Here is a 115343-nt window from a genome sequence, read left to right as displayed (position 1 = left end):
GCGGAGGTCCACACCGCGGCGCGTGTATCTCTCACGAAATCGGCGGCCAGGACGAGATCGCCGGCGAGCGGCCGCGCCTTAAGTAGGGCCTGAAACTCCCACGCCTTCGCCCAGCGGTCGTAATAGGCGCGCATGGAACCGGGCGTGCGCACGAGCGGCCCGTGCTGGCCCTCGGGCCGCAGATTCGGGTCCAGCTGCCACAGCGGCGGTTCGATCGCGGGATCTTGGATTCCGCGCATCGTCTCGCTAGCGAGCCGCGTTCCGATCCGGATCAGCGCCTCCCCGTCAACAACCGCCTCATCGGCGCTATCGACCACAAAGATGACGTCGACGTCGGAGACGACGTTGAGTTCGCGCGCGCCACACTTACCCATCGCGACAATGCCGAGGCGCACGGCAGCGAGTCGCTCCGGCGAGACGGGCGGGCCGGACTCCCCCGCGCTCAGGGTTGCCGCGGCCACGACGAGCGCGGCGTCAATCGCGGCGGCTGCGAGGTCTGACAGGCACGCCGCGACCTCTTCAAACACCTCGGTCGCTTGGCCTGCACGGCTGGCGTCGAGATCGTACAGCGCGACCTCGGCCAGCAGTTCCCGGTACCGGGTGCGCAGCGCGAGCCAGCCCAGCTCTGCGGCGAGCGTCGTGCCGGGGACTGGCGTGACCGCGGCCTGCAACTGGGCGTGCGCGTCCTCAAGCTCGACGATCCGGCCGCCCCGCTCCAGGATCTCCTCGAGCCGGTCCGGGTGTCGGGCGAAGAAATCACCGAGTGCGGGCGAGGCTCCCACGAGCATGCACAGCCGCCCGAGTGTCACGGGGCCCAGGGCGCGCGCGCGATCCGGATGCTGCTCGGCCAGCCGACGCAGCGGCCCGAGCGCGGTGTCGGGGTCAGCGGCCCCGGCAAATGCGGCGAGCACCTCCGTGATGGGAACGTCGATGAGCTCCGAGATAACGGCGAGCTCGTCCCGCGAGGCCCCGAGGTCCTGGAAACCGGCGCGCGCAACATCGGTGAGCCGCAGCTGCGCTGCCGAGTCCCTCACCGGCTTACACCGTGTCAAGCATCGAGGCGAGCTCGTAGGGCGTCACCTGGCTGTGATACTCGGCCACCTCGCGGCGCTTGTCGCGAATCAGGTAGGCGAAGACCTGCTCGCCCAGCGTCTCGGCGACGAGCTCCGAGCGCTCCATCACCGCGAGCGCGTGGTCGAGGCTCGTGGGCAGAGCGTCGAAGCCCATCGCCCGCCGCTCGCCATCGCTGAGCGCCCAGACGTTGTTCTCGGCCTCGGGTGGCAGCTCGTACTCTTCCTCGATGCCCTTCAGACCCGCGGCGAGCAGTACGGAGAAGCCCAGGTAGGGGTTCACGGCGCTGTCCATGCCACGGTACTCGACGCGCGCGGCGCCACCCTTGCCCGGCTTGTACATCGGCACGCGCACGAGGGCCGAACGGTTGTTGTGGCCCCAGCTCACGAACGAGGGTGCCTCATCGCCGCCCCACAGTCGCTTGTACGAGTTGATGTACTGGTTCGTGACCGCGGTGATCTCGGGGGCGTGCCGCAGGAGACCCGCGACGAAGCGACGCCCCGTCTGCGACAGCTGGTGCTTGGCGCCAGCGTCGTAGAAGGCGTTCGTGTCGCCCTCGAATAGTGACAGATGCGTGTGCATGCCCGATCCGGGCTGGCCCGCGAGCGGCTTGGGCATGAAGGTGGCGTGCACGCCCTGCGAGATCGCGACCTCCTTCACCACCGTGCGGAAGGTCATGATGTTGTCCGCGGTCGTGAGCGCGTCGGCGTAGCGCAGATCGATCTCGTTCTGACCGGGGCCCGCCTCGTGGTGGCTGAACTCGACAGATATACCGAGGTCCTCCAGCATCTCGACGCTCTCGCGTCGGAAATCGTGCGCGGTACCGCCGGGAACGTTGTCGAAGTAGCCGGCGCGATCGACGGGAATCGGCCCCTCGGGGCCAAACTCCTTCGACTTCAGCAGGTAGAACTCGATCTCGGGGTGCGTGTAGAACGTGAAGCCGCGATCGGCCGCGTGCTCAAGCGTGCGCTTGAGCACGTTGCGGGGGTCGGCCACCGCCGGCTCGTCGTTGGGTGTCCGAATGTCGCAGAACATGCGGGCGGTCGGGGCCTGCTGGCTGCGCCAGGGCAGCAGCTGAAATGTGGCCGGATCCGGTACCGCGAGCAAGTCAGACTCGTAAGCCCGCGTGAGACCCTCGATTGCGGAGCCGTCGAAGCCGATGCCCTCGTTGAAGGCACCCTCGACCTCGGCGGGCGCGAGCGCCACAGATTTGAGTGTGCCCGACACGTCGGTAAACCACAGGCGCACAAACTTCACGCCGCGCTCTTCGATGGTGCGGAGAACAAAATCTCGCTGCTTGCTCACGCCTGCTCCGTCCTACTTCAAGGTCGACCGGTTGCGCGGTGCAAGCGATCACTGGCAAACCATACCGCGCGCCCGTAACGAACGTGTTACACGGGCGCGCGGTAAGTGGAAAACTGCGTGGAGACTACGTCTCGTCTGCGTCTTCCTCGTTCCACAGACGGGCCTTTTCATTGACGATGGCCTGTGCGTGTTCCGCGAGCTCGCGGGTCTTGAACGGACCGATGCGGTCTACGCCGGGCGACTGCGGCCCGCGCTCGACCTGCTTCGTGAGCGTGTTGAACCAGTAGGTCTCTTCGGGGTCATCGACACCCCAGTCTTGACTGCTCATGATATTCGCCTCCTTTAGCGCGTTTCGTGCGCACTCCTAGGATAGAGCTATGCCATTCGATTCACACGGACATTTGATGCCAGGTTCGCTCCCGAACATTCGCCAGGTGCCGCAGGAAATTGTGCGCCCCCCCTATGTGGGGCTCAAGACCCCGCCACCGCATGTGGGCGACAATACCTACACCACTGAAGAAGTTGATCGCATTCGCGCGGCAGGCCGCGTTGCATCGCGGGCGCTCGACGCCGTCGCTGAGGTTGTGCGGCCCGGGGTAACGACTGCCGAGCTCGATCGCGTGGCGCACGAATACGTCATCTCGCAGGGTGCTTACCCGTCGACGCTTGGATACCGCGGGTATCGCGCTTCGTCGTGCACGTCGGTCAACGAAGTGATCTGCCATGGCGTGCCAGACGACACCGTGCTGCGCGAGGGCGACATTGTGAATGTGGATGTCACCGCCTACCTCGATGGCATGCACGGTGATCTCAACCGCACGTTTCGGGTCGGCGAGGTATCCGAGGAAGTGAACCTGCTGATTGAGCGCACGCATGAGGCCATGATGCGTGGCATTAGGGCAGCCAAGCCCGGGCGCGCCGTCAACGTGATCGGCCGAGTGATCGAAACCTACGCTAAGCGATTTGGCTACGGCGTGGTGCGCGATTTTACGGGACACGGCGTTGGGTCGTCATTCCACTCGGGGCTCATCATTCCCCACTACGACTCCGCTCCCGCATACGGCGACATCATTGTGCCGGGCATGGTGTTTACCGTCGAGCCAATGCTGACCCTCGGCACGCACGAATGGCGCCAGTGGGATGACGGATGGACGGTGACGACGCGCGACAAGAGCGTAACGGCGCAGTTCGAGCACACCATCGTGGTGCGAGAGGACGGCTTCGAGCTCTTGACGGTCTCGGATTAGCGCGAATTACTCCCTACGCAACTTCGTTGCAGAACTCGTGCTGGTGCCGTCACTGCGACTCCAGGTTGATGAGTAATAGATGCCGTCGGGGCCGCTGAGAAGTGAGACCTCGGCCACATCAGCGCAGGCGTTATCGGGATTGCGGGTCACGCGCTCCAAGAAATTCACCTGGAGGTTCTGTGGGTGCGTCGCGGTCTCGTCAAGAAACGAGACCTTGGCGGGCGTCCAAGTTCCGCTGCAATTGAGGCCCTGATACTCGAACGAGCCCTCGATCAGGCAGCCGTCGTCGCTGAGAACGGTGCGGAGCCGGTACTGGGCACCCCGTGGTTCAACGATGTCGCCCACCCACACTCCCGACGCCTTTTCTCCGGTGAGCAGGACCGAGCGCTTTTCTGTCCCGTCGATGCAGAGCGAAGGTCCAGACGCAAGAGTGTCAGCTGATTCGGCTGGATCGTCCACCGAGGGAGCTGTAACCTCCGGCTCGGAGGGGGTGGCGTTGGCCTCGTTCTCGCTGGAAGCACCAGCTCTATCGGTGTTGGAAACGAGAAGCGATAGATCGAACTGGCCGCACCCGGTCAACGTGCTGCCGAGCGCGATCACGCAAAGCACAGCTGCCAATCGGTGGTTGTTTCGAAAAGAATGACGCAATCTAACTGACTCCTGGGGTCGACGCTGACGCATTTTGTTGAGAGTCATCATATCGGCGCCGGGTGCCGAGTGCGAATCTACGATGGGTCCCGGCCTGCCCGTGCTTTTGTCACCGCGCAGGCGCATACTGGAAGGGAGGAAAAGAGGTGCATTATGCAACCACCAGATGTCATGTTTCTCGAAGTCATGCTCGTTGCGTTGGCCATGATTCTCTTCGGAGCCACCATCGCTGGCGTCGGCTTTCTCCTGTGGGTTGGAATCGTGCTCACCGTGGGAATCGGCGCATGGTGGGTGGTGAGTAGATACCGGCGGCACGGGACCCACTATTAGTCGTGGGACTTGAGATGAGGCGGAATTGGCCAGATCATACGCCGGGATCTAGGTGCGCAATCTACCACCAACGCTCGCCGCCACTCGAATAGGCTCGGTAAGTGCTTCTGACCTGGGGTTATTAATGGGTTAATACGATCACTAGAGTTCGCCCGAAATCACTATGATTTGGCCTGACTAAAGTTCCGACATGGTTGTCCGTTACATCGTCAGTGCGGGCAACGGTTCAGTGACAGCGTAGTACGCCGCTTCAACCTCTGCAGGGGTACGCATATCAAGCTCCCCGTGAAGGCGTTCGTTGTTCCACCACCACACATATTCCAACGTCGCAAGCTCGACCTGCTCGACCGTTTTCCAAGGCCCCTGCTGCCTGATCAATTCGGCTTTGTAGAGCGCGTTCACTGCTTCAGCCATCGAATTGTCGTAGCTATCGCCGACTGTCCCGGTTGACGGGATCGCGCCGAGCTCTGCGACCCGGTTGGTGTAGACCATCGACATATAATTCGAGCCGTGGTCGCTGTGATGCACCAACCCCTCGAGATCACCACCGGCCTGCCAGGCCGCCATCTCAAGCGCTTGCAACGGCAATACCTCGGCCTTGAGTGTTGAAGCGACATTCCAGCCGACGATTCTGCGCGAGTACACGTCGGTCACGAACGATACGTACGCGAACCCAGACCACGTCGCAACATAGGTGATGTCGACGACCCACAACCGCTTCGGTGCTGCCGCAGTGAAGTTCCGATTCACGAGATCACCTGGCAGCCGGTCCGCCGGGTCGCTCTTCGTGGTGAATGCCCGTTTCGAGCGTTGCACGCCGCGTACTCCAGCGATCTTCATGAGCCGCTCGCAGGCGTCACGGCCAATTTCCCAGCCCTCACGCCGCAATAGGGCATGCATTTTGCGGCGACCATACACGCCGTAATGCTTGTGGTGGAGGCGCGTGATCTCCGGGATGAGGATCTCATCACGGAGGTGCCTAGCTGAAGGCAGCCGGTTCCTCGCTGCCCGATACCCGCGTGAGGTGAGGAAACCACGGACTGCCGCACGTAGCGTGCGGCAGAGGAACTCGACCCCGAAACGATCACGATACTTATCGATGAATCGGATCATTTCGATCGTGGCCGGTCGAGTTCCTGCGCGAAAAATATGCTCGCAGCTTTGAGAACTTCATTCGCTTTCCGAAGCTCCGCATTCTCGCGGCGCAACCGACGGTTCTCTTCATTCATATCGGTGGTGACACCGGGCTTCGCGCCAGCGTCGACCTGGGTTTGGCGATGCCAGACGCGAAGCGTGTCGGGCGAGACTCCAAGGAGCCCGCCGATGTGTTTACTCGCCGCATGAAGACTTGCGTGTTCGGGTAGAGCTTCGGTGAGCATGCGGAGGGCGCGCTCACGGAACTCGGGTTCGTATTTCTTGGCCATGGTGTTCCTATCCTTGTAAAAGATCGGAACTTTAACCAGGCCAAATCAACTGCGTGAATCCCCATCGTGTCCCAATTATGTCCCGAACTACTTTTCCAGCAGGCTGAAACGAAAAAGCCCCAGACTCTGGCATGAATATGACGAAGTCTGGGGCTTAGCGGAATGGGCCAGATCATACGCCGGGTTCTGTGGCTCTGGAGCGCAAACTCCAGAGTGACGACCATCTCTCTACGAATGCCGTTACCGACACCCTCTAGCGGCCTACCCGAGGACTCAGCGGGGCGCTTCAACATCCTCTGTCTGGCCTTGCTCCGAACGAGGTTTACCTGGCCGCCCGTGTTGCCACGAGCGCCGGTGGTCTCTTACACCACCCTTTCAGCCTTACCAACCATGGCAAGCCATGGAAGGCGGTCTACTCTCTGTTGCACTTTCTCGCGGGTTGCCCCGGGTGGGTGTTACCCACCGTTCTCCCCTGCGGAGCCCGGACGTTCCTCGGCGCGTACACTTGCGTGCCGCGACGCGGCCGTCTCACCGACCCATTCCGAAAACAACTATACCGGTCGCCGCTGGAGAGCGACGACCGGCATAGGGGACAAACAGTGCCCGAATCCCGCTTACGCGGCTTCTTCGACCTGCACCAGGATCGCTCCGGTGCCGGGGCAGAAGATGACCTCGTCGGGCCCGGCGGCGCGAATGTCAGCGAGCTCTGCGGGCGCGAGAGCCATGTTGCTCGCCTCCGAGATGTTGCCGCGCAGGCGGGCCGCACCGAAGCCGAGTCGGCCGCGCAGCGATTCGTACAGGGTGTAGAGGTCGCGCTGCAGCTCGGCCGAGAGGCCCTCGCGCTCCTTCTTGTTGATCGCGAGCTCGCGGTTGATCGCGGCCTCAGCCTCGTCGAGCTCACACTGGAACTCCGCCCGACGCCCGTCGACACCCTCGAGCACGGCAGTCGCTGCGGCAAACGCCGTCTGCGCCGCCTCCTGCAGCTCCATGATCTCGAGCTGCTTCTCCTCAAGGACCCCGTTGCGGGCGGCGAGCTGCTCGAGTTCCGCTGTGAGCGCCTGCGCTTCCTTGGGAGCGGTCGACACCGCGAGCTTCTCCTCGTCGCGCTTGACGCGCTGCGCCACGAGGTCAACATCTGAAGCGATGCGATCGAACTCGGCGGTGTGGGCGTCGAGCTCGCGCTGCGCAGCCATGAAGTCCTGCTTCGCGGCGGTCAACTCGCCCGCCAAGCCTGCGAGCGCAGCGCGCTGGGGCAGCATCTTTCGTTTGCGCAGCTGCTGTGCGATCAGTGTGTCGAGATCCTGCAGGTCAAGCAGCAGTCGCTGCTGGCGGGGGCTAGCCTTCATGCCCCTAAGCCTACCGGCCCGAGTCGGCCCCCACCGCAAAGGTCCATGGATCGGTGCGCAACTGACTCACACGCACCTCCACGCCGGGCAGCAAACGCTCGAGCGTTTCGGCCGCCCCGTCGAGCCACAGTGACTCGCTCGCCCAGTGCGCCACGTCGACGAGCGCAGGCCCGCCGGCCGCGAGCGACAGTTCGAGCGATTCCTGTGCCGGGTGATGGCGCAGGTCGCTCGTGAGATAGACGTCAGCCCCGCGCACAGCGGGGTGATCGAGCAGGCTGTCACCGGCGCCCCCGAGCAGAGCGATGCGCTGCACGGCACGATCCGGATCGCCCGCGACACGTACCCCGCTCACCGTGGCCGGCAAGATCGCGGCCACGCGTGCCGCGAATGCTGCGAGGCTTTCGGGCGCCGCGAGGGTACCGACGCGGCCGATGCCGATCGCCGGATCCTGGGCCAGCGGCACGATCGGCGTTGCGTCCGTGAGCCCCAGTCGCGCCGCGATCACATCTGACACGCCGCCTTCGGGCTGGTCGGCGTTGGTGTGGGCAGCGAACAGGGCGCACTCGCCTCGAATGAGGCTCGCGAGCAGGACACCCTTCGAGGTGTCCTCGGCGAGCGTGTGAATACCGCGCAGCAGCAGCGGGTGGTGCGTGAGTAGGGCGCTCGCGCCCCACTCGAGCGCCTCCGTCACCGTCGCGTCGACCGCGTCGACCGCAAGCAGCACCCGCTCCAGCGGGGCGTCGTCGCGGCCACTAACGAGCCCGACCCGATCCCACGACTCTACGGTCGCGGCTGGCCACAGCTGCTCGGCGACCCGGCGCAGGTCTGCGATGGTGTGTGAAGCGGTCATGGGTGTTACCTCCGAAGCTGGCGGCGGGCGAAGATGTTGCCGAGCAGTTGGACGAGCTGCACGAGGATCACGATGACGAGCACGGCGGCCCACGTGACCCAAGGGTTGAACTGTCGGTAGCCGTACTGCAGGGCAAGGTTACCGAGGCCACCGCCACCGATGACGCCGGCCATGGCAGTCATATCAACGACCGCGATGAACGCGAAGGTGTAGCCGAGCACGAGCGGGCCGAGACCCTCGGGGATCAGCACGGTGCGGATGATCCGGAACGGGCTCGCGCCCATGGCGCGCGCCGCCTCGATAACCCCAGGGGGCACCGTGAGCAGGTTCTGCTCGACCAGCCGGGCGATGCCAAACGTCGCCGCGAACGAGAGCACAAAGATGAGCGCGCGGTCGCCGATGCCGGTGCCCACGACCGCACGAGCGACGGGCTGCAGCGCCGCGATCAGGATCACGAAGGGGATCGGGCGGAAGAAGTTGACAAGCAGGTTCAGTACCCAGAACACGCTGCGTTGGGCGAGCAGGCCGCCCTGGCGTGTCACGGTGAGCAGCACGCCAATAACGAGACCAAGCACGCCGCCGATGCCCATGGCGAAGACCACGTACACGAGCGTTTGGATGGTTGCCTCGAGGAACTTGCCGTTCGCGAGGAGTTCAAGTAGCCGGTCCATTACGCCAGCACCTCCAGTTCGGTCTGCTGGGCGAGGGCCGCAATGGCGTGTTCAACACGGAGCTCGTCGCCGATGAGCTCGAGGGTGAGCTTGCCGAATGAGCGGCCACCCACCTCTGCGACGCCGCCGTGCACGATACTCACGGTGACACCGCGCTCGGCGAGCGTGGTGAACACGACGGGCTGATCAACGTCGCCGTCACGGAACGTGAGGCTGACGAGGCGGCCGCGGTGGCGTTCCATGAGCGTGGCGAGGTGCTCCTGCGTCGGCTCGCTCGGCAGGGCCGTGGCCACAAACTTGCGGGTGGTATCGGTCTGGGGGGCTGAGAACACCTCGAACACGTCGCCCTGTTCCACCGCCCGTCCCGAGTCCATCACGGTGACGCGGTGCGCGATCTCACGCACAACCTCCATCTCGTGAGTGATGAGAATGATGGTGATGCCCAGCTCGGCGTTGACGCGCTTGAGGAGCGCAAGCACTTCCTGCGAGGTCTCGGGGTCGAGGGCGCTGGTGGCCTCGTCGGCAAGCAGCACGCCGGGGTTCGTGGCGAGGGCGCGCGCGATGCCGACGCGCTGCTTCTGGCCGCCCGAAAGCTGGTCGACGAACGCCGAGCCCCGGTCCCCCAGGCCCACGAAGTCGAGCAGCTCGGCGACCCGGGCTTTGCGCTCCTCGGCGGGCATGCCGGCGACAATGAGCGGGTACTCAACGTTCTTCGCGGCGGTCTTTGAATGAAAAAGGTTGAACTGCTGAAAGATCATGCCGATCTTCTGGCGCACGGGGCGAAGCTCTCGCTCGCGCAGCGCGGTGAGTTCGTCCTCCCCTACCCGGATCAAGCCGCTCGTGGCCCGCTCGAGGCCATTGATGAGCCGCAGGAGGGTGCTCTTGCCCGCTCCCGAGTAGCCGATGATGGCATGAATTTCGCCCGAAGCGACGTCGATCGAGACGTCTTCGACGGCGACGATGTCGCTGCCGCCCTTCTGTGGGGCCGGGTAGCGTTTACCGACGCCGCTCAGTTGCACGCGTGTCATGGGGTCCTCTCGCCGCCGAGTGTTCAGTCTATTTTTACCGGAGTGTGCCGACAATACGAATCGGGGTGACGAGAAATCTCGTCACCCCGATGTGTATGCTCCGGATCGCCCACCGATGAGGGCGCTGCCTGCAGTGCTTACTGAGCGCTGTAGTCCTTCTCGGCCTGAGCGAGAATCTTGGCCAGCTCAGCCTCGGGCGTCTTCACGAGCACCGCACCGTCACCCACGTAGTCCTTGACGGCCTTCTGCACGTCGGCGTTGTTCTGGTAAATGTCGACGAGCTTGAGGTAGGTCTCGTTGTCCTTGTCCTCAGCGCGAGCCGCGAAGATGTTGGTGTAGGGGGCAGCGGCTGCGTCTTCTGCGCTGTCGGCACCGAGTGAGTCCGAGAACTTCAGGCCTGAGGGCTCAACGAAGTCGTTGTTGACCACGCCTGCGTCCACGTCGGGAAGTGCACCGGGAATGCCGGCTGCGTCGAGCTCGGTCACCTTGACCTTGGACTTGTCGGCGATGATGTCCTCGAGGGTCGAACCTGAGTTGCCGCCATCCTTGAGCTCGATTAGGCCGAGCTTCTGCAGTACGAGGAGTGCGCGTGCACGGTTTGACTCGTCGTTCGGGACGGCAACCGTGCCACCCACGGGGATCTCGTCCAGGCTCTTGTACTTACTCGAGAACAGGTTCATCGGATAGATCACTGTCGAGCCGAGCGCGACCAGATCGTCGCCTGCGTCAACGTTGTGCGCCGCCAGGTAGGCGATGTGCTGGAACTGGTTGAGATCGAGCTCACCCTCCGACACCAGCGGGTTGGGCTGCGGGTACTCGGCGAAGTCCTTGATCTCGACCGTAATGCCCTCTTCAGCGGCTACCTCGACGAAGGTTTCCCAGTAGGGCTGACCGCCGGGCACGACACCAATGGTAACGACCTCGTCGCTTGCAGCCGGTGCGCAGCCCGCAAGCGTCGCTGCTCCAGCGAGTGCGAGTGCAGTGATTGAGGCGGTGATGAAGCCACGCTTCTTGCTGAACATGTCGGAGCCCTCCCAGGCATCTCGTAAATTTGTGGTGAAACTGCGCGCTCACTTCTGCCGAGCACACCACCCCGATGAGGGGCGAACAAGACCAGCCTGAGGCACAGTGCACACACCTGCGAAATCGCCGTGTCATACAGCGTCACAGGCATGGGATACTAGTCGCGACACTCTTCGTCGCGGCGGGCAGGCCGAACTTGTCAACATCGAAAGGAATCTTCCGTTTTCATGATCCAGCGTGCTGATGCTCACCTCGAGGCTTGGAAGGCGAAGCAGGAACTCGCAGAGCGGATGATTCCGCTGATCGGCCAGCTCTACCGCGAACACGACATCGTGATGTCGGTACACGGTCGTTCACTTATTGGCCGGTCACCGATTGACATTATTCGGGCGCACAACTTCGCCCGCAAGATCGATGACGCCGAACTGTCACTCGCCGAGACCTCGGCCATCGTCGAGGCCATCTCCGAGATCCAGCCGGGCCCCGTCTCGATCGACCTGGCGCTTCTCGCCGCCGGCTTCAACGCTGCGGGCTCAACCGACCTGTCGGCGTACCTGCGCGAGGTTCTCGCCCCCGCTATCGGCGCTGCTCCCAGCACCGGCACCGACGTCGTACTCTACGGCTTTGGCCGGATCGGGCGCCTGCTGGCCCGAATCATCATCGATCACGCCGGCAGTGCGAATGGCTTGAACCTGCGCGCCATCGTCGTGCGCAAGGGCAGCGATGACGACCTCATGAAGCGCGCCAACCTGCTGAAGCGCGATTCGGTACACGGCCCCTTCAACGGCACCATCACGGTGCTCGATGACGAGAACGCGATTCTCGCCAACGGCGTACGCATCCAGGTGATTTACTCGAACGATCCCGCATCGGTCGATTACACCCAGTACGGCATCAAGGACGCGATCCTGGTCGACAACACGGGTATCTGGCGCGACGCTGAGGGCCTGAGCAAGCACCTCCAGAACCAGGGCATCGCCCGCGTGCTCCTCACGGCGCCCGGCAAGGGCGACATGCTGAATGTCGTGTACGGCGTCAACAGCGACAAGATCACCGATCAGCAGATCGTCAGCGCCGCATCGTGCACCACGAACGCGATTACCCCCGTGCTCAAGGTGCTCAACGACCGCTACGGCGTCAAGCGCGGCCACGTCGAGACCGTGCACTCGTACACGAACGATCAGAACCTGATCGACAATTTCCACAAGGGCGACCGTCGCGGCCGCTCGGCGGCACTCAACATGGTGCTCACCGAGACCGGAGCTGCGAAGGCTGTCTCGAAGGCACTGCCCGAGTTCGAGGGCAAGCTCACGGGCAACGCGATCCGCGTTCCCACCCCCGATGTGTCGATGGCTGTGCTCAACCTGCAGCTCGAGCGCGAGACCGACCGCGACGACATCAACGACTTCCTGCGCCAGGTGTCCCTCACGGGTGCACTCCGCACGCAGATCGACTTCGTTGAGTCACCCGAGATCGTGTCGACCGACTTCGTCGGCTCGAACCGCGCGGGCATCGTTGACGGCCTTGCCACCATCGTGACCGGCGACAGCGCCGTGGTCTACGTCTGGTACGACAACGAGTATGGCTACAGCTGCCAGGTCGTTCGCATCATCGAGCAGCTCGCAGGCAGCCACCCGGCCCACCTGCCCGCACTCGACGCGTAGCAGCAACCTCCCGATCGTTTCGGGAACCGAGTAATCTCACGGCGATCGCGCCCACCCTTTCTGGGTGGGCGCGATAGTCTTTTACTAGGGCGCCACTGCAGGCGTCTTGAGTGAAGGGACCTACCATGGCTGAGAAGTATCTCATCGGAGTCGACGGTTCAGAGCACAGCCGAGTCGCGTTGGCCTGGGGCCTTGCGCGAGCGGCCGAGCGCGGAGCCGAAGTTGAACTGCTGCACGTCGCTGATGATTCATTCTTGTCTGAGAGCGTTGCGTTTCTGTCTGAGGCCCAGCAGGCCTCCGAACAGATGCTCGAGGCAGAAACCGCGTACGCAAGGACGCTGGGATTCACCGGCAAGATTATTGGCACCGCCGTCGTGGGTCACCCCATCGCCGAGGTTGAAGAGGCGTCAAAGCGCGCTGACCTGCTCGTACTCGGAGCGCACTCGGGTAGCCGGTTCGCGGGTTCCTTCTTCGGCACTCGCGCGGTGAAGGCGGCGGCAACCGCGCACTGCCCCGTCGCAGTCATCCCCAAGCACGAGGCAGCACCCGGATCAGGCATCGCCGTGGGTATCGATGGATCTGCAGCATCGCAGGTCGCGATCGCCTACGCGGCTGAGGAAGCCTCCATGCGTGGCGTGCCCCTCACCGCCGTATACGCGTGGATGCCACCGCTGACCCCGGGCCTCGAGTACCTCTGGAGCGAGGAGCTCGTCGAGTCGCAGCGCGCCGCCGCTGAAGAGGCGATCGCGATCGGCGTCGCCGGCCTCGCAGAGCGGTACCCCGATCTCGTCATCGAGCGCCGCATCGTGCAGTCGGCCCCCGTCGCCGCCCTGATCCAGGCGGGCGAATCGGCCGAGGCGCTCGTCGTGGGCAGCCGCGGCCGCGGTGGCATCTCCCGACTGCTGCTTGGTTCCGTGAGCCACGGTGTGCTGCAGGCGCTCCCCTGCCCCGTGATCGTGACGCGCGCCTAGTATGAGCGATGCACGTATTGAACAGCTGATCACTAGCGGGTTTATCGGTGTGGGTGCCCCCGGGTTTCCGTCCGAGGGCGTTCCCATCGATAACAACGTGTGGCTGGTGGGCAACGACGAGCAGGTCATGATCGTCGACGCTGGACATGACGCTGCGGCCATCGAGACGGCGGTGGATGGCAGGGACGTGCTGGGCATTCTGCTCACGCACGGGCATCAGGATCACGTCGACGCTGCCGCCGACGTCGCGAAAGCGCTCGACACGCACATCTACCTGCACCCCGCCGACCTGTTTCTGTGGCAAAACGTGTACGGCGAACTGCTGCCCGACTTCGAGCTCGAAGACGGGGCAGCGTTTCGCGTGGCAGGCACCGAGGTGCTGACGCGGCACACCCCGGGCCACACTCCGGGCTCGGTGTGTTTCGTGTTGCCGGGCCTCGACACGGTACTCTCGGGCGATACGTTGTTTCAGGGGGGCCCAGGAGCCACGCGTTGGGATTACTCCAGCTTCCCCGAAATCTTGTCTTCGATCGATCGACAGCTGTTCACGCTGCCCGGCGCCACCCAGGTGCTGCCTGGGCACGGAGCATCGACGTCAATCGAGCTCGAAATACCCGCAATGGAGGCCTGGCGCGCACGAGGCCAGTAGCTCCCCCGCTTGAAAGGCTGGCATGGCTCCGCTCACCCCCACACGACGCGCAATCGCGCTGTTTACACTCGCCCTGGGCGGGTTCGGGATCGGGGTGACGGAGTTCGCCAGCATGGGCCTGCTGCCCGACATTGCTCGCGAGCTGCTTCCAGGCTATGACGAGTCTCCCGAGACCGTCATAGCCCGGGCGGGCGTGCTCATCACCGCGTACGCCCTCGGCGTGGTGGTGGGTGCGCCCGTCTTCGCGGTGCTGGCAGCCCGCATGCAGCAGGCCCGCCTGACCTACCTGCTGCTGGGGCTCTTCATCCTCGGTTCCGTGGCATCTGCGGTGGTGCCCACCTTCGGCTCGCTCGCGATCTTCCGATTCATCGCGGCGCTGCCCCACGGCGCCTACTTTGGCGTGGCATCGCTGATCGCGGCACGCATCATGGGCCCGGGCATGCAGGGCCGCGGCGTCGCGCTCGCGCTCTCGGGGCTCACGATCGCCAACGTCTTCGGCGTGCCGATTGCGACCTGGCTCGGCCAGACCTCGGGCTGGCGCTCGGCCTACGTGCTCGTCGCGGCGATCTTCGTAGTGACGCTCGTACTCGCGCTCATCTTCCTGCCGCGCTACCCGGGCGACCGCACGCGAAGCCCCATGAAGGAGCTGTCGGCCCTCGCCAACGTGCGCGTGTGGATCATGGTCGCCGTCGGTGCGATCGGCTTCGGCGGATTCTTCGCGGTGTACTCCTACATCGCGGAGGTTACGACGCGTGAAACCGGCCTGGGTGCGCATATCGTGCCCTGGGTGCTTGCTTGCCTCGGCGTCGGCATGACCATCGGCAACCTGCTGGGCGGTTGGGCCAGTGACAAGAGCATGTCCCGTACCATCAGCTGGGGCTTCGCCTCGTTCATCGTCTCGCTGATCGCCTACTCGTTCCTCGCGCAGACGGCCGTAGGGCTGTTCGTCTCAGTCTTCTTCATCGGCTTGACCTCGTCGTCGCTGATCCCCACGATCCAGACCCGCCTGATTCGGATCTCGCACGAGTCCGCGCTCCTCGGCGCCGCGATCAACCATGCCGCGTTTAACGTCGGCAACAGCCTCGGCGCGTGGCTCGGCGGCCTCGTGATCGCGGCCGGCCTCGGCTACCGCGCACCCGGCTGGGTGGGCGTCGCGCTCGCGGTGGCTGGCCTGCTGCTGGCTGGCCTTAGCCTCGCGGTTGAGCGGCGCGACAAGACGCGCAGTCTCAACACGGTCGGACTACCGGTGGTGGGCGAGCTCTAGGCTTGGCGATCCGGATCAAGACCGCAAGTGCGTGCGATGATGTGCAGTGTGCACACGCCTCCTGATCCGGATCGAGATGAGTTACCCCAGCGGTGAATGGCCCGCCATCACGCGATCAATCGCGGGCACCGGGCCGGGCGCGCTTCCGTCGCCGAAGGGCGAACCGCCGAGGCGTTCGCGACCGTGCGGCTCGAGCCAACCGGCGAGATCCGGGCCCGCGGGCACAATGCCGGTGGGGTTCACGTCCAGGTGCGTGCCATAGTAGTGCTGCTTGATCTGTACGAAATCGATCGTGTCACCGAAACCGGGCGTCTGAAACAGCTCGCGCGCGTACGCCCACAGATTGGGCATCTCGACGAGCTTGTGGCGGTTGGCCTTGAAGTGCCCGTGGTAGACGGCATCGAAGCGGGCGAGCGTCGTGAATAGCCGCACATCGGCTTCGGTGATCGTGGGACCCATGAGGAACCGGCGGGTCGAGAGCCGCTCTTCGAGCCAGTCCATTGCCGCCCAGAGGCGGTCGTACGCCTGATCGTAAGCGGCCTGGCTGCCAGCAAAGCCACAGCGGTAGACGCCGTTGTTGATCTCGGTGAACACGCGATTGATGACGGGCCACATCTCGTCCATCAGCTCCGCAGGCAGCAGATTGGGTGCGCCGTCACGATGAAACTCGCGCCACTCGGTCGAGAAATCGAGCGTGATCTGCGGGTAATCGTTGGTTACGACCGCGCCCGAGGCGACGTCGACTATCGCTGGCACCGTGATGCCGCGGGGGTAATCGGGGAATCGCTTGAAGTAGTTCTCCTGCAGCCGCTCGGTGCCGAGCACCGGGTCGCGCTGACCCTCATCGAGGTCAAACGTCCATGAGCGCGCGTCGTGGATTGGACCGGGGCGTCCGAGCGAGATCACCTCTTCGAGGCCGAGGAGTCGTCGAACGATGACGGTGCGGTTGGCCCAGGGGCACGCGGCGGCGGCCACGAGGCGGTACTTCCCTGGCTCCACGGGCCAGGCCTGCGCACCCTCGCTGAGACCGAACCCGAGGGTTCCGACCTTGGATGCTGGCGGTGCGGGCAGTGCGCGGACCGCTGCCGGATCGGCGACGATGCGGTCCTCGATGTAGTTTGTGTCTCGTTCGAATGATTCGCCCACAATGTAGGCGGCGGTGTGCTCGGTCATGAAGTCTCCTCTGGATCGTTCTTGCGGCGCTGTACTTATGTCAGGGTATGAAATTTGCGATCGACGTAGACGAGCGGGGCTGCGCTCTCGCCAAACACCGCGTCAAGCACCTCGGCGACCACGATGACGGAGGAGCCGACCGCGAGCGAGTGCATCGTGCGGCAGCGCAGGGCGGCGCGGGCGCCCGGTAGATGCGGCTCGCCCGTGGGGAGAGCCTCCCAACCCTGCTCGGCGGTAAACCGCTCGGAGCCAGAAATGGCGAAGGACTGCGCGAGGTCTGCGTGACGTGCATCGAGCAGGTGCACGAGATAGGTCTCGGCGTTGAGAATACCGCCGGCGCTGCCGGTGGCTCGGGTGACCGAGAACGAGATCGCGGGCGGGTCAATCCCCACGGAGGCAACGCTCGACGCGGTGAGACCAACAGGCCCCGCCGGAGTGTGTGCAGTGATCAGCGAGACGCCAGCGGGGTGTTCCCGGAACGAGCGCTTGAGCGCCTCGGCTCCCGTGGCGGTATCTGCTGCACCTGATTCCTCGGAGATGACTCGTACCATCCTGGTTCCCACTTTCTACGTGCCTGGACAACCGAGCCGCGCAGTGCGGCCCTCATTTGATCGTAACGCGCGGGCCGTGAGGTTATTCCTGGAAGAAGTGCCGCTTGCACACACCTGTGGGCTTTCTGAAGTTAACTTGTCAGAGTGGTTGACACGAGGATTGATTGCCACGTATGGTTCAACCAAGAACTCAACCCCCCTTCCGGGTTCTCTAGGGCCGGTGCCGAACAGCACCGGCCCTCTATTTTTTGGGGCACAGCTGCGGGTGAACCCGAGGATGAGGTTGGGGGTGAAGCGTTGCCCGCGCCTCCGAGCCCGGGCGACGAGGGCGATACGGTCGAAGTGTTTGCATGCTTCGAAGTGAAGGGCTCAGGTCGCCATGTCTCGAGACGCAGGATAACGCCGTGAATACCCGAGGGCGACTCACCAGCATGCTCGCAGCCCAGGATCCAGGTCACGCCCGACTTGCGGTCGCGATAGCCGCCACGGTGGGCACGCTCGCGAGCGCAGCCTTTGGTCAGTTCGTGATCCACGAGTTCCACGGAAATGCTTCGCTGCTAACGGTTTCGCTCTTCCTCTCGGTCCTGGCGGCCAGCATGGTGAAAGGCCCCACCGCCCAGGCCCGGGGCCTCACGGTGGCGCTCATGCTCCCCGTCACGGTTCTCGTCACTGTGTTCGTCACGATGTTGAGCGATCACCGGTGGCTCGTGACTGCCGGGTTCGTTCTCGCGACAGGGCTGGCGATCTGGATGCGGCGATTCGGGCCTCGGGCCACCGCACTCGGTGCAATCGGCTTCATGGCCTACTTTTTTACGCTGCTCATGAAGCCAACGCACAATGAACTCGTTACGTTGTGCCTCGTTACTGCGGGCGCCATCGCCGCCCAGGTGGCAGCGCGCGCGGTGCTGATGCTGATGCTGAAGCGTCCCGCGCGCGAACTCGAGGTGCTTCTGAACGAGCTGCGTGCCGGATCCCGGGCTGCGGTGCAGGTATCGGGCCACCCCCTCGGAGCGGGAAAGGACCGAGAATTGCGTGATGCTCTCGCGCGCCTCGATAACGTGGGCCGGGCCATTACGTCCTGGCAGCGCAGCTTCGACACTGGTCGATATGTCGCGATCAATGAAGCTCGATTGGCCGAGCTCGTGCTCGACGCGCGTGTGGACACCGAAGAGGCTTGCCTTGAGCGTGCCCAGACCTGGGCTGCAAAGGGCACACCGGCATCGGCCACCGCTGTCGCGGACAAATCGGACGAGGCCGAGAGAGCGCTGTACACGGTCCTCGACGCCCGCTCCGCGCCTGCGCAGATGCGCGACGCCCGTGACGTGTCCGAGCAACTGGTCAGGCAGGGCGAGACGCGCGACCTGAGTCTCGCGAGCTACCTCCTGGCGCGAAGCGCCGTCTCTCACGCGCGCCTGCGCGCCGTCAAGTTCTCACATGGCCACGCGCGAGGCAGTGCTGCATCGCCTGCCACGGCAGACTCGGTTCACGGCGACTCCTCGCACGCCCCGCCTCCTGCGCGTGCCGTGCGCACGCGGCGACGGTCGTTGCCCAGGCGCGACTGGGCCCCGACGAGCCGAATGGCCGTTCAGGCGATGATCGCGGCCCTGATTGCGACGGGGGTGGGGGAACTCATTTCGGCGTCTCGCTGGTACTGGGCGGTCCTGACGGCGTTTCTGATCTTTGTCGGTGGAAATTCGCGGAGCGGGGTCTTCACGCGCGCGTATCGTCGCGTGGCGGGAACCGGAGTGGGGCTAGCGATCGGTATTGCGGCTGTTGCACTCTCGGGCTCACACGAACCTGCCGTCGTCGGGGTCTGTGTCATCGCAGTCTTCGGCATGCTCTATTTTGGGCCGCTCAGCTATTTCTACGCCGCGATGTTCGTTTCGGTTCTGCTCGTGGCACTGTTTCGCCTGCTCGGCGTGCTGGACTCGTCGGTGCTCGAGCTGAGACTCGTGGAAACGCTTTCAGGTGCCGTTATTGGCGTGCTCTGTGCCTATCTCATCGTCTCGGCTACGTCTCGGCCGGCACTGCTCGGCAGCGTGGACGCTTACTTCAATGCCCTCGACCGACTCCTCCGCGCGGTGAGAGACCAACGATTTACCGACCAGACAGAGCCGATGCGGCTGCTTCGCGCGGTGGAGTCCGCCCAGGCCAACCTTGACCAGGACGTCACTGCCATGTCGGCAGCCTTCGCGGTCGGCAGCCCGCATCGAGAAAGCGAAGCGGTCCACCTCATGTTCGATGCGAGCAGAGCGAGCGCCCGTCTAGTCCAAGCCGTACTTGCGTCTCAGGGCACTCCGTCGACTGACGGGCCGCGTGTTTCGGTGCTCGAGGACGCAGTTGACCACGTACTTGAGGCCTCTGCAGTCGCGCGCCGGACCCTCCATGGCGAGGACGCAAAGCTCGGGGACGGAAGTGTCGGCCAGAATGCCCCCGTTGCGCTCGTGGTCGACCAACTTCGGGGCGTTCCACAAGGCAATACCGCAACACGAGACGCGCTCCTCGCGCTCGGGCGCATTCACTGGGCCTTGCGGCAGCTCATTGGGAGGCGGGAGAGGGAATCAAAGAAAAACCCCCACTCGGGAGTACCGAGTGGGGGTCATATGGTGGGCCCGGCCGGGATCGAACCGACGACATCCACGGTGTAAACGTGGCGCTCTACCAGCTGAGCTACAGGCCCGCGTGAAGCGAACTCCATAATCATATGGTGGTTCGCCCCAGCTGCGCGAATCGAGAAAACCCGCGCGCGTCGCGGGTTACGCGATGGCCGCGAGAGCTTCCTTGTACGAGGCAAAATCGCGGGCCTGGCCGGGCTCCGTCTCGAACGAGGCCAACACCTTGCGGTCCTCGCCGATCACGAAGGTGGCGCGCGTTGCAATGCCGGCTTCCTCGACGAAAACGCCGAATTGCTTCGAAACCTCTCCGTGAGGCCAGAAGTCGGACAGGATCGAGAACTCGTAGCCCTCGGTCTCAGCCCACGCCTTCAGCGTGTACACCGAGTCAACCGAAACGCCCACGAGGCGCACCTTGCTGTCGGCAAACATTGCGAGGTTGTCGCGCAGTTCGCACAGCTCGTTCGTGCAGATGCCCGAGAATGCCAGGGGGAAGAAGACGAGCGCTACGGGGCCCTCAGCCACGAGCTCCGAGAGCGTGAGCTCCTCGCCGTGCTGGTCCGACAGGGTGAAGTCGGGGGCCTGGGTTCCTACTGCGAGTGACATGTGCTCTCCGTTCTTGGCGCACGCGGCGCCATTCATTTCTTCGGTCACTCCCACCATAGCCATCGGGTGGCACCCCGCGCGCCTCGAATTTTGTGCGAGAACTGACACTATCTGCCATAGAAATCACGATTTTATCGTCGATATTCGCTAGTCTGGTAGGCGGCCCGCGAATCAGCGGGATCCCCCGTGCCGCTCTAGCGCAAGAACCCGCGCTACTCCGGCACGCATCATGGTGAATGGAGCACAATCTTGGCTGTGAACACACAGGATCCCTACGCGCCGGATCAAGACGATGTGGACCCGCAGGAGACGGCAGAATGGCGCGAGTCTCTCGACGCTGTAGTCGATGAGCGAGGCCCCGCCCGAGGCCGCGAGATCATGACGAGCATGCTTGCTCGCTCGCGTGAGCTGCATCTTGGCGTGCCGATGGTACCGACTACCGACTACGTCAACACGATCGCCGCTGGCGACGAAGCGCCGTTCCCCGGGAACGAGGAGCTCGAGCGCCGCTACCGTTCGTGGATTCGCTGGAACGCCGCGGTCACCGTACACCGCGCACAGCGCCCGGGAATCGGCGTCGGTGGACACATTTCGACCTACGCTTCAGCCGCATCGCTGTACGAAGTGGGCTTCAACCATTTCTTCCGCGGCCAGGATCACCCCGGCGGCGGCGACCAGATCTTCATCCAGGGGCACGCCTCCCCCGGTATCTACGCTCGCGCATTCCTCGAGGGTCGCCTGACTGAGCAGGACCTTGATGGATTCCGTCAGGAGAAGTCGCAGGAGGGCCACGCCCTCCCCAGCTACCCACACCCGCGCAGCCTGCCCGATTTCTGGCAGTTCCCCACCGTGTCGATGGGTCTGGGCCCGATCAACGCGATCTACCAGGCGCAGACCAACCGCTACCTGACGAACCGTGGCATCAAGGACGCATCAGACCAGCACGTCTGGGCGTTCCTCGGCGACGGCGAAATGGACGAGGTTGAGAGCCGCGGACAGCTGCAGGTCGCAGCCAACGAGGGCCTCGACAACCTCACGTTCGTGATCAACTGCAACCTGCAGCGTCTCGACGGCCCGGTGCGTGGCAATGGCAAGATCATCCAGGAGCTCGAGAGCTACTTCCGCGGTGCCGGCTGGAACGTCATCAAGGTCGTCTGGGGTCGCGAGTGGGACGACCTGCTCGAGCGCGACACCGATGGTGCGCTGCTGAACATCATGAACACGACGCCCGACGGTGACTACCAGACCTACAAGGCCGAAAGTGGCGGATACATCCGCGACAATTTCTTTGGCAAAGATGAGCGTGCCGCTCGCCTCGTCGAAGACATGAGCGACGACGAGATCTGGGCGCTGCGCCGCGGCGGTCACGACTACCGCAAGGTATACGCCGCGTACGCTGAGGCACTCGCCCACAAGGGCCGCCCCACCGTAATCCTCGCGAAGACGGTCAAGGGCTACGGCCTCGGCCCGCACTTCGAAGGCCGCAACGCGACCCACCAGATGAAGAAGATGACGCTTGAGGATCTCAAGCTCTTCCGCGACACCATGCACATCCCGATCTCGGACGAGCAGCTTGAAGCCGATCCCTACAAGCCGCCGTACTACCACCCGGGCAATGATGATCCGGCGATCCAATACATGTTCGAGCGCCGCCGTGCGCTCGGAGGCTACGTGCCCTCGCGTCGCACCACGCATGCCGAGCTGACTCTTCCCGAAGCCAAGTCCTATGCCATCGCGGCCAAGGGCAGTGGCACGCAGGAAGCCGCAACGACCCAGGTCTTTGTGCGCATGCTTAAGGATCTCATGCGCGACAAGGGCTTCGGCAAGCGCTTTGTGCCGATCATCCCTGACGAGGCACGCACCTTCGGTATGGACGCGTACTTCCCCACCTCGAAGATCTACAACCCGCACGGCCAGAACTACGCGTCGGTAGACCGCGAACTGCTGCTCGCCTACAAGGAGAGCCCGCAGGGCGTGCTACTGCACGTGGGCATCAACGAGGCCGGCGCCACCGCGGCGTTCACCGCGGTTGGCACCTCGTACTCGACGCAGGGCGAGCCGCTGATTCCGATTTACATCTTCTACTCGATGTTCGGTTTCCAGCGCACCGGCGACGCATTCTGGGCTGCCGCAGACCAGATGACCCGTGGCTTCATTATCGGTGCCACCGCTGGCCGCACCACCCTCACGGGTGAGGGCCTGCAGCATGCCGATGGTCACTCGTTGGTGCTCGCAAACACGAACCCTGCTGTGATCTCGTATGACCCGGCCTACGGCTATGAGATCGGCCACATCGTGCGATCCGGCATCGAACGCATGTATGGCGGAACGCACTCGGACCCGAACGTCATGTACTACATGACCGTGTACAACGAGCCCATCGTGCACCCGGCGGAGCCCGAGGGTGCCGATGTCGACGGCATCATCCGCGGCATCCACCGCGTCAGTGCTGGCCCGGCAGCGGGTGTCAAGGCGCAGATTCTCGCTTCGGGCGTGGCTGTCCCCTGGGCTCGCGAGGCTCAGGAGATCCTGGCTCGTGACTGGGACGTCAGCGCCGAGGTGTGGAGCGTGACCAGCTGGTCAGAGCTGCGCCGCGACGGTGTCGAGGCAGAGAAGCACAACTTCCTCAACATGGACGAGGCCCCCCGCGTGCCGTACGTGACGCAGCGACTCGAGGGCTTCGAAGGCCCCGTGGTGGCCGTGAGCGATTGGTCAACCGAGGTCCCCGACCAAATTCGCCAGTTTGTGCCCGGTGACTACTCGGTGCTCGGCGCAGACGGCTTCGGCTTCTCTGACACGCGTGCCGCGGCCCGCCGCTTCTTCCACATCGATCGCGAGTCGATCGTTGTGAAGGTGCTGCAGCGCCTCGCCGCCCAGGGCAAGATCTCGGCCGACGTACCGCGTCGTGCTGCTGCCCAATACCGCCTGCTTGACGTGAACGCTGGTACCACCGGCGGCGCCGGCGGGGAGGCATAACCACTCATATGGAGGGGACGAAGGAGCAGGAGCTCGCCTGGCTGCGCACCATCACAGGCGAGCTCTCAACCCGCACGATTACTCGGCTCGACGACACGCTGCCATGGTACGGAAACATGCCACCCAGTCGCCGCTCGGCGGTCGGGCTCGTTGCTCAAACGGGCATCTCTTCGTTCATTCAGTGGTACGAGGATCCGTCTTCGACCCCGTGGATCGCGTCTGATGTGTTCAGCGCGGCCCCGCGCGAGCTGCTGCGTTCGATCAGTCTGCAAGAAACCTTGCAGCTGATTCGCGTGGTGGTCTCGGTGGTCGAGGATCGTGTGGCCCCCCGCAGCGAGTCACTGCGGGAGGCGATCCTGCACTACTCGCGCGACGTCGCATTTGCCGCGGCAGATGTGTACGCTCGCGCTGCCGAGGCGCGTGGCCTGTGGGACGCGCGCCTCGAGGCGCTCGTCGTCGACTCGATCCTCACGGGTGAGAGTGACGACGAGCTGCCCAGCCGGATTGCGGCCCTGGGCTGGCACGGTGACGGCGAAGTGGCGGTGCTCGTGGGCACCGCTGAGCGCGTCGTCGACGTCGATCAGCTGCGTCGCAACGCCCGCCATGCTGGCGCCGATGCACTCATCGGCTTGCAGGGCACCCGGCTCGTGCTCGTGTTGGGTCGGGTCGACCAGTCCCGGTTGCCCCAGACACTTTCTGGGCAGACGCCCGATCCGCTCTCGTTCTTGGAAATCGCCAAGCGGCTCTCTTCGGGCTTCTCCGATGGGCCACTCGTATTGGGCCCCACCGTCGAGAACCTCCTTGACGCGTCGCGCAGTGCACGTGCGGCGCTCGCGGGCGTTGCTGTGGCGCGCTCCTGGCGACACGCACCGCGCCCCGTCGGCGCAGACGATCTACTCCCCGAGCGCGCGCTCGCGGGTGATGGGCTTGCTCGGCGCACTCTGATCGAGCAAATCTACGAACCGCTGCTCGCGCACTCGACCGAGCTACTCGAGACGCTCTGGTGCTACCTCGACAACGGCCGCTCGCTCGAGGCCACGGCGCGCGAACTCTTCGTGCATCCCAACACCGTGCGGTATCGCCTCAAAAAGGTCTCTGAGGTCATCGGCTGGAATGCAACGGGGGCCCGCGAGGCCCTCATCCTGCAGTCGGCCCTCATCGCCGGTTCAATCGCGCAACACGGCCCGAGGCGCGCCGCAAACCCCAAGAAATGAAGCTATTCCACAATGATTTTCTACATTTATGGTGGGTTATATGCAGTTAATCGACCCGTCATCTGAGAAACTGTAAAGCGTGATTGTAATCGCCTGCCCGGGTCAGGGCTCTCAGACCCCCGGTTTCTTGAACGAGTGGCTCGAGCTCGACGGGGCCCGGGAGTTTCTCGCCGACGCCTCGACGCGCTCCGGTGTCGACCTGCTGATGCACGGCACTACGAGTGACGCCGACACGATTCGCGACACCGCGATTGCTCAGCCGCTGATCGTCGCCGCGAGCTTGCTCGCCTGGCGCGAGCTTTCGGCACGCACGTCGCTTGACGGGGTGGGCGTTGCCGGTCACTCGGTTGGCGAGTACGCCGCGGCCGCGGCCGCTGGCGTGTTGACCGCCGGTGACGCGCTCGCGCTCGTCGGTACCCGTGGCGCAGCCATGGCCGAGGCTGCCGGGCGCGAGCGCACCGGCATGGCCGCGGTGGTGGGCGGCGTCGAAGCCGACGTGATCGCCAAGATTGAGGCCCACGGCCTCACCCCGGCCAACCGCAATGGGGGCGGCCAGACCGTCGCCGCGGGCTCCCCCGAGGCCCTCGCAGCGCTCGCCGAGGACGCCCCTCGCGGTGCCCGCGTGATCCCGCTCCAGGTCGCAGGCGCCTTCCACACCGACTACATGGCCTCGGCGGTCCCCACGCTGCAGCAGGCAGCTGCGGGCGTGAGCGTGTCCGATCCGGATCGCCCCCTGTGGACCAATGCGGACGGTTCGCTTGTGACCTCGGGTGCCCGGTTTGTCGAGCTGCTCGTGTCGCAGATCGCCCAGCCCGTGCGCTGGGACGCGTGCATGGAGAGCTTCCAGCAGGCCGGCATTACAGGTCTCATCGAACTAGCACCCGCGGGCGCCCTCACCGGCATCGCAAAGCGCGCCCTCAAGGGCGTACCCACCGTCGCGGTGAAGACTCCAGCTGACCTCGACGCTGCGATCCAGCTGATCGCTGACTCGGCCAACTAAGGCCGACCGAAAGGATTTTCATGGCAACCCTCGTTCAGCCGACAGGCCCCGCCCACACCCGTATCCTCTCGATCGGTGCGGCCCGCGGCGATCTTGACGTTCCCAACGACGACATCGTGGGCCCGATCGATTCCTCGGATGAGTGGATTCGTCAGCGCACGGGCATTATCCAGCGTCGACGCGCAAGCGCCGAGATTGCCGCGGTAGATCTCGCCGTCGCCGCGGGCGAAGAGGCCATCGTAAAGTCGGGTCTCGACCGCAGCGAGATCGACGGCGTCATCATCTCGACGATTTCCAACGTCGCGGTCACCCCGTCGATGGCCTCGCTTGCGGCCCACCGCCTCGGCCTGACCCCCGCCGCCGCATTTGATATCTCGGCCGCGTGCGCCGGCTACGTGTACGCCGTCGGTCAGGCAGACGCGCTCGTGCGCGCGGGCAACTGCAAGAACGTGCTCGTGATTGGCGCAGAGAAGCTCTCTGACATCATCGACCCGACCGATCGCAGCATCTCTTTCCTTCTCGCCGATGGCGCGGGAGCCGTCGTCGTGGGCGCAAGTGATCACACCGGCATCGGCCCGACCGTGTGGGGCTCCGACGGCGAGAAGTGGGACACGATCCGTGTCACCTCGACGTTCCAGGAGTACCGCGAGAACCCGACCGAGGTCGCCTGGCCCACGCTGCGCCAGGACGGCCAGACGGTGTTTCGCTGGGCGGTGTGGGAGATGGCGAAGGTCGCCCGCCGCACCCTCGAAGAGTCGGGTATCAAGCCCGAGGATCTCGCCGCATTTATTCCACACCAGGCCAACCTGCGCATCATCGACGAGTTTGCGAAGCAGCTGAAACTGCCCGAGTCTGTCGTCGTCGCCCGCGATATTGAGATGCAGGGCAACACGTCTGCCGCCTCGATTCCGCTCGCGATGCACGCGCTGCTCGAGGAGCACCCCGAGCTCTCGGGTGGCCTAGCACTGACGATCGGCTTCGGCGCGGGCCTCGTGTTCGGCGCTCAGGTCGTCGAGATCCCCTAAACTTCTACAGCCCCTATCAATATCCAAGGAGAAACTACTATGGCATTCAGCAACGAAGAGGTCCTCGCAGGCCTGGCCGAGCTCATCAACGACGAGACCGGCATCGCCGCAGACGTTGTCGCACTCGACAAGTCCTTCACCGATGATCTCGACATCGACTCGATCTCGATGATGACCATCGTCGTCAACGCAGAAGAGAAGTTCGACGTCAAGATCCCCGACGAAGAGGTCAAGAACCTGAAGACCGTCGGCGACGCCGTCGACTTCATCGTGAAGGCTCAGGCCTAAGCGATTTCCTGGCGGGGCGCCATTGCGCCCCGCCTCCAAAATTTTTCACCACGTGGAGCACTCACATATGACGAAGAAGATTGTCGTTACCGGTATCGGCGCATCGAGCCCCATCGGTGGCACAGCATCCGAGACCTGGGACGCACTCCTCGCCGGAGCCTCCGGAGCCAGATCCCTCGGGTTTGACTGGGTCGAGCAGTACGACCTGCCCGTCACCTTTGCCGCCAAGGCAAAGGTTTCGCCCGAAGAAGTCCTCGCCCGCCCCGTCTGGAAGCGCTTGGACCCTTCCAGCCAGTTCGCGCTCGTCGCGGCCATGGAGGCGTTTGCAGACGCGGGCAGCCCCGAGCTCGACACCGAGCGTCTCGGCGTCGACTGGGCTACCGGGATCGGCGGCCTGTGGTCGCTGCTCGACGCGTGGGACACCCTGCGTGAGAAGGGCCCTCGCCGCGTTCTGCCGCTGACGGTGCCCATGCTCATGCCTAACGCTCCGGCCGCGGCCGTGTCGATGCATTTTGAGGCGCGCGCCTACGCACGCACCGTCGCATCGGCCTGCGCTTCGAGCACCGAAGCCATCGTCAACGCCTACGAGCATCTTCAGGCCGGGTACGCCGATGTCGTGATCGCTGGCGGTTCAGAGGCGGCGATCCACCCGATCACGCTCGCATCGTTCAGCTCGATGCAGGCGCTGTCGAAGCGCAACGACGATCCCGCGACTGCGTCGCGTCCCTACGATCTGAACCGTGACGGCTTCGTCATGGGCGAGGGCGCAGCCGCACTGGTGTTGGAGACCGAGGAGCACGCGCTCGCTCGCGGCGCTCGCATTTACGCCGAGATTGCTGGCGGCGGCGTGACCGCTGATTCGTACCACATCACGGCCCCCGAGCCCGAGGGCAAGGGCGCGAGCCGCGCCGTCGAGCTTGCGCTCGAGCAGGCGGGCGCAACCGCGGCCGATGTGACGCACATCAACGCGCACGCCACGTCGACCCCCGTGGGCGACATCGCCGAGTACACGGCTCTCAAGCGCGTGTTCGGTGACCGCGTGCACGAGATCCCCGTGTCGGCCACGAAGGCGGCCACCGGCCACCTGCTCGGCGGCACTGGTGCGCTCGAGGCCATGTTCACGGTGCTCGCGCTGCATAACCGCACGGCGCCTCCGACGATCAACCTCGTTGAGCAGGATCCCGCGATCCCGCTCAAGGTGTCGGTTGAGGCTCAGGCGCTCGATGCTGGCCCCCAGCTGGCCATCTCAAACTCGTTTGGGTTCGGCGGACACAACGCGGTTCTCGCGGTTCGCTCGTACAACTAGTTCGCATTTTCCCTGCCGCGGCCGCAGCGCTTCGTTCCCTCGGGTTACGGTGTGTTGCGGCCGCGGTGTCTCACGCATGCGCGGCAAGCGGCCGCACGATACGGTACTGATATGAAGCCTTTTCTGCTCATCACCACGCGCGGTGAAGACGCCGAGGCCGCCGATGAGCACGCGGCCTACTGTCGCCTCACGGGCCTGCTGCCTGAGGACCTCGAGTGGCGCCGGATCGAGTCGGGCCCGCTCGGGGCCATTGACTTCGCGGCGTACTCCGGGATCATCCTCGCGGGGAGCCCGTTTACGGTGAGCGAGCCAGACGAACAGAAGTCCCCTGTCGAGTTGCGGGTCGAACGCGAGCTGTCTGAGCTGCTCACCGAGGTTGTACGCATCGACTTCCCATTCTTGGGTGTCTGCTACGGTATCGGCACGATTGGGGCGCATCAGGGGGCGCGCGTCGACCGCACCTACGGTGAGAGCTCACAGGCCGCGCGCATCAGTCTCACCGATGCTGGCCTCATTGACCCCCTGCTGCACCAGCTGCCCGCCACGTTCGATGCGTTTGTGGGGCACAAGGAAGCGATCGCCGAAGTACCCGACACCATCACGGTGCTGGCGAGCTCCCCCACCTGTCCCGTGCAGGCCTTTCGCATCGGCGATAACGTCTACGCGACGCAGTTTCACCCCGAGCTCGACACCGCATCGTTTACGTCGCGCGTGCGCACCTACGCAAACCACGGCTACTTCGAGCCGAGCGAGGTCGACTCCATCATCGAGGGCGTCGAGCGCGCTGACGTGCGCGCCTCCCACATGGTGCTCGGACGCTTCGTCGAGCAGTACATCTCCTCGGGCCTCTCAGCCGTTTCGTAGGCGCCCGGAACCTGTCAAGGTTCGCCCGTGGCGAATATAAGTTGTGCACAATCTAGTTGTGTACAAGAATAGTGACATGTCGATCACACGAGAGATGGTGTGCTTCTCGCTCTACGCAGCGACCCGGGCCACCACGCAGGCCTATCGCCAGCTCCTAGAACCCTGGGGGCTCACCTATCCGCAATACCTCGTGCTCGCGACACTGTGGATTGATGGCGAGCAGTCAGTCACCTCACTCGGCAACCATCTGCAGCTCGACTCAGGCACGCTGTCTCCCCTGCTTCGCCGCATGGAACAGGGAGAACTGGTGCGCCGCGAGCGCCGTGCCGACGATGAGCGCGTGGTGACCGTCGTGCTGGGCGAACGGGGGCTGTCGCTCCGCGCAGAGCTTTCCGATATTCCCCGTCAGATCGCGGCTGGCACCGGACTCCCCGACATGGAGGCTGCCACCGCGCTGATCGAGACGCTGCGGCATCTCACTGAGACGATGCAGGCGGTCAGCGCGCAAGCCCGCACCGACTCCACGTCATAACCGAATTCACACAACGCTAAGGACTTCACCGTGACCAATACTTCCGACTCCACTACCGGCACCAACACGATGCGCGCACTCGTGCAGCAGGAGTTCGGCGCTCCGGCCGACGTGCTCGCCGTCGTTGAGCGCCCGATCCCCCAGCCTGGGCCCGGGCAGGCCCGTGTGCGCACGCTCCTCGCGGCCGTCCACAACCATGACCTCCTGACCGCTCGAGGCACGTATGGGTTCAAGCCAGAACTGCCAGCGCTTGCTGGCACCGAGGCCGTCGGGGTGATTGACGCGCTGGGTGAGGGGGTCGATCACCTGCAGATCGGCCAGCGGGTTGCGACGGGCGGAACCTTTGGCATCTGGGCCGAGTACTTCGTTGCGAACGCGGCCGGGCTCATTCCAGTGCCCGAACCCCTGACCGACGAGATGGCTGCTCAGCTCGTCTCTATGCCGTTTAGCGCACTCAGCCTGCTTGACTCGCTCGGGCTCAGCGCGGGCGACTGGCTCATCCAGAATGCCGCCAATGGCGCGGTAGGACGCATGGTGGCTCAGCTCGGCGCAGCCCGCGGTATCAACGTCGTGGGTCTCGTGCGCCGCAGCGCCGGTGTCGAGGAGCTTCGCGCCAGCGGCATCGAGCGGATCATTGCGACGGATCACGACGATTGGCGCGCTCAGCTCCAAGAAGTGACCGGCGGTGCCGAGATCCGCGTCGGCATCGACTCGGTTGGCGGCACGGCAGTGGGCGACGTCCTGTCGACCCTCGCGACAAATGGCACCCTTGTGGTCTTTGGCGCGATGGCATCGCCTACAATGCAGATCGCATCGAGCGACGTCATCTTCAAACAGGCCACGGTTCAGGGCTTCTGGGGCAGCATCGTCATGCGAGACATGCCCGCAGACGTCAAGGGCCGCCTGTTCGGTGAGCTCGTCGGGCGCGTGCTCGACGGAACGCTCACACTGCCGGTCTCGGGCACATTCGCGCTCGAGGACTTTAGCGCCGCTGTCGCCACAAGCACGGCCCCCGGCCGAGTCGGCAAGGTGCTGCTCAAGCCGTAGCGTCTGAGGGCCTGCGGCTGCCCCAGGGCAACTCAAGGGTGGGTGCGATCAATAAGGATCACACCCACCCTGTTACGCGCTTCCGAACCGGTCACGCGCGTGTGACGTTACTCGGCGAAGTGCGAGACGAGGAACCAGCGATCCTTGTCGAGCTGCTGCGCAATCGCGATCACGAGGTCTTGGCTCACGAGATCGATATCGTCGAGTCCCTTCACTGCCGCGTAGACCGTCTCAAGCGTGGCATCGATCTGGGCTACGATCTCGCGTACTGTGACGCTCGACTTCTGAAACCCGTCGCTCAGCGCCGGCGTGGACGTGCGCGCGGCAACCGTGCCGAGGCGGGCGTCGATCGGCAGGCCGAGTGCGACGATGCGTTCGGCAACCGTGTCTGATGCGTCCTGCGCGTGCGCGACGACATCGTCGAGAAACTCGTGTACCCCGATAAAGTTCTCGCCGCGCACGTGCCAGTGCGCCTGCTTGCCGTTGACGGCAAGGGCGATGAGGTCGTGCACGACCGGGGTCAGGTACTGTGCAACGCCGGTGGGGCGGTGCAGGTCACCCTGCGCCGCGGGAACTGTGATCTGCTTGGTGGCCATCGGTGTGTTCCTTTCAGTGGTCGCTGTCGTGCGAACACCCCTAACGCTACGCGTTTTTGGCGCGCAATCAAGCAAGGTGAGGCTACGCTTGGTACCCCTCGGGCGACTGCCAGGTGACGCGGCGGCACGCCAGCCGCAAATGCTGGCGCGCCTGCGAAACCCACTAAGATGAGAGGGTTGTCTTGGGGCGGTAGCTCAGTTGGTTAGAGCACACGACTCATAATCGTTCGGTCACGGGTTCAAGTCCCGTCCGCCCTACCGACACAGAGCCCGGTGAAGTCTCACCGGGCTCTTGCTGTCTCTGCGACGCTGGCTACAGAATAATCGTCGTCTGCGACGCCGGGCCACCGCGGCGCAGCTTGCGCGTCAGCCACACGACGAAGACGCCGAGAGCGATCAGGCAGAGGCCGCCGATCACGGCGACGACCGCGAGGGCGAGGTCGGGCCAGATGAGGGCGACCACCCCGCCCGCGGCGAGCAGCGCTCCGGGCAATAGCGCGGTAACTTTCCCGAGGCCACGCCCACCGGCGCGCGCGGCCGCCGCGGCAATGAATCGCGAGGCGAACGCGATCCAGATCGCTCCGAGGGCGATGAAGCCGACCCCCGCGAACGTCACAATCGCGGTCGCGATCGCATCGGGCATGAGAAATGCGAGCACGCCCAGGAGCCCGAGCAGTGCGCCGCCGATCAGACCCACGCCACCGCGGGTCATGAGCCCGATCCCGTTGACCAGTAGGGCCGCGCCCACGAGCACGCCCAGCAGCCAGGTGGCCGCGAAAATCGGCCACACGATCAGGCCGAGGCCCGCGGCGATCATGACGCCACCCGCGACGAAACCCCAGACTCCGCTGGGGCGGCGAGGTATGCCCGCACCGGCGCTCTGCGGCTCGTCGGGACTGATCGGTGGTTGAAACTGAATACTCACGTTCTCACTGTACTCCGCGCAACAGTGACACACTGGAGAGGTGGATCGCGCGTTCTTTCTTCCCCCGGCTCTCGAAGTGGCGCCCCGGCTGCTCGGCGCGCAGCTGACCGTCGAGTCCGAGGCTGGTTCGGTGACGCTCCGCATCACCGAGGTGGAGGCGTACCACGGCCTCGGGGCCCCCGGCCCCTACGACCCCGGCTCCCACGCGCGCCGGGCGCGCACCGACCGCAACGGGTCTATGTTCGGCCCACCCGGCCACGCCTACGTTTACTTCAGCTACGGCATGCACCATGCGATCAACATGGTCTGCTCCCCCGAAGATGTCGCCTCGGGCGTCCTGATTCGCTCGGGCGAGATCATCGACGGGGCAGTGCTTGCTGAGGCGCGACGCCACCGCAAGCGGCGCGGCACGCACGATCCGGATCCCGATGCGCCCGCCATCAGCGCGCGCATGCTGGCTCGCGGCCCGGGCAACGTTGCCGCGGCCCTGGGTCTCGCGCGCGAGACCCACGACGGGCTCGACCTGTTCGCGCCCCCATTTCGCGTGGATCCGCGAACTGCGAGTTTCGATCTCACGAGTATTCAATCCGGGCCCCGCGTCGGAGTCGCGGGCGAAGCTGGCGGCCCGGCATTTCCGTGGCGATTCTGGATCGCGCACGAACCCACGGTGTCGGCCTTTCGGCCCGGCCGCGGGGCGCCACGAGCCTAACTGCAGGCTCAGCTGCCAGCCGTGTCCGAGCTGCGTGAGTTCTCTGCGTGCTCGTCCACCAGCACCGACTGGCCGGTCTGCGGGTGAAATTTTGCGAGCCCCACCACACCGATGACCGCGACAATGCCCGAGAGCACGAATCCGAGGATGGCCCAGCCCGAGGCTCCGGCGGCCTCGTTCAGCACCACGATGCCGATGAGCACCGCGACGAGCGGGTCGATGACGGTGAGCCCCGCGACCACCAGATCGGGCGGCCCCGAAGAGTAGGCGTTCTGCACGTAGACCATGCCCACCAGGGCGCCCGACACGAGTGCGAGCACACACACCCAGGTGAGCCAGTCGAACTCGCCCTGCTGCATGCGCCCAATGACAGCCTTCGCGAAGGTTGCTACGAAGCCGTAGAGCACGCCCGCCCCCACGATGTAGAGCAGCGCGATTGCGCGGTGGCGCAGGGCAATCAGCGTGACCACCGTCGCGAGAAACACGATGCCAAACAACACGAGAATCGTGATGAGCTTCTGGTCGGTGACGGGCCGATCGGCGGCGCTGAATGCAGCAATGGTCACGAACGCGACGATGCCGGCCACGCACATGGCGATCGAGGCGCGGGCGCGCTTGCCCAGCTTTACTCCGCTGAGACGGGAGTTCAGCACCGAGGTGATGACGAGCCCCACGACGCCAATGGGCTGCACCACGATGAGTGGCGACAGCGACAGCGAGCCGATTTGAAAGACGACGGCGAGGCCGAGGAGGATCGTGCCAATCAACCATGATGGGCGCGCCACAAGCTTCAATATGTGCCGCAGCGAAAGCCCCGAGCCAGCGCTTTGGCCCGTGAGCCGCTCGACCTTGTTCAGGCCGCGTGATTGATACTGGGCACCGAATGCGAGGAACACCGCACCAACGAGGGCGACGGGGATGCCCCAGAACTGCTGCGGATCAAGCTCCACCTGATCGGCCGAACCCGCCGTTGCGCCGATCAGAGCGAGCGCGGCGTGCATCTGGGGTAGGAGGGTCATGCGCTCGCGTTCCGCTCGCCACGCATCACGGCGAGCAGTTGCTCGGCCGCGCGGGGAACCTCATCATTCACGATGATCTCGTCAAACTCTTCTGCTGCCGCCAGCTCCACCTTTGCGGTTTCGAGCCGGCGCGCGCGCTCCTCTTCGTCTTCGGTGCCGCGGCCAACCAGCCGATTCACCAGCTCGTCCCAGCTGGGCGGGGCGAGGAACACGAGCTTGGCCTCGGGCATGCTCGCGCGTACCTGGCGGGCGCCCTGGAGGTCGATCTCGAGCAGCATCAGTTCACCGCGCTCAGCAGATTCGACCACGGGGCCGCGCGGCGTACCGTAGCGGTACTTGTTGTGCACGGTGGCCCACTCGAGTAGGTCGCCGCTCGCGAGCATGCGGTCGAAGCGCTCCTCATCGACAAAGTAGTAGTGCGAGCCGTCGACCTCGCCGGGGCGGGGGTCCCGGGTCGTCGCCGACACTGACAGTCGCACCTCAGGGAAGTGCTCGCGAATGTAGCTGACGACCGTGCCCTTGCCTACGGCCGTGGGCCCGGCGAGCACGGTGAGGGGCGGACGAGCGCCCTGATCTGCCACGCCCATGCGGTCCCGCACGAAATCGGTCAGCCGGTCACGCTGCAGCTTGCCGAGGCCGCCCAGGCGCTTCTTCTCAGAGATCTCAAGCTCGCGTCGCACGCGGTCGGCTTTCACCTCACCAATCGCGGGGAACGATAGCAGGAAGTCGGTAATGCGAAGCGTCGCCGCAGCGCTGCTCGGCACGAGAGACTGCTCGAGCACGCGCAGCGGGGTAATCTCACCGCTGCGCAGCTTGCGCTTGAGTTCGGCGCGGGCCTGACGGGCCGCGACTGCGGCACGGCTTGCGGCCGCCCGATCAACTGTAGGCATCGGGTGAGCACCCGAGTGCATCTTCTCGCTCATTATCCCCACGATACCCTCATTCTGCCCGGTCAGGCCACATTACCCGCGAGACGGGCACGTCGCTTTCAGCAAATGCAAAACGCTCGGTGGGCAGCCAAGGCTGCCCACCGAGCGTTTGGTGCTGCGGAGTTACTGGACGCGCGAGGCGTTACTGTTCGAGCGCGGTGCGAATTGCGGCGGCTCGCTCTTCGATCCGGATCGCGAGGCCCGTGGGCCCACCGCGCAGAATGCTGCGCGACTCGTTCGCCAGCAGCGCCTGTCCGATGCCGCCGAAGATGCGGTGCGCATCCTCGATGCGGGCGCCTTGGTGGCCGAAGCCGGGCGCGAGCACGGGCAGTGCGGGTCCCGCAGGCCGCTCCCCCGTCTCGATGCCGAAGTCGGCGAGTTCGAGGGTGGCGCCGAGCACCACCCCGATCGAGCCGACCGCGTCGGGAGTGGACCCTGCCGCGGTGCGTGCGGCCTCGTGCGCACCGTTCCATGCCTCGGCGTCAGCGACCATGGCCGCTGCGACCGTGCGGCCGTCGGCGCGCACTGCTCGCTGCACCTCGCGCGCCTCGGGGTTCGAGGTCGCGGCGAGCACGAACAGGCCCTTGCCGTGGTGCTCGACGTGCGTGAACGCCCCGGCCAGGCTCTCAAAGCCCTGGTAGGCGACCACCGTCATCGCGTCGGCCTCGAGCGGTGCCCCGGGCATCAGCCAGGCGTTCGCGTAAGCCGCAAACGTGGATCCGATGTCGCCCCGCTTTACATCGGCGACGACCAGCAGGCCAGCCTCGCGCGCGTCGGCAAAGACGCGCTCGAGGGCGGCGAACCCGGCCGAGCCGAACCGTTCGAACAGGGCGATCTGCGGCTTTACACACGCGGCGACGCCGGCGGCGGCCGCGACGACGTCACGGCCCATCCGCTCAGCGCCAGCAGCATCGTCGGCCACGCCCCAGTCAGCGAGCAGCGCCTCGTGGGGATCAATGCCGGCGCACAGGTGGTGGCCCGCCGCGAATTCCGCGGCGAGCCTCCCCCCGAACGTGGGTGATGCGTTGGTCATCACGCGCCCTGTGTAGCCCGTGCATCGACGCGGTCTGCCTCGTACTCCTGCAGCGACTTCACATCGAAAGCAATTGCGGAGGCCGACATCGCGCCGACTGCTGCGGAGAGCTCCGAGATCGTCGTGAACACCGGGATACCCGCAGCAACCGCAGCCGCGCGAATCTCGTAGCCGTCGGCGCGAGCCGCGCTGCCGGAGGGGGTGTTCACGATCATGTCGACGCGCTGGCCGTTGATCAGATCGACGATGGTCTCGCCCTCGTTGCGGGCCGAGTGCTTGAGCACCGTCTGCGACTTGATGCCGTTTCGCGCCAGAACCACCTGGGTGCCCTGGGTGGCGAGGATCGTGTAGCCGAGCTCCTGCAGACGCAGGGCCGGCAGCACAACCGCACGCTTGTCACGGTCGGCAACCGACAGGAACACGGTGCCCTCGGTGGGCAGCGCGCTGCCTGCGGCGGCCTGGCTCTTTGCGAACGCGGTCGGGAAGTCGCGGTCCATGCCCATGACCTCACCGGTCGAGCGCATCTCGGGCCCGAGCAGCGAGTCAACGACCTGGCCGTCCTTGGTGTGGAAGCGCTTAAACGGAAGCACGGCCTCCTTCACCGCGATCGGAGCATCGATCGGCACGCGCGAGCCGTCGCGCTCGGGCAGGAAGCCCGAGTCGATGAGCTGCTGGATCGACTCGCCAGCCATGATGCGCGATGCGGCCTTTGCTACCGGGATGCCGAGCGCCTTTGCGACGAACGGAACCGTGCGGCTTGCGCGGGGGTTTGCCTCGAGCACGTAGAGGACGCCCTGAGCGATCGCGAACTGTACGTTCAGCAGACCACGCACGCCGATGCCCTCGGCGATGCCCTGGGTCGCCTCGCGCACGCGGGCCAGGTCAGCGTGACCGAGGGTGATGGGAGGCAGGGTGCAGCTCGAGTCGCCCGAGTGAACTCCGGCCTCCTCGATGTGCTCCATGATGCCGCCCACGTAGAGCTGCTCGCCGTCGAAGAGCGCGTCAACGTCGATCTCGATCGCGTCGTCGAGGAAGCGGTCGATCAGCAGCGGGTGGCCCGGGCCCACAAGGGCGTGGCCCTCGATGCGCTCGAAGTAGCCGTGCACCGATGCCGTGTCGTAGATGATCTCCATGCCACGGCCGCCGAGCACGAACGAGGGGCGCACGAGTACGGGGTAACCGATCTCCTCGGCGACACGAATCGTGCCCTCCTTGTCGATAGCGGTGCCGTTGCGGGGCGCGAGGATGCCAGCGCGGTCGAGAATCTCGGCGAACGCGCCGCGCTCCTCAGCCAGGTCGATCGCCTCAGGCGTGGTGCCCAGGATCGGGATGCCAGCGTCCTTCAGCGGCTGCGCGAGTCCGAGGGCCGTCTGGCCACCCAGCTGCACGACGACGCCGACGAGCTCGCCCGAAGCCTGCTCTGCGTGGATGACCTCGAGCACGTCCTCGAGCGTGAGCGGCTCGAAGTAGAGACGATCGCTCGTGTCGTAGTCGGTCGAAACCGTCTCGGGGTTGCAGTTGATCATGATCGTCTCGTAGCCCGCTTCAGACAGGGCGAACGAGGCGTGCACGCACGAGTAGTCAAACTCGACGCCCTGACCGATGCGGTTGGGGCCCGAACCGAGGATCACGATCTTCTTGCGATCAGACGGCGTCACCTCGGTCTCGAGGTCGTAGGACGAGTAATGGTACGGCGTGAGCGCGGGGAACTCGCCGGCGCACGTGTCGACCGTCTTAAAGACGGGGCGCAGGCCGAGGCCGTGGCGCAGGCCGCGAATCTCAGACTCGCTGACGCCGCGCAGCTGCGCGATCTGAGCGTCCGAGAAGCCGTGGTCCTTCGCCTCGGTGAGCAGCTCGATCGAGAGCTGCGCTGCAGCCTTGACGCGGTCAGCGACCTCGTTGATGAGCACGATCTGGTCGAGGAACCAGGGGTCGATCGCGGTCGCAGCAAAAACCTGCTCGATCGATGCGCCGAGACGGAATGCCTGCTGAATGTCGATGATGCGGCCGTCGGTGGGGCGCACCATGGTCTCGAGCAGCTCCTCAACCGGGCGGGTCTCCTCGCCCCAGTGGAACGAGCTGCCGCGCTTCTCGAGCGAGCGCAGCGCCTTCTGCAGTGCGGTCGTGAAGTTACGACCGATCGCCATTGCCTCGCCCACAGACTTCATGGTCGTGGTCAGCGTGTCGTCGGCGGCGGGGAACTTCTCGAACGCGAAGCGGGGAACCTTCACCACGACGTAGTCAATCGAGGGCTCGAAGCTCGCGGGCGTCTTCTGCGTGATGTCGTTCGTGATCTCGTCGAGGCGGTAGCCCAGTGCGAGCTTCGCGGCGATCTTGGCGATCGGGAACCCGGTAGCCTTCGACGCGAGCGCCGAGGAACGCGAGACGCGGGGGTTCATCTCGATCACGATGACGCGACCGGTCTTGGGGTCGATGGCGAACTGAATGTTGCAGCCGCCCGTGTCGACGCCCACCGAGCGAATGATGTCGATCGAGATGTCGCGCAGGTTCTGGTACTCACGGTCCGTGAGCGTCAGCGCGGGTGCCATGGTGATCGAGTCACCCGTGTGCACGCCAACGGCGTCGAAGTTCTCGATCGAGCACACGACCACCGAGTTGCCGGCGTTGTCGCGCATCAGCTCGAGCTCGTACTCCTTCCACCCGAGGATCGACTCCTCGAGCAGTACCTCGGTGGTGGGGCTGTAGTGCAGGCCGTCGCCGACGATGCGTACGAGCTCCTCCTCGGTGTAGGCGAAGCCCGAACCGAGACCGCCCATGGTGAACGAGGGGCGCACGACGAGGGGGTAACCCAGGTCCTTCGCGAACTCCTTCGCCTCTTCGACCGTGTTTGCGATGTACGACTTTGCGACGTCAGCGCCGCACTCAAGGACGAGTTCCTTGAAGATCTGGCGGTCTTCGCCGCGGTTGATCGCCTCGGGCTTCGCACCGATGAGCTCCACGTTGTACTTCGCGAGGATGCCCTGCTCATGCAGTGCCATTGCCGCGTTCAGTGCGGTCTGGCCGCCCAGCGTCGGCAGGATCGCGTCGGGCTTCTCCTTGGCGATGATCGACTCGATGACCTCGGTGGTGATCGGCTCGATGTAGGTCGCGTCAGCGAAGTCGGGGTCGGTCATGATCGTGGCCGGGTTCGAGTTCACGAGGATGACGCGGACGCCCTCCTCGCGCAGCACGCGGCAGGCCTGGGTGCCCGAGTAGTCAAACTCGCAGGCCTGGCCAATGACGATCGGCCCTGAGCCGATAACGAGAACAGAATTGATGTCTGTGCGCTTAGGCATTAGATGGTCTCCTTGGTGCCGGCGTTGGCGCGCTGCTGGTGCGCGCGAACCGAATCTGCAAAGCGTTCAAAAAGGTAGAAGGCGTCGTGCGGGCCTGCCGCTGCCTCGGGGTGGAACTGCACAGAGAACGCGGGGATGTCGAGGCACTCGAGCCCCTCCACCACCTGGTCGTTCAGGCTGTAGTGGCTGACCTGCACGCGACCAAACCCGGCCGGTGAGGCGAACTCGCCCTCGATGGGAGCCTCGACGGCGAAGCCGTGGTTCTGCGCCGTGATCTGTACCTGGCCGGTGCGCTTATCGAGCACGGGCTGGTTGATGCCGCGGTGTCCGAAGGGCAGCTTGTAGGTGTTCAGGCCGAGGGCACGGCCGAGCAGCTGGTTGCCGAAGCAGATGCCGAAGTAGGGCACGCCGTCGCGCAGCACCTCTGCGAGCAGCTCGACCTGAGCGCCGCTTGCGGCGGGGTCGCCGGGGCCGTTTGAGAAGAACACCGCGTCGGGGGCAATCTCGCGCAGCTGCGCGATGGTCGTTGAGGCGGGCAGCACTGCGACGTCGAAGCCGTGCTCGGCGAGGTAGCTCACCGTCTGGCGCTTGATACCGAGATCGAGCACGGCGATCGTACCGATCCGGTCCACGCCCTCGGCGACGGGAACGTCGTAGCGCTCGGGCGTCGTGACGAGCTCAGAGAGGTTCTTGCCCTCCATGCCGGCCTGCTCGATGACGAGCGCGAGCTGCGTGTCATCGCTGAGTTCGAGGGCCGCGCCCGAGAACACGCCGGCGCGCATGGCGCCTGCGGAGCGGATCCGGCGCGTCACAGCGCGGGTATCGATACCCGAGATGCCGACGACGCCGTCCGCGACGAGATCCTCGTCGAGCGAACGCTCGGCGCGGAAGTTCGAGATGCGGCGCGCAGGATCGCGCACGATGAAGCCCGAGGCCCACATCTTGCGTGATTCCTTGTCGGCATCGTTGACGCCGGTGTTGCCGATGTGCGGCGCCGTCATCATGACGATCTGCCCCGCGTACGAGGGGTCAGTGAGGGTTTCCTGGTAGCCCGTCATGCCGGTCGAGAAGACAATCTCGCCCAGCGTCTGGCCCGTAGCACCGTAAGCGCGGCCAGCGTATCGCGTGCCGTCCTCGAGCACCAGCACTGCGGGGCCCTGAGCCACAGCAGCAGCTGGGGGCACCGTTACATCGGTCGTCTGCGTAGTCACGCGTCCTCCTGAGTTGTATCTGTGAAATGTGATGAGTCATTCGCAGCGGCCTGATCGGCCGGTGCGGTGGATTAAGTGGTGAGCTGGGCCACTGCGGCCTCGAACTCAGCCTGCTGGCTGGGCGCCGCGAAGCGGAAGCCCGATTCAAACGCTTGGCCCTCGGTGCTCTGCCATTCGAGCACCGCGAGTCCGCCCGACTCGACTGCCTTGCCGACCCGACCGCTCGCGCGCGACGTGCCCAGCAGGGCTGCAGCGGGGATCGTCACGGGCGTCTCGCCCGTCACTGCGATCTCCACGCCATCGGTACGCACCGACAGTGCGGCGAGTCCCTTGTAGCGCAGCCCCGGGATCGCAACGCGCTCGAGCGGGCGGCCCAGCGGCGTGGTCGAAACGTACTGCACGCCCGTGAACTCGGCGAGTGCTGCACCCGCGAGGACCTGCGCCGCGAGCACGATGCCCGAGTCGCGCCTCGCGCGGCCGCGCCAACCCAGCCACATGAGGGCGAGGATCGCGACCGCAATCCCCACCATCAGGATGGCAAAACCGGTGCGGCTCACGCCTGCACCGCCCCCGCGGCCCGAGCGGCCTCGGCCACGGTCTCGGGAGCGACGAGCACTCCGCCGTCGCAGGTGAGGTAGCCGCGGCGCACCGTGTAGGCCACGCGTCCGGGCAGCTCCATGCCGAGGAAGGGCGAGTTCACGCTGAGACCCTCAAGGCGAGCCACGTCGAACTCGCTCGAGCCCGCGGGATCGAACAGCACGATGTCTGCGGGCTGACCCACCTCGAGCGTCTCGGGATGACCCTCGAGTCGACCGATCTCGGCGGGGCGCTGCGACAGCAGCTGCTCAACCTCGGCGAAGCTTGAGTGCCCCTCGCGCACCAGGGTGAGCAGCGCGATCGGCAGCGCCGATTCCAGGCCGACCATGCCGAACGCGGCGGCGGCCCACTCGCATTCCTTGGCCTCGGTGGGGTGCGGCGCGTGGTCGGTCGCGACGATGTCGATGACCCCCTCGGCGACGGCGCGACGCAGCGCGTGCACGTCCTCCTCACGACGCAGCGGGGGGTTGACCTTGTAGCGGGGGTCGTAGCTGCGTGCGAGATCCTCGGTGAGGATCAGGTGGTGCGGTGTCACCTCTGCCGTGACGTTGATGCCGCGAGCCTTCGCCCAGCGCACGACCTCGACCGAACCGGCGGTCGAGAGGTGGCAGATGTGCAGCCGCGAGCCGGTGTGCTCAGCGAGCAGCACGTCGCGCGCGATGATGGACTCCTCGGCGACGGCGGGCCAGCCCTTGAGGCCGAGCTCGCTCGACAGTGCGCCCTCATTCATCTGTGCGTCCTCGGTGAGGCGCGGATCCTGCGCGTGCTGTGCGACGACGCCGTCAAACGTCTTGACGTACTCGAGTGCGCGGCGCATCAGCAGCGCGTCGTGCACGCACTTACCGTCGTCGGAGAAGACGCGCACCGCGGCGCGCGACTGCGCCATGGCGCCGATCTCGGAAAGCTTGGAGCCTGCGAGGTCCTCGGTCACGGCGCCGATGGGGCGCACGGTGGCGTAGCCGGCCGCGTCGCCCAGTGCCTGGACCTGCTCAACGACACCCGCTGTGTCCTGCACGGGGAGCGTGTTGGCCATCGCGAAGACGGTCGTGAAGCCGCCAGCGGCGGCGGCACGCGATCCGGTGAGCACGGTCTCGGACTGCTCGAACCCGGGCTCGCGCAGGTGGGTGTGCAGGTCGACGAGACCGGTCATCGCGACGAGGCCCGCGCCATCGATCTCGCGTTCGCCGCGTGCCTCGAGGCCCGTGCCGCGCTCGGCGATGATGCCGTCGACGATGCGCAGGTCAACCGGGGCCCCGGTCAGGGCCACATCGGCGCCCGCGGTGCGCTCGGTGAGCTCTGCGGCGACGCGTACGCCGCGAATCAGCAGGTCGGGGTTGGTGGGTGCTGCAGCGTTCATGCGGCGGATCCTCGCTCTCCAGATAGAAGTAGGTATAGGGCAGCCATGCGCACCGAGACACCGTTCGCGACCTGCTCAAGCACGGTCGAGCGCGGGGAATCGGCGGCGGCGGAAGAAATTTCGAGGCCGCGGTTCATCGGCCCGGGGTGCATCACGATCGCGGTGTCCGTCAGGCGCGCGAGGCGGGCGTTGTCGAGGCCCCAATTGCGGGCGTACTCGCGTTCGTTCGGGAAGAAGGCGGCATGCATCCGCTCCGTCTGGATGCGCAGCATCATGACGACATCGGGCTGCTCGATGCGCAGGGCTTCGTCAAGCGAGTGGTAGATCTCGACGGGCCAACCGCGCGCGCCGAACGGCAGTAGCGTTTCGGGTGCCACGAAGCTGACGCGGGCGCCCAGCGTGCCAAGCAACCACAGGTTCGAGCGGGCCACGCGCGAATGGGCGATGTCGCCCACGATCACGACGGAAACCCCGTCGAGACCGCGCCCGCGGCTCGCCTCGCCGTGAATCCGGCGGCGCATGGTGAACGCGTCGAGCAGCGCCTGCGTGGGATGCTCGTGAGTACCGTCACCGGCGTTCAGCACGCCGGCATCGATCCACTCGCTGCTCGCGAGGCGCGCGGGCGCTCCCGAGGCGGGGTGCCGGATCACAACGCCATCAGCGCCGATCGCTTGGAGGGTCTGTGCGGTGTCCTTCAGGCTTTCGCCCTTCGATACCGAGGAGCCCTTGGCGCTGAAGTTAATGACGTCGGCGCTGAGGCGTTTCGCTGCGGCCTCGAACGAGATGCGGGTGCGGGTCGAGTCCTCGAAGAAGAGGTTGACGACTGACTTGCCGCGCAGCGTGGGGAGCTTCTTGACCTCACGCTGTTGGGTCGCGGACATGTCCTCGGCGGTGTCGAGAATCAGAATCGCATCGTCACGGCTGAGCGTGCGGGTGTCGAGCAAGTGCCTCACGCGGTGGCCCCCAGGGTGTGCGCTTCGTCCTCGGAAGAGATGGTGACTTCATCGACGCCGTCGTGCTCGGTCAGGCGTACCGAGATTCGCTCGTGCTTTGCGCTCGGCAGGTTCTTGCCGATGTAGTCGGCGCGGATGGGAAGCTCGCGATGGCCGCGGTCGATCAGCGCCGCGAGGCGCACAGCGCGTGGGCGGCCGTGATCGCGCAGGGCGTCGAGGGCGGCGCGCACGGTGCGTCCTGAGTACAGCACGTCGTCAACCAGCACAACGGTAGCGTCGTCGATGCCGGCCACCGGCATATCGGTGGGCTGCGGCGTCAGCGTGGGCTTGCTCGCGAGATCATCACGGTACATCGTGACGTCGAGGCTGCACGCGGGAATATCGGTGCCCGAGATGCGAGAGATGATGGCCGCAATGCGCTGAGCCAGGAGACTACCTCGCGTGGGAATCCCCACCAACACGAGGCCGTCAACACCCTTGTTGGCCTCAATGATTTCGTGCGAGATTCGAGTCAGCGCCCGCGAGATGTCAGCGCTTTCCAGCACAGTTCGCGTACCCATATTCGAGCCCCCCTTCTCCGCCTCACGGGACGGTCCTTAAAGAAAAGCTGTAACCAGATAAGTATAGCGCATGACACGGGCAATATGCGCCGAGACACCCCTCTGCTCCCCCGAATCCGTTTCTCAGGCACGCACTGCAAGGCGTGAGACACAAAAGGGTCCGCACTCAATGAGTGCGGACCCTTTATGCATGCCGTCGTGATCCTCGCAGATCCCGGCGCTACCTACTTGGCGTGGTCGGCGATCTTGCCGAGTACACCGTTGACAAAGCGGCTGGAGTCCTCCGTGGAATACTCCTTCGCCAGCTCGATCGCCTCGTCGATCGCGACCGCCGCGGGAACCTCGTCGTTAAAGAGAAGCTCCCACGACGCGATGCGCAGCAGCGCGCGGTCGATGTGCGGCATTCGATCGATCGTCCAGCCCTGCGAGTAGCTCACAATCAGCTCGTCGATCTCGTCAAGATGATCGGTGACACCATCCACGATCTCCCGTGCATACAGCCACGAAGCTGCACGGTCGGGCTCACTAGAGGCCCGCTGGGCCTCCGAGGCAACGATGATTGCGACGGGCTCATCGCGCACATCCGCCTGAAACAGCATGTCAAGGGCGCGCTTGCGCGCCTTGGTACGTGCCGACACCGGGGTTAGTCGTTCACGCGGCCGAGGTACTCACCCGTGCGGGTGTCGACCTTGACCTTGGTGCCGGTGTTCAGGAAGAGGGGCACCTGAATCTCTGCGCCGGTCTCAACCGTCGCGGGCTTGGTGCCGCCGGTGGAGCGGTCACCCTGAAGGCCGGGCTCGGTGTAGGTCACCTCGAGCACAACTGAAGCGGGCATTTCGACGTAAAGGGGCTCGCCGTCGTGCAGCGCGATCTGCACCTTCTGGTTCTCGAGCATGAACTTCGAGGCGTCGCCGACCACGGTGGGCGACACGGAGATCTGGTCGTAGTCCGTCTGATCCATGAAGACGAAGTCAGCGCCGTCCTGGTAGAGGTACTGGAAATCGCGGCGGTCAACATTGGCCGTCTCGATCTTTGCACCGGCGTTGTACGTCTTGTCGATGATCTTGCCCGAGACGACGTTCTTCTGCTTGGTGCGCACGAAAGCGCCGCCCTTGCCGGGCTTTACGTGCTGAAACTCAACCACGCTCCAGAGCTGGCCGGCCTCCTTGATAACGGTGCCGTTCTTAATGTCGTTCGACGATGCCATGCGGTAATTCTCCGGATTCTATAAGGTACATGCGCGAAATGAGCGCCGATCAAGTATACGCCCCACGCGGGAGAATTCCCTGGAAAGCGCACGCGCCGAGTGAACGCGACTTCGAATCGGCGGGGCGGAGTAGGCTCCACGCCATGCACATGATCTTTCGCACGCTCTGGCATCTCCGGTTCGTGGCGTCGAAGGGGGCCCCGCTGGGGTTCGCCGACGTTGGCGTGTCACAGTTTCGGGTCTGGCCCACGGACACTGACATGTTGGGGCACATGAACAACGGGAAGTACCTGTCGATCATGGATGTGGCGCGCTTCGATCTCATCAAGCGCAACGGCACCTGGGACCTGTTTACGCGCGAGCGGTGGTACCCGGTCGTCGTCGCCCAAACCATCACCTATCGCCGGTCGCTCAACCCGTGGAAGAAGTTTGCGATCGAGTCTCGCATTCTCGGATTTGACGACCAAGCCGTCTATCTCGAACAGCGCTTCACTCGCCCCGCTGGCGCCCGGTCAGCGCACCCCGGAAGCCCCGAGATCTACGCCCGCGCCATCGTGCGGGCCCGCATCCTCCGCCGCGAGGGTGGCGTCGTGAAGATTGACGAACTGATCGAAAAGACGGGAGCCGTTCCGGAGGAGCTGCAGCTCCCCGAAGACATTCAGGCGTGGGGCCAGGCGAGCCGGCTGCCTTCGACCCGCGATGACGCCACCAGCGTATGGAAATAAATTCACGACGATAGCCCGATTACAGACTGAATCATTACATACTGTAATGGGTTCCGACTTTGGCTCGGTGACTAGCCCACAAGCTCAATCGGGGCGCGTGCACCAAGGTGCGGGCCCTGATTGCCAATCTCACGGCAGCTCACCCGCACCGCAAGGTCGGCAGCGTCATAGACGTGACGAGCGGCCAGCTTGCCCCCCGATAGGCCTCCCGCGATCCAGGTAAAGCTGGCCTGGTCGAGCGGTTCCTCTCCGCTTGTGATGCGCATGAGCTGGAGCATTAGCATCTCGGGCATCGTGACGTGCGGACCGTGCTCATAGTTCAAACCCAACAGCGCCGGGGCCGGACCGGCAGGCACCAGTCGCAGGCTCCACCGCACTCCCGCAGCGGATCCGGTGACCGCTGGTTCAGCGCGCTGGCTTTCGAGCACACCGAACTCGCGCACGGCCTCGGACGCAACGATGAGTGGCTCCCGGGCATCGAGGCGATGCGGTTGCCTGGCCGCGGCGAGCTCAAACAGCCGCTGCCACCCCGCAAGCCCGAGTCCATGGGGCGCCGGCACCACGGCCAGGCCGGGATTGTAACGCTCGGCAAATAGGTCCAGGTCCACGATGGAAGCAAAACTCTCGGGGGCGGGAAGCGCAAAGCCGCTGTCTCGCAGCACCCCGCGCACGGCCTCAAACGACGCCAGCACGGCACCGCGTGCCGCTTCGTCAGCGACGTCGTGCCAGGCCAGCGCCGCGTGCCGCTGCTGGAACACGCCGACAGCATCGCCCAGACTGGCCTCGAACCCCGCGGTGCCATCCACCGCGCCCGAGTGTTCAAGGGCGCGATCGAGCTGTTGTGCGAGATCGGGAAACAGGTTGCGTAGAAGTTCCGTCGTGTGCTGCTGATCACTCATGTCGCGCGCCTTCCATGCTGCGTCACCGCTGCGCCGCAAATTCGTCGCACGCATTCACCGTATCTCACGAAGGAGGCCGCTCGCGATCGTGAACCGCCTAGGGCAGATGGCGCGCTATCAGCGTGCTGATGACCTCAGCGAGCAGTTCCGGGTCGTCCACTCGGGAGCCGTGGGGGGCGTAGCGTTCACTCAAATCGTCGCTCCCCAGGCCGATGCCAAAGACGGTGACACCCGTGGCCCGGAGCCTGCGCAAGGCGTGTTCAGCAGCGACCGCATCGTTCGTTCCGCCGTCACTCAACACAAACGCGATCCGGCGCCGCTGCAGCGCCTCGGAACCACCCCTCAGCTGCTCCGTGGCCGCCGTGAGGGCGGCCGAGTCGTTGGTCGAGCCCTGTGGCGTCAGAATCGCAGCGAGCAGGTCGGCGCGCACGTCATCGCTCATGCCCGATGACAGCGGCTTCACCACCTGTGCCCGCGCATCAAACACGATCAGCGCGGTGCGTAGCTGGAGTTCGAGGTCGAGGCCGCTCGCTGCCTCGGCCGCGGCAATATCGCGTGCGGCGGCGGCCAATCCCTCAAGCATCACGATCGCGGCGTCCGCCGCCGCGCGCGCGGGGCGCCCCTGCATCGAGGCCGAGCGGTCGATCAACAGCACGTAGTCGGTGTTTCCGCTGCGCTGCGTGCGACGCGTGCGATGTTCTCGCTGCAGAAAGACGCGGGGGCGGCTGACCCCGGCACGCACTTGGGCAAGCCCGTCAGCGAGGGCCCGTGTGTCGAGCGATTCCCCTTCGACCTCCGGGCGCCTCCCGAACGAGGCCACGCGGGCCACGCGCTCGGCCGTCACCTCGTGCCACACGTCGCGCATGTGCTCAATGCTCGAGGCGAGCGATGCCACGCGCGCCATGTAGTCGCTGGCCCGAGTGGCCAAACTGCCGCCTGCCCCCGCGCGCACGTCACTGGAGTCCCCCGAGCTCGCCTCGGCGTCGCTCGGGGCGAATGCCGCGTTGAGCGCGCCCTCTGCGGGCAGCGGGGTGTCAAGAAATGACGTCACCTCGCCCGCCTGCTCCGCCTGGAACAGGTCGGCGCCCTCGGCCGCCTCGGCGCCTCCGCCGGGCCTCGCATGGGCCGGGGGTTCAGCAGCAGCGGCCCCTTGCTCCCCCGCGTCCTCTGCGTCGGGTGACCCCTCGCCACCCGCCTCCGCGTCGTCCGCGGCAGCGCCTGAATCGTCGCTCACTGCCCCGCCCTCGTGGGGCGGGGCAGCGGCCGCATCGGCACCCAATCCGCGGGCCGCGGCCGCGATCAGTCGCTCGTATCCGGGCGCGAGCAGGGCAATCGCTCGCTCGAAGCGCTCGAGCGCGGATCGATCCGGATCCGGCCGCAGCACCCATCGCACCCCTTGGCCCGCGGCACCGCCAAAGTCGGTGGCCCCGAGCCACTCGTACTGCACGTCCTCGTCAACGCCAGTGAATCCCTGTTCGGTAAGGGCGCCGAACCCCGTGGCGAGCACGAGAGCGAGCCACTGGTCGCCGTGTGGCTGCGGGCTGAGGTCGCGTGGGAGGCCGCGGTGCAGGGCCGCCGCGAGCGCCGCCCGCATGCCGGGAAACGCTGCGATGACCTCGGCAGCCGCCTGCGCGCGGGCGATCGCAGCCACCAGTGGTGAGAGTTCGGGTCGAGCCACGGCGAGCAGCCGGGCGCGGGCGGCGCGCTCGGGGGCGAGGCGCGGTCCGCGCACGCCCTCCCACAGCTGCAGCAGTGCGAGGGCGGCGGATTCGGACGGGCTGTGCCCGCGGCGCGCGTACCAACCGAGCCCCGCGCGCAGGCCCCGTTCATCGAGCAGCCAATCGTCATCGTTCGTGACCGTTACGGGGATGCCCACGAGCGCCGCGACCGCGCGCAGCGCCTCGCGCGCGGCGGACTCTCCCGGCCCCACTGCTACGCCGGCGCTGGGCATCGCTTCGCCACTCATGCATCCCACACTATCGGCCAGTTTGAGCGGGTGGGGCCTGCACCGGTGATAGCGTGGCGAGCATGCTGAGCTTTGATTCACACCCGGTTCTCGCTGAGTTGCGTCACGTCACTGACGAGGCCCGCACGGTGCGAATTGCGCTGGCTCAAGCCCTCGCAATGGAGTCGGCAGCGGCGGGCGCCGACACCGTGGTGGAGCACCAGGCGGACCTCTCCGCACTTGAAACTCGCCGAGACGAGCTACTGAGCGACGAGTCCACCGTTGACATCGTGACCCGCGCCCTGACCGAGCGCGCCGCCGCGCTGCGGCTGGCCGTCACGTTGCGACGGGCTGAGCTCCGCGCGCGCGAGTTGGGTGAACAAGCGGATGGGATCACCGCACGCGCGGTGCGCGGGAGTCGACAGCTCACCGCGCGCGAACGCGCACGCGCCTCGGAGCTGCGCGAGGCCGCGGAGCGAGCGAGCCAGGCACTGGTCCTCCAGGTCGGATCGCCCGCGAGTGCTGACCACCCGATCGGCTCGTCGACCAAGCGAGACGCTGTGCTCGCGGCGGTGGGTTCCCTGCGGCTGCGCGAGGCGCGCATTCAGTTGCGCGAGGGACTGCTCCGCACGGCTCAGATGCGCGGCATCATTGCGGAGGCGACCCCCGCAGTGTTGCGTGGTGAACCCGTGCTGCTGTTGGGCGAGACGGGTGGCGCGAAGACCGCGCTGGCCGAGTATCTCGCGCACTCCGCCACGGGCGAGGAGCCCGAGCTCGTCTCGGGATACGGCGACATCACGAGCGCCCAGCTCATCGGCTCCCACGAGCTGCGTGCCGAGGGCGGCGCGACCGTCACCCAGTTCGCCCCCGGCCCCCTGTTGCGGGCGATGATCGACGGCCGGCCCGTGATCCTTGATGAGGTGAACGCAATGCCCGCCGAGTTCTTGAAGCGCCTCAACCGGATCCTGCAGCTGCGCCCCGGCGACACGTTGCACGTCCAGGAGAACTCGGGGCTGCCGGTCACGATCGCGCACGGGTTCGCGATTCTCGCGACCGCCAACGAACAGACCCCGCACCGCTACCGCGGGCTCGACCGCCTGAGTGCCGAGCTCGTCAACCGCTTTGGCGCGGGCAGCTACCGGGTGCACTACCCCGACGCGGGTCGCCGCTACGACGAGTTTCCGCGCGAGAATGCCCTGCTCGCCGCCGCCTCCGTCGTCGACGCGCGGGGTGAACTGCCCCCCACCATTACGGCGGACGAGCTGACGCGCGCCGCACGCGCTGCGTTCGTGAGCCAACAGGTCTTCGCGGGCGCGCACGGCGAGGGCTTTGGTGACTACGTTTCAACCGAGCGCGACATCGACGGCCGGCCGGGGCTCGAAGAGACCGTACTCGCGCCCCGCACCCTCGTCGCGATTCTGCACAAGGTCGCCGCGAGCGCCGGCTCCATCACCCTCGACCACGCGCTGTCGCGCTTCGTCGAGGGTGTAATGCACGCCGAGGACCGCCGGGTGCTCGCGCTCATCATTTCGGGCCAGGGGTTCCGGATCAGCTAGGCCCCGCTGCCGTGCTGGCCGGGCGCCCCGCTTGTGGGGCGCCCGGATTTGGTGCGCAATTTTAGGGAGCAAAGCACTCTTGCGCGGGTTGGTACTAAGCGTTACTATGTAGTGGTATTCAACAACGCTAAGTAGCACGGGAGGCCTGGCATGAGTAAGCAAATGACCGAGATGCTCAAGGGCACCCTTGAAGGAATCGTGCTGGCAATTCTACGCTCGGGCCCCGCCCACGGCTACGACATCACCGCACGGTTGCGCGAGCAGGGCTTCACCGACATCGCCGAGGGCACGGTCTACGCGCTCTTGATCCGGATCGAAAAGAGAAGGCTCGTCGACGTCAAGAAGGTGCCGTCAGAGCTGGGCCCTCCCCGCAAGGTGTACAGCCTCAACCACCTCGGCCGCGCTCAGCTCGCGGAATTCTGGGACACCTGGCACGCCCTCTCGGGCCGCATCGAAGCACTCTACGACGAAGTACACGAAGGGAAATAACACCATGGCTACCAATTGGATCGAGAAGGTCACGGGCTCTCTCGAACAGAAGAAGCAGTACCGGCACTACCAGGCGCGCAAGGCGGCCCTGCCGGGCCCCTCAGTCGAAGCCATTACCGCGATCGAGCGATACCTCAACTATTTCGTCGAGACCTTCCTCGAGAACTACGCGGAGGCCCGCTGGATCAGCAAAGAACGTGCCCGCCTCACGGCCGCCATTGAGCGAGCCGAAGCGAATGAACGGCATGAAAGTGAGCCACCCCAATGAACGCGCAGGTGACGGCGGGCCCCGCACTCAGGCTCGTCGGTCTACAAAAATCATTCGGCAAGGTCGCAGTGCTTCGCGGTGTGGACTTCGACGTGCAGCGCGGGGAGATTTTCGCGCTGCTCGGTGCAAACGGCGCGGGGAAGACCACGATCGTGCGTATTCTGTCGACCCTCACCTCCCCCGACGCGGGCACCGCGGAGGTGCTGGGGCACGATGTGACCGACTCCCCCGCCCGCGTGCGCGCCCTGATCAGCTTGACCGGCCAGTTCGCGGCCGTCGACGACGCCCTGACGGCGCGCGAGAACCTCGTGCTCATGGCACGGCTGCGCCACCTCGCGCAACCGCGAGACGTGGCCGACCGGCTGCTCGAAGACTTCACCCTTACCGAGGCCGCCCACCGCAAGGTCGCTACCTATTCGGGAGGCATGCGGCGCCGTCTCGACATCGCCCTCGGCCTCGTTGGTGACCCACCAGTGATCTTCCTTGACGAGCCCACTACGGGCCTCGACCCCGAGGCCCGGCGCTCCGTGTGGGCTACGATCAAGGCGCTGTCGGCCCGCGGCACGACCGTCCTCCTCACGACGCAGTACCTCGACGAGGCGGAACACCTGGCCGATCGCATTGCGATCCTGCACACCGGCCGCATCATCACCTCTGGCACCTTGCCCGAGCTGAAGCGGTTGCTGCCCCCGGCCCAGAAGCGGTACGTCGAGCAGCAGCCCTCCCTCGAGGACATCTACCTGGCGGTCACGAAGAGCCCTCACACCGACACGTCTCACGAGGAGGACGCATCATGACGAACCACATTCTGGGTGACACCGCGACGCTCACGGGCCGCTCACTCAAACACGTGTTCCGTAGCCCCGACACCATCATCACGACCGCGATTACGCCGGTCGCGATGCTACTGCTGTTCGTCTACGTGCTGGGAGGTGCGATTAACACCGGCAGCTACCAGGGCTCCTACGTCAGCTACCTGCTACCCGGCATCCTGCTCATCACCATCGCCTCGGGCATCTCGTACACGGCGTTTCGACTCTTCACCGACCTGCAGTCGGGTATTCTCGAGCGATTCCAGTCAATGCCCGTGGCCCGCTCCGCTGTGCTGTGGGCGCACGTGCTCACATCGCTCGTCGCCAACGCGATCGCGCTCACGGTGGTCGTGGGAGTCGCGTTGATCATGGGATTCCGGTCGAGCGCTTTCCCTGCTTGAGTGGCTTGCCGTCGCGGGCATCCTCGGGCTCTTCACCATCGCGCTCACGTGGCTCGCGGTGATCCCCGGCCTCACCGCGAAGACCATCGACGGCGCCAGCGCATTCGCCTACCCGCTGATTTTTCTCCCGTTCATCAGCTCGGCGTTCGTGCCCACGGATACGATGCCGGGGCCCGTGCGCTGGTTCGCCGAAAACCAGCCGGTCACGCCCATCGTCAACAGCGTGCGGGGGCTCCTGACCTCCGGCACGGTGGACGATGAAATCTGGGTCGCGCTCGCCTGGTGCGCGGGCATCCTCGTAGCGGCGTTTGCGGTCGCGACGCTGCTGTACCGGCGCCGCGGGCGGTAGGGTCGGCGGCTAGACCCCTGATGCGCCCCGGATCGTCTCGATCTCGAGGCCCTGAGCCCGGAGCAGCGCGGCGAGTACGCCATCACCCTGGATGAGCTGCCCCGTGTGCGTGCCGTCGTAGACCTGCGCGGCCCCGCAGGAAGGGCTCCGCGCCTGCAACGTCGCGCTCGTGATCCCGCGCTCGGCGACGATCTCGGCCACCTTGCGGGCGCCCGCCACAAACTCCGACGTGAAATCCTCACCGTCCAAGCCAAGCACGCGGGCCCGGCCAGCGAGCACATCGTGCCCGTCACCGCCCACGATTTCGGCAGCGGGGCGGGGCGTCGGTAACCCGCCGAGCTGTTCGGCGCAGGCGGGCCCCGCCCGCCCCTCACGCACCGCACGCACGATCTCGGCATCGGGCTTAGCCCGGCCGTCGTAGCGACACGGCAGCCCCGCGAGGCAGGAACTCACGAGAGTCAGTTCTGTCGCCGCTGGGCTGCCGTGTGTTGCGTCAGTCATGAGCTGATGCTAGTTCGCGATCTCCTGGTAGGCGAACTGCAGCATCGACTCGTCGACGCCCGCAAGCACGCGGGGCTTGCCGATCTCGTCGAGCACGATGAAGCGCAGCATGCCTGCCCGAGCTTTCTTGTCTCGCTGCATCGCTGCGAGCAGGCTCTGCCAGCGACCTCCGGGGTAGTTGAGCGGCAGCGTCAGCAGTGTCAGCACGCGGCGGTGACGGTCCACAGCCTCGTCTGAGAGCGCACCGGCTAGGCGACCCAACTCAGCCGCGTACATCATGCCGATGGAGATCGCGACGCCGTGGCGCCACTGGTAGCGCTCGGCGTGCTCGATCGCGTGGCCCAGGGTGTGGCCGTAATTCAGGATCTCGCGCAGGCCGCCCTCCTTGAAGTCCTCGGAGACCACGCGCACCTTGACCCCGATGGCCAGCTCGATGAGGCGCTTGAACTCGGGGGTCGACGGGTCAGTAGCGACGGCGACGTTGGCCTCGATCAGATCGAGGATCTCGGGCTCGGCGATGAAACCGCACTTTGCGACCTCGGCGAAGCCCGCGAGCAGCTCGTTGCGCGGCAGCGTCGCGAGCAGGTCAAGATCGCAGATCACCGCAGCGGGTGCGTAGAAGGCACCTACGAGGTTCTTGCCCTCGGCGGTGTTGAGGCCGGTCTTGCCGCCCACCGCCGCGTCGACCATCCCGAGCACACTCGTCGGAATGTTGATGAGGCGCACGCCGCGCAGCCAAGTGGCCGCCACAAAGCCAGCGAGGTCGGTCACCGCACCGCCACCAAGGCCGATGACGGCGTCGGTGCGGGTGAAGTCGGCCTGGCCCATGATCTGCCAGCAGAATGCGGCGACCTCGATGCGCTTCGCCGACTCGGCGTCGGGCACCTCGGCAAGCAGCACCTGGTCATAGCGGGCGCCGAGCGCATCGCGCAGCTCTGACGCCACGCGACCCACGGTGGGCGTGTGCACAATAAGGATCTTCGAAACGCGATCGCCGAGTGCCTCGGGCACACGTTCGAGCACACCGCGGCCCACCGTGACGGTGTAACTCGTCTCGCCGGTGACCTGAATCTCGGTGATGTCCTGGTTCATAGGGGAACCCCGTTCTGTGCAGTAAGAGGAAGGGAAAGATGGGAAAACAAGTGCCGCTCGAAAAGCCCGTTAGCGCCGACCACGATAGGTGCGCGCCCAGTTGGCGACGCGCCTGGCGAGCTGCTCCTTGGTGGCACGATCGGTGCGAAAAGTCACATCTGAGACCTCGTCGTAGAGCGGCTTGCGTTCCTTGAGAATGCGACCCCAAGCGTTGGGGTCGTCGCGCAGGAGCGGCCGACGGGACAGGTTGGCGGTGCGCAGCACCGCCTCCTGCGTGGTCATGAGCAGCACGACCGGATGCGCGGCGAGAAGCTCCCGGGTCGACTCGGTGAGCACGGCCCCCCCGCCCAGGGCAAGGACCTTCCCGCTCCCGGTCGACAGCTCGCGCGCGATCACCTCGGCCTCAATGCGCCGAAACTCGGGCTCTCCGTAGTTGGCGAAGAACTCGGTAATCGGCCCGTGCGAGCGCACGAACACCGCGTCGCTATCAACAAAGGGCACGCCCAGTTCGCGTGCGACGCGCTTACCGAGGCTGGTCTTGCCCGCGGCCATGGGGCCGACAAACACGATCACGCGCTCTGCAACCCGGGGAGCGGCGCGCTTGCGGCGTCTCCGCCGCGGGCGACCCACGCGGGATGCGGAGGCCTCAGTGCCCTCGGTGGGCACAGCGGGCACGCCGGCTCCCTGCTGCGGCTGATCAGCAGCAGGGAGCGGGGTCACCGCAGAGGGCTCACTAGCCTCAGCCGCGCGCGGCGGCGCGGGCTTTGGCTTGTGAGTGGGCGGGCCCGCGGTGCGCGAGGCTCGCCGTGACGCGTTCACGATTCGATGACGGTCGCAAGCCGCTCGGGGATTGCCGCAACGTACGACTCAAGGTTGCGTCGAGTCTCGGTTACGCTATCGCCGCCGAACTTCTCGGAAACCGCGTCGGCAAGAATGAGGGCCACCATTGCCTCGGCCACGACACCGGCCGCGGGCACCGCCGAAACGTCGCTGCGCTGGTGGTGTGCCTTCGCCTCTTCGCCCGTTTCAGTGTCGATGGTGGGCAGTGCGTGGGGCACCGTAGCGATCGGCTTCATGCCCGCGCGCACGCGCAGCACCTGACCGGTCGTCATACCGCCCTCGATGCCGCCTGCGCGGCCCGTCTCGCGGGCGATCTGGCCGTTCTCAATGTGCAGCTCGTCGTGAGCCACCGAACCGCGTCGACGGGTGGTTTCGAAACCATCGCCGACCTCGACCGCCTTAATCGCCTGGATCCCCATGAGGGCACCAGCGAGTCTCGAATCGAGACGACGGTCCCAATGTACGTACGAGCCCAACCCGGGCGGCAGGCCGTAAGCGAGCACCTCGACGATGCCGCCGATGGTGTCACCCGACTTCTTGGTGTCGTCAATCTCGGTCACCATGCGCGCACTGGTGGCCGCATCGAAGCAGCGCATCGGGTCGGCGTCGAGTGCGTCGACGTCGCTGGCACGAGGCAGCGGCGATCCTGCAGGCACGACTACGTCACCGAGCGACACGGTGTGACTCACGAGGGTGATGCCCAGCTCGGCGAGGAATGCGCGGGCGACGGCGCCCAGCGCGACGCGTGCCGCAGTCTCACGGGCGCTTGCACGCTCGAGCACGGGGCGTGCCTCGTCAAAGCCATACTTCTGCATACCCACCAGGTCGGCGTGACCGGGGCGGGGACGCGTCAGTGGGGCACCGCGACCGCGGCTCTTCTCAGAGAGCTCGGTCTTCTCGGGGCTCATCACCTCGGTCCACTTGGGCCACTCGGTGTTACCGATACGAATGGCGACGGGGCCTCCAATCGAGACACCCTGCACGACGCCGCCCGACAGGTTCAATTCGTCCTGTTCGAACTTCATACGTGAGCCGCGGCCATAGCCAAGCTTGCGCCTGACGAGATCAGCACGGATCTCATCAAGCGAAACGGGCACGCCCGCGGGCAGTCCCTCGAGGACAGCGATCAATTCTGGGCCGTGAGATTCTCCGGCAGTGAGCCAACGCAGCATACCCACCATCCTCCCATATTTGGAGGGCCCCGATGTACCTCGCGCGGCGCGAAGGTCAGGCCGCGGAGGCTCGCATGGCTGCGAGTACGCGCGCCTCGTCAGGAAGCGGGGTCTCCGGATCGCCCTGCGTGAAGATCCGCACCTGTATCAGGGCCTGTTCCACCAGCATGTCGATGCCGCTGTGTGCGGCGCCTCCGGCCGAGCTCCACACGCGTGCGGCTGCCGAGGGCCAGGGGTTGTAAGCGACGTCAAACAGTGGCGCACTGCCGGCGGGCACCGCGAGCGCGTCCCAGTCGACGCCGTGGCCGGGCAGGGTCGAAATCACGAGGGTCGAATCAAGTGCTACTGATCCCGGTGTCGAAGCGAGTGCCGCCGCCCGCACCGATACGGTGCCCGCGGGCCCCTGCGTGCCGTCGAAACGCTCGGCCAAAGCCTGCGCGGCCTCGATCCGGCGCGCCATCACCGTGACCTGAGTCGCCCCGAGGTGTCGTGCGGCGAGGATCGCCGAGCCGGCGGTCGCGCCCGCGCCCAGCACGATCGTGCGGGTCGCGTCGAGCCCTGCGCGCGCGATGGCGCGGGCGAGCCCGGCCACGTCGGTGTTGAATCCAGCCCACCGCGGCGCGTCGGATCCCTCAAGCCGCAGCAGCGTGTTGACCACGCCACTCTCGCGGGCGGTCCCGTCAAGCGTGTGGGCGAGGCGGTAGGCCTCGTCCTTCAGCGGCATCGTGAGCGACAGCCCCCGCCACTCGCGCCCGCGGCCCGCGAGGAACGCCGCGAGGGGCGCCTCCCCGCACCGGATCGCGCGATACCGCCAATCCAGCCCGAGCTCGCGGTACGCGGCTCGGTGAATCAGAGGCGATTTTGAGTGTGCGATGGGGTCCCCCATCACAGCGAGTTGCTGGTGCGACACTGTTAGCAGCCCTTACCGGGATTCGCCGCGCACCACTCGTTCAGCACGCCCACGGCAGCATTGTGCTCCTCAAGCGTCGCGCTGAACAGCGACTCGCGGGTGTCGAGGTTCACTGCAACGAAGTAGAGCCAGTCACCCGGCGCCGGGTTGAGCGTCGCCTCGATCGCGTCGGCCCCCGGGTTGGCGATGGGCCCCTTGGGGAGCCCCGTGTGCACGTAGGTGTTCCAGGGGTTGTCGTCGCTCAGCGCCTCGTCGGTCGACCACACGCTGCCATCGTCGTGCTGGCCCATGCCGTACTGTGCGGTGGAGTCCATCTGCAGCAACATGTCTTGCGCGAGCCGGTTTTCGATCACGCGCGACACCTTGGCGAAGTCCTCAATGCGGCCGCCCTCGCGCTGCACCATCGCCGCGATCGTCAGAACGCGTTCGCGATCCGCCTCGGCGACGCCAAATTCGTCGAGCACCTCGCGCTGGCGGTCGACCATGCGCTGAATCGCCTCGGCGCCCGTCGTGCTCTCCTCAAACTCGTAGGTGGCGGGGAACAGCCAGCCCTCAAGCGAGTCGACGCCAGCCGGCAGGCCAAAGGCGGCGGGATCCTCCGCCGCGGCCTCCAGTTCCTCGAGCGGAATCCCGGCGCCCGCCGAAACGATCTCGAGAGTCTGACTGACGGTCTTCCCCTCGGGAATCATGGCGGTGAAGGCCATGCGGTTCGCGGGGTCAAGCAGCGCATCGAGCGCGGCCTGCGAGCTCATCTGCAACTTCACCTTGTACGAACCCGGCATGAACTCGGCGGCGGGATCCTGCGCGAGCAGCAGGTCGTAGAAGGCCTCGCTGGTCTTGACAACGTCGGCCTCGGCGAGCGCGTGTGCGATGTCCTCGCCGATCTCCCCCTCGGTGATGACCACGACGGTCTCGCCTTCGCCCTGGCCCTCATAGTCGTTCGTCGTCCAACCCATCGCGAGCGAAATCTGGCTGCCGTACTGCGACCACAGGTATGCGCCCGCTGCAGCGAGGCCCCCCAGCAAGATCACCGTCACGAGCAGCGAGATCAGAATGCGCTTGCCCACCTGGCGGCGGGTCGAGCGCTTCCCCGCGCTCTTCGACCGTGCGTTCACTTGCTTAGTTCCCCTCGTTCTGCCCGACCGCTTCACCGGGCGCCGTGCCCCGTGATCGCTCCGTGTCGAGCGCGTGCTGCAGAATCACGACGGCCGCGGCCTGATCGATAATGCTGCGGCTCTGCTTAGTCTTCTTGCCAGCCTGTCGCAATTGACCCTGGGCCGACACCGTCGACAGGCGCTCGTCCACCAGGCGCACCGAGACGCCCGAGGCCGCGAGCTTCTCCGCCAGTCGCTCGGCGAACTGCACGGCGTCCTCGGTCGACAGTGTGCGCTCGCCACGCATGTTGATGGGCAGCCCGACGATCGTTTCCATCGCGCCCAGTTCGGTCGCGATCTCCACGATCCGGATCAGGTCGGAATCACCCTCGAGATCTCGCGTAACAGTCTCGACCGGGGTCGCGAGCATGGCATGGGGGTCGCAGCGCGCGACCCCCACACGGGCCTTGCCGACATCAATGCCGAGGCGTACTCCAGCGCGCACTAGGCCGTCAGGCTCCGGCGAATCTCGGCGAGCGCTTCACCGATCTTGTTTGCATCGGTGCCACCGCCCTGGGCGAGGTCGGGCTTGCCGCCACCGCCACCGCCGAGCACCTTGGAGCCGAGCTTCGCAAGATCGCCGGCTTTGACGCCGTTCTCGCGAGCGAGCGGCGTCGTCGCGGCAATCACGACGGGCTTTGCGGGACCGTCTCCCCCGCTGATCGCACCAGCGAGCACGATCACGCCAGCTTCGCCCGACACACGATCGCGCAGCTGCAAGGCCAGGCCGCGCAGGTCGTCGGCCGAACCCACGGTGCCCAGGTCAGCGAGCACGGTGCGGTTGCCGCCCAGCACCTCGGTCTGCGCGAGCAGCTCAGGCACGCGGGTCGCGAGCTTCTCTGCCTCCAGTGCCGCAACCTTCTTTTCGGTCGCGCGCAACTGGGCGCCCAGATCCTGCACCTTAGAGATGAGTTCCGCACGCGGCACCTTGAGGCCACTCGTGAGCTGCTGCACAATGGCACGCTCAGCGGCGAAATTGCGGAATGCATCCATACCGACGAGCGACTCGATGCGGCGGTTCGTGGAGCCGACGCTTGACTCGGAGACGAGGCTGATGAGCCCGATCTCTGACGACGAAGCAACGTGCGTGCCAGCGCAGAGCTCGCGCGACCAGGGGCCACCGATGTCGACGACGCGCACGGTGTCACCGTACTTCTCGCCGAACAGTGCCATCGCGCCCATCGCCTTCGCTTCGTCGATCGGCATCTCGCGCGTCACGACTTCGTAGTTGGCACGGATCGCAAGGTTTGACACCTCTTCGATCTCGCTCTTGGTCTCGGTCGACAGCGCGTCGGTGTGCGAGAAGTCGAGTCGCATGTAGCCGGCCTTGTTGTAGGAGCCCGCCTGGTGAGCGGTCTCGCCGAGCACCTCACGCAGCGCGGCGTGAACGAGGTGCGTGGCGGAGTGCGCCTGCGTAGCGCCGCGACGGTAGTCGGCGTCGACGCGGGTCTCTGCGCGCGCATCGACAGCTACCGTGCCGACGGTGACCTTGACGGTGTGCACGACGAGGCCGGGGACGGCCTTCTGCACGTCGAGCACCTCAGCTTCGAATCCGTCGCCCACGATGAGGCCCTGGTCAGAATCCTGGCCGCCAGCCTCGGCCCACAGCGAGGTTTCCGCGAGCACGATCTCGGCGATCTGGCCCTCGTGCGCCTCTCGCGCAGGCACGCCGTCAACGACAATGCCGAGCACACGGCTCTCGTGGTTGAGTTCGGTGTAGCCCGTGAACACGGTCTCGCCGAGGCCGCGCAGCTCCTTGTACACCGACAGGTCAGCGCGCTGACCTTTCTTGGCCTTTGCGTCGGCCTTCGCGCGGTCGCGCTGCTCCTGCATGAGCGAAACGAACACCTGCTCGTCCACACTGACACCCGCCTCGCCCGCGAGCTCGAGCGTCAGCTCGATCGGGAAGCCGTGGGTGTCGTGCAGCAGAAACGCGGTGTCGCCCGCGACGGCTGCCTTTTGTGCCGCTGCGTCTGCGACGGCGGAGTCGAGAATCTGGATGCCTGAGGCGAGCGTGCGCAGGAACGTCTTCTCCTCGGCGTAGGCAATACGCGAGATGAAATCGAAATCGTTGCCGACGGCAGGGTACGCGCCCTTCATTGCGTCGCGCGAGGCGGGGAACAGCTCAGCGAAGCTTGCGCCCATGACGCCCAGCAGGCGCATCTGCAGCACGACACGGCGCAGCAGGCGACGCAGAATGTAGCCGCGGCCCTCATTCGACGGCGTGACCCCGTCGGCAATCAGCATCAGGCCGCTCCGCACGTGGTCAGCGATAATGCGCAGGCGCACGTCGTCGCCGTGGTCGGCACCGTACGTCTTGCCCGCGATCTCGGCGGCACGGTCGAGCACCGGGCGCACCTGATCGATCTCGTACATGTTGTTGACACCCTGCTTGATGAACGCGACGCGCTCAAGCCCCAGGCCGGTGTCAATGTTTTTCTTGGGCAGCTCGCCCAGAATCGTGAAGTCGGTCTTGGAGACGACATCGGCGACCTGGTACTGCATGAACACGAGGTTCCAGATCTCGACGTAACGGTCGTCGTCGGTGACGGGACCGCCATCGATGCCATGCTCGGGGCCCAGATCGAAGAAGATTTCGGAGCAGGGGCCCGCGGGGCCCGGCTGGCCGGTCGACCAGTAGTTGGTGTCCTTGCCGAGGCGCTGAATGCGCTCATCGGGCAGCGTCGAGTGTTCGCGCCACAGCGCGATTGCTTCCTCGTCCTCTTCGTACACGGTGACCCAGAGGTCCTTCGCGTCGAAACCGAGGCCGCCGTCAGCCTCGCTTGTCGTCAGCAGCTCCCAGGCGAACTTGATGGCGCCTTCCTTGAAGTAATCGCCAAAGGAGAAGTTGCCGGCCATCTGGAAGAAGGTGCCGTGACGCGGGGTCTTGCCCACTTCTTCGATATCGTTCGTGCGGATGCACTTCTGCACGCTCGTCGCCCGCGGGTAGGGCGCGGGAACCATCCCTGACAGGTACGGCACAAATGGCACCATTCCCGCGACGGTGAACATGAGGCTGGGGTCGTCGCTGACGAGCGACGCGGATGGCACGACCGTGTGCCCCCGCTTTTCAAAGAAGTCGAGCCAGCGGCGGTGAATTTCGGCGGTCTGCATCCGTGTCATGTTCTTTCTGGGTGTGAAACTGCGGCTGCGCGTGTGCGCTAGTGCTTGGAGGTGAGGTCGCGCAGGGCGGCCTCGAAATCGGCGTCGTCCTGTTCGGCATCGTGGTAGCCGTTCGAGAACGCCCGCCCGAACTCTTCGACTCCTCGGCCGACGCGGTCAAAGAACCTACGCCCCTCGGGGGTTTGATTGACGAAGTGTGCGGCGATGAATCCCAGCACGACTCCATTGAGCAGCCAGAGCAACTTGCGCATGGCTCTCCCTTCCAGCAACGTTGGTGCGCGGCGGCGCCGCGCGTAAAAGCATCACCCCAGCTTAGCGGGCGGGCCCCGCCCGCAACGGGAACACCATGGGGAATGTCAGCGAATACTGCGTGAAAACACAAACGAGGGGTGCCGGATAAACCGGCACCCCTCGAAAGATGGGAAAAGCTTAGCGGCCCGAGTAGTACTCGACGACGAGCTGAACTTCACAGGTCACGGGGACCTCGGCGCGCTTCGGACGACGCAGCAGGCGTGCCTGCAGCTTGTCGAGCTCGACCTCGAGGTAACCGGGAACGTTGGGAAGAACCTCAGCGTGGCCACCTGCAGCAGCAACCTGGAAGGGCTCGGTTGCTTCCGAGCGTGCCTTCACGTGGATCAGCTGTCCGGGCTTTACGCGGAACGAGGGGCGGTCAACGATCTTGCCGTCGACGAGGATGTGGCGGTGCACAACCATCTGGCGAGCCTGTGCGGTGGTGCGGGCGAAGCCTGCACGCAGCACGAGGGCGTCAAGGCGCATCTCGAGGATCTCGACCAGGTTCTCACCGGTCAGGCCGTCCTGGCGACGGGCTTCCTTGAACGCAATGGTGAGCTGCTTCTCGCGGATGCCGTACTGGGCGCGCAGACGCTGCTTCTCGCGCAGGCGAACGGCGTAGTCGCTGTCGCTCTTACGCTTGGTGCGGCCGTGCTGGCCGGGGCCGTAGGGGCGCTTCTCGAGGTAACGAGCGGCCTTGGGGGTCAGTGCAATCCCGAGCGAGCGGGAGAGGCGCGTCTGTGAACGCGTACGCGACGTAGTCGACACGTGTGTCCTTTCAGGTTTCAATATCGTGACTCAGAAGTGAGCCACGCGTTCTCTCGGCTGTGCTGCGCCCGCATCAACTGGGCTGATTCAGATCAGAAGATCTGAACCGCCGCACTAATGCACGCGACGTAGCGAACCGTTTTCGGTGAGGGAACGACCAGCGCAGAAACCCGGCTACGGGGTACCTGCCATCTCGTGTCGTGCGCAGCCGTGCACGATCGCGATGTTGGCCAACGACAACCTTACCACGGCTGGAGCGCCCGCGCAGCACGGGAGTCGCGCAGCACCGCGAGGGAACAGGATCCAGCCTACTGGCCCCGTGTGATGCGCCGGATCTTTTCGAGCCGATCGGACACCTCGCGCTCATGGCCGTGCTGCGTGGGCCGATAGTACTCCCGCCCCACCAGCTCGTCGGGTAGGTACTGCTGGGTGGACACCCCGCGCGGATCGGCGTGCGGATACACGTACCCCTTGCCGTGCCCCATCCCCTTGGCCCCCGGGTAGTGGGCATCGCGCAGGTGCTTCGGCACCAACCCGATCCGGCCCGCCTTGACATCTGCAATCGCGGCATCGATGGCCGAAATTACGGCCCCGGATTTGGGAGCCGTGGCAATGTAGATCGTGGCCTGGGCGAGCGGGATGCGCGCCTCGGGCAGCCCAATGAGCTGCGTCGCCTCCGCCGCGGCGACGGCAATGACAAGTGCTTGCGGATCTGCGATGCCCACGTCCTCGGCGGCGTGCACCATGAGCCGGCGGGCGATGAAGCGCGGATCCTCCCCCGCCTCGATCATGCGCGAGAGGTAATGCACCGCGGCATCCGGATCAGAACCACGCATCGACTTGATGAACGCACTCGTGACGTCGTAGTGCTGGTCACCCTTCTTGTCGTAGCGCAGCAGGGCCTGGTTAACCGCGAGCGATACAAGCTCGGCCGTGATCCGGGGCCGCTCGTCAGCCTCGCGCTCCAGCGCGAAGGCGGAGGCCGCCGCGGCCTCGAGACCCGTGAGTGCTCGACGAGCATCGCCTGAGGCGAGCTGCACCAGCGTGTCGTAGGCCTCCTGCTCCACGTCGATCTTGCCGCCGAACCCCCGCGGGTCCTCGACAGCCCGCAGTAGCAGCGCAGAAAGGTCGCTGTCGGCGAGCGGTTCGAGCGTGAGCAGCAGCGAGCGCGACAGCAACGGGCTAATGACCGAGAATGAGGGGTTCTCGGTGGTCGCCGCGATCAGTGTGACCCACCCGTTCTCGACCCCGGGGAGCAGCGCGTCCTGCTGCGCCTTCGTGAACCTGTGAATCTCGTCGAGAAACAGTACGGTCGGGATGTCGTAGAGGTCGCGGTCGTTGAGCGCCCGCTCCATGACGGCCCGCACATCCTTGATACCCGCGGTAATGGCCGAGAGCTCCACGAACCGTCGACCACTCGTGTGGGCGATGGCCTGCGCCAGCGTCGTCTTGCCGGTTCCTGGCGGGCCCCACAGGATTACCGAGACCACGCCGTTGCCGCCGTCTGAAGCGAGCGTGCGCAGCGGAGAGCCCGGCGAAAGCAGGTGTTTTTGTCCCACGACTTCGTCGAGCGAGCGGGGCCGCATGCGCACGGCGAGCGGTGCTGTGTGCACGGGAGGGGTCTGGGTTGTCACTCTGCCATGCTACTTAAGGAGCAAGCTGTGGCATAGTGGAGTGGTCTATCCGTACGGTCGGTTCTCCCGACCGCCCTTCCACATGACAGGTGAGCAAAACCGTGACTGAAGCGACAGGCCAGAAGCCCTGGGGACGAGTCGATGAGGACCGCACGGTCTACGTGCGCGAGGCCGAAGGCGAGCGTGCCGTCGGATCTTTCCCCGATGGCACCGCAGAAGAGGCCCTCGCGTACTTCGAACGTAAGTACGCAGATCTGGCGGGCCAGGTAACCCTGCTCGAGGCACGCATCGCTCGCGGTGTCGCTGATGCATCGGCCGCAGAGACGGTTGCGAAGCTCCAGGAGAGCCTTGCTGAGCCCGCAGCCGTGGGCGATATCGCCGCGCTGCGCACCCGTGTCGCCGCCCTTGTGGAGAAGACGGCAGCGCTGACCGAGGCGCAACACGCCGAGCGCGAGGCTGCAAAGCAGGCTGCCGCTGCAAAGCGTGAGGCGATCGTGGCAGAGGCAGAGGCCCTTGCCGCCCAGCCCGAGGCGTCGATCCGTTGGAAGGACACGAGCCAGGCATTCGAGCAGCTCTTCACCGACTGGCAGACCGCTCAGCGCAGCGGCCCGCAGATCCCGAAGTCGCAGGCCGACGCGATGTGGAAGCGATTCCGTGCCGCGCGCCACTCGTTCGATGCCGCTCGCCGCGCACACTTCGCGCAGCTCGACGCCAACAACAAGGACGTCAAGCTGCGCAAGGAGCGCATCATTACCGCTGCCGAGGCGCTCGCGCCCCGCGGTATCGATGGCATCCCCGCATACCGCTCGCTGCTCGACGACTGGAAGACGGCTGGCCGCGCGAGCCGCAAGCTCGACGATCAGCTCTGGGCTCGCTTCAAGGCTGCTGGCGACGTACTCTACGCCGCCAAGGCCGCTGAGACCGCCGTCACCAACGAGGAGTACGAGGCCAACCTCCTCGCCAAGGAAGCAATTCTGAGCGACGCCGCCCCGATCCTCGAGGTCACCGACTACGCCGCGGCACGCAAGCAGATCACCGCGATCCAGCTGCGCTGGGACGAAGTGGGCCGCGTGCCGCGCGAGGCGCTGCGCGAGACCGAGGGTCGCCTGCGCAAGATCGAGGACCACGTTAAGGGTCTCGAGGAAGAGCACTGGCGCAAGACCAACCCCGAGACGCAGGCTCGCAGCGAAGGCCTGCGCGGCCAGCTCGAGGCGTCGATCGCCGAGCTGACCGTGGAGATCGAGGCAGCTGCAGCCGCGGGCGATGCAAAGGCGAAGGCCGCGGCCGAGCAGGCGCTCGCGACGCAGCAGTCGTGGCTTGCCGCCATCGACGGCTAATCTCGTAACACGCGTCAGCGCCCCGGGTCGGATTCGTCCGACCCGGGGCGCTGTGCTGTGTGCGGTGCAGTTGCCGCGCCGAGTGCGGAGTTATCCACAGCGTGGCGATCGCCACTGGCATTCGACGCGTGAATCACGCATGATGCTGGTATGTGGCACAACATCGATGTGGGCGGGTGGCCCGTCGCGGTGCGCTCTGCCGAGCTTGCACGCGGCACCCTCGTGGCGTGTGGGCCCGGCGTGCGCCTCGTGTCCTGGCCCGAGACGGCGGAGGCGCGGGCCTACGCGGCCACACAGGCGATCGGAGATCAACTCATGCCCGTCATGATGGCGGCCGCCTGGGTCTGGGGCTGCGCGCGAGACCCCGGGTTGCCGTTCCTCTGTTCGACACGCGGCCGCGCGCGCCCCAAACTTCAGTACTCCCCCGAGCTCCACGTGCATGAGTACCGATACGCAGGCAGCGACCTGGAGGCCTGCGGAGAGGTCACGCTCCCCTCACCCGCCCGAACCGCGTGCGATCTGGTACGCCTGTCGGCGGAGCTGAGCGCCACGACGGTAATCACGATCCGGCTGCTCCTGCTGCGTGCAGGGCTGTCGCGCGAGGAATGGCGACACGAGCTGATGCGCGGACCCGGACGAAGCCGGGTCCGCGCGCTTCAGCGCCTCGAAGAGCTCAGCTCGTGATGCGGTACACGTCGTAGACACCCTCGATGCGGCGCACCGCATTCAGCACGTGATCCAAGTGCGTCGCATTGGCCATTTCGAACACAAACTTGCTGATCGCCAACCGCGACGTCGAGGTGTTCACGGAGGCCGACAGAATGTTGACGTGGTGCTCGGATAGCGTCCGGGTGACGTCGGAGAGCAGCCCCGAGCGGTCGAGGGCCTCCACCTGAATCTGCACCAGGAACACGCTCTTGGCAGTCGGCGCCCACTCAACATCGACGATGCGGTCGGGCTGGGACTGCAGGTTCATCAAGTTTTGGCAGTCGGTACGATGCACCGATACGCCCTGCCCCTTCGTCACGAAGCCCTGGATCTCGTCGCCGGGAACCGGCGTGCAGCACTTGGCGAGCTTCGCGAGCACATCGCTTGCACCCTTAACCACGACACCGCTCGATCCGGCGGACTTGGAGACACGCGGCGCCTCGATGATGGGCATGTTCGCGAGAGCGGGCTCTGAGGACGTCTGCTCGTCGAATACGAGCGCCGTCACCTTCTCGACCACGGACTGGGCCGAGACATGGCCCTCGCCCACAGCCGCATAGAGCGCGGCCACGTCGGCGTACCGCAACTGGAGTGCAACCTGCTGCAGCGACTCCGAGTTCATCACGCGGTGCAGCGGAAGGCCCTGCTTGCGCAGCGCCTTCGCGATGTCCATCTTGCCGGCCTCTGCGGCTTCCTCGCGACGTTCCTTCGTAAACCACTGCCGGATCTTGTTTTGAGCGCGTTTGCTCTTCACGAACGTCAGCCAAGCCTGGTTCGGGCCACCGTTGGGATCCTTTGAGGTGAACACCTCAACGACGTCACCGTTCTGCAGCGGGGTTTCGAGCGGCACGAGTCGCCCGTTGACCCGGGCGCCCATTGTGCGGTGTCCCACCTCGGTGTGTACGGCGTACGCGAAATCGACCGTGGTGCCACCCGCCGGCAAACCAATCACGCGCCCCTTGGGCGTGAAGACGTAGACTTCCTTCGCGCCAATCTCGTAGCGCAGGGCGTCGAGGAACTCGCTCGGATCCTCGGTCTCCGCCTGCCAGTCCGAGATGTGGGCAAGCCAGGCCATGTCGTTCGAGCTGGGCCCGGAGTCGCCCTGCTGCCGCTGCTTATACTTCCAGTGCGCCGCGACACCGTACTCGGCGCGCTGGTGCATCTCAACGGTGCGAATCTGGATTTCGACGGCGCGACCGTCGGGGCCGATCACCGTGGTGTGAAGCGACTGATAGAGATTAAATTTGGGGGTGGCGATGTAGTCCTTGAACCGCCCGGGGATCGGAGTCCACCTGGCGTGTACAGCGCCCAGCACCGCGTAGCAATCGCGAATCGAGTTGACGAGCACGCGAATGCCCACGAGGTCATAGATGTCGTCGAAGTCGCGGCCCCGCACGATCATCTTCTGATAAATCGAGTACAACTCCTTGGGGCGCCCGGTGACTTCGCCCCGGATCTTCGCCTCACGCAGATCCGCCTCGATCGAGGCGGTAACCTCGCCCACGATCTTCTCGCGCTCGGGATTGCGCTGCGACACAAGGTTTTCGATCTCGGCGTAGAGCTTGGGCTTCAGTACCGCGAATGAGAGGTCTTCGAGCTCGGACTTAATTGACTGGATGCCGAGACGGTGCGCGAGCGGAGCGTAGATCTCGATCGTCTCTTGCGCCTTGCGCTTGGCGGAGTCGCTCGGCACGAACCCCCAGGTGCGCGCGTTGTGCAGTCGATCGGAAAGCTTGATGACGAGCACGCGAATGTCCTTGGACATCGCGACGACCATTTTGCGTACGGTCTCGGCCTGAGCGGAGTCGCCGTACTTCACCTTGTCGAGCTTGGTGACGCCATCAACCAGCATGGCGATTTCTTCGCCGAACTCATCGGTGAGCTGAGTCAGCGTGTACTCGGTGTCTTCCACCGTGTCGTGCAAGAGTGCGGCCGCGATGGCGACCGGGGCAACGCCGAGCTCAGCAAGAATCTGAGCGACGGCGATCGGATGCGTGATGTAGGGTTCACCACTGCGGCGCTTCTGGCCGCGGTGGGCGCGCTCGGCAACCGTGTATGCCCGCTCGATGACGCTCAGGTCGGAGCGGGGATAGTTTGCTCGTACGGTTCGTACGAGCTGGTCGACGGCGCCGGGCGCGGTACCACGCGAGAAGATCCGAGGCACTAAGCGACGCAGTGCGGCCGTGCCACCTTGTGAAACATCACTTGATACCACTTCAGACCTCCCTCGGATGATTGAACGCTACACCACGCCCGGCAATTCCGACGAACCAGGAACTACGACGCGCTGACGGCCGATTCCTCGGCCTTCTGCGCCCCACCGCGAAGGGCCAGAGCCTTCGCATCGTGACGCTTGATCGCCGGCTCGCCCTCGCGCAGGTGCGCGTAGACGGGCGAAGCGATGAAGATCGTCGAGTAGGCGCCCACGAGGATACCGATGAACAGCGCGAGCGAGATGTCACGCAGCGTACCGGCACCGAGCACGAAGGCACCGATGAAGAGAATCGAACCGACGGGAAGCAGCGCCACGATCGAGGTGTTGATCGAACGCACGAGCGTCTGGTTGACGCCGAGGTTCACGGCTTCACCGAAGGTCTGGCGTTCGCTCAGCTCCTCGCCGGTCGTGTTCTCGCGAATCTTGTCGAATACCACCACGGTGTCGTAGAGCGAGTAGCCAAGGATCGTCAGGAAGCCGATCATTGCCGCCGGCGTGATCTCAAAGCCAGATGCGCCATAGATGCCCGCGGTCAGCACGAGGTCGTGCAACAGCGCGATCATCGCGGCAAGCGACATCTTCCAGGTCCTGAAGTACAGGGCCATCACGAGCGTCGCGAAGATCAAGAACACGATCAGCGCGATGATCGCCTGCTTGGTGATGTCCTGACCCCACGCGGGGCCAATGAACGAGTACGTCACTTCGTCGGCCTTGATGTTGTACTGCTTCGCGAGCGCGTCGGTCACGGCGCGGTTGTCCGCGTCGCTCAGCGCCTCGGTCTGCACGCGCAGGTCGGTGGGCCCCACCTGCGTCACGCGGGGCGCGCTCTGGGGCAACACTTGCTCGACGGCCTTCTGCGCGATCGCAGGATCGCGATCCTGCCCCTCGCTCAGGTGCACCTGGAACTGGCTGCCACCCGTGAACTCAATACCGAACGCGAAACCGCCACGCGCCGTGACCCCGATGATCGAGAGCACGATGAGCACGGCAGAAAGGACGTACCACACGCGGCGCTTGCCGATGAAGTTGATCGACTTTTCGCCGGTGTAGAGCGCGTTGCCAAATTGTGAGAATGAACGAGCCATGATTAGCTCTCCTTTCCGGCGGCGGCCTTGCGCTCCGCGATGGTCTGACGACGTTCTGCCTCGCGAGCGCTCTTGGCGTTCTTGCCGCGAGACTTCGAGGGCTCCTGGAACACGGCGCGGCCGCGGTACACGGCCCCGAGGCCCTTCGGGTCGAGACCCGAGAACTTGTGACCGGTCTGGTAGAACTTCGTGCGTGCGAGCAGCGTCATCATGGGATGCGTGAAGAGTGCGACGACGACGATATCGACCAGGGTGGTGAGGCCGAGCGTAAAGGCGAAGCCCTTGACGCTACCCACTGCCAGAACGAAGAGGATGGCGGCGGCGAGGAAGTTCACGCCGTCAGATGCGAGGACGGTACGGAATGCCTTCTTCCAGCCGTTCTGCACTGCGCTCTCGATCGAGAATCCGTCACGCAGCGCGTCTCGGATGCGCTCGAAGTAGACGATGAACGAGTCCGCCGTGAAGCCAACCGCAACGATGATACCGGCGACACCGGCCATCGAGAGTCGGTAGCCCTGGCGCCACGAGAAGAACGTGAGCAGCAGGTAGGTGAGCACACCGGCGACCACGAGTGATGCGATCGTGAGCGACCCCAGCGCACGGTATTGGAATACCGAGTACACGACGACGAGGCCGAGCCCAATGAGGCCGGCGAGCAGGCCGGCGACGAGCTGGTTCGTGCCGAGCGTGGCCGAGATCTCTTCCTGGCTCTGCACGGTGAAGTCGATGGGAAGCGCGCCGAACTTGAGCTGGTCGGCGAGCGCCTGTGCCGACTCCTGCGTGAACGCACCGCTAATCGAGGGGCGACCGTCGAGGATCTGGCCCTGCATCGTGGGGGCCGACAGCACGCTGCCATCGAGCACGAACGCGAACTGGTTCTGAGGCTCGGGAGCCCCGTACAGGCGCGTGCTGATCTTGCCGAACTTCTCAGTACCGGTCTTGTCCATAGTGATCTGCACGACCCACTCGCCGGTGGTCGCACCGGTCTGGGTGGTGCCCATCTGCGCGGTGGCGTCGGTGATCACGTCGCCGCCCAGCTCGACGGGGCCGAGCAGGTACTTGGCGGTGCCGCTGTCATCACAGGTGATGAGCGGGCGATCGGCCTTCGAGTCGCGGGCATCAAGCGCTTCTTCCGAAGCACAGGTGAACGATTCAAACTTTGCCTGCAGCGCGGGAGTGACCCACGCGAGGTCACCGGCGTCCTTGGGCAGCGGATCCGGATCAACCGGGCCTGCAGCGGCTTCCGCCTGAGCGGCCTTCGCCTCGGCCTCGGCCTTGGCGGCCTCAGGATCCGCATTGGGGTCGGCTGCCGTCAGATCGATGCCGATGCCGGTCGCGAGGACGGGACGGAAATCGAGCTTGGCAGACGCCTCAATGCGCTGCAGCGTGGCCTCATCGGCCTTGCCCGGGATGGCTACCGAGATGTGCTGGTTGCCCTGAGTGGTGATCTCGGCTTCGGATACACCGGCCGCGTCCACGCGCTGTCGAATAATCGACACTGCCTGCTGCAGCTGTTCACCGGCGACGGCCTGGCCGTCGGTCTGCTCAGCCGCCAGCAGGATCTGCGTGCCACCCTGCAGATCGAGCGCGAGCTTCGGGGTCCACGTGGCGTCGCTGCGGAAAACTCCGTACGCGATCAGGCCCGTGAGGCCAACGATTATTGCTAGGAGGAAAATCAGGGACTTACGGGCCCTGCGCACAGCGGGAGACGACGCCACGGTGACTGCTTTCTATGAGGGATGAGACGGCGCCCGAAGGCGCCGCTGCTTACGCCTTAGGGGTCTGCTCTTCGCCGGGCTCTGAGTCGGGCTTCGTGCCAGTCTCGTCGGTCGAAGCATCGTTCGACTGTGCTTCGGGAGTGACGTCACCGTTTGCAAGGTGCTCGCCGAACGACGGGTCGTCGTCGGGTGCGACGGTGCCGGTCTCGGCTTCCTCAGCAGCGCCCTCAACGGGCGTAACAACCTGCGAGATGGCGTTGCGGTGCACGATGAGCGTGGTCGAGCCGCTGCGAATCGTGGCGCGGTTCGTCTCCTCGTCGATCTCCTCGAGCGTGCCGTAAATGCCCGACTGAAGCATCACCTCGGCTCCCGGGCGCATGTTGTTCTGCATCTCCTGCTGAGTGCGCTGACGCTTCTTGCTGTTGCGGAACATGAAGAAGATCATCACTGCGATGAGGGCAAACATCATGAGGGTAATCGGGTCCAAGGGAGATCCTTCCAGTGAGCGTGCACGCACGCGGGGCACAGATTCGGCCAGCTTATCGTGATTTCACTGACAGATCACCCCGTGGGAAGTTGTTCAGGACCCCGGGTTGGTGATGTGCGCGTGCCCCTGGCGCGTGGCAACTCGCCCGCGGGGGGTGCGCGTGAGCAGCCCCGCCCGCACGAGGAAGGGCTCCACGACGGCCTCAATAGTCTCGGCTTCCTCGCCCACCGACACCGCAAGGGTGGAGAGCCCGACCGGTCCCCCATCAAATCGCTCGACGACGGCTCGCAGCACCTCACGGTCGAGCCGGTCGAGCCCGTGGGCATCGACGTCATACAGTGCGAGTGCCGCCTGCACCGCGGCGGTGTCACCGGGGATGCCGTGTACGAGGCTGTAGTCGCGCACGCGGCGCAGCAGCCGGTTCGCAATTCTCGGAGTGCCCCGCGATCGCCGCGCGATTTCCTCGAGCCCAATTTCCGACACCTCGAAGCCGAGCAGCCCGGAGGCCCGGGTCACGACGCTCGTGAGTTCGTCGTCGGAGTAGAACTCGAGGTGCGCGGTGAAGCCGAATCGGTCGCGCAGCGGATTCGGGAGCAGGCCCGCGCGTGTCGTGGCGCCGACGAGGGTAAACGGGGCGAGCTCGAGCGGAACCGAGGTGGCGCCGGCGCCCTTGCCCACCATGATGTCGACTTTGAAGTCCTCCATCGCGAGGTACAGCATTTCCTCGGCGCTGCGCGCCATCCGATGGATCTCGTCAATGAACAGCACCTCGCCGGGCGTGAGTGCCGAGAGCACTGCGGCAAGGTCGCCCGCGTGCTGGATGGCGGGGCCAGAGGTTTGGTGCAGCGGTTTGTCGACCTCGGCGGCGACGATCATTGACAGCGTCGTCTTGCCGAGCCCGGGAGGGCCCGCGAGCAGAATGTGATCCGGAGTGTGGTTGCGCATAGAGGCGGCGTTGAGTAGCAGCCCGAGCTGCTGCCGCACCTTCGCCTGGCCAACGAACTCCGAGAGCGTGGCGGGCCGCAGCGCCCCCTCGTATCCCTGATCGGACGGGGTGGCCTGGGCGGAAAGCTCGCCGCTCATCGCGAACCGCCCCGGGCGGCCTGCAGCAGCGCGAGTGCCGCGCGCAGCAGGCCCGCGTGGTCGGTCGGCGCACCGGCCGCGAGGGCATCCTCGACGGCCCCCGCGGCGGCCTGCTCGTGGTAGCCGAGACCCATGAGTCCGTCACGCACCGCAGTGGCGTGCGCGCTCGCGTCGTCGCGCGGGGTGTCGGCCGATTGCGTGTGCGCAATGGCCTGCAACTTGCCCGCGAGCGAGATCACGATCAGCTTGGACGTCTTGGGACCGATGCCCGAGACCTTGCGGAACACCTTCTCGTCTTCCGCGACGACCGCACTGGCAATCTCCGCGGGGGTGAGGGCCGAGAGCACGCCAAGCGCGCTACGCGGCCCCACGCCGTTGACACCGATGAGGTGACCGAATACCTCAAGTTCGTCCTCGCTGCCAAAGCCGAAGAGCGTGAGGGAGTCTTCGCGCACGATGAGCGAGGTGTGCACCATCAGGTGCTCCCCCACGGCAGCCTGCGAGACCCGGCCGCTCGGCAGCTCAACGCGCATGCCGAGGCCCCCGACACCAATTACGGCCCAACCGGCCCCCGACGAGAGCACTGGGCCCGACAATGAAGCAATCACACGCCCACTCTAGAACGGTGCCCCCGTAAATACACCGACGCCGCGCCGCGCATTCGAACAAAACTACGAATGCGCGTCGCGGCGTCGGTGGAAGGAAGAAACTGTGGCTAGGCGCCGACCGCTGCGGGCTCCTGCTCGTTGGCGGTGTTGCGGATCGCACGGTTGACCGAGCTCACGATTGCCTTGAGTGTTGCACGGCTCGTGTCGGCGTCAATACCTACGCCCCACAGGCGCTGGCCTGCGACCTCGAGGTCGACATACGCTGCAGCGACCGCGTCACCGCCCGAGCTCATGGCGTGCTCGACGTAGTCGAACAGGGTAACCTCGAGGCCGTCCTCGTTGAGCGCGTTGATGAATGCGTCGACCGGGCCATTACCGCGGGCGGTGAGCTGCTTCTGGTCCTCGCCGTCGCGGTAGTCCACCGAGAGCTCGGTGACGCCGTCACCTGTGCTCGTCGATGCGGTGCGGAACAGTTCGTACTGACCCCATCGCGTCGCAGCGCTGTCGCCCGACCCGGTCGGCAGGTACTCGTCCTGGAAGATGTTCCAGATCGAATCGCTCGACACTTCGCCACCCTCGGTGTCGGTGACGCCCTGCACGACCGCACTGAACTCGATCTGCAGGCGACGCGGCAAGTCGAGGCTATGATCAGTCTTGAGCAGGTAAGCCACGCCACCCTTGCCCGACTGCGAGTTCACGCGAATGACGGCTTCATACGACCGGCCGAGATCCTTCGGATCGACCGGCAGATAGGGAACGGCCCACTCGATATCGTCAATCGAGACGCCCGCAGCTTCGGCGTCATTCGCCATGCGCTCGAAGCCCTTCTTGATGGCATCCTGGTGCGAGCCCGAGAAGGCGGTGTACACGAGGTCGCCGGCCCAGGGGCTGCGCTCGGGCACCCGCAGCTGGTTGCAGTACTCAGCGGTGCGGCGCACCTCGTCGAGGCGCGAGAAGTCGATCTGCGGGTCAACACCCTGCGTGAACATGTTGATGCCCAGCGCGATCAGATCCACGTTGCCGGTGCGCTCGCCGTTGCCAAAGAGGCAGCCCTCAATGCGGTCCGCGCCGGCCATGTAGCCGAGCTCTGCAGCGGCGACGGCGGTGCCGCGGTCGTTGTGCGGGTGCAGCGACAGGATGACGTTCTCGCGGTGGTTGAGGTTGCGGCTCATCCACTCGATCGAGTCGGCGTACACGTTGGGGGTCGCCATCTCGACGGTGGCGGGCAGGTTGATGATGACCTTGCGCTCAGGCGTGGGCTCGAACACCTCGAGTACGGCGTTGGACACCTCGAGGGCATACTCCAGCTCGGTGCCCGTGTAGGACTCGGGCGAGTACTCGTAGTAGACCTCGGTGTCCGCACAGATGTGCTCGCTCGCGCGGCAGAGCTTGGCGCCGTCGACGGCCATCTGCTTGATGCCGTCCTTGTCCTGGCGGAACACGACGTCGCGCTGCAGAATACTGGTCGAGTTGTACAGGTGCACGATCGCCTGCTTCGCGCCGATCAGCGATTCGTAGGTGCGCGTGATCAAGTGCTCGCGAGCCTGCGTCAGCACCTGGATCGTGACGTCCTCGGGAATCGCGTCCTCTTCGATCAAGTGGCGCACGAAATCAAAGTCGGTCTGACTGGCCGAGGGGAACCCAACCTCGATCTCCTTGTAGCCCATCTTCACGAGCAGATCGAACATGATCCGCTTACGCTCGGGGCTCATCGGGTCGATCAGTGCCTGGTTGCCGTCGCGCAGATCGACTGCACACCAGCGGGGGGCCTCGGTGATGCGCTTCGTGGGCCAGGTGCGGTCGGGCAGATCCACGTTGATGATTTCGTGGAAGGGACGGTACCGGTGGATCGGCATTCCAGAGGGCTGCTGCGTGTTCTTCATTGACTCGTCTTTCTCATCTTGCGGGGGTATTCAGCCAAACACGAACACCGCGACGAGGAAGGCCGATGAACTAGGCCTCGTCGCGGCAGCTAAGAAGGAGCGAGCCGAACAGCATGGGGCAAATCTATCACAGCTCAAACCCCGGCACGCACGCGCGTCATTTCGATGGGGATCCGGGCGCCTCGATACTCTGAGGAACATGCGCGCACACTCCCCCAGCAATATCCATCGAGCCGCCAAGGCCGCCATTGGCCTCGCGCTCGCGCTCGGGGCTGTTGTGTTCCTTGGCCCAAAGGCCCACGCTGGCACCCAGGATTTCAGCTATGACAGCTGGTCCGTTGACTACCAGGTCGGCCTCGACGATGCCGGCCATGCGACGGCTCGGGTGACAGAAACGCTCACCGCAGTGTTCCCGGAACACGACCAGAACCGCGGCATCGTGCGCGGCATCCCCGATCGCTATGAGGGCGCCAGCATCGATCCACGCGACTTCACGGTGACCGATGAGCAGGGCGCGCCCGTGCCGTTCGAACTCGAATCCGATGAGGGTTTCACTGCCGTCCTCACGGGCGACAACTCATATGTACACGGCGCCAACACCTATGTCATCAGCTACACCCTCAGTGATGTCGTTCTCGCACGCGACGACGGCACCGCTGATGAGTTCTACTGGGACCTCATGGACTTCGAGCACGAACAGCCGGTGGCAAAGTTCTCGGCAACGGTACGGTTCGACGAGAAATTGGGAACGCAGCTGACCGACCGGGCGTCCTGCTATGTTGGCGCGGCCGAATCGGTCACCGAGTGCACCATTGCGCGAGAGGGTATTGCGAGTTGGCACCTGGATGTTGGGCCGCTGGCGCCCTTCGAGGGCGTCACCGTGGCGATCGGCCTCAATCCCGGCTCGGTCGTGCAGCCGTCGACGAGACTCCCCAGCTTCACGTACGACGTGCTGCCCCTCATTGTTGCGGGAATCGCACTCCCCGTCGGCGCAACCTCGTTTGCATTTGCGGTGCGCCTCCGCCGCAACCGCCGCATTGCCCGCGGCACCATCGTCGCGCAGTATGACGTGCCGGCTTCACTGCCTCCCCTGCTCGCCGCCGCAATTGTCGGGGCGAGCCCGCATCCCGTGCCCGCAGAGATCGTGCACCTCGCCGTGGGCGGCGCGATCCGGATCGAAGCCAGCACGCCGCGACCGACGTTGCATCTGGTGGACCCCTCGCGCGCGATCGATCCGCTCGATCAGCGCACGCTGAAGAGCCTGTTTGGTGATCTCACGCCGGGCAGTAGCTTCAAGATCCCTAAGGGCAGCGAGAAGTTCGCGCACCGCATGACCAAGTTGCACGAGCGGGGCGTCACCGAGGCCAATGAGCGCGGCTACTTTGAGCGGGCGCACTCCCCCGTTGGGCGCGTGATTGGGATTCTCGGAATCGCGTGTGCTGCGACCGCGATAGCATTCGGTGCCGTAGCACTCGTCGTGCGCGAGTCACCCCTCCCTTTGCTCGCAATTATTGCGGGCGGGGGCGCACTGGCATTCAGCGTGCTGGGAACCGTGCCCAGGCGCGTGCACACGCCGCTCGGGGCCGAGACCCGCGAGTACCTCATGGGGGTGCGCGAGTTCATTCGCGTTGCGGAGGCCGACCGGCTCGAGGTGCTGCAGTCGTATGCGGGGGCCGAGCGTCACCAGATCGACGGAGTAGAGGCCGTGCAGATCTACGAGCGGCTGCTGCCGTATGCAATGATCTTTGGCCTGCAGAAGCAGTGGACAAAGGTGCTCGAGGTCCGTTACGAGGACTCATTCGACTACGCGCCGATGTGGTTCGTTGGCGCCGGCATCGGCGTCATGCATCTGAGCGACCTGGGCAGCACGATCTCGCAGTTCACGTCGTCCACGATGTCTTCCGTGAGCTACTCCTCGAGCAGCTCGGGAGGGTCAACCGGAGGCGGGTTCGCTGGTGGCGGCGGCGGTGGCGGGTTCTCGGGCGGCCGCTAACGCAAAGCGGGCGCCCACCGATGGTGGACGCCCGCTTACGCTGCTCGAACTTGCCTCGGCCCGATTGAGCCTGCCGGGTAGCTGGTCAGCTACCGGTCGCGCGGTGTGTACTTCGCACTGCCGAAGCCCAAAATCAGGTACCCGACCACCGAGAACAGCCACAGCAGGAAGATCGAGAAGGCCGCGCCCTTGCCAAAGCGTTCACCCGTGCGCAGGGCCACGAAGATCGCGAACACGATATTCACGATCGGAATCAGGTACAGCAGCCCCATCCATGCCGAATAGCCGGCAATCTTCACGAGGATGAAGATGTTGACGATCGGAATGATCGCGAGGATACCGGCGTAGCCCGCCTTCGTGAACACCTTCCAGAGGGCAATCGCGACGACGACGTACCAAATGACAAGGATCACCGTATTGGCGCCGCTAAACGCTGTAATTGCGGCCTGATCCGTGATGCTCTCTAACGTAAACATGTTGACGTCCCCCTTTGGACTGCGTATGAAACTGCCGTGCTAGAAACCGAGCTTACCCAAGGCCTTCGGATCCCGCTGCCATTCCTTCAAAACCTTGACGCGCAGCGAGAGGTAGACCCGGCGACCGAGCAGCTTCTCGATCTCCTTGCGTGCCCGCTCGCCCGAGGAACGCAGCTGGGAGCCGCCCTTGCCGATAACGATACCCTTCTGGCTGTCACGCTCGACGTAGATCGATGCGTAGATCTCGAGCAGGCCGTCCTCGCGCTCCTCGCGGTCGTCCACGCTCGCCGCAAGCGAGTGGGGCAGTTCTTCGCGCGCGCCCTCGAGGGTGGCCTCACGAATCAGCTCCGAAATGCGGTCGTCTTCGCTTTCGTCAGTCGTGTGGTCATCCTCGTAGAGGAGCGGCGACTCGGGCATCAGCTCGAGCAGCACGTTTGAAAGCACATCGAGCTGCTCCTCGGTGATCGAGGAAATCGGCACCACGGCATCCCACTCGCGCAGCTCACCGAGCCTCGTTAGCTGATCGATGATCTCGGTCTTCGACGCGCGGTCAACCTTGGTCAGGATCGCGACCTTCTTGGCGCGGGGAAAATCGTCTAGGCGGTCGTTGATGAAACGGTCGCCGGGGCCGAGCTTCTCGTTTGCCGGCACGCAGAACCCGATCACGTCGACGTCGCCGAGGGTCTCCTCCACGAGCGCATTCAGGCGCTCGCCCAGCAGCGTCCGCGGGCGGTGAATGCCCGGGGTGTCGACGATGATGAGCTGACCGTTTTCACGGTGAGCAATGCCGCGGATCACACGCCGCGTCGTCTGCGGCTTCGGGCTCGTGATCGCGATCTTCTCGCCCACCAGCGCGTTGGTCAGCGTTGATTTGCCCACGTTGGGTCGCCCCACGAAAGAGACAAACCCCGCTCGCGTCTTCGATTCCTCAGTCATCGTTCATCCCTTTCCTCGGGTTCTCCAACCCAACGCGCCTGCACAGTTGTGAGACGCTGCAGCTTGCGCAACACGCTTACCGCTACTAATTCAATGCCCGACACCAGCACGGAGTCGCCCTCGTCTGGCAACCGGCCCAGTCCCTTCGCAACGAGACCGCCGACGGTATCGACCTCGTCATCATCAAGGTCGATGTCGAACAGTTCGCCGAGCCGATCAACGCTCATGCGAGCACTCACCAGATACGATCCATCGACCTGGGTGATGACTTCTGCCAGCTCCCGGTCGTGCTCATCGTTAATCTCGCCCAGCAGCTCTTCGATCAGGTCCTCGAGCGTCACCAGCCCCGAGATGCCACCGTACTCATCGACCACGATTGCGAGATGGTTGGCCTCACGCTGCATTTGGCGCAGCAGACTGTCGGCCCGCTGCAACTCGGGCACAAAGATTGCCGGCTTCGCGATCCGGGTCACCGCGGACGACTCGGCCTCCTCTGGCCGTCGCAGCACGAAGCCGCTGGCGTCGCGCAGGTAGACGATGCCGACGATGTCGTCGACGTCTCCCGCAACCACCGGCACGCGCGAATGACGCGACGCCAGCATTTGTTCGAGCGATTCGCGCACCGAGGTCTCGCTCGACAGCGTCACCATGTCGATGCGCGGCACCATAACCTCGCGCACGAGGGTCCCGCCGAACTCGACGAGCGAGTGAATGTACTCCCGATCATCGTCCTCGAGCAGCGCCTGTTCGGCTGCCTGATCCACCATCGACAGCAGCTGCTTCTCGTCCCGGATCCGGGCCCGCCCAAGGGCGCGCCCCGGAGTCACCCGGTCACCAAACCGCATGAGCCCTGTGGCGATGGGCCCGAGCAGCACTCGGACCGCACGCACGAAAGGTGCCGCGAAACGAATAACCCCATCGGAGTGATGTGTGCCGACGGTGCGGGGACTTGAGCCGACGAGCACGAAGGTCGTAGCCGTCATCACGAGTGTCGCGAGCACGAGTTCGAGCCACAACTCCTGCAGCGAGTACGCGATCACCAGCGTGATCAGCACCGCCGAAACCGTCTCTGCGAGCACGCGCGCAAAACCGAGCGCGTCGAGGTGGCTCCCCTCGTCCTCCGCAATCGCGCGAATCGCGCGACCGGTGCGGGGCGAGTCCTCGGCAAGGGCAATCAGCTCGGCACGGGATCGCACCCCCAGGGCTGCGTCGGCCGCCGCCAGCAGGCCACCCAGGCTGAGCAGCAGCACGGCGGCGCCGAGCAGCAGCACCATGAGGGCAAGACTCATCGCGACCGCTCGCGCATCGCGAACGACAGCAGCAGGTCGCGCTGCAACCCGAACATCTCGGTCTCTTCGTCAGGGGTCGCGTGGTCGTAACCCAACAGGTGCAGCATGCCGTGGGTCAACAGCACGGCGATCTCCTGGGCCAGATCGTGCCCCGCGGCCTCGGCCTGCATCTGAGCCATCTGCGGGCAGATCACCACATCGCCGAGGAGACCGGCGGGGGTCAACGCATCCACGCGACCCGGGCGCAGCTCGTCCATGGGGAAGCTCAGCACATCGGTGGCGCCTGGCTCGTTCATCCACTGCACGTGCAGTTGCGAGATGGCGTCCTCGGTCACCAGCATGACGCCGAGCTCGGTCTCGGGATGCACGTGCATCGACTCGAGTACGAAGGCCGCGAGCCGCATCAGCCGTGCCTCTTCAACCTCGATGCTCGACTCGTTGTTGATTTCGACGGTCATCGTGACTCTCCCTGAGTATTGGATTGCTTGTCTGATTGTTGAGACGCGCGCGCGGTGGCGCGACGTTCGTCATAGGCGGTGTAGGCGTCAACGATGCGCCCCACCAGGCTGTGCCGCACGATGTCGTCGACGCCGAGGTGCTCGAAGTGTACGTCTTCAACACCTTCGAGAATCTGGCTGACGACGCGCAGGCCACTCGATGCGGCGGGCAGGTCGACCTGGGTGAGGTCACCAGTGACTACCATTTTTGAACCGTACCCGAGGCGCGTCAAGAACATCTTCATCTGCTCGGGAGTCGTGTTCTGGGCCTCATCGAGCACGACAAACGCCTCGTTGAGTGTGCGCCCGCGCATGTAGGCGAGCGGGGCCACCTCGATGGTGCCACTGGCGAGCAGCTTGGGCACGACCTCAATGTCCATGAGCGAGCCGATCGCATCGAACAACGGGCGCAGATAGGGGTCGATCTTGTCCTCGAGTGTGCCAGGGAGGTACCCGAGCCGCTCCCCCGCCTCAACCGCAGGTCGCGTCAGAATGATCTTGGCGACCTCACGCCGCTGCAGCGCCTGCACTGCCTTTGCCATCGCAAGGTAGGTCTTGCCGGTACCAGCGGGGCCCAGCCCAAACACGATGGTGTTCTCGTCGATCGCGTTGACATATGCGCGCTGGCCACGGGTCTGCGGCCGCACCGCGTGCCCGCGAACCGTCACAATGGGGGCGCTGAGCGTTTGGGCGGCCGTGGGACCGTTTCCCTCGCGCACCATGCGGGCGATCTCGCCGACATCGTTCGCCGACACGGCACCGCTTCCGCGAGCCAACTTCAGGATCTCGCCGACAGCCTGTTCGGCCGCGCGCACGAGAGCGACCGGTCCGCGCATCGTGAGCACCTGATCGCGCACGTGAAAGCTGACGCCGGGATGCGTGCGCTCGAGGTCACCAACGAGGCGGTCCCGGTGCCCCAGGAGGGAGCCCAAATCGACACCCTCGAGCAGCACGGTGCGCTGCGATTGCGGCGCATCAGGTGAGCTGGCCTGCATGTCAGGCTCCAACGAGCGTACGCTCCTCAAGGTTTCCGGCGAGCACGTGGGCGTGCACGTGGAAGACGGTCTGCCCTGCGCCAGCACCCGTGTTGAAGATCAGTCGGTACTCACCCGAGGCGTGCTCGGTTGCGAGCTGCTGGGCGACCGTAATCATCTCGGCAAGCGTCTCGGGCTCGGCTGCTGCCAGCTCGGTCACGTTTGCGTACGCCGTGGTCTTGGGGATCACGATGATGTGCACGGGAGCCTGCGGTGCGATGTCGGGGAACGCGAGAACGCGATCCGTCTCAGCGAGGATCTTAACGGGGATCTCACCGGACACGATCTTTCCAAACACCGTTTCTTCAGCCATGCTCCCTAGTTTAGGGCAGCGCGTCTGGGCCGGGCTACCAGCGACCGAACGCGAGGTTCAGCACGGCAAGGGCGGCGGGGCCAGCCGACGAGGCACGCAGAACGGTTTCCCCGAGCACTGCCACCTGGGCACCGGCCGCCTCGAGTCGATCGAGCTCGGCATCCGAGAACCCTCCCTCGGGGCCCACCACGAGATACACGTGCCGGATCGGGTTGGTGGCGGCGCCACTGCCCTCGGCGGTCAGCGATCCCACCCACGCGCTCAACGGGTTGTTGCCGCGCGGATGGAGCGCCACAACGGCGACGTCTTCGCGCGCGGCGAGCTCGCACAGGCCCGCAAGGGTCGTCAGCGGCCGCACCCCAGGGATCCGGGGCCGCAGGGATTGCTTGGCCGCCTCGCGGGCGATGCGCTGCCACTTTTCGCGGCCCTTTTCGGCTTTCTCGCCACTGCCGCTCCACCGGGAAACCGAGCGCTCGGCCTGCCAGGGCACGATCGCGTCCACGCCGAATTCAGTGGACTGCTCGACCGCGCGGTCGTCACGGTCGCCCTTTGCGAGCGCCTGCACCAGCACGAGCTCGGGCGAGTTCGCCCCAGCTGACGTGCCCGGCGTGCTTTCCGGCTGCACGTGCACAGCCTGAAGGCGCACCACAAATCGGTCGCGCTCGGCGACCTCGACCGCGCCCTCGCCGATGCAGCCCTGACCATTGCCGATCAGAATGTGTTCGCCGACGCGCAGTCGGCTCACCCGTACGGCGTGGTGCGCTTCGTCGCCCGTGACCTCGATGAGCTCACCAACGGCAAAGTCCGCGTCGGTGAGCTCCTCGGCGTAGTAGAGATTCGCCACGGAGTTAGTTGCCCCGGAAGAACCGGTCGCGAACCTTGCCGAAGAAGCCCTGCTGGAACTCGCCCAGGTGTGGCTTCTCCTCACCGCGCAAAGTGGCGAGCTGACGCACCAGATCCTTCTCGCGTCCCGAGAGCTTCGTGGGCGTCGTCACCTGGACGGCGATCTTCACGTCGCCGCGGGTCGTTGACCTCAGGCCCTGAATGCCGCGGCCGCGCACCGTGATGACGTCGCCCGACTGGCTTCCCGCTGGCACCTCGGCTTCGATAACACCGTCAATGCCCTCGAGCTTGGCGTCAACACCGAGAATCGCATCGGTCATGGAGACGCGCATGGTGCAGAGCAGATCGTTGCCGTCGCGGCTGAAAACGTCGTGGTGCTGCACACGGAACTCGATGAAGAGGTCGCCGTTGGGGCCGCCGCCCGGGCCAACCTCGCCGCCGCCGCGCAGTTGTAGGCGAGTGCCGGTGTCGATGCCGGAGGGGATGTCGATCGGGATCGTACGGCGCTCGCGCACGCGACCCTTGCCACCGCACTCGACGCAGGGGTTCTCAATAATGGTGCCGTAGCCCTGGCAGCTGCCGCAGGGGTGCATCGTGACGACGTTGCCGAACAACGACCGGACCTGGCGCTGCACCTGACCCTGGCCATGGCAGACGTCGCAGGTCACCGGGTGCGTGCCGGGCTGGCAGCAGCTTCCCTGGCAGACGCCGCAGAGCACGGCTGTGTTCACGGTGACGTCGCGCTGCACACCGAACATGACGTCCTCGAGGGTCACGTCGACGCGAATCATCGCATCTTCGCCGCGCTCCGAACGCGGGCGGGGGCCGCGCTGGCCCGCGCCCCCGAAACCACCGGAGCCAAAGAAGGTCTCGAAGATATCGCCAAAGCCGCCGCCGTTCTGGCCGCCGCCCATGTCATAGTTCTGGCGCTGCTCGGGATCGCTGAGCACGTCATAGGCGTGGGTGACGCCCTTGAATCGCTCAGACGCTTCCTCACTCGGATTAACGTCGGGGTGCAGCTGACGCGCCAGCTTGCGATACGCCTTCTTGATTTCTTCTGGGGTCGCTTCGCGCGAGACTCCGAGAGTTTCGTAGTGGTCGGCCACAGGCCTGGCTCCTCAGTGGTTGTGACGGTGATGGGCGGAGGGAGTCATGCCGACTCCTCCCCCAAGATTTGATTCAAGTATCTGGCTACGGCGCGCACGGCAGCGATGTTGCCCGCGTAGTCCATGCGTGTGGGGCCGAGCACCCCCAATTTGGAGGGTACCCCGCCGTCTTCATACGGGGAGGCGATCACTGACGCGGTAGACAGCCCGTACGGCGCGTTCTCGCGACCGATGGAGGCTGCCACCGCGCGGCCCTCGTGCGCGAGTTCTCCGAAGAGGCGCAGCAGAGTCACCTGCTCTTCGATCGCATCGAGCACGCCCGGCAGGGAACCAGCGAAGGCATCTGCTCGGCTCAGGTTCGCCGCCCCCGCGAAGGCGATCCGCTCGCTGCGGTTGGCCTGCAACTGACTGCGTACGACCTCAAGTACCCGTTCGACGACAGCCGTCTCGGTCGGCTCAGCCCACTCCGCCACCGTGTCAGACAGCGCCGAGATAGCCGCGGAAGCCGTGTCGACGTCGACACCAACAACTGACTCGGCGATGCGACCCCGGAGGCCATGCACCCAAGCCTCGGTGACGCGTGCGGCAGGAAGCCAGGCGAGCTGCTGCTCCACCACGCCGGATCCCATAATCAGCACGCACAACACGCGGTCCTCAGCGATTGCCACGAGGTCAATGTGCCGCACGGTTGTGCCGCCGAGCGACGGATACTGCACCACTGCGACCTGATTGGTCAGCTGGGCCAGCATGCGAACAGTGCGAGCCATGACGTCATCGAGGTCGTTCGAATCACCCAGAAACCGCTCGATCGCGGAACGCTGGGACCCCGAGAGTGGGCGAATCTTGGCGAGCGTGTCGACATAGAGGCGATAACCCTTGTCAGTGGGCACGCGACCGGAAGACGTGTGAGGCTGTGCGATCAGCTCGTCTTCCTCGAGCAGCGCCATGTCGTTGCGAATCGTTGCGGCAGATACGCCGAAGTGATGGCGCTCAACGATGGCTTTGGAGCCGACGGGCTCGTTCGAGGAGACGTAATCGCCCACGATCGCGTGCAGCACTGCGAGGCTTCGTTCCGATACCATGTCCCCTCCTCCTGGCACTCTTCGTTTCCGAGTGCCAAGTCTATCGCAGTGCGACTGATCGAAGCCATTGGGGCGGGAACACTGTGTCACGCCCACAGCAAAACCGGACTGGCCCCCGGAGCAATTACGGTCGTAGCGTTGGTTGCCACACCGTTCAAGCCACCCGTTACGGAAGCAGGCGATGCACGACGGTGTCGGCGAGCAGTCGTCCCCGAAGCGTGGGAATCACCCGCCCCTTGATGGCCTCGCGCCCATCGATCAGGCCCTCCGCGATCAAGCCAGCAATCGCCTTTCGCCCCTCGGGTCGCAGCACATCTACTGGCAGCCCCTCAACGACGCGGGTTTCCAGGAGTACCCGCTCGTCATACCGGGCTTCCTCGGTGAGCAGCTCACGCGAGTGCGCGGGCGAAATTCCCGCGGCAACACGCTGAGCGTAGGCCGCAGGATGTTTCACGTTCCACCATCGCACGCCACCGACGTGGCTGTGGGCCCCGGGACCGGCCGCCCACCAGTCCTCGCCTGTCCAATAGGCGAGATTGTGGCGCGACTTCGTCTCGGGCGTGCGAGACCAATTGCTGATCTCATACCAAGACAGCCCAGCCTCGCGAAAACGCGTGTCAGCGAGCTCGTACATTTCTGCGTGCAGGTCCTCATCGGGCTCGGGAACCTCGCCCCGCCGGATCTGAGCGGCAAGCTTCGTGCCGCGCTCGACGATCAGCGCATACGCCGAAATATGATCCGGATCTGTTGCGAGCGCTGCATCGATCGAGCGCTCCCAATCAGACAGGGTCTCCCCCGGCGTGCCGTAGATCAGGTCGACGCTCACCTGCAGGCCCGCATCGCGCGCCTGCTTCGTCACGACGGGCACCCGCTCGGGTGAGTGCGTACGATCCAGCGTCTTGAGCACGCTGGGAACCGCGGACTGCATTCCAAAGCTGGCGCGGGTGAAGCCCGCGTTCGCTAGCGTCTGCAAATATTCGGCATCAACGGAGTCGGGGTTCGCCTCGGTCGTCACTTCGGCGCCCTCGGCGAGACCCCACTCGTCCTTGATCCGGCGCAGCATGAACGCGAGGTCACTCGCGGGCAGCAGCGTGGGCGTGCCGCCACCGAAGAAGACTGTGGATGCTTTGCGCTCAGCCACGCCTGAGCGGCGCAGCACATCTGCGCCAAAGCTCAGTTCCCAGGCGGCCTCTTCGGCATAGGTGTCCTGGCGGGTACCAGTGAGCTCCTGGGCAGTGTAGGTGTTGAAATCGCAGTACCCGCAGCGCACACGACAGTACGGCACGTGCACATAGACGCCGAAGTTGCGTTCGGCGCTGCCGAGGGCAGCGCTCGCGGGCAACAGACCGTCTTCGGGCGCCGGATCCCCCTCAGGAAGTTCGGCGGCCACCTAGCTGGCCTCGGGCGTCGAACCGGGCTCACTGCTTTCTGCAGCGTCCTGGCCAGCGCCATTCTCCGGGGTCGCCCCGGGAAGGAGCGCCTTCAGCTGGGCCGTGATGGCGTCGAGAGTGGACTGTAGTGCCTGCTTCCCCTTGCGCCCAAACAAACCCTCTTTGGGGGCTTCGAGGAAGCCTCGGCCAATGGCCCACACGGAGTCATCCTCGCGGTGCTCCACAAGAAAGAGCTGCTCGCCGACGGGGCCAGCGTGATCTGCGGTGCCCCACGCAAACCCGACCTGCCGCGCATCGCTGATCGTATAGATCACAAGCACCTCGCGGGCGATGGCACCGGGAAGCGCCACGCGCGCGCGGGTGCCTGGGGCGATGAAGGGAGTGCCGTCAGGAGCAAACTGCTCCTCAAGATCCGCCGGCGCGACGGGTGTACCGTCGGCCGCAAAGTCCGGGCCGGCGTACCCATCAAGCTTTGCACTGTCGAGCTCCTCGACGGTGATCTCTGCGCCGCGTTGGGCGGCCCAGGTCATCAGCAAGCTCGACGCTGTCAGAAAGCGCGGTTGCCCGCTACCAAGCCGCAGGCTCTCCTCGTACGGGGTCGACCCGTTCGGAGGAAACCGCACGATGTCGGGCAGCTTGGACGCACCCACCGCCGCATAGGTCACAGGCATCTGCACGTGACTCCCGCGGCGGGCTGGGGTTTCCTGACTCACTTCTTGCCGCTTTCCTTGCCCTCGACGTCGCCCGAAAGCGCCGCGATGAACGCTTCCTGAGGCACCTCGACGCGACCGACCATCTTCATGCGCTTCTTGCCTTCCTTCTGCTTTTCAAGCAGCTTGCGCTTACGGCTAATATCGCCACCGTAGCACTTGGCAAGCACGTCCTTGCGGATCGCGCGAATGTTCTCTCGAGCAATAATGCGCGAGCCGATCGCAGCCTGAATCGGCACCTCGAACTGCTGGCGCGGGATCAGCTTGCGCAGGCGCTCGGTCATCATCGTGCCGTAGGCGTATGCACTGTCGCGGTGCACGATCGCACTGAATGCGTCGACCTGCTCGCCCTGCAGCAGAATATCGACCTTCACGAGATCAGCTTCCTGCTGGCCCATGGGCTCGTAGTCGAGGCTCGCGTAGCCTTGAGTGCGGCTCTTGAGGTGGTCGAAGAAGTCGAACACGATCTCGCCGAGCGGCATGCTGTATCGCAGCTCGACACGCTCACCGAGGTACTCCATGCCGAGCAGGCTGCCGCGACGCGACTGGCACAGCTCCATGATGGCACCGACGTAGTCCTTGGGAGTGAGGATCGCGACGCGCACGACGGGCTCGCTCACGGTCTTGATCTTGCCGTCGGGGTACTCGGACGGGTTCGTGACCGTCACTTCTCCGCCGTCGTCGGTGACAACCTCGTAGACCACGCTGGGCGCGGTGGCAATGAGGTCGAGGTCAAACTCGCGGCGCAGACGCTCCGAGATGATCTCAAGGTGCAGCAGACCCAGGAATCCACAACGGAAGCCGAAGCCCAGCGCCACCGAGGTCTCGGGCTCGTACTGCAGTGCCGCGTCCTCAAGCTTGAGCTTGTCAAGCGCCTCGCGCAGCACCGGGAAGTCGCTGCCGTCGAGGGGGTAGAGACCCGAGAACACCATGGGCTTGGGGTCCGTGTAGCCGGGGAGCGCCTCCTCGGCGGGGTGAATCTTCGTCGTGATGGTGTCGCCCACCTTCGACTGGCGCACGTCCTTCACGCCAGTAATGAGGTAGCCGACCTCGCCAACAGCGAGACCCTTCGTGGGGACCGGGCCGGGTGAGGACACGCCAATTTCGAGCGCCTCGTGATCGGATCCGGTCGACATCATCATGATCTTCTCGCGCGGCTTGAGCTTGCCGTCGATCATTCGGACATAGGTGACCACGCCACGGTAGGCGTCGTAGACAGAGTCGAAGATCATGGCGCGCGCGGGCCCGTTGGGGTCACCCACGGGAGCGGGAATACGCTTGACAACGAGGTCGAGCAGCTCTTCGACGCCGGCGCCGGTCTTGCCCGACACCTTGAGGATGTCTTCGGGGTTGCCACCAATGAGGTCGGTGATCTCGCGGGCGACCCGCTCGGGGTCTGCCGCGGGCAGGTCGATCTTGTTGAGCACGGGAATGATCTCGAGGTCATTCTCCATGGCGAGATAGAGGTTCGCGAGGGTCTGAGCTTCGATGCCCTGAGCGGCGTCGACGAGCAGGATCGCACCCTCGCACGCGGCGAGCGAGCGCGAAACTTCATAGCTGAAGTCGACGTGACCGGGCGTATCGATCATGTTGAGGGCATACGATCCGCCGTCGGAGTCCCAGTGCATACGCACTGCCTGCGACTTGATCGTGATGCCACGCTCGCGCTCGATATCCATGCGATCGAGGTACTGAGCGCGCATCTCTCGGTCCGGGACGGTGCCCGTTACCTGCAGCATGCGGTCAGCAAGCGTTGACTTGCCATGATCGATGTGCGCGATGATGCAGAAATTGCGGATCATCGCGGGCTCGGTCGAGGCCGGGACTGGGGGGTTCACACTGCGAGGAGACATTACCGGCCATTATCGCACGATCACACCCCGATATTGGTGAGTATCGCACCCCAGGGTGTCGCACTACAGGCAATGCTGCGGCTTGCTGTAAACATAGGTGCATGGCTCACGTTTCTGCGTTGTTTCGTTATCCGGTCAAGGGGTTCACCCCAGAGCCCGTTGAATCGCTCTCAATTCAGCCTGATGGCCGGGTCGCAGGTGACCGCGTGCTCGCGTTTCGCTTTGGCGATGCGGCGAGCCCCGAGGATCAAGGCGGCCTCGACTACTGGCCCAAGGCCAAAGGACTCTCGCTGCAGGATTTCCCCTCTCTCGCTCCCCTGCAGCTGCGCTTCAACGAGCAGGCTCAGCGTGTAACGGTCACAGACGGCGATAGCACGCTCGTGGACGTGACCCTTAATGAGGAAGGCCGCGACAAGTTACGCCAGGTCATCACCGAGTTTGTGCTGGCCTCGAGCGAGGGCCGCAAGCTCGCGCGCGACGGGCGACTCCCCCTCGTGTTGGCGGGAGACGGATCACAAGCTCGCTTCCAGGATCGTGCGCGCGGCTATGTGTCGGTGCACGCGAGTTCGAGCGTCACGGCGTTGGGCGAGGCGCTCGGTATGCAGATCGACGACCGACGCTTTCGTTCCAATGTCGTCATCGAGGGGCTCGAACCCAACGCTGAGCTCGAGTGGGAAGGCACCGTGCGCATCGGCGAGGTGTTCTTCAATACGCGGGGCCCGATCGTGCGGTGTCTTGCGACGCACGCGAACCCCGACACCGGCGAGCGCGATGCTCCCGTATTGAAGACGCTGACGGGTGCGCTCGGCATGGCCGAACCCTGCCTCGGGCGCCTCCTGTTGCCCGTGGGTGTCGATGGCGCGGGTGTGCGGCCCGGCACAATCGACACCGGCTTTGCCGGTGGTGTGATCCGGATCGGAGATCGGGTCACGATAGATCAGTGAGCAAGCACGCGTTTCGCCGCTCAGTCTGCTAGTGTTGGTTCTTGACTTGCGTGTGGCTAAAACCACACACCCCGGAAGGTGCCCTCTCTCGCCGACCGGACTATCCGTCAATTTTTTACGTTTTTAAGGACACTACTTAACGTGGCAAACATCAAGTCGCAGATCAAGCGCATCAAGACCAACCTCAAGGCTACCGAGCGCAACCGCGCTTACAAGAGCGGCCTGCGCACTGCTATCCGCGCAACCCGCGAGGCTATTGCGGCTGGCGACAAGACCGAAGCACAGGCAAAGCTGCAGGCTGCAACCCGCAAGCTCGACAAGGCTGTGTCGAAGGGTGTCATCCACAAGAACCAGGCAGCTAACCGCAAGTCGGCTCTCGCCGCCAAGGTTGCAGCGCTCTAAGCTCTTGTAGCTATAGAAGCCCTCGTAGCTTCCAAAAAGCCCCGCTTCGGCGGGGCTTTTTGTTTTGGTTGGAGGGACGCCCTGTTGTACACCTCGTTGGTAGCACAGCTTCCTCGATGGCGCAAGAGGCGATCAGGCGCGGAAACTCTCAGGGCCAACACATCGGCTAGGAACGGCCGCGCCGCGCGACGAACAGCACGTACTTCTCAAGCGCGTACTGCGTATCGCGGCTGCCTCCCTTGAGCAGCCACTCGGTTTCGGCGGCGAGGTCGATGGCTCGCGCCAGGTCCTCCTCGCGCCAACCGCGGGTGTCCTTGATCGCGCGCTCCACCTGCCACGGGGCCATACTCAGTTCCTTGGCCAGCTGACCCGCGGAGCCACGCGCACCAAACACGCGCGCCATTCCTCGCACCTTCATGTTGAGTGCAGCGAGCAGCGGGATCGGGTCAATCCCCCCGGCAAACGCCTGACGCAGCAGCACGAGCGCCTCGGCCGGGCGCCCCGCTGTCGCGGCATCCGCAACCTTAAAGCCATTCGTCTCGACGCGTCCCTCGGTGGCGCGCGTCACATGGTCCTCGTTGAGCTGCTTACCGCTGACCTCCACTAACTGCGCACAAGCGCCCGCGAGCTCGCCCAAATCGCCCGTATATGCAGCGATCAATTGGCGCACCCCGCCGGGGGTGATCTGGGCGCCGAGGCTGCGTAGCTCCGCCTGCGCGAAAGCGGCGCGCTCCTGATCCTTCTTCATTTCGGGGCAGGAGACCTCGATCCCCGCACCACCGCGCACCAAGTCGAGCAGCGCCTTGCCGCGCTGGCCACCGGCGTGCCATAGCACGAGGGTCGCGTCGTCAGCCGGATCGGTCAGGTATCGCCTCGCATCTGCCAAGAACGCGTCTGAGCAGCGCTCCACGTTCGATACCCGAATCAGTCGGGGTTCGGCGAACAGCGAGGGGCTCGCGATCGTGAAGAGCTCCCCCGCCGTGTAGCTCGCGGCGTCGAGGTGATGCTGTTCGAGGTCGTTGCGCTCGGCGAGCAACATCGCTCTGATGCGCTGCGCTGCGCGATCGGCGAGAAAGTTTTCGGGGCCACTGATGAGCACGACCGGCGCGGGGTGCGCCTCGTGCCACGAAATTGCCGGTGTCTTGGTATTTGCGCCTCGTGCTGCCACGTGTCAAGCCTACTGGTCGCCGCCGACAGCGCGGCCGCGCTGCGCCCAGACTCGCAGGGCACCACCACCGTTCTCCCCACCATCCCGACCCAGCACCGCGATGGATCCGGCTTGATCGGTGCGAAGCGTGGTGGTTCCCGCGATCATTAACGCCTGGAGCGTGTCGCGGGCCGGGTGCCCATACCCATTCTCGGCCCCGACAGACACGAGCCCGAGCTCCGCCCTGACGTGATCGTAGAAGCCCAGCTGCTGGTCCCGCGAGCCATGGTGGGCCACCTTCACAACATCGGCGGCGAGCTGCTGCACTGAAACAACCGAGGCGAGCTGCGCCTGCTCGGGCTCCCCCGTATCCGCCAGCATCAGCGCCGTCACGTCACCGGCATTCGCGTGCATCACGAGGCTTGCGCCGTTGCTAGTCGCGGGAGCGACCCGCCGATCCGGAGCTAGCAGCACCCAATCCACGCCCGCGGTCGCCCCGACATCGCCGGAACCGCCTTCCTGCCAGGGCACCTCTGCGCGCTCGAGCTGCCTCGTCACGTCACGGCCGGGCCCGGCATCCTCAATCGTCGCGGGCGCGACCAGGGCTGCATCGGCGAGCGGCGCCGCCGCCGCGAGCGCACCGACGTGATCCCGATCGTCATGCGTCAGCACGAGCAGCGTGATGCGCGTGACGCCAAAGGTGCGCAGGCACGCGCGCAGCAACGTCTCATCGTCCCCCGTGTCGATCAGCATGGCCTCGCCTGCACCTGCCGTCGGCCCGCGCAGCAGGATTGCATCGCCCTGCCCCACATCGCAGGCGATAACGCGCCAGTCCGCCGGCACCCCCGCACGCTGCACCGTGGGAGCCACGAGCGTGGGGCCCACAAAGACACCGGCGGCACAGCCCGCAAGCACCGCCACCCCGACGCGCAGGCCGCGGGGCCCGAGCGTGTCGGGCCGCCACGGTGTGCGCACGCGGGTGCCGGATCGGGTGATCCGGCCCGTCGCGAGCATCCAGGCCGCCACTGCGAGCGTCTGCGTCGCGAGCAGCAGCAGCGCGCCCGGAACGCCCGGCAGCCAATCCCACCGCGCGCCCGGCAGTTCGGAGGCAACGCGGGCGGTCGCCTCCACCCACCGCGCCGGTAGGCTCGCCGCGGCGACCAGTGCGTGCGCCAAAGGGTACGACACCGGCCCGGCCACCAGGGCCGCCAGCCCGAGCGCGGTTCCCGCTGGCGCGGCCGGCCCTGCGAGCACGTTTGCGAGCACCCCTGCGGCAGGCAGTCCGTCTTGCAGCAGGAGCAGCAGCGGGCCACAGGCGAGCTGGGCCGCCGCGGCGACCGCGATCGGCAGCGCAATCCATCGGGGAATGCCGCCTAACCGGCGCAGGGCCTCGCTGAGCGCGGGAGTGCACAAGATGATGCCGCCCGTCGCGGCGACCGACAGCGCAAACCCCGGGTGCCACGCCTGCCAGGGGTCGATAATGAGCAGCACGGCGATCGCGAGTCCGAGCGCGGGCAGAGCGACGGAGCGCTTACCCCCGTAGGACGACGCAAGCAGCACCGCGCCCATGATGGCCGCCCGTTGCACGCTCGCATCCGGCCCCACAACTAGCACGAACAGCAGGAGCGCCAACGCTGCGGCAACCACACGAAGGCGTCGCCCGCACCCGAGCCACGACAGCGCCCAGATCGCAGCACTCGTCACCAGGGCGCAGTTGGCCCCAGAGACTGATCGCGTGGGAGATGACAGCGCCGATTACTTACGTAGAGCCAAAGTTCGGGGTGCGATGAGGCTCTCCACCGCTCATCCGTTCGAGTTCGTTGTCTATTGTCGACGACTAGGAGCAGTAGACGTCGTTGACCCACGCGCCGTTCCGCGATGACTTCAGAAGCCTATCTGACCCAATCCAAGATCCTTCAGATGCTTAGGTACTTCAATGTGTTGAAGCATCCGGGCCGAAGAAATCCGGAATGGTTTCGATAATCCTGCCCTCAAGGGCATGTAAGTCGACTTCCGGCCACCCAAAGTATGAGACCGTGATGCTGAGCGCACTGTGGAACGCGAATAAAGCGATTCGTGCTTCTTTCTCAACCTCCTCGTAAGTGATTGCCTGAATTGTGATGGTGTTCCCTGTCACCGGGTCATAATGTTTGGATTGACGTGATCGGCCGGTATAAAGGGTCGGGTGGGTAAGGTTCGACAGGGCCCCATAGACGCCTGCTGACTGTACTTGCGTCACCTTCCCCCCGAACTCCTCCACACGCGCATACATGAGCTTCACTGCTTCTTCAGGTTTGGGGAGTTTTTGGCCGTTCAATCTTGCTTCCCCTAACGAAGCGTTGGTGGCCTCGGGGAACTTATGGGTTATCAGCTTCTTTAGCTCTTTATAGTGCTTTGCAGCTATCTGATAGCGATTGCTCTCCTTGCCAAACATGTATCCATCGTTCTTTTTAGCTTCTTCGGCGCTTTTCAACTCTTCCAGGTAGGCACGTGCAAGCAGATCTTCGTGCGTAAGAGAAGGATCTCCGAGAACCCACAGCGCGTGAGCGCAGTGCTCTGCGACGGAACGAATCAACAGTGCCGGAGAGTAGAGCACCTCACCGTTGCGGTAGAGCGCCGCCAATCCTCCAAGATGGCCAGAGGCATTGAGTAGGAAGGAATGGACTGCATTAGCGAGGAGACGATGGCCGCTATCACCGCTGGTATCCTCACCCGGCGAATTCGGTGGAAGTAGAGCGGTCGCGTCTGTCTCTGCCGGTGAACCAGCTGCTGGCTCCCAGCGGCACTCTTCTGAAATTTGCAGGAACGCGCTTTGGCAGTGCTGGAACAGGGTGGCTAGCGCTTCCAACTGCTGAAATTCGGGGGTGTTTCCTTGTTCATGTGTCATGGGCTCAGATTAGCTAGATCAACTACTGGCACCGCAGGAGGAGTCGGAAAACTTCACCTAAATTTGCGTAGCGGCCTGCACGAACATACCTTGAAACTCATGCTCTCTTGGAACACAATGCCCCTATATTCACGTTAGAAACTAGTCATGCTCGAGGATGCTGCCGAGCGACACTCTAATCAGTTTTAAGCTTTCGGTGTATCTCGAGGCAGTATCAGGGTGAAGGATTCCGTCCGAGTCGCAGACGAGATGTGCTCACAATCTGGCCCGTGGGTCACAAGTTCGATCCCATCTAAGTCACCCTGGTAACTGAGGATGCTGTATTCGGCGTTGCAGACGTAACAAACCGCTCGGTCCCATTCAACATCTGATAATTCGCCGCAGCAACCGCACTGAAGATGGAGCGTCCCACATGAGCCGCAGTGCCCCACTTCTATCTCGTCAACCTCGAAAAGCTGCACATCACCAAACAGACAGGCATCTACCTGGCAGGTGCCCAGAACCTCATCCTCGATGAGTTCGGAAAGGTCAACAGCCTGCGATTCAAGTCCTTCCACTACGTTACTGATATCCCTCAGTACGATTCTCGGATTAAGAGCCGTCTCAGCCCTCTTTCTAGCGGGTTCCGTCACTCCCTTTGCCGCGTAAAGGATTCCGAGACCGGCACCGACGTCAAGAAGCTTTCCAACGAACTCGTCAATTTTCCCAATTCCAAGTTTGCGGTTGTAGAGCTTGCATTCAATAACCACATCAACATGAGCCCCTGCAATTGCTTTCCGCGCAACAGCGTCCAGTTGGCGCTCCTCGCCTGAGCTACCCGGAATTTTCTGATCATGCACCACCTCAGCAGCCGGGTCAAGACTACGAAGTGTGAGCACAACGTCTTTTTCAAACTGGCGCCAGGCCGGTGTGTTCTTATCTACGTCAAATGACGCATCCTCGTCTGTAGTGAGGTCATCGATTAGAAAATCAGACATACCTTAAGCATGGCAGGGGCGACTCGCAGTATTTCTGTTTTACTCCGATTGCCAGATTATCCTTCCGAATGTGTGTCCATTGCAGATCGTCGTCTCCCGCGTTCGGGCTGATTTGCAAGTACTCGGCGTTTCATGAACATCAATACAAGCGAGGATCTGCGACGGCTAACGGTTACTCAGCCCGAGCACTGAGGTCTCGTTTGCTTGTCCGTACAATGTCAGCGCTGAAGGCGCTGACTATTCTCGAGTTTGTGAATCACAACTTCCTGCAGGCCGGAGCACGATAGACAGGGCGGCTGTAATTTCGCGAACCCCCGCATTAGACCGAATTTGCACCAGAGACTGATCGCGTGGGAGATGACAGCGCCGATTACTTACGTAGAGCCAAAGTTTGGGGTGCGATGGAAATCTGCGTAGCTGTTTTGTGGTTGATTAGAACGCCAGGCCTATCTGCACCAATCCAGCTCATTCCAGTACCTGGAAATTAGATGTGCTGTCTTCATCGGCGGCGAGGACACCAAGCGTTGCACCAGACCACTCAGCGTTTCACCAACGTCCAATAAGACTCCGGTTAGCCAATGCGCGATTCGTATCGAAAGCCTAGCTCTTCGCGATTGAGTTGCAACCCTTGCAGCCTCAGGACTCCTCGTACGAGCCCGCTTCACTTGGAACCCCAGTGGCTCCCCTGCTTCAGATGTTAGCGATCACAAGCGATGCGGCGAAGACGACAACGACCCCGATCAGCAGAGGCCAAAAAACTTTACGCCCACGCCGCGTTGGGGACCACACAGATACGCCGTACCCAATAGATGCGTTGAGAAACATCGGAAACCCGAATACGAAAATCAACCAGAACATCCCATCGAGCGGGGCACTACACAGGGTGCCTGGATCGCATGGACCACTTACGATCGACTCCCAAACAGAAATGACCGCAAACACCAAAGTCACCACCACAACTGTGATCCCACCAAACAACAGTGACTGCGAAAACGGGAAATAGCGGGTGAGCCACGGCCCGACTACTGCCGCGGTGGCCGCACAAATCAAAGGAAAGTAGAAACTGAAAATATAAGGCAAGAAACTCTCCATCAGGTTGAGAGATCCGTTCCCTAGGGTCACCAGCGCAAAGAACAACGTTCCGATCATCCCCACGAGCGATAAGCCGAGGAAGGTGCGCCAGGCCATGCTCCAGCGGGAGTAAGTTTTCCAAGGGTGCCCATCGGGAAGCCCTGGTTCCACCTGCTGTAAATCAACCATCTTTCAAAGATAGTGGTGAAGCTGCGAATCCCACTATGAACTACTGAGGGCTTCCCGGTCAGTACTAGATCAGCGGCCGAACAGGCAGACGCAACTTCAGCTCATACTGTTTGCCTTCATCGTCAGGCCAGGGAAAGAATAGATCTGTGTGAGAGAGCGCTCGATGGGCCATTAGAAGCGTCTCACGTTCGTCGAACCACGCTACACGTGACTCGACGGTCGTTGGTTCCCTGGGCTAACTCGTCAACGATGATCTAGTGCTCCGCTCCGAGAGCAAAGTGATGCGATCTGGATTTCTTGGACTCTTGGACCGGGTCGAGGCTTCTGCCCCGGTCGTGTAACAGCCAAGCCAAATGTAATTTCGCGAAACCCCGCATTAGGCGGAATTCGCACCAGAGACTGATCGCGTGGGAGATGACAGCGCCGTTTACTTATGTAGAGCCAAAGTTTAGGGTGCAGAGTAGGCCTACGCACCTACCGAATCGAGGAAGTTGTCTATGACTCCCACACCGGAATCATTGACAACTCTCATCCTGAGTTCAGAAGCTAATGCCAAAACACGGGGCTTACACCACTACTTTCGTACTAAACGTAGTCGACGCTGACTACTCGCACTTCTATGCCACGGCTCTCTAACTCATCAAAAACGCGAACGAGCGACACTTTACTGAAGCTGAATAGGGTGTCCGCCGTGACAGTTCCTCCCTGCTTTTTCGGTCGTATTGCGTAAACAACTCTTCGTGGCCTGGCGCCGATTAGGTCACCGTTACCGCCGCGTTCCGTTACTCGTTTTCTCAGCTTCGTGCGAGCTTCCTCGTCGTATTGCAAAGCATGCGCGGAGTTTCCACCCTGCGAGAAAAGGTGGCTCAGTGGCGCGGACGAAGAAGCCGACTTCACGTGAACGTAGATGTCTTTCTCCGTTATAAGGTCGCTTGGTTCAAATCCCCGCTTATTCTGGGTCGTCTGAACGAGTTTCCGATCCATTAAAACAGCGCCTAGAGATGTCGAGGCCTTCTTGTTGTAAGCCTCCTCATCATCCGGGGCATGCCACACGGGCATCGTAATATCTGCTCCCATCGCAAAGATCTGCTTGACACGTTCATCAAGTTGCTTCGCATAATCAAGATCCATCGCGAACCACTGCCCGTTGTACAGGAAGTAGCGCTGACCACTTTCCTCCTTCTCATAAGCCACCCATTTACGTAGAGGGATATCCGTACTCACTGGGTTAGTCCCCTCTGCATCAGAGAACAATTGAATCTTAATGACGTCCAGAGACTCAATGTTTCTACCCTTCATAAGTTCCAGAATCAGCACTGCAGTCGGCAAATCTGCGCGAACGGAGGGGCTTCCGCCACGTCTGACCTTGAAGGACTCAGGGGGTAGATTTTCATTCAGATGCTCGTGCGGCCAAGTAACGGCGATCGTCGACAATCCCGGAGCTTTTAGTAATTCCGCTTCGAGATGAGCGTCCAGCTTGTCGTGGAGAGCAGTCTTCTTCTTGACAGGCACAAGTTGCTCCAGCACCTCCAACTCCGGTAGAGGGTCTTGCGCAAGCAGTTCGTCGATCACTTCTAGATCAGAAATCAGCGTCTCCGCAGTCAAACCAAGCGGCACCGAAACAGCATCGGCTCCTCGCACACGGAAGGACTTATCAATTGTGAGGCCCTTGATCTCTGCCTTACCGACGACACGGGTCACCAGTTCGCCAAACCCACCGATTCCGAATCCAGACAGACCTGAGCCCGTAGGAATGGATGAGCGGTCGACCTTAGCTCGTTCATCTAAGACGGTTCGGGTCAGAGAGCTTAGAAGATCAGGATCAGCCGATCTAAGTGCAAGTCTTTGCCCAAAACCACTCTCAACCAGACCCTGGTCCAGAAGCAACCAGCCCATACCCCAACACAGAGCCCAGGTAGCCGCCGCTTCGTCGTTGTTCAGTCTCAGCAGGAGGACACCACCGGCAGTAGTGTTCTCAGTAGTAACCTTCACACCGGTCAATTGGTGAACTCGACCAGCCCATTTAACCGTTCCACCCGATCCGATCGACCCATGAATCAGGACGGCATCTTTGGATCCAACCTTGCATTTGTCCGTGGTGATCGCTGAGTCATTACGGTACTTTTTCTTGACCGCGTCTTCGAGATTGCTTGTGTGCCTCAAACGATACAGAGTTGTAGCTTGCGCAGATGCCTTTGGCTGAGCCAATCTGGTTCACCTCTCTTAGAATTCCCGCCCCTTCGTTGGAGTGGTCCTCTCATCTTGGCACCAGCGGCGCAGACCGGTGCGTCGACGCGCACAGACCAAATCTGATGCGGTCTGGTCCTGGTGGAGACGCTCATGCCCCCAGGTGCGCAGCTGGGGACACTGGGGCATCTACAATTTCGGGAACCCTCTCATTAAGCATGATTTGCACAAGAGACTGGTCGCGAGGGAGATGACAGCGCCGATTACTTATGTAGAGCCAAAGTTCGGGGTGCGACGAGAACCTCCACCGCGCATCAGGCCGGGCTCGAGGCATATTATCTACGACTCAAAATGTCGTCAATGCCCCAGATGCTCCGCTACTGCGATTCCGGTAGCCAATCGCAAATTCATTGCGCTGAATCAACTTAATGCTCTCCCGAACACCTGGCCATGATTGCTATCCACCCAGCTGAGACAGCGCGTACGTCTGGACTGGGTTGCCCCTGGCGATGCCTGCTACGAGCTCCCACTCATCTCCGCTCGTGTCCACGAGGAATTCTGCCGGGACACCAGAATCAAACAGCGCTTGGACATCAGCCTCGGCCTGCGTTTCAGTCAGCACTTCTAGCTCAGCGAGTAGAGGGCTGGGGGCGACCTGAGCGGTGGGATCGGATGGATTCTCAATCAAGCCCCCCGACGCAAACGCGGGCGAGCTTGCGGTGCCACCCACGATGAGCGCTGCAGCTGCAATAGTGGCCAGTAATACTGACTTGGGTTTCTTCATCTTTATCAATACCTCTCTGATTGTCTTGCGTGTTGAGGGAACTGCGAGTGCGAGCTGTGGATCAAAAATGATGGGAAAGCATGCTCAACCACCGTGAGTTACCTTGGCGTGCACGGGGAATCCCGAGGACTCACATTTGGCCAGGACTTCCCCCAGTGCTTGGTCATAGTCACGGTTAGTCTCAAGACCCGGTTCTCGCGAAGTATCCCCGGCAGCGAGCAGGAGAGGTCGCAACCCTTCAGGGCTTTGCTCACCTAGGCCGGTCCACTTCTCGGAAAGGTCCGCCTCAAACTCATGCAGCTCGTCTTCTGAGACTTCGCCTGAACGGTACTCCACCATCGTGTCCAAGAACGAGCCGAGCAAAGTCCCCGCTGCGGCACAGGACTCCTCGGTACTGTAACTCTTCGCAGCCTCGCGAGTATCTTCGCTTGGCGTTGAGCAGGAGACGAGTGCTGCGGCCCCCAGGATTGCGATCAGAGGTAGATTTGCTTTTCTCATGTGCTGTCATTCTCTATCGGAGCCAGGGTTGCCACCGCCATGTGGGGCAAGACGGCAACCCTGGCCTGTTTACTGATTAGTATTCATTCCAAATAGTCCACCGTGCACGTAGTGTGTTGCACGGTCGCCGCCACGCTGCGGATGCAGGTGACAGGTGACCTTTGTGACTCCGATTGGCGTATGGCCGTTCGAGGAGCCAGCATCGACTGTCACCAGTGCGGTGCTCGCCGAGCTCCTGTCCTGCACGGATATTGGTCATGGATTACCTCCAAAGCGTGTATGAAATGACTGAACCTGGAGGCAACATTGCCTCCAGATTTTCGCCGGTCATGATGGTTTCTGCGGCAAGGATCTTCCAAGATTTCGTGTCGATCACCAGCTGCTCCGACACGCCTTCAGCTTGATGAATTCCTCTGCCCAGCTCGATAAGCAGGCCGGGCCGCCCGGCGCGATCGGTGGTCGAGCCGCTCACCTCGGCTCCCTCGCCGCTCAGGACGGTCGCGATGAGCGCTCGCTCGGCGGCCGGGCTCAGAGTCCATGTTTGCAGCAGCGACACTGCTGCCTGCGCGTACTCTGCTGCCCCGTAGGAAACGTCTGTTGGGAGCCCGCTGAGGTGCAGGTACTTGTTGAGGTAGTCCCTCATGAGTTCAGGGCTCTCCGGGGGCGCATCAGGAAACCCTCCGAACAGCTCCCCCGCACCCCAATCAAGTTCTTCAAGCATCGAGCCTGGCTGCGAAGCCCCCTCAGGGAGCGGCTCAAGTGCTGTGCCGAAAGCGTCCACGGGCGTCCCCGCGAACAGCCGGCTGACACCCGATCCATCCGCGTTCGCGATCACCTCTCGTTCTTGGGGCTGAACAAAACCGCTGCTGGGGTTATCGACATCGAAGATGAAGAACCAACCCTCCAGCGAGGAGCCCAGCCGTGACGGCTCCCCCGATGCTGCTTCGAACATGCCCACCTCCGCGCGCAGGTCACTGATTGTTTGGGTGGCTGGCCGCGTGGGAAGCGGCTGAGGAGCAACCGCCATGGCCTTGGGTGACGGCTGAAGTACGGCCATCATTGACGCGATCAGCAGCACCGCCAGCGCTGCAGCGCCAGAAAGGAGCACAGGGAGTCGTCGCCGAGACTTGCTGGGCGGACCCAGCGACTGAGGAGCCGGCGGGCGTTCGCGGTCGAGGATGCTCGCGAGTGAGGGTTCTGCGGAGGCTGGAAGACGACCATCTCGGTACGGGTTCGCATCACGGAATCTGCGCGTAACGTCATCCATGAATATGTCCTCCCTTCGCGATTTGAGGTTGCGATGTCTGTGATTCTTGATCTTTCAAAGCTGCGCGGAGTGCTCTCCTGGCGCGGGAAAGGCGGGCCCAAAACGCTGGCACCGTACACTCCATGACCCTTGCCGCTTCCGGCGCACTGAGACCGTCCCAATACGTGAGCTGCAGCGCGAGCGCGTCCTTCTGCTTGAGCGTGGTGAGCACCATCCTCAACTCGAAGTCTTCGAGATCGCTTTCCCAAGCGCCAGCGTTCACGAGCTCCTCGTGAAGAACACGCTGGATATGAGCCTTCTCGGTCACGCGTTTTTGGTAAACATTTCCGACCAGATTCCGCGAGGTGGTGATCAGCCACGGGATCCCAATCTTCACACCTGCTTGATGCTTTTCGTAGGCGCGATAGAAGACTTCACTGGTGAGATCCTCAGCAAGCTCGCGGTCACTCACCCGCTGGTAGATGTACCGGAGAATAGTCCTGTACCTCTCGCGGAAGAGTTCCTCGAACACCGCATCTGAATGCTCCAAGTCACTCCCCTGCACCCTCCGTGGCCTCAGCCAGCCCAACACCACTACTAAGTCAGTTTGGCGAACAAGCGAATCCTGACAAAACTTTTGAAATGCTCCCGCAACGCGCGATGGGGCGCGACTCAGTGCCAGGGCTCGCCACGCAGATGCAGAGGCTGGTCTCTGTCACCGTTCCAGGCCGACGTCCCAGGCACGCTTGCGGCCGGGAGGGCTACGGCATGGAGAGGCCTTTGTTGTAGCGCTGGATTCCCATGTTGAAAAGCTCTCCGTCGTAGAGCATCTGAGCAAAGATCAAGCCCGCAACACTTGCGACCACCACGGCGATGATGCCGAACCCAAGACCACTCGGCCCCCACCCGCGCCAGCCGTGGAAAAGCAGGAGGCCCAGCCCAATGAGGTGGGCGACGACCAGAGGGAAAAGCCCGAACAGCGCTGCGGTGCCCTCCATGGTGGCCCCGGCAGTGAGTGCCTTGCCCTGTTCGGACTCCTCCTCGAGCAGCGTGAGCCCATACCAAACCCAGGAAACGGGCAGCACGACCATTCCGATCCCCGCGAGCACCCAAAAGAGGGTGCGTGCGCCATCTTCCGGCTCGAAAACCTTGCTCAACTTACGAGCCTCCTGCCTGTAGTCGCAAACTCGAGAATGATGGTGTGCCTACCTGCGGGAGTGTTACAGAATGCATTGAGTCACGTCCTCGTATTGGCCGCAATCCTGCGCCGCAAGGGTCATGAATCCGAGCACAGCCCCCAGCACGACCATCGCTGTTGGGAATGCGTACCACCACCGCCGCACTTCCATCTGATCCACGAGAAGTGCTGCCCCTAGATAGAACAGCCCGGCGAAGACGACGCAGGCCCAGAAAAACACTTGATGCACGAACAGCACCCCGGGTTCTACATCTGGGCCGAGGCTTCGCACCAGAAGCCCATCAGCGTAGTACGCGCCTTTGAGGCTGCTGATCGCGAGCCAAGCGAGAACCGATGCTGCTGCACTGAGCAGCAGCATCACGGTTGCTGTAACTGGGTGGGATTTCATACTCGGTAGGTCTCGTGGCATTGCCGAATCAGGTAGTGGAGCTGGTTCTTTGATCTGCCGTACTTCATCGCATAGTTGCTGGGCTCAGTGTTGCTCCCATCGTAGGAGGTGTAGACCCTGATCAGATCGCCTGGCGTTGCCTGTCTCAACAGCACGGGGTGGTGTCGAGCCAGTTCTGAATTGTCGGGACCCGGGGATCAGCCATAGCGTGCTCGCTCTCTGTTCGTGGAAGCTGCTTTGAGTTGTTGAGAGGACCGATAGATACTCTCATCTGTGTAGTTTGCTCAGAACGCATAACCTGACATCCGTTGAGGTGGCTCACGGAACTGCCTCAACGGGGCGGTGGGTTTTCAATATGGAGCTACCGCTCGAATGCGTTGTGAGTAATCGGGAACTCTTCATCGCCTGCGCATAGTGTGCAGAAATCCTGACATCTGAATGTGCCCACAATCCTGACGTGGGTCCCTGCTAGATTCGCGACCAATGAGAATTCAGCCTTCCTCGAGAGGACATAGCCATGAGACGAACAGCCACAGCCGCGCTCATGATGGGCGCTAGCGTGATGGCTTTGACCGGCTGTTCATCGGCTCCCAATGCCGGCAATGAGGTCAGTATTGTGCCTGAGGACAGTGCTTCGGATGTTGCTGCCGCTCCGTCCCTGGCGATGAGTGAGGGGCCGAGGGCAACTGGGGAGTTCAAGTCGCAGGATGGCTTAACCACGGGGCGTGTCGAGGTTCAGCTGAAGAAATACGGCGAAGGAGATTTCGGGGAGGCATACTCGGCAGAGATCACGGTCACGGACCTGGAAACTCCATACACGTGGCTCGGCATCTACGGCACCTACTGGGACAGAACCGCCGACTCCTGCGCTGATGCAGGCTTTTCTGGCGGTGATTTCAACGTGAAGTCAGGGGACGACATCCAGGCCACCCTCGGCGCAACGTGGACCTGGGGTCTAGAAGGCTTGCAGGCTGACCCACAGTCCCTGGGCGTGGATGCCGAACGTGGCGAAACCTCACGCCTGCAGGAGATTGGCCTCACCCGCAGCCAGGGAATGCAGGCCAGAGACGGTATCGCAACGGATTTTCAGTCTTGCATGAATGTCGTCATCGCCTACGCGGAGCTCGACTGGGAGTAAGTACGCTGGATCTGCAGAGACCCTCTGCGCTCGTTCAACTCTGAGTGCAGGGGTCTCTGGCTTCGAGTGACCCTTCGGGTGGAGTCAGCCTAGTGGTAGAGCGTCGCAGCCCAGTTCGCGGGCAGGCCGCTGACCTGACCCACAGTTTGGTTTCCAGTCGGGGCAGCTAGTCGATGGCCTTCATGAAAGGCTCACACAGGTTCGGGTTGACTAAAGTTCCGGCTTGGTTGTCTGTGCAGTGTCAATGCTGAAGGCGTGGATTGACCCTGGGTTGGCAAATCAAGCTTTCTGCAGGCTGGCGCATGACAACTAAGTCAACCCTAATTTCGCGAACCCCCGCATTAGACCGAATTCGCACCAGAGACTGATCGCGTGGGAGATGACAGCGCCGATTACTTACATAGAGCCAAAGTTAAGGGTGCGGAGCAACTTTCAAACATTCACTGAGTCAAGCAAACGTCGATACCCGACGCACAACAATTTTCGGTGACCGATTCGTTAGGAATCGATACCTACGGCCAATTCTGAGCGAAAATCGTACCTCAATCACGCAAAACACTGCGGCCCTGAGTGAACAAACGGAACTTTAGCCAAGCCCAAATCAATCGTCCCCCGGTCCCCAGTCATGAGTTTGATGCTGGACTTGACAGCGCTCCATTGGGTAACGTCGTGCAGAAGCAGTATTACGCGTTGTACAAAGCCACCAATTCTGGGTTCCATTGCCTCATCAGAGGAATCCGTGCGGACCAGCTAATCAGTAAGTCCGTTTCCAACTAGAAGAACAGAACTGCTCTTGCATCTCAAAACCGTTGACCCCACTAGAGCTAAGTTGGTCCTGATTTGGGGCGCTTGCGCAGTCGGCCCGGCGTTCCTAGTGAACGTCGGGCTCGGTTTGTCCTGTGTGGCTGAAGGAAGTCTTGCCGGGGGCACGAACTTTGGGTTTGGATATTTTTGGTTAGTAGTCGCTATCTGTTGGATTACGTTGTCGGTCTACATTGGGCACCTGGCCGAGCACTTCTGGGCCTCATTGTTGTTTACGCTTGGGGTTGGATTTCTTCCGGTAGCAACAACACTACTTTTTGCCATCACAACAGGTAGTGCGATGGTAATTCTTCTTCTGCCCATTTCAGTTGGAGTTTTTTGTTTCACCGCTGCAAGTAGTTGGATTGGGGCATTGTCGCTCAAAAAGCTAAAAATTGCGGCTTCCTCAGGCTATATTCTGCTTGGTGTCGCTGGAGTTGCGACAATAGCGTCGGCGCTGCTGGCTGAGTGAAGTAAAACTCTTGGGGCACCTGAGAACTTCATTAGCAATACGAGCGAATAGCTTGAATGAGAAATAGCAACCCTCTTCGCGGGACTTCTTTCCAGCTTCAACCTCACCGAACGAATCGTCGGTAGCGACGCGCTTGAACTCATCACTGTAAAAACGTGCCCTGACGTTTATCCTTCCAACACAACATCAACGTGGTGTGATCATCGATTCAACAAAGCCTTCAGCAGCACCTTTCAGGGCCCTACGTCGACCGAGCTGAGACGTCTACTGTAATGTCCGGAAGGTGTAACTACTCGCACCTCAGACTGGGGTCTGACGCATGCTGACGGGCCAGGGTCCGTTTGGAATCGAGAACGACCAGCCTGCGCATAACGGCCTCGTATTCAAGGGGCATCAAACATCCCAGCCGGGACAGCCTGCGATACCGGGCACAGGTCGACCGGGCCTGGTACACGTTTTGGTGACATGTCAGTTGGGCAACGACTACAACAGGCCTTCACCTACCTCATGGGGAGCCAAGGCCGCTAACGGTAGACCTGCGACGCGCACATCACTGAGCCTCGGCACCGAGTTGTTTCGCGCTGTAACTGCAGGTACGGATGTCGCAGGCTCGTCGCAAGACTGGCCGACACTTCTGCTTGACCACACGTTCATTACCGTGCACAGGCTGAACTTGCCTTCACCACGACGAACTTCGGCGCCGTTGGAGTCTTCTAACCTGATCACGGTTTCTCCCCCGTTACCTTGTTCGTAGCCCTTTCCAGCATCACACTGGAAGGGCGGCGGCCAGTCAGACCCGGCATGGTTATTGCCCCCAGTCATCCATGATCCGGGGGGTGTTGCCACCGGGTCTGACCGGTATTGAGTGATCGCTAATAGGGGCTCGGCCAGGAACTCGTTCCAGGGCCGTCCGTAACGTGGATGCCGGGACTCAATACCAGGAGCTGACCGCCGAAATCTCAACGGACGGAGCAGTCATGATCGAGAACTACGACAACGTCGACGTGTTCGTCGGCATCGACGTCGGCAAAGGCGAACACCACGCCGTCGCCCTCAACCGAGCCGGTAAAAGTCTCTACGACAAACCGCTCCCTAACGATGAAGCCAAAATGCGTGACGTCCTGCAGCACCTCAAACACCATGGCAACGTGCTCGTCGTCGTGGACCAGCCAGCCACCATCGGAGCACTCCCGATCGCGGTCGCTCAAGCCGAAGGGGTGCTCGTCGGCTACCTGCCGGGATTAGCGATGCGTCGCATCGCAGACCTCCACCCCGGCGAAGCAAAAACCGATGCCCGAGACGCCGCAATCATTGCGCAAGCCGCCAGAACTCTGCCCCACGCGCTGCGATCCATCCAGGTCGCTGACGAATCCGTTGCTGAGCTCTCGATGCTGTGCGGGTTTGATGATGACGTCCTCGGGCAGATCACTGCGACGAGTAACCGGGTACGGGGGCTCCTCACTCAGATCCATCCCGCACTCGAACGCGTGATCGGCCCACACCTGGACCATCCTGCGGTCCTTGATCTATTGCAGCGCTACCCATCGCCCGCAGTGATGCAGCAGGCCGGCCCTCAACGGTTAGCTACACGCCTCAGAAGGCTTGCTCCGCGTATGGGACATCGTCTTGCGTCCGAGATCATGGACGCGCTGGCTGCTCAAACGGTCGTGGTGGTTGGCACGAATGCCGCAGCTGTCGTCCTTCCGCGCCTCGCGGAACAACTCGCAGCGCTGCGGCGGCAACGGGCTGAGATAGCGGTCCTGGTTGAAGAGATCGTTGAGGCGCACCCTCTTTCGATCGTCCTGATGAGCATGCCGGGAGTCGGCGTTAGGACGGCCGCCAGGCTCCTCACCGAAGTGGCGGGCAAACACTTCGAGTCCGCTGGCCACTTGGCTTCCTACGCCGGTCTAGCTCCCGTGACCCGAAGATCCGGGTCATCGATCCGCGGCGAACATTCGTCTAGGCGCGGAAACCGGGTGTTGAAACGAGCCCTGTTCCTCTCGGCCTTCGCCGCGCTCAGAGATCCCGTCTCACGCGCCTATTACGACCGGAAGATCGCGCAGGGCAAACGGCACAACCAGGCTCTCATCGCCCTGGCCAGACGACGCTGTGATGTCCTCTTCGCGATGCTCCGAGACGGGTCGCTATATCAAGCTGATCATGCGCTTGCGGCTTGACAAAAGTAATAGGGGCACCCCCGGGCGGGCGTCAAATGTAATTTCGCTAAACCCCGCATTAGACCGAATTCGCGCCAGAGACTGATCGCGTGGGAGATGACACCGCCGATTACTTATGTAGAGCCGAAGTTTAGGGTGCGGAGTGACTCCGCGAAGCTAGTTTAAGCTGCATCTGGATATCAAGTTTGCCAACTACTTCGCCCGCCAACTCATTCCCTCATACAGAAGCACCGAACGTCACATCCTCGTGCATCAGACCCCTCAGAATTAATCGAGGGCCGCCTATTAGCTACATTGTCTAGCGATCTGCCCTGCTTAGAGCGGCACTCACCTTCGCCGCAACAGCCTCTGGATCGTATCCCGGGAATACCTCAATCAACACACAGCCGTGTTGCTCTGAAAGCGCCCGCTTTCTTGCATCCCTCTCTTGCGTCCTTAAGAACCCTTGTTCGCCCCCGAACAGCGCAACTGGTCTAGAGTGCTGAGCTCCTTGGTACTCGACGGCAACGCGTTCGTTTGGAAAATAAATGTCAAATGATTGGCGTCCTAGCCAAGCTGGCCTTCCTTGGAAAACCACTTTGTTTCTTTCAAATCTTGTTTCGAGCATTTTGAAGAGTTCAAGCTCGCCGACCCAGCCTTCCCCCCGGAGGGGAAGCCCATGACGTCCTCGTACGCTGTTCTCAGCCTCAATGTAGATACATCTCAAACGCGCACTGAGAACGGTCAAGAAATCCAAGGAGTTAAACTTAGGGAGCTTAGCTTTAAGCTGATTAGAAGTGTGACCAGTCCCTTTGTAAGTAGTTAAGCTAATTCTCCTGTCTACATACGCTGAAGCGTCTGGTGCGGCTGTCTTAATACACCCAGGGAGACGATCGACGCCGAAAAGCCTCAAACACGCTTGACTTCCTTCTTCCGGGATCCCGTCGTGAAGCAACGTTTTCCATAGCCCACCGAGCACGCTCATTCCTGTATCGTCATGAAACTTCTCCACAAGCGTCAAAAACGCGCGATCTACTTCATCGTGGAGCTCATCGCCTAGTGAACTGACCCGGTTTGAAGAGCCCAGCCAGAGCATGGCTGTTGAATTGAAGATTCGGGGTGAATAACCTCGATGTTCCAAATGCCAAATATGCTCTACGACATCTGCAGAATAATAGAGCTCAGTCTGCTGCATCTTGCTCTTTTGGAATCGCTTCGACTTGCTTTGAGTTGACACGGATCGTTCACTGTGAAGTTGATCGCGCGTAGGAATCGACAGTGTTCCATTTAGTTGGATAACTCGGCTGCACTTTATCAACCATTGAATGTTCAACTTCGCGCGCACGATTCCCTGTCCTCTGAGCTGTCGTACAAACTCGTCGGCTTCGGGATCCACTGAACTCTTCAGCGCCGCAAGTATTGATTTCATCTCTTGCATGGCAAGACTGTAGCCATGAACTTTCTTGTGAGATTCACCGTTGGACAGCCCAATGGAGTCGTCGTAAAGCCGTGCAGCAATGCTCATCTGACGCAGCCCTGCAACATCACCTAAGGCTGCTGCAATCATTCCGTATTTCTGCGCGAAAAGACTGCTTACATCGAATCCAGCAGGACTGCCAGCCCGACAAAGCTTCACAAAAGAATAGATCCCTTGATTTGCAACTTTATAGCTGGCTAAGGGCCCATGAGACCGTGCGACATCCCTTGCCATTGCTGCAAAGTTCGTCAAACCGTGATGCATGTATTTCGATCGCAAACTCTCCAGTTCGCCGGGAGTTATGCCTTCAGGAGTTTGAGTCAAAGAGAGCCCAGCAATCTCATCCGTCATGACTGAGATCATATCCGGGACCTTTTGATGCGTCCTGGGATTGCAGGAGACTCAAATCTGACGATGTCTCCGCCTGACCAAGCGCATCAATGCCAGGGCAAATGTAATTTCGCGAACCCTCTCATTAGACAGATTTCGCACCAGAGACTTATCACGTGGGAGATGACAGCGCCGATTACTTACGTAGAGCCAAATTTTTGGCGTGGGGTGACTCCGTGAAGCTTATTCAAGCAGCATCAGGACATCAGATGTGCCAACCACTTCGCCCTGCTAGCTCATTACTTCATACAGAAGCCCCGAATGTCACTTATTCGTGCATCAGGCTCGGCCCTTATAACTGGCGGGCAAGAGTCGACCGAAGATTTATCAGACCCTTCAACCATATTGATGAGCTTTTGTGCACGCCAGTTGTAGATGGTTTGCTGGCTGAGCCCCAGATCTTCAGCAACATGCTTCACGTGTTTGCCCTCAGCGATGAGTTCTAGTACTTTGCGCCGGAATGGTTCAAGATAACGAGTCATGGCCAGCCTCTTAATTGGTTGCGCTGCTACCAAGATTCCGATAGTCCGACTCCATGAAAGCCAGGACACATCAGTACCTCGACGCTGGGAAGAGCAAATTCATCCACCCGGCGGTGGGTTTCCGCTCAAACCTGGACGGCTATCTCGCACCGGTCGTGGTGAAGATCCCGGACAGCTTCTTCCGCCTCGCTTCCACGAACCCCGACGACATCGCGCAGCTCCAGAACCTGCAACAGATGGGGAAGGCATAACGCGTACGGGGCTTGAATTCCAGAAGAACTCGAGCCCCGTTCGCGTTATGCAAGGCTTCCCCTAGCCGTAAAAATCTCTGCTAAGAGGCGCGTCTAAGACTCCGATGAATGCGCTCAGCACGCAGCTGCTTTGCGAGCTGTGCCGAAGTCATTTCCCGACGCTTTTGGGCGGCAGCCTTCCTGGCTTCGATGACTTCAGGTGAAAGTTGCACTTTACGAAGTTCAATCTTACGTAGCTTAGTTTCCGCCATCTTGTCCTCCCTTGTCTACATCAAGGCTATCAACATATTGCTCAAATGCGGTTGAACCTGACCCCAAAGGCGTGCCTAGATTCTGGCTCTCGGCGTTGAGCATGGCGGTGAAAAAACGCGCGATCGCCAGCAGGTTCTGCGCATCTTGCTGGTCGAACACGTAGCCCCCTGGAGCGTCAAGCGTCAAGACGCCCAGCGCAGTGCTCTCGTAAGAAACGGCAGCAGAAGCGAACCCAGTGTAGCTTCGACCCAAGATTCCGTTTTCGAAATGAGTTTCGCTTTCGTCTTCGAAGAGCTTCGAGATCCCCTCGTACCGTGGTGACAGGGTGAGATGAATGCGCGCAGGTCGACCTGTAGGTTTACCGGTAGAAATGGCTGGGAATACGCAAGGCATGCTGTCCAACATTCCAGGCCTAAAGAACACGGCACGAACATCTGTAACGTCTGAGTAGGCCTCAGACACTAACGCGTCAAGCACTCGCTGCAAGATCGCTCTCACATGCTCCTCGACCTGATCATTCTGCAGTTCGGCAGGTAGCACGATCGATTCAAGCTCATCCGAAAGCAAGGAACGAGTTTGCAGCTCCTTGGCCTTGCGAGCATCAGCTTCCTTTTGCTCGCCATCGATCCATGAATCCCTGATGCCTAGCGGAATTGATCCCAAGGCGATCAGCACTACCCCGACAATGAAAGGCCCCCCAAACCACCACGCGCCCTTGAGATTCGAACTGATGAGAATACCACCGACGACAGGAAGCACCCATGGTGCGATAGCCATGTACAGCGTGAGACCTGCAACCCATTCCTTGAAGCTCAACCAAACATCTTTCATAGTCCAACCATAGAGTGAACGGAACGTCTGCTCGCGCTCATATCGCGTAGCTACTAGGTTTTGGGGTGCCCACCACGGGTGTTTCTCGCAATCCCATATCCCTTGTGACGCAAAGGCTGAGCAGGACCGAAATCTCTACCGTTACAGATTAAAGGTGAACTTCTTACACAAGCCTTCCTGGGTGAGTGCGTTGCGGTTGATAAATCCTGGGTTTGTTCGGGACGCTGCAGAAGTGCACCACTTTCAAGGCAAATGTAATTTCGCCAAACCCCGCATTAGACCGAATTCGCACCAGATACAGACGATTTAGGAGGTGGGTGCTAGTTGGCCATCGAAGCGGTGTCGGATAGCGACGGTATGCAAAAGCCTACAAAGGCACAGAGGGTGCCACGGTCGTCGCAATCGTGGAGCGGTTCTATATTGGGTACGTCGCTTACGACAAAACCCAAGGCACATATCGCTCCGTAGAGGGAGCGAAAAACGGATCTGATGCCCGTGTGGGTAACAATCTGGATGGTTACCCACACGGGCATCAGATCCGCCGCGGCTTCGCGAAGGATCTACACGCCTCTTAGTTCTTGACCCCGCGTTGAAGGACTGTGTATCGCTGAAGTGAACCCGCGCTAAGCCCGTGCCCTTCAAGAAGCCGGCCGACGACGTCGGGATCGGTCCAATCATTCGCACTCAACGCTTGGGCGAACTGTCGAAGCGCGCCGGCGAACTCGCTTAGCGTCTTCTCAGTGATCACGCGCATTCCGGGAAGGGGAGAGGCATCTGAATAGATTTGAACCGCACGATGCACCATTACCGGGATCGAACTCGCGTCCGGGTCGTACCTGTCTCCGAACCACAGCATGGATGTTGACAGCTGTCCAATATCACGCTTTCCGATCGCAGCGCTCTTCGCGCCAGTCTTCGCTTCGATCACCCAGAAACTGTTCCCGCCGAGCGCCCAAAGATTGTCCGGGCCAGACCCGGTGTCGTGCTCAGGCCGTTGAGATCCCAGGCCGATGAATAGTCCTGCCTCGCGGAACGCCTCTTCGAACTGATCTATGCGCATCTCGTCGAACACAAGGTCCTCGATGATTTTCTCCGCCTCGAGGCAGAGTGCCGCCGGAGTTGAGAATTTTGCTGCAAGCATCTCAGCGCAAGACTTGGCTTGAGCGGAATGCGCATGCAACGGTACATAGGTGACGCCGGCCCGAGGCTTGACGACACTTGTATTCTTCGCACGCGCCTGCGCGAGCACGTGCTGCCCAAGCACCGGGTCCGTCATATCGACGTAAGTGGCCTGCAGTTCCAAAAGGATCCCTGCCGTCGCATCGGAAATTTCTTCTAAATTTGCGGCTTCGGAAACTACGGCAACTGCCTCTGCGAACGCCCTGTTTTGTGCAAGCTCAAATGCCTGCCTCTCCGCAATCGCGGCAGACGAAACGTGACCGGGGAGCGGCGCAATGTTGCGCAGAGCCTGTAACGCGAGCTTGACCCACCCCGGTTCACGGCTGAGGGCTTGCCTGGCAGTGCTGATAATTTGCTCGACCGGTACATTGTCAATTTGGGACGCGAGCCGTCGCGAAAGCTTGAGCTGGGCCTGTGTTGCCGGGCTAAAGCGTGTGACCGTCCGCGAATCCACTGTGAGCTGGGCGAGCCTAGGGCCGAGCAGGAAGACCACACAATGGTCTTCGTTGCTGCGCACTCCACGTCCCATACCTTGTTCGATTCTTTGGACTTGGCGATCGTCGACTCCAGAACCAGCGCTCATCATCAAAGAACGAATACGTTCTTCTGGGCTGAAGGCTTCCGGCAGTCCATCGATCACGAGAACTCGGCAGGCGTTATTCGGCAGGTCGATACCGTCATACCTGTTAATCAGGACAACAAGCCCGACATGGGAGCCGCTTCGAAGTCGATCGACAACCGTCTCGACGTCATCGCCCACAGCGACCTCCGCTGCGTACTCTTTCCAGGGCTGCGCACCCTTCTCGCTGGGGACGATTACAACCGTGTTGTGTTCCTCGCTGAGCTTCGCGATGTGATCGCGGACCTTTTCTACTTTGAGGCTCGGATTAATCTCCTGCGGCGCAAGGATCATTCGTTCCCCTATGTCGCCCGCCGTTGTAGGCGTGATCGGCCGGGCGATGCTCGCGGAATCCGCCCCAAAATCGGTCACAAGCACGCTGTCATCGGCAAGAGTTGCTGTGAGGAAGATTCGATGATTGGCCTCCACAAATGACGTCACATGTTCTATTGGCGGGCAATGCGGCGTGATCGTGAGCTCCCGATCTGAGAACACCGCGCGGCAGAGAGCTAGGTGCTCACTAACGCCCTGCCAGGACCAGTAGAGCGGCATATCTTCTTGCGCTTCAGCGCGCAGAATCGGCACAACTCGCTCTAGCTTCTCTCGCCATGCCCAGAATGGCACCCTCATGGCAACACCCCTGCGCTTCTCTACAACATCCAAATATCCGTTCAGAGATTGGTCCCTCAAATCTGATGCGAAGAGGTCCAAGAGCTGCTCATAGCCGGAACTAGAGTGCTGGAGCGACAATGCAAGCTGCGTGCGTGTCGTGGCGATCGCGGCGTGCGCATCATCGATCACGACAGCACCAATAGGCGAACGTGGTCGCGTCGGACGACGGTTCGAAAACTTGCTACGACCGTTGACGAGTTCATGCGCATTGATGACGCCGATAGCTTCGCCCGCTAGATATTGTGTGCCGTCAACATCAGTGGTGACAGGTATGCCTAGGTTGGCTGCCTCTGCAAGAACCTGGCGGACTAGGTGGTTGTTTGGGGCTACATAAAGGCCAGGCCCCTTGCCCTCGTTGACGTAGCTTTGCAGTATTACGAGCCCGTCAACAGTCTTGCCGCCACCCGTATTGACCTTGATAACAAGGTCTCGTTCAGATCGGCGCTCATGCCAGCGTTCAAGCACCTGGCCTTGGACGTCCCAAAGCTTCCCGTAGCCCTGCTTCTTATTCAGGAGAGCATGCAGTTCCCGCGGCTCAATTGGTTCCGGCTGTCCGGCATTGGCAAGCATCGCGTTAAAATCGACCATGCTCATATTCTGCCCGTTGTAACACCTCAAGCTCGGAAACGCGCGCGCCTTTGCACTGCATTCAGCGATAAACGTGGGACCCAAACTCACTAGATCAAGGCTCCGACCCCCTGCGGACTGTGGACCTTGTCCGAATGCTGGCACCAGCAACTCATACTTTGGGATTTCTTTGATGCGCTCGAGGCATCGTGGATGATCTGAGCTGATCACGTTATAGAACGGCCGGCCGGAGCGCGCAAATGCCAAGGCAAATAGAATTTCGAGACCCACCTGCGTGTTGCGAAATTTGTGCCAGAGACTGATCGCGTGGGAGATGACAGCGCCGATTACTTACGTAGAGCCAAAGTTTGGGGTGCGACGACAACCTGCATTGCTGCTATTGGCGGTTAAGAACCTCAGGCCAGTTTGCACCTACCTATCTCTTTCCCTAGTCGGAAACCAAATGTGAACGCTTCAGTAGGCAGAAAAATCACCGCGCCCTGAACTAGATCCTTGGCGCGATCACTGCATAAGCGCAGTGAGGCTCGGAATTTCGTGAGGTCAAGTCCCGTGGAGTGGTGTAACGAACATTCTTCGAGAATGAGCTTGGCTACGCAGTCAACGTGAGGGGTAGTTCCACAGCCACCTCCTCAGCAACGTTGTCCGTGATGAGGCGAACCCTGCAACGAGCCAACACCTCGAGTCCGAGGTATCGGCGGCCCTCCGCCCACTCGTCAGATTGCTCTGCCAGGACCGCTCCAACGAGCCGGGTGATCGCGTCTCGATTCGGGAAAATACCGACAACGTCAGTGCGACGTCTGATTTCTTTGTTGAGACGTTCGTTGGGATTGTTCGACCAGATCTGCTGCCACACATCTTTCGGGAACGCCGTGAATGCGAGGATATCGGCGCGGGCAGCATCGAGATGATCGTGCACGCCAGGCAGTTTCTCGCCGACGTAGTCCAGGAGCCGGTCGAACTGTGCCTCGACAGCTGCAACGTCGGGCTGGTCATAGACGGAATGCAGCATTGCTTTCACGGCAGGCCACATCTGCTTCGGGCAGGCCGACATGAGGTTCGCGGCGTAGTGGGTGCGGCAACGCTGCCAACTGGTGCCGGGAAAGTTGGCCCGCATGGCCTCGACCAGGCCAGCGTGTGCGTCTGACGTGATGAGCTGCACTCCGGTCAGTCCTCTCGCGACGAGGTCCGCGAAGAACATGTTCCACGCCGCCCCGGTCTCGCTCGTCGCGACCTGCATGCCGAGCACTTCACGATGCCCATCGGCGTTGACGCCGGTCGCGACGAGCACGACCGTGTTGATCACTCGCCCGCCCTCACGTACTTTCATGGTGAGGGCGTCACACGCGACGAACGTGAACGGGCCGGCATCGCTGAGCGGTCGGGTGCGGAACTCGGTGACGTGTTCGTCGAGATCAGTGGCCATGCGAGAGACCTGCGATTTCGACAGTGAGTGAATGCCGAGCG

105 protein-coding genes, 2 tRNA genes, 1 other RNA gene and 2 pseudogenes (1 of these 110 running past the window's edge) are annotated in these 115343 nt (G+C 63.5%); 33 read left to right on the top strand and 77 right to left on the bottom strand.

Annotated elements, in window-relative coordinates; all coding sequences use genetic code 11:
• From C795_RS0112920 to C795_RS0112910, 3 genes are all read right to left on the bottom strand, one after another.
• Positions 1 to 1034, bottom strand: partial view of a bifunctional [glutamine synthetase] adenylyltransferase/[glutamine synthetase]-adenylyl-L-tyrosine phosphorylase gene (locus tag C795_RS0112920; RefSeq protein ID WP_017794170.1) — the 5' end (the start) only. It extends 1993 nt beyond the left edge of the window; the window shows 1034 of its 3027 coding nt (coding positions 1–1034); its start codon is at positions 1032 to 1034; its stop codon lies beyond the left edge, outside the window.
• A 4-nt stretch (positions 1035 to 1038) separates the two neighbouring features.
• Entirely contained in the window at positions 1039 to 2376 is a 1338-nt protein-coding gene (gene glnA / locus C795_RS0112915; RefSeq protein WP_017794169.1) for a type I glutamate--ammonia ligase, read from the bottom strand.
• A 124-nt stretch (positions 2377 to 2500) separates the two neighbouring features.
• Positions 2501 to 2704, bottom strand: a complete 204-nt coding sequence (locus C795_RS0112910) for a hypothetical protein (RefSeq protein ID WP_017794168.1) — start codon at positions 2702 to 2704, stop codon at positions 2501 to 2503.
• Positions 2705 to 2753: 49 nt separating this feature from the next.
• On the opposite strand from C795_RS0112910, the gene map reads away from it, so the two are divergent.
• Entirely contained in the window at positions 2754 to 3623 is an 870-nt protein-coding gene (gene map / locus C795_RS0112905) for a type I methionyl aminopeptidase (protein ID WP_026139667.1), read from the top strand.
• Positions 3624 to 3629: 6 nt separating this feature from the next.
• On the opposite strand, the gene C795_RS0112900 is transcribed toward map, so the two are convergent.
• Positions 3630 to 4241: a hypothetical protein gene (locus C795_RS0112900; RefSeq protein ID WP_157487141.1), complete on the bottom strand. Its 612-nt coding sequence runs from the start codon at positions 4239 to 4241 to the stop codon at positions 3630 to 3632.
• Between the two features lie 183 nt (positions 4242 to 4424).
• Here C795_RS0112900 and C795_RS17310 point away from each other — a divergent pair, with 183 nt between their 5' ends.
• Positions 4425 to 4601: a hypothetical protein gene (locus tag C795_RS17310; protein ID WP_157487140.1), complete on the top strand. Its 177-nt coding sequence runs from the start codon at positions 4425 to 4427 to the stop codon at positions 4599 to 4601.
• A 201-nt stretch (positions 4602 to 4802) separates the two neighbouring features.
• Here C795_RS17310 and C795_RS0112890 read toward each other — a convergent pair.
• The 7 genes from C795_RS0112890 to C795_RS0112860 all read right to left on the bottom strand — a co-directional run bounded on the left by C795_RS0112890 (position 4803) and on the right by C795_RS0112860 (position 10942).
• Positions 4803 to 6025, bottom strand: a protein-coding gene (locus tag C795_RS0112890; RefSeq protein ID WP_157487079.1) for an IS3 family transposase whose coding sequence is annotated in 2 segments (ribosomal slippage) — positions 4803 to 5752 and positions 5752 to 6025 — 1224 coding nt in all. Because the reading frame shifts where the segments join, the coding sequence is not laid out codon by codon here.
• Positions 6026 to 6184: 159 nt separating this feature from the next.
• Positions 6185 to 6564, bottom strand: an RNA gene (rnpB, locus tag C795_RS16705) — RNase P RNA component class A.
• Between the two features lie 75 nt (positions 6565 to 6639).
• Positions 6640 to 7371: a zinc ribbon domain-containing protein gene (locus C795_RS0112880; RefSeq protein WP_017794164.1), complete on the bottom strand. Its 732-nt coding sequence runs from the start codon at positions 7369 to 7371 to the stop codon at positions 6640 to 6642.
• Positions 7372 to 7381: 10 nt separating this feature from the next.
• A complete protein-coding gene (locus tag C795_RS0112875) occupies positions 7382 to 8221 on the bottom strand; it encodes a Nif3-like dinuclear metal center hexameric protein (protein ID WP_017794163.1) in 840 nt (279 codons plus the stop codon).
• A 5-nt stretch (positions 8222 to 8226) separates the two neighbouring features.
• A complete protein-coding gene (locus tag C795_RS0112870) occupies positions 8227 to 8892 on the bottom strand; it encodes a methionine ABC transporter permease (protein ID WP_017794162.1) in 666 nt (221 codons plus the stop codon).
• Positions 8892 to 9920 (bottom strand): methionine ABC transporter ATP-binding protein, encoded by a 1029-nt coding sequence (locus tag C795_RS0112865; RefSeq protein WP_017794161.1) that lies wholly within the window; start codon positions 9918 to 9920, stop codon positions 8892 to 8894. Before C795_RS0112865 ends, C795_RS0112870 begins: the two co-directional genes overlap by 1 nt.
• 137 nt (positions 9921 to 10057) lie before the next feature.
• A complete protein-coding gene (locus C795_RS0112860) occupies positions 10058 to 10942 on the bottom strand; it encodes a MetQ/NlpA family ABC transporter substrate-binding protein (RefSeq protein ID WP_017794160.1) in 885 nt (294 codons plus the stop codon).
• A gap of 228 nt (positions 10943 to 11170) precedes the next feature.
• On the opposite strand from C795_RS0112860, the gene C795_RS0112855 reads away from it, so the two are divergent.
• The 4 genes from C795_RS0112855 to C795_RS0112840 all read left to right on the top strand — a co-directional run bounded on the left by C795_RS0112855 (position 11171) and on the right by C795_RS0112840 (position 15491).
• A complete protein-coding gene (locus C795_RS0112855) occupies positions 11171 to 12607 on the top strand; it encodes a glyceraldehyde-3-phosphate dehydrogenase (protein WP_017794159.1) in 1437 nt (478 codons plus the stop codon).
• A gap of 125 nt (positions 12608 to 12732) precedes the next feature.
• Positions 12733 to 13578, top strand: coding sequence for a universal stress protein (locus tag C795_RS0112850; protein ID WP_017794158.1), 846 nt, complete (start codon positions 12733 to 12735; stop codon positions 13576 to 13578).
• A gap of 1 nt (position 13579) precedes the next feature.
• Entirely contained in the window at positions 13580 to 14227 is a 648-nt protein-coding gene (locus tag C795_RS0112845) for an MBL fold metallo-hydrolase (RefSeq protein WP_017794157.1), read from the top strand.
• A gap of 22 nt (positions 14228 to 14249) precedes the next feature.
• The gene (locus tag C795_RS0112840) at positions 14250 to 15491 is read left to right on the top strand and encodes an MFS transporter (protein ID WP_017794156.1); all 1242 of its coding nucleotides are present in this window, start codon (positions 14250 to 14252) and stop codon (positions 15489 to 15491) included.
• 81 nt (positions 15492 to 15572) lie between these two features.
• Here the strand turns inward: C795_RS0112840 and C795_RS0112835 are convergent, their stop codons facing one another.
• From C795_RS0112835 to C795_RS17610, 3 genes are all read right to left on the bottom strand, one after another.
• Positions 15573 to 16664, bottom strand: a complete 1092-nt coding sequence (locus C795_RS0112835; protein ID WP_017794155.1) for a glutathione S-transferase family protein — start codon at positions 16662 to 16664, stop codon at positions 15573 to 15575.
• A gap of 35 nt (positions 16665 to 16699) precedes the next feature.
• On the bottom strand, positions 16700 to 17215 hold the full coding sequence (locus tag C795_RS0112830; RefSeq protein ID WP_017794154.1) for a flavin reductase family protein: 516 nt from the start codon (positions 17213 to 17215) through the stop codon (positions 16700 to 16702).
• A gap of 557 nt (positions 17216 to 17772) precedes the next feature.
• Positions 17773 to 18549: a hypothetical protein gene (locus C795_RS17610; protein WP_232225493.1), complete on the bottom strand. Its 777-nt coding sequence runs from the start codon at positions 18547 to 18549 to the stop codon at positions 17773 to 17775.
• Here C795_RS17610 and C795_RS17880 point away from each other — a divergent pair.
• Positions 18520 to 19863: an FUSC family protein gene (locus tag C795_RS17880; RefSeq protein ID WP_408605771.1), complete on the top strand. Its 1344-nt coding sequence runs from the start codon at positions 18520 to 18522 to the stop codon at positions 19861 to 19863. The genes C795_RS17610 and C795_RS17880 overlap by 30 nt on opposite strands.
• Here the strand turns inward: C795_RS17880 and C795_RS0112810 are convergent.
• Positions 19820 to 19895 (bottom strand) — tRNA-Val (locus tag C795_RS0112810). The genes C795_RS17880 and C795_RS0112810 overlap by 44 nt on opposite strands.
• A 76-nt stretch (positions 19896 to 19971) precedes the next feature.
• The gene (locus C795_RS0112805; RefSeq protein ID WP_026139663.1) at positions 19972 to 20433 is read right to left on the bottom strand and encodes a peroxiredoxin; all 462 of its coding nucleotides are present in this window, start codon (positions 20431 to 20433) and stop codon (positions 19972 to 19974) included.
• 249 nt (positions 20434 to 20682) lie between these two features.
• Here C795_RS0112805 and aceE point away from each other — a divergent pair, with 249 nt between their 5' ends.
• The 9 genes from aceE to C795_RS0112760 all read left to right on the top strand — a co-directional run bounded on the left by aceE (position 20683) and on the right by C795_RS0112760 (position 30685).
• Positions 20683 to 23409, top strand: a complete 2727-nt coding sequence (gene aceE / locus C795_RS0112800) for a pyruvate dehydrogenase (acetyl-transferring), homodimeric type (RefSeq protein WP_017794152.1) — start codon at positions 20683 to 20685, stop codon at positions 23407 to 23409.
• A gap of 8 nt (positions 23410 to 23417) precedes the next feature.
• Positions 23418 to 24623: a PucR family transcriptional regulator gene (locus C795_RS0112795; protein WP_017794151.1), complete on the top strand. Its 1206-nt coding sequence runs from the start codon at positions 23418 to 23420 to the stop codon at positions 24621 to 24623.
• 79 nt (positions 24624 to 24702) lie between these two features.
• Positions 24703 to 25623, top strand: coding sequence for an ACP S-malonyltransferase (locus C795_RS0112790; RefSeq protein ID WP_017794150.1), 921 nt, complete (start codon positions 24703 to 24705; stop codon positions 25621 to 25623).
• Positions 25624 to 25643: 20 nt separating this feature from the next.
• On the top strand, positions 25644 to 26648 hold the full coding sequence (locus tag C795_RS0112785) for a beta-ketoacyl-ACP synthase III (protein ID WP_017794149.1): 1005 nt from the start codon (positions 25644 to 25646) through the stop codon (positions 26646 to 26648).
• A 39-nt stretch (positions 26649 to 26687) separates the two neighbouring features.
• The gene (locus C795_RS0112780) at positions 26688 to 26936 is read left to right on the top strand and encodes an acyl carrier protein (RefSeq protein WP_017794148.1); all 249 of its coding nucleotides are present in this window, start codon (positions 26688 to 26690) and stop codon (positions 26934 to 26936) included.
• Positions 26937 to 27003: 67 nt separating this feature from the next.
• Positions 27004 to 28242, top strand: a complete 1239-nt coding sequence (locus tag C795_RS0112775) for a beta-ketoacyl-[acyl-carrier-protein] synthase family protein (protein WP_017794147.1) — start codon at positions 27004 to 27006, stop codon at positions 28240 to 28242.
• Between the two features lie 111 nt (positions 28243 to 28353).
• On the top strand, positions 28354 to 29106 hold the full coding sequence (locus tag C795_RS0112770; protein ID WP_017794146.1) for a glutamine amidotransferase: 753 nt from the start codon (positions 28354 to 28356) through the stop codon (positions 29104 to 29106).
• 76 nt (positions 29107 to 29182) lie between these two features.
• On the top strand, positions 29183 to 29638 hold the full coding sequence (locus C795_RS0112765) for a MarR family winged helix-turn-helix transcriptional regulator (RefSeq protein ID WP_017794145.1): 456 nt from the start codon (positions 29183 to 29185) through the stop codon (positions 29636 to 29638).
• A 69-nt stretch (positions 29639 to 29707) separates the two neighbouring features.
• Positions 29708 to 30685 (top strand): zinc-binding dehydrogenase, encoded by a 978-nt coding sequence (locus C795_RS0112760; RefSeq protein WP_026139662.1) that lies wholly within the window; start codon positions 29708 to 29710, stop codon positions 30683 to 30685.
• Positions 30686 to 30792: 107 nt separating this feature from the next.
• On the opposite strand, the gene C795_RS0112755 is transcribed toward C795_RS0112760, so the two are convergent.
• Positions 30793 to 31281, bottom strand: a complete 489-nt coding sequence (locus tag C795_RS0112755; protein WP_017794143.1) for a Dps family protein — start codon at positions 31279 to 31281, stop codon at positions 30793 to 30795.
• Between the two features lie 184 nt (positions 31282 to 31465).
• Here C795_RS0112755 and C795_RS0112750 point away from each other — a divergent pair.
• Positions 31466 to 31539: transfer RNA gene (locus C795_RS0112750), tRNA-Ile, on the top strand.
• A gap of 55 nt (positions 31540 to 31594) precedes the next feature.
• Here C795_RS0112750 and C795_RS16070 read toward each other — a convergent pair.
• Positions 31595 to 32206: a DUF308 domain-containing protein gene (locus C795_RS16070; RefSeq protein ID WP_017794142.1), complete on the bottom strand. Its 612-nt coding sequence runs from the start codon at positions 32204 to 32206 to the stop codon at positions 31595 to 31597.
• Between the two features lie 40 nt (positions 32207 to 32246).
• On the opposite strand from C795_RS16070, the gene C795_RS0112740 reads away from it, so the two are divergent.
• Entirely contained in the window at positions 32247 to 32915 is a 669-nt protein-coding gene (locus C795_RS0112740; RefSeq protein WP_017794141.1) for a DNA-3-methyladenine glycosylase, read from the top strand.
• An 8-nt stretch (positions 32916 to 32923) separates the two neighbouring features.
• On the opposite strand, the gene C795_RS0112735 is transcribed toward C795_RS0112740, so the two are convergent.
• The 11 genes and pseudogenes from C795_RS0112735 to efp all read right to left on the bottom strand — a co-directional run bounded on the left by C795_RS0112735 (position 32924) and on the right by efp (position 45077).
• Positions 32924 to 33934, bottom strand: a complete 1011-nt coding sequence (locus C795_RS0112735) for a DMT family transporter (protein WP_017794140.1) — start codon at positions 33932 to 33934, stop codon at positions 32924 to 32926.
• Positions 33931 to 34857, bottom strand: a complete 927-nt coding sequence (gene gmk, locus C795_RS0112730; protein ID WP_017794139.1) for a guanylate kinase — start codon at positions 34855 to 34857, stop codon at positions 33931 to 33933. The genes C795_RS0112735 and gmk overlap by 4 nt, the downstream gene beginning before the upstream one ends.
• Positions 34858 to 35005: 148 nt before the next feature.
• On the bottom strand, positions 35006 to 35896 hold the full coding sequence (pyrF, locus tag C795_RS0112725) for an orotidine-5'-phosphate decarboxylase (protein ID WP_017794138.1): 891 nt from the start codon (positions 35894 to 35896) through the stop codon (positions 35006 to 35008).
• Positions 35896 to 39192: a carbamoyl-phosphate synthase large subunit gene (gene carB / locus C795_RS0112720; protein ID WP_017794137.1), complete on the bottom strand. Its 3297-nt coding sequence runs from the start codon at positions 39190 to 39192 to the stop codon at positions 35896 to 35898. The genes pyrF and carB overlap by 1 nt, the downstream gene beginning before the upstream one ends.
• Positions 39192 to 40403: a glutamine-hydrolyzing carbamoyl-phosphate synthase small subunit gene (gene carA / locus C795_RS0112715; RefSeq protein WP_017794136.1), complete on the bottom strand. Its 1212-nt coding sequence runs from the start codon at positions 40401 to 40403 to the stop codon at positions 39192 to 39194. Before carA ends, carB begins: the two co-directional genes overlap by 1 nt.
• A gap of 71 nt (positions 40404 to 40474) precedes the next feature.
• Positions 40475 to 40960 carry a PH-like domain-containing protein gene (locus C795_RS16340; RefSeq protein WP_017794135.1) on the bottom strand — a complete coding sequence of 162 codons (486 nt, stop codon included), beginning with the start codon at positions 40958 to 40960 and terminating at the stop codon, positions 40475 to 40477.
• The gene (locus tag C795_RS0112705) at positions 40957 to 42357 is read right to left on the bottom strand and encodes a dihydroorotase (RefSeq protein WP_017794134.1); all 1401 of its coding nucleotides are present in this window, start codon (positions 42355 to 42357) and stop codon (positions 40957 to 40959) included. The genes C795_RS16340 and C795_RS0112705 overlap by 4 nt, the downstream gene beginning before the upstream one ends.
• Positions 42354 to 43310 carry an aspartate carbamoyltransferase catalytic subunit gene (locus C795_RS0112700; protein ID WP_026139659.1) on the bottom strand — a complete coding sequence of 319 codons (957 nt, stop codon included), beginning with the start codon at positions 43308 to 43310 and terminating at the stop codon, positions 42354 to 42356. The genes C795_RS0112705 and C795_RS0112700 overlap by 4 nt, the downstream gene beginning before the upstream one ends.
• Positions 43307 to 43876: pseudogene (gene pyrR / locus C795_RS0112695) on the bottom strand (bifunctional pyr operon transcriptional regulator/uracil phosphoribosyltransferase PyrR); the annotation flags it as partial. The pseudogene pyrR and the gene C795_RS0112700, both read right to left, overlap by 4 nt.
• A gap of 218 nt (positions 43877 to 44094) precedes the next feature.
• Positions 44095 to 44508: a transcription antitermination factor NusB gene (nusB, locus tag C795_RS0112690; protein WP_017794131.1), complete on the bottom strand. Its 414-nt coding sequence runs from the start codon at positions 44506 to 44508 to the stop codon at positions 44095 to 44097.
• Positions 44509 to 44513: 5 nt separating this feature from the next.
• On the bottom strand, positions 44514 to 45077 hold the full coding sequence (gene efp / locus C795_RS0112685) for an elongation factor P (protein WP_017794130.1): 564 nt from the start codon (positions 45075 to 45077) through the stop codon (positions 44514 to 44516).
• 143 nt (positions 45078 to 45220) lie between these two features.
• Here efp and C795_RS0112680 point away from each other — a divergent pair, with 143 nt between their 5' ends.
• A complete protein-coding gene (locus C795_RS0112680; RefSeq protein ID WP_017794129.1) occupies positions 45221 to 45802 on the top strand; it encodes a thioesterase family protein in 582 nt (193 codons plus the stop codon).
• A gap of 71 nt (positions 45803 to 45873) precedes the next feature.
• On the opposite strand, the gene C795_RS0112675 is transcribed toward C795_RS0112680, so the two are convergent.
• Both C795_RS0112675 and C795_RS0112670 read right to left on the bottom strand, forming a co-directional pair.
• On the bottom strand, positions 45874 to 46701 hold the full coding sequence (locus C795_RS0112675) for a hypothetical protein (protein WP_017794128.1): 828 nt from the start codon (positions 46699 to 46701) through the stop codon (positions 45874 to 45876).
• Positions 46702 to 46798: 97 nt separating this feature from the next.
• The gene (locus tag C795_RS0112670) at positions 46799 to 48667 is read right to left on the bottom strand and encodes a vWA domain-containing protein (RefSeq protein WP_157487139.1); all 1869 of its coding nucleotides are present in this window, start codon (positions 48665 to 48667) and stop codon (positions 46799 to 46801) included.
• A 62-nt stretch (positions 48668 to 48729) separates the two neighbouring features.
• Between C795_RS0112670 and C795_RS0112665 the strand changes: the two genes are divergently transcribed.
• The 5 genes and pseudogenes from C795_RS0112665 to C795_RS16335 all read left to right on the top strand — a co-directional run bounded on the left by C795_RS0112665 (position 48730) and on the right by C795_RS16335 (position 52521).
• Entirely contained in the window at positions 48730 to 50202 is a 1473-nt protein-coding gene (locus tag C795_RS0112665) for an AAA family ATPase (protein WP_033349786.1), read from the top strand.
• A 150-nt stretch (positions 50203 to 50352) separates the two neighbouring features.
• Positions 50353 to 50691 (top strand): PadR family transcriptional regulator, encoded by a 339-nt coding sequence (locus C795_RS0112660; RefSeq protein WP_026139658.1) that lies wholly within the window; start codon positions 50353 to 50355, stop codon positions 50689 to 50691.
• A 4-nt stretch (positions 50692 to 50695) separates the two neighbouring features.
• Positions 50696 to 50959 (top strand): hypothetical protein, encoded by a 264-nt coding sequence (locus C795_RS0112655; RefSeq protein ID WP_017794124.1) that lies wholly within the window; start codon positions 50696 to 50698, stop codon positions 50957 to 50959.
• Positions 50956 to 51756, top strand: coding sequence for an ABC transporter ATP-binding protein (locus C795_RS0112650; RefSeq protein WP_017794123.1), 801 nt, complete (start codon positions 50956 to 50958; stop codon positions 51754 to 51756). Before C795_RS0112655 ends, C795_RS0112650 begins: the two co-directional genes overlap by 4 nt.
• A pseudogene (locus tag C795_RS16335) lies at positions 51753 to 52521 on the top strand (ABC transporter permease). The gene C795_RS0112650 and the pseudogene C795_RS16335 overlap by 4 nt, the downstream one beginning before the upstream one ends.
• A gap of 9 nt (positions 52522 to 52530) precedes the next feature.
• Here C795_RS16335 and C795_RS0112640 read toward each other — a convergent pair.
• From C795_RS0112640 to C795_RS0112590, 11 genes are all read right to left on the bottom strand, one after another.
• Complete coding sequence (locus C795_RS0112640; RefSeq protein WP_017794122.1) at positions 52531 to 53022, bottom strand: DUF523 domain-containing protein; 492 nt, start codon at positions 53020 to 53022, stop codon at positions 52531 to 52533.
• Positions 53023 to 53031: 9 nt separating this feature from the next.
• Positions 53032 to 54114, bottom strand: a complete 1083-nt coding sequence (gene aroB, locus C795_RS0112635) for a 3-dehydroquinate synthase (RefSeq protein ID WP_017794121.1) — start codon at positions 54112 to 54114, stop codon at positions 53032 to 53034.
• Positions 54115 to 54183: 69 nt separating this feature from the next.
• Entirely contained in the window at positions 54184 to 54933 is a 750-nt protein-coding gene (locus tag C795_RS16055; protein ID WP_026139656.1) for a shikimate kinase, read from the bottom strand.
• Entirely contained in the window at positions 54930 to 56126 is a 1197-nt protein-coding gene (gene aroC, locus C795_RS0112625; RefSeq protein WP_017794119.1) for a chorismate synthase, read from the bottom strand. The genes C795_RS16055 and aroC overlap by 4 nt, the downstream gene beginning before the upstream one ends.
• A gap of 55 nt (positions 56127 to 56181) precedes the next feature.
• Positions 56182 to 57036 carry a shikimate dehydrogenase family protein gene (locus C795_RS0112620; RefSeq protein ID WP_017794118.1) on the bottom strand — a complete coding sequence of 285 codons (855 nt, stop codon included), beginning with the start codon at positions 57034 to 57036 and terminating at the stop codon, positions 56182 to 56184.
• Positions 57037 to 57038: 2 nt separating this feature from the next.
• The gene (gene mltG / locus C795_RS0112615) at positions 57039 to 58151 is read right to left on the bottom strand and encodes an endolytic transglycosylase MltG (RefSeq protein WP_017794117.1); all 1113 of its coding nucleotides are present in this window, start codon (positions 58149 to 58151) and stop codon (positions 57039 to 57041) included.
• A 4-nt stretch (positions 58152 to 58155) separates the two neighbouring features.
• Positions 58156 to 58635, bottom strand: a complete 480-nt coding sequence (gene ruvX, locus C795_RS0112610) for a Holliday junction resolvase RuvX (protein WP_017794116.1) — start codon at positions 58633 to 58635, stop codon at positions 58156 to 58158.
• Complete coding sequence (gene alaS, locus C795_RS0112605) at positions 58635 to 61304, bottom strand: alanine--tRNA ligase (protein ID WP_017794115.1); 2670 nt, start codon at positions 61302 to 61304, stop codon at positions 58635 to 58637. The genes ruvX and alaS overlap by 1 nt, the downstream gene beginning before the upstream one ends.
• 47 nt (positions 61305 to 61351) lie before the next feature.
• Entirely contained in the window at positions 61352 to 61564 is a 213-nt protein-coding gene (locus tag C795_RS0112600; RefSeq protein ID WP_017794114.1) for a hypothetical protein, read from the bottom strand.
• Between the two features lie 178 nt (positions 61565 to 61742).
• Positions 61743 to 62372 carry a 30S ribosomal protein S4 gene (gene rpsD, locus C795_RS0112595; RefSeq protein ID WP_017794113.1) on the bottom strand — a complete coding sequence of 210 codons (630 nt, stop codon included), beginning with the start codon at positions 62370 to 62372 and terminating at the stop codon, positions 61743 to 61745.
• Positions 62373 to 62680: 308 nt separating this feature from the next.
• Entirely contained in the window at positions 62681 to 63958 is a 1278-nt protein-coding gene (locus C795_RS0112590) for a replication-associated recombination protein A (RefSeq protein ID WP_033349780.1), read from the bottom strand.
• A gap of 149 nt (positions 63959 to 64107) precedes the next feature.
• On the opposite strand from C795_RS0112590, the gene C795_RS0112585 reads away from it, so the two are divergent.
• On the top strand, positions 64108 to 65343 hold the full coding sequence (locus tag C795_RS0112585; RefSeq protein WP_017794111.1) for a DUF349 domain-containing protein: 1236 nt from the start codon (positions 64108 to 64110) through the stop codon (positions 65341 to 65343).
• Between the two features lie 150 nt (positions 65344 to 65493).
• Complete coding sequence (locus C795_RS0112580; protein WP_017794110.1) at positions 65494 to 66027, top strand: hypothetical protein; 534 nt, start codon at positions 65494 to 65496, stop codon at positions 66025 to 66027.
• Here C795_RS0112580 and C795_RS0112575 read toward each other — a convergent pair.
• From C795_RS0112575 to leuA, 7 genes are all read right to left on the bottom strand, one after another.
• Positions 66017 to 68215 (bottom strand): RelA/SpoT family protein, encoded by a 2199-nt coding sequence (locus C795_RS0112575; RefSeq protein WP_017794109.1) that lies wholly within the window; start codon positions 68213 to 68215, stop codon positions 66017 to 66019. The two genes, C795_RS0112580 and C795_RS0112575, sit on opposite strands and share 11 nt — an antisense overlap.
• A 113-nt stretch (positions 68216 to 68328) precedes the next feature.
• Positions 68329 to 69351, bottom strand: a complete 1023-nt coding sequence (gene secF / locus C795_RS0112570) for a protein translocase subunit SecF (protein ID WP_017794108.1) — start codon at positions 69349 to 69351, stop codon at positions 68329 to 68331.
• A 2-nt stretch (positions 69352 to 69353) separates the two neighbouring features.
• Positions 69354 to 71069, bottom strand: a complete 1716-nt coding sequence (gene secD, locus C795_RS0112565) for a protein translocase subunit SecD (protein WP_017794107.1) — start codon at positions 71067 to 71069, stop codon at positions 69354 to 69356.
• Between the two features lie 49 nt (positions 71070 to 71118).
• Positions 71119 to 71556, bottom strand: a complete 438-nt coding sequence (gene yajC, locus C795_RS16695; RefSeq protein WP_017794106.1) for a preprotein translocase subunit YajC — start codon at positions 71554 to 71556, stop codon at positions 71119 to 71121.
• 93 nt (positions 71557 to 71649) lie between these two features.
• Positions 71650 to 72639 carry a Holliday junction branch migration DNA helicase RuvB gene (gene ruvB, locus C795_RS0112555; RefSeq protein WP_017794105.1) on the bottom strand — a complete coding sequence of 330 codons (990 nt, stop codon included), beginning with the start codon at positions 72637 to 72639 and terminating at the stop codon, positions 71650 to 71652.
• Positions 72636 to 73247, bottom strand: coding sequence for a Holliday junction branch migration protein RuvA (ruvA, locus tag C795_RS0112550; RefSeq protein ID WP_017794104.1), 612 nt, complete (start codon positions 73245 to 73247; stop codon positions 72636 to 72638). Before ruvA ends, ruvB begins: the two co-directional genes overlap by 4 nt.
• Positions 73248 to 73354: 107 nt before the next feature.
• Positions 73355 to 75130, bottom strand: a complete 1776-nt coding sequence (gene leuA, locus C795_RS0112545) for a 2-isopropylmalate synthase (RefSeq protein ID WP_026139653.1) — start codon at positions 75128 to 75130, stop codon at positions 73355 to 73357.
• A 199-nt stretch (positions 75131 to 75329) separates the two neighbouring features.
• On the opposite strand from leuA, the gene C795_RS0112540 reads away from it, so the two are divergent.
• The gene (locus C795_RS0112540; protein ID WP_017794102.1) at positions 75330 to 77123 is read left to right on the top strand and encodes a DUF2207 domain-containing protein; all 1794 of its coding nucleotides are present in this window, start codon (positions 75330 to 75332) and stop codon (positions 77121 to 77123) included.
• An 89-nt stretch (positions 77124 to 77212) separates the two neighbouring features.
• On the opposite strand, the gene C795_RS0112535 is transcribed toward C795_RS0112540, so the two are convergent.
• From C795_RS0112535 to lepA, 12 genes are all read right to left on the bottom strand, one after another.
• On the bottom strand, positions 77213 to 77599 hold the full coding sequence (locus C795_RS0112535; RefSeq protein ID WP_017794101.1) for a DUF5684 domain-containing protein: 387 nt from the start codon (positions 77597 to 77599) through the stop codon (positions 77213 to 77215).
• A gap of 39 nt (positions 77600 to 77638) precedes the next feature.
• Positions 77639 to 78535, bottom strand: coding sequence for a GTPase Era (gene era, locus C795_RS0112530; RefSeq protein WP_017794100.1), 897 nt, complete (start codon positions 78533 to 78535; stop codon positions 77639 to 77641).
• Entirely contained in the window at positions 78532 to 79824 is a 1293-nt protein-coding gene (locus tag C795_RS0112525; protein WP_026139652.1) for a hemolysin family protein, read from the bottom strand. The genes era and C795_RS0112525 overlap by 4 nt, the downstream gene beginning before the upstream one ends.
• Entirely contained in the window at positions 79821 to 80282 is a 462-nt protein-coding gene (ybeY, locus tag C795_RS0112520; RefSeq protein WP_017794098.1) for an rRNA maturation RNase YbeY, read from the bottom strand. Before ybeY ends, C795_RS0112525 begins: the two co-directional genes overlap by 4 nt.
• The gene (locus tag C795_RS0112515) at positions 80279 to 81316 is read right to left on the bottom strand and encodes a PhoH family protein (protein WP_017794097.1); all 1038 of its coding nucleotides are present in this window, start codon (positions 81314 to 81316) and stop codon (positions 80279 to 80281) included. Before C795_RS0112515 ends, ybeY begins: the two co-directional genes overlap by 4 nt.
• A gap of 1 nt (position 81317) precedes the next feature.
• Positions 81318 to 81668: an HIT domain-containing protein gene (locus C795_RS0112510; protein ID WP_017794096.1), complete on the bottom strand. Its 351-nt coding sequence runs from the start codon at positions 81666 to 81668 to the stop codon at positions 81318 to 81320.
• 34 nt (positions 81669 to 81702) lie between these two features.
• The gene (locus C795_RS0112505) at positions 81703 to 82512 is read right to left on the bottom strand and encodes a 16S rRNA (uracil(1498)-N(3))-methyltransferase (protein ID WP_017794095.1); all 810 of its coding nucleotides are present in this window, start codon (positions 82510 to 82512) and stop codon (positions 81703 to 81705) included.
• Positions 82513 to 82516: 4 nt separating this feature from the next.
• A complete protein-coding gene (dnaJ, locus tag C795_RS0112500) occupies positions 82517 to 83617 on the bottom strand; it encodes a molecular chaperone DnaJ (protein WP_017794094.1) in 1101 nt (366 codons plus the stop codon).
• Between the two features lie 44 nt (positions 83618 to 83661).
• Positions 83662 to 84699: a heat-inducible transcriptional repressor HrcA gene (hrcA, locus tag C795_RS0112495; RefSeq protein WP_017794093.1), complete on the bottom strand. Its 1038-nt coding sequence runs from the start codon at positions 84697 to 84699 to the stop codon at positions 83662 to 83664.
• Between the two features lie 166 nt (positions 84700 to 84865).
• Complete coding sequence (gene hemW / locus C795_RS0112490) at positions 84866 to 86089, bottom strand: radical SAM family heme chaperone HemW (RefSeq protein WP_017794092.1); 1224 nt, start codon at positions 86087 to 86089, stop codon at positions 84866 to 84868.
• The gene (locus C795_RS16045) at positions 86090 to 86803 is read right to left on the bottom strand and encodes a DUF1990 family protein (RefSeq protein ID WP_157487137.1); all 714 of its coding nucleotides are present in this window, start codon (positions 86801 to 86803) and stop codon (positions 86090 to 86092) included.
• Positions 86800 to 88653 carry a translation elongation factor 4 gene (gene lepA / locus C795_RS0112480; protein WP_026139651.1) on the bottom strand — a complete coding sequence of 618 codons (1854 nt, stop codon included), beginning with the start codon at positions 88651 to 88653 and terminating at the stop codon, positions 86800 to 86802. Before lepA ends, C795_RS16045 begins: the two co-directional genes overlap by 4 nt.
• A 101-nt stretch (positions 88654 to 88754) precedes the next feature.
• Here lepA and C795_RS0112475 point away from each other — a divergent pair, with 101 nt between their 5' ends.
• Together C795_RS0112475 and rpsT are read left to right on the top strand one after the other, a co-directional pair.
• Positions 88755 to 89597 (top strand): MOSC domain-containing protein, encoded by an 843-nt coding sequence (locus tag C795_RS0112475; RefSeq protein WP_017794089.1) that lies wholly within the window; start codon positions 88755 to 88757, stop codon positions 89595 to 89597.
• A 141-nt stretch (positions 89598 to 89738) separates the two neighbouring features.
• Positions 89739 to 89999 carry a 30S ribosomal protein S20 gene (rpsT, locus tag C795_RS0112470; RefSeq protein ID WP_017794088.1) on the top strand — a complete coding sequence of 87 codons (261 nt, stop codon included), beginning with the start codon at positions 89739 to 89741 and terminating at the stop codon, positions 89997 to 89999.
• A gap of 166 nt (positions 90000 to 90165) precedes the next feature.
• Here rpsT and holA read toward each other — a convergent pair whose 3' ends face one another.
• From holA to C795_RS0112410, 11 genes are all read right to left on the bottom strand, one after another.
• On the bottom strand, positions 90166 to 91167 hold the full coding sequence (gene holA / locus C795_RS0112465; RefSeq protein WP_017794087.1) for a DNA polymerase III subunit delta: 1002 nt from the start codon (positions 91165 to 91167) through the stop codon (positions 90166 to 90168).
• A gap of 9 nt (positions 91168 to 91176) precedes the next feature.
• Positions 91177 to 92895, bottom strand: a complete 1719-nt coding sequence (locus C795_RS0112460; protein WP_083879295.1) for a ComEC/Rec2 family competence protein — start codon at positions 92893 to 92895, stop codon at positions 91177 to 91179.
• 184 nt (positions 92896 to 93079) lie between these two features.
• Positions 93080 to 94033, bottom strand: coding sequence for a hypothetical protein (locus C795_RS0112455; RefSeq protein WP_026139650.1), 954 nt, complete (start codon positions 94031 to 94033; stop codon positions 93080 to 93082).
• A gap of 185 nt (positions 94034 to 94218) precedes the next feature.
• Positions 94219 to 95010, bottom strand: coding sequence for a restriction endonuclease (locus C795_RS17035; RefSeq protein ID WP_083879293.1), 792 nt, complete (start codon positions 95008 to 95010; stop codon positions 94219 to 94221).
• Positions 95011 to 95700: 690 nt separating this feature from the next.
• On the bottom strand, positions 95701 to 96270 hold the full coding sequence (locus tag C795_RS0112445; RefSeq protein ID WP_157487136.1) for a hypothetical protein: 570 nt from the start codon (positions 96268 to 96270) through the stop codon (positions 95701 to 95703).
• A 585-nt stretch (positions 96271 to 96855) separates the two neighbouring features.
• A complete protein-coding gene (locus C795_RS0112440) occupies positions 96856 to 98433 on the bottom strand; it encodes a DUF6119 family protein (RefSeq protein ID WP_232225492.1) in 1578 nt (525 codons plus the stop codon).
• Between the two features lie 481 nt (positions 98434 to 98914).
• Complete coding sequence (locus C795_RS0112435; protein WP_017794081.1) at positions 98915 to 99241, bottom strand: hypothetical protein; 327 nt, start codon at positions 99239 to 99241, stop codon at positions 98915 to 98917.
• Between the two features lie 760 nt (positions 99242 to 100001).
• On the bottom strand, positions 100002 to 101006 hold the full coding sequence (locus tag C795_RS0112425; protein ID WP_157487135.1) for a hypothetical protein: 1005 nt from the start codon (positions 101004 to 101006) through the stop codon (positions 100002 to 100004).
• Positions 100999 to 101535, bottom strand: coding sequence for an RNA polymerase sigma factor (locus C795_RS0112420; RefSeq protein WP_198008478.1), 537 nt, complete (start codon positions 101533 to 101535; stop codon positions 100999 to 101001). Before C795_RS0112420 ends, C795_RS0112425 begins: the two co-directional genes overlap by 8 nt.
• 211 nt (positions 101536 to 101746) lie before the next feature.
• Complete coding sequence (locus C795_RS0112415) at positions 101747 to 102142, bottom strand: hypothetical protein (RefSeq protein ID WP_017794077.1); 396 nt, start codon at positions 102140 to 102142, stop codon at positions 101747 to 101749.
• Positions 102143 to 102205: 63 nt separating this feature from the next.
• Entirely contained in the window at positions 102206 to 102544 is a 339-nt protein-coding gene (locus tag C795_RS0112410; protein ID WP_157487133.1) for a hypothetical protein, read from the bottom strand.
• 544 nt (positions 102545 to 103088) lie between these two features.
• Here C795_RS0112410 and C795_RS0112405 point away from each other — a divergent pair.
• The 3 genes from C795_RS0112405 to C795_RS0112400 all read left to right on the top strand — a co-directional run bounded on the left by C795_RS0112405 (position 103089) and on the right by C795_RS0112400 (position 107159).
• Complete coding sequence (locus C795_RS0112405; protein ID WP_017794075.1) at positions 103089 to 103709, top strand: hypothetical protein; 621 nt, start codon at positions 103089 to 103091, stop codon at positions 103707 to 103709.
• Positions 103710 to 104691: 982 nt separating this feature from the next.
• Positions 104692 to 104982, top strand: coding sequence for a hypothetical protein (locus C795_RS17305; protein ID WP_198008477.1), 291 nt, complete (start codon positions 104692 to 104694; stop codon positions 104980 to 104982).
• 977 nt (positions 104983 to 105959) lie between these two features.
• Positions 105960 to 107159, top strand: coding sequence for an IS110 family RNA-guided transposase (locus C795_RS0112400; protein WP_026139509.1), 1200 nt, complete (start codon positions 105960 to 105962; stop codon positions 107157 to 107159).
• A gap of 298 nt (positions 107160 to 107457) precedes the next feature.
• Here C795_RS0112400 and C795_RS17300 read toward each other — a convergent pair whose 3' ends face one another.
• Both C795_RS17300 and C795_RS17030 read right to left on the bottom strand, forming a co-directional pair.
• Positions 107458 to 108966, bottom strand: coding sequence for a hypothetical protein (locus C795_RS17300; RefSeq protein ID WP_157487131.1), 1509 nt, complete (start codon positions 108964 to 108966; stop codon positions 107458 to 107460).
• Between the two features lie 278 nt (positions 108967 to 109244).
• The gene (locus C795_RS17030; protein ID WP_083879289.1) at positions 109245 to 109487 is read right to left on the bottom strand and encodes a helix-turn-helix domain-containing protein; all 243 of its coding nucleotides are present in this window, start codon (positions 109485 to 109487) and stop codon (positions 109245 to 109247) included.
• 53 nt (positions 109488 to 109540) lie between these two features.
• Here C795_RS17030 and C795_RS0112390 point away from each other — a divergent pair, with 53 nt between their 5' ends.
• Positions 109541 to 109738: a hypothetical protein gene (locus tag C795_RS0112390; protein ID WP_017794074.1), complete on the top strand. Its 198-nt coding sequence runs from the start codon at positions 109541 to 109543 to the stop codon at positions 109736 to 109738.
• Positions 109739 to 109975: 237 nt separating this feature from the next.
• Here the strand turns inward: C795_RS0112390 and C795_RS0112385 are convergent, their stop codons facing one another.
• The 3 genes from C795_RS0112385 to C795_RS16040 all read right to left on the bottom strand — a co-directional run.
• The gene (locus C795_RS0112385; RefSeq protein WP_017794073.1) at positions 109976 to 110821 is read right to left on the bottom strand and encodes a hypothetical protein; all 846 of its coding nucleotides are present in this window, start codon (positions 110819 to 110821) and stop codon (positions 109976 to 109978) included.
• 571 nt (positions 110822 to 111392) lie between these two features.
• Positions 111393 to 113879, bottom strand: a complete 2487-nt coding sequence (locus C795_RS0112380) for a helicase C-terminal domain-containing protein (RefSeq protein WP_157487130.1) — start codon at positions 113877 to 113879, stop codon at positions 111393 to 111395.
• A gap of 589 nt (positions 113880 to 114468) precedes the next feature.
• On the bottom strand, positions 114469 to 115343 hold an 875-nt coding region (locus C795_RS16040), incomplete at its 5' end, for an IS256 family transposase (RefSeq protein WP_017792467.1).

This window comes from Leucobacter salsicius M1-8 (assembly GCF_000350525.1).
Lineage (GTDB): Bacteria > Actinomycetota > Actinomycetes > Actinomycetales > Microbacteriaceae > Leucobacter > Leucobacter salsicius.
Note: the sequence above shows the minus strand (reverse complement) of the source record. Positions and strands in the feature narration are given on the sequence as shown.

What these genes read in the sequence shown, in the direction of transcription:
- C795_RS0112910 (WP_017794168.1), bottom strand. Translation starts at nt 2,704, where the DNA reads ATGAGCAGTCAAGACTGGGGTGTCGATGACCCCGAAGAGACCTACTGG.
- map (WP_026139667.1), top strand. Translation starts at nt 2,754, where the DNA reads ATGCCATTCGATTCACACGGACATTTGATGCCAGGTTCGCTCCCGAAC.
- C795_RS17310 (WP_157487140.1), top strand. Translation starts at nt 4,425, where the DNA reads ATGCAACCACCAGATGTCATGTTTCTCGAAGTCATGCTCGTTGCGTTG.
- C795_RS0112880 (WP_017794164.1), bottom strand. Translation starts at nt 7,371, where the DNA reads ATGAAGGCTAGCCCCCGCCAGCAGCGACTGCTGCTTGACCTGCAGGAT.
- C795_RS0112875 (WP_017794163.1), bottom strand. Translation starts at nt 8,221, where the DNA reads ATGACCGCTTCACACACCATCGCAGACCTGCGCCGGGTCGCCGAGCAG.
- C795_RS0112870 (WP_017794162.1), bottom strand. Translation starts at nt 8,892, where the DNA reads ATGGACCGGCTACTTGAACTCCTCGCGAACGGCAAGTTCCTCGAGGCA.
- C795_RS0112865 (WP_017794161.1), bottom strand. Translation starts at nt 9,920, where the DNA reads ATGACACGCGTGCAACTGAGCGGCGTCGGTAAACGCTACCCGGCCCCA.
- C795_RS0112860 (WP_017794160.1), bottom strand. Translation starts at nt 10,942, where the DNA reads ATGTTCAGCAAGAAGCGTGGCTTCATCACCGCCTCAATCACTGCACTC.
- C795_RS0112855 (WP_017794159.1), top strand. Translation starts at nt 11,171, where the DNA reads ATGATCCAGCGTGCTGATGCTCACCTCGAGGCTTGGAAGGCGAAGCAG.
- C795_RS0112850 (WP_017794158.1), top strand. Translation starts at nt 12,733, where the DNA reads ATGGCTGAGAAGTATCTCATCGGAGTCGACGGTTCAGAGCACAGCCGA.
- C795_RS0112845 (WP_017794157.1), top strand. Translation starts at nt 13,580, where the DNA reads ATGAGCGATGCACGTATTGAACAGCTGATCACTAGCGGGTTTATCGGT.
- C795_RS0112840 (WP_017794156.1), top strand. Translation starts at nt 14,250, where the DNA reads ATGGCTCCGCTCACCCCCACACGACGCGCAATCGCGCTGTTTACACTC.
- C795_RS0112835 (WP_017794155.1), bottom strand. Translation starts at nt 16,664, where the DNA reads ATGACCGAGCACACCGCCGCCTACATTGTGGGCGAATCATTCGAACGA.
- C795_RS0112830 (WP_017794154.1), bottom strand. Translation starts at nt 17,215, where the DNA reads ATGGTACGAGTCATCTCCGAGGAATCAGGTGCAGCAGATACCGCCACG.
- C795_RS17880 (WP_408605771.1), top strand. Translation starts at nt 18,520, where the DNA reads ATGCGCGACGCCCGTGACGTGTCCGAGCAACTGGTCAGGCAGGGCGAG.
- C795_RS0112805 (WP_026139663.1), bottom strand. Translation starts at nt 20,433, where the DNA reads ATGTCACTCGCAGTAGGAACCCAGGCCCCCGACTTCACCCTGTCGGAC.
- C795_RS0112795 (WP_017794151.1), top strand. Translation starts at nt 23,418, where the DNA reads ATGGAGGGGACGAAGGAGCAGGAGCTCGCCTGGCTGCGCACCATCACA.
- C795_RS0112785 (WP_017794149.1), top strand. Translation starts at nt 25,644, where the DNA reads ATGGCAACCCTCGTTCAGCCGACAGGCCCCGCCCACACCCGTATCCTC.
- C795_RS0112780 (WP_017794148.1), top strand. Translation starts at nt 26,688, where the DNA reads ATGGCATTCAGCAACGAAGAGGTCCTCGCAGGCCTGGCCGAGCTCATC.
- C795_RS0112775 (WP_017794147.1), top strand. Translation starts at nt 27,004, where the DNA reads ATGACGAAGAAGATTGTCGTTACCGGTATCGGCGCATCGAGCCCCATC.
- C795_RS0112770 (WP_017794146.1), top strand. Translation starts at nt 28,354, where the DNA reads ATGAAGCCTTTTCTGCTCATCACCACGCGCGGTGAAGACGCCGAGGCC.
- C795_RS0112765 (WP_017794145.1), top strand. Translation starts at nt 29,183, where the DNA reads ATGTCGATCACACGAGAGATGGTGTGCTTCTCGCTCTACGCAGCGACC.
- C795_RS0112760 (WP_026139662.1), top strand. Translation starts at nt 29,708, where the DNA reads ATGCGCGCACTCGTGCAGCAGGAGTTCGGCGCTCCGGCCGACGTGCTC.
- C795_RS0112755 (WP_017794143.1), bottom strand. Translation starts at nt 31,281, where the DNA reads ATGGCCACCAAGCAGATCACAGTTCCCGCGGCGCAGGGTGACCTGCAC.
- C795_RS0112735 (WP_017794140.1), bottom strand. Translation starts at nt 33,934, where the DNA reads ATGACCCTCCTACCCCAGATGCACGCCGCGCTCGCTCTGATCGGCGCA.
- gmk (WP_017794139.1), bottom strand. Translation starts at nt 34,857, where the DNA reads ATGAGCGAGAAGATGCACTCGGGTGCTCACCCGATGCCTACAGTTGAT.
- pyrF (WP_017794138.1), bottom strand. Translation starts at nt 35,896, where the DNA reads ATGACCAACGCATCACCCACGTTCGGGGGGAGGCTCGCCGCGGAATTC.
- carB (WP_017794137.1), bottom strand. Translation starts at nt 39,192, where the DNA reads ATGCCTAAGCGCACAGACATCAATTCTGTTCTCGTTATCGGCTCAGGG.
- C795_RS0112705 (WP_017794134.1), bottom strand. Translation starts at nt 42,357, where the DNA reads ATGAACGCTGCAGCACCCACCAACCCCGACCTGCTGATTCGCGGCGTA.
- efp (WP_017794130.1), bottom strand. Translation starts at nt 45,077, where the DNA reads ATGGCATCGTCGAACGACATTAAGAACGGCACCGTTATCAAGGAGGCC.
- C795_RS0112680 (WP_017794129.1), top strand. Translation starts at nt 45,221, where the DNA reads ATGCACATGATCTTTCGCACGCTCTGGCATCTCCGGTTCGTGGCGTCG.
- C795_RS0112675 (WP_017794128.1), bottom strand. Translation starts at nt 46,701, where the DNA reads ATGAGTGATCAGCAGCACACGACGGAACTTCTACGCAACCTGTTTCCC.
- C795_RS0112670 (WP_157487139.1), bottom strand. Translation starts at nt 48,667, where the DNA reads ATGAGTGGCGAAGCGATGCCCAGCGCCGGCGTAGCAGTGGGGCCGGGA.
- C795_RS0112665 (WP_033349786.1), top strand. Translation starts at nt 48,730, where the DNA reads ATGCTGAGCTTTGATTCACACCCGGTTCTCGCTGAGTTGCGTCACGTC.
- C795_RS0112660 (WP_026139658.1), top strand. Translation starts at nt 50,353, where the DNA reads ATGAGTAAGCAAATGACCGAGATGCTCAAGGGCACCCTTGAAGGAATC.
- C795_RS0112655 (WP_017794124.1), top strand. Translation starts at nt 50,696, where the DNA reads ATGGCTACCAATTGGATCGAGAAGGTCACGGGCTCTCTCGAACAGAAG.
- C795_RS0112650 (WP_017794123.1), top strand. Translation starts at nt 50,956, where the DNA reads ATGAACGCGCAGGTGACGGCGGGCCCCGCACTCAGGCTCGTCGGTCTA.
- C795_RS0112640 (WP_017794122.1), bottom strand. Translation starts at nt 53,022, where the DNA reads ATGACTGACGCAACACACGGCAGCCCAGCGGCGACAGAACTGACTCTC.
- aroB (WP_017794121.1), bottom strand. Translation starts at nt 54,114, where the DNA reads ATGAACCAGGACATCACCGAGATTCAGGTCACCGGCGAGACGAGTTAC.
- aroC (WP_017794119.1), bottom strand. Translation starts at nt 56,126, where the DNA reads ATGCTGCGTTGGCTCACTGCCGGAGAATCTCACGGCCCAGAATTGATC.
- alaS (WP_017794115.1), bottom strand. Translation starts at nt 61,304, where the DNA reads ATGCAGACCGCCGAAATTCACCGCCGCTGGCTCGACTTCTTTGAAAAG.
- C795_RS0112600 (WP_017794114.1), bottom strand. Translation starts at nt 61,564, where the DNA reads ATGCGCAAGTTGCTCTGGCTGCTCAATGGAGTCGTGCTGGGATTCATC.
- C795_RS0112590 (WP_033349780.1), bottom strand. Translation starts at nt 63,958, where the DNA reads ATGCGGCCCCGCTCGCTCGACGAAGTCGTGGGACAAAAACACCTGCTT.
- C795_RS0112580 (WP_017794110.1), top strand. Translation starts at nt 65,494, where the DNA reads ATGTGGCACAACATCGATGTGGGCGGGTGGCCCGTCGCGGTGCGCTCT.
- secF (WP_017794108.1), bottom strand. Translation starts at nt 69,351, where the DNA reads ATGGCTCGTTCATTCTCACAATTTGGCAACGCGCTCTACACCGGCGAA.
- ruvB (WP_017794105.1), bottom strand. Translation starts at nt 72,639, where the DNA reads ATGAGCGGCGAGCTTTCCGCCCAGGCCACCCCGTCCGATCAGGGATAC.
- leuA (WP_026139653.1), bottom strand. Translation starts at nt 75,130, where the DNA reads ATGAAGAACACGCAGCAGCCCTCTGGAATGCCGATCCACCGGTACCGT.
- C795_RS0112540 (WP_017794102.1), top strand. Translation starts at nt 75,330, where the DNA reads ATGCGCGCACACTCCCCCAGCAATATCCATCGAGCCGCCAAGGCCGCC.
- C795_RS0112535 (WP_017794101.1), bottom strand. Translation starts at nt 77,599, where the DNA reads ATGTTTACGTTAGAGAGCATCACGGATCAGGCCGCAATTACAGCGTTT.
- era (WP_017794100.1), bottom strand. Translation starts at nt 78,535, where the DNA reads ATGACTGAGGAATCGAAGACGCGAGCGGGGTTTGTCTCTTTCGTGGGG.
- C795_RS0112525 (WP_026139652.1), bottom strand. Translation starts at nt 79,824, where the DNA reads ATGAGTCTTGCCCTCATGGTGCTGCTGCTCGGCGCCGCCGTGCTGCTG.
- ybeY (WP_017794098.1), bottom strand. Translation starts at nt 80,282, where the DNA reads ATGACCGTCGAAATCAACAACGAGTCGAGCATCGAGGTTGAAGAGGCA.
- C795_RS0112515 (WP_017794097.1), bottom strand. Translation starts at nt 81,316, where the DNA reads ATGCAGGCCAGCTCACCTGATGCGCCGCAATCGCAGCGCACCGTGCTG.
- C795_RS0112510 (WP_017794096.1), bottom strand. Translation starts at nt 81,668, where the DNA reads ATGGCTGAAGAAACGGTGTTTGGAAAGATCGTGTCCGGTGAGATCCCC.
- hrcA (WP_017794093.1), bottom strand. Translation starts at nt 84,699, where the DNA reads ATGGTATCGGAACGAAGCCTCGCAGTGCTGCACGCGATCGTGGGCGAT.
- lepA (WP_026139651.1), bottom strand. Translation starts at nt 88,653, where the DNA reads ATGTCTCCTCGCAGTGTGAACCCCCCAGTCCCGGCCTCGACCGAGCCC.
- C795_RS0112475 (WP_017794089.1), top strand. Translation starts at nt 88,755, where the DNA reads ATGGCTCACGTTTCTGCGTTGTTTCGTTATCCGGTCAAGGGGTTCACC.
- C795_RS0112455 (WP_026139650.1), bottom strand. Translation starts at nt 94,033, where the DNA reads ATGACACATGAACAAGGAAACACCCCCGAATTTCAGCAGTTGGAAGCG.
- C795_RS17035 (WP_083879293.1), bottom strand. Translation starts at nt 95,010, where the DNA reads ATGTCTGATTTTCTAATCGATGACCTCACTACAGACGAGGATGCGTCA.
- C795_RS0112445 (WP_157487136.1), bottom strand. Translation starts at nt 96,270, where the DNA reads ATGGTTGATTTACAGCAGGTGGAACCAGGGCTTCCCGATGGGCACCCT.
- C795_RS0112435 (WP_017794081.1), bottom strand. Translation starts at nt 99,241, where the DNA reads ATGAAGAAACCCAAGTCAGTATTACTGGCCACTATTGCAGCTGCAGCG.
- C795_RS0112425 (WP_157487135.1), bottom strand. Translation starts at nt 101,006, where the DNA reads ATGGATGACGTTACGCGCAGATTCCGTGATGCGAACCCGTACCGAGAT.
- C795_RS0112405 (WP_017794075.1), top strand. Translation starts at nt 103,089, where the DNA reads ATGAGACGAACAGCCACAGCCGCGCTCATGATGGGCGCTAGCGTGATG.
- C795_RS0112400 (WP_026139509.1), top strand. Translation starts at nt 105,960, where the DNA reads ATGATCGAGAACTACGACAACGTCGACGTGTTCGTCGGCATCGACGTC.
- C795_RS17300 (WP_157487131.1), bottom strand. Translation starts at nt 108,966, where the DNA reads ATGACGGATGAGATTGCTGGGCTCTCTTTGACTCAAACTCCTGAAGGC.
- C795_RS17030 (WP_083879289.1), bottom strand. Translation starts at nt 109,487, where the DNA reads ATGACTCGTTATCTTGAACCATTCCGGCGCAAAGTACTAGAACTCATC.
- C795_RS0112390 (WP_017794074.1), top strand. Translation starts at nt 109,541, where the DNA reads ATGAAAGCCAGGACACATCAGTACCTCGACGCTGGGAAGAGCAAATTC.
- C795_RS0112385 (WP_017794073.1), bottom strand. Translation starts at nt 110,821, where the DNA reads ATGAAAGATGTTTGGTTGAGCTTCAAGGAATGGGTTGCAGGTCTCACG.
- C795_RS0112380 (WP_157487130.1), bottom strand. Translation starts at nt 113,879, where the DNA reads ATGGTCGATTTTAACGCGATGCTTGCCAATGCCGGACAGCCGGAACCA.